Origin of the sequence: Streptomyces sp. SID8352 (assembly GCF_009862265.1) — a bacterium.
GTDB lineage: Bacteria > Actinomycetota > Actinomycetes > Streptomycetales > Streptomycetaceae > Streptomyces.
The window spans coordinates 56,853-147,894 of record NZ_WWGX01000089.1; the positions used below are offsets into that span (position 1 = coordinate 56,853).

Annotated in this window: 73 protein-coding genes and 4 pseudogenes (1 of these 77 running past the window's edge); 46 read left to right on the top strand and 31 right to left on the bottom strand. The window is 73.9% G+C overall.

Going from position 1 to position 91,042, the window contains the following annotated elements:
* A protein-coding gene (egtD, locus tag GTY84_RS26580; protein WP_161228927.1) for an L-histidine N(alpha)-methyltransferase crosses the window boundary here: on the top strand, nt 1-838 show its 3' portion. 125 nt of this gene lie to the left of the window's left edge; the window shows 838 of its 963 coding nt (coding positions 126-963); its start codon lies beyond the left edge, outside the window; the stop codon is at nt 836-838.
* 156 nt (nt 839-994) lie between these two features.
* Here egtD and GTY84_RS26585 read toward each other — a convergent pair whose 3' ends face one another.
* Entirely contained in the window at nt 995-2,230 is a 1,236-nt protein-coding gene (locus GTY84_RS26585; protein WP_345943538.1) for an extracellular solute-binding protein, read from the bottom strand.
* Between the two features lie 286 nt (nt 2,231-2,516).
* Here GTY84_RS26585 and GTY84_RS26590 point away from each other — a divergent pair, with 286 nt between their 5' ends.
* Nucleotides 2,517-2,732, top strand: coding sequence for a dodecin (locus GTY84_RS26590; protein ID WP_161228929.1), 216 nt, complete (start codon nt 2,517-2,519; stop codon nt 2,730-2,732).
* Between the two features lie 40 nt (nt 2,733-2,772).
* Here GTY84_RS26590 and GTY84_RS26595 read toward each other — a convergent pair whose 3' ends face one another.
* Nucleotides 2,773-3,276, bottom strand: a complete 504-nt coding sequence (locus GTY84_RS26595) for a hypothetical protein (RefSeq protein WP_161228930.1) — start codon at nt 3,274-3,276, stop codon at nt 2,773-2,775.
* 234 nt (nt 3,277-3,510) lie between these two features.
* Between GTY84_RS26595 and GTY84_RS26600 the strand changes: the two genes are divergently transcribed.
* The gene (locus tag GTY84_RS26600; RefSeq protein ID WP_161228931.1) at nt 3,511-4,530 is read left to right on the top strand and encodes an LLM class flavin-dependent oxidoreductase; all 1,020 of its coding nucleotides are present in this window, start codon (nt 3,511-3,513) and stop codon (nt 4,528-4,530) included.
* A 160-nt stretch (nt 4,531-4,690) separates the two neighbouring features.
* Entirely contained in the window at nt 4,691-7,072 is a 2,382-nt protein-coding gene (locus GTY84_RS26605; protein WP_161228932.1) for an excinuclease ABC subunit UvrA, read from the top strand.
* Nucleotides 7,073-7,112: 40 nt separating this feature from the next.
* On the opposite strand, the gene GTY84_RS26610 is transcribed toward GTY84_RS26605, so the two are convergent.
* The 6 genes from GTY84_RS26610 to GTY84_RS26635 all read right to left on the bottom strand — a co-directional run bounded on the left by GTY84_RS26610 (nt 7,113) and on the right by GTY84_RS26635 (nt 13,805).
* Nucleotides 7,113-8,066 carry a PRC and DUF2382 domain-containing protein gene (locus GTY84_RS26610; RefSeq protein ID WP_161228933.1) on the bottom strand — a complete coding sequence of 318 codons (954 nt, stop codon included), beginning with the start codon at nt 8,064-8,066 and terminating at the stop codon, nt 7,113-7,115.
* A gap of 112 nt (nt 8,067-8,178) precedes the next feature.
* A complete protein-coding gene (locus GTY84_RS26615; protein ID WP_161228934.1) occupies nt 8,179-9,114 on the bottom strand; it encodes a lysophospholipid acyltransferase family protein in 936 nt (311 codons plus the stop codon).
* Complete coding sequence (locus GTY84_RS26620) at nt 9,111-9,887, bottom strand: GNAT family N-acetyltransferase (RefSeq protein ID WP_161228935.1); 777 nt, start codon at nt 9,885-9,887, stop codon at nt 9,111-9,113. The genes GTY84_RS26615 and GTY84_RS26620 overlap by 4 nt, the downstream gene beginning before the upstream one ends.
* A gap of 512 nt (nt 9,888-10,399) precedes the next feature.
* On the bottom strand, nt 10,400-11,149 hold the full coding sequence (locus tag GTY84_RS26625; protein ID WP_161228936.1) for a succinate dehydrogenase/fumarate reductase iron-sulfur subunit: 750 nt from the start codon (nt 11,147-11,149) through the stop codon (nt 10,400-10,402).
* A complete protein-coding gene (locus GTY84_RS26630) occupies nt 11,146-13,095 on the bottom strand; it encodes a fumarate reductase/succinate dehydrogenase flavoprotein subunit (RefSeq protein ID WP_161228937.1) in 1,950 nt (649 codons plus the stop codon). Before GTY84_RS26630 ends, GTY84_RS26625 begins: the two co-directional genes overlap by 4 nt.
* Nucleotides 13,096-13,097: 2 nt before the next feature.
* Nucleotides 13,098-13,805, bottom strand: a complete 708-nt coding sequence (locus tag GTY84_RS26635; protein WP_161228938.1) for a succinate dehydrogenase — start codon at nt 13,803-13,805, stop codon at nt 13,098-13,100.
* A gap of 95 nt (nt 13,806-13,900) precedes the next feature.
* On the opposite strand from GTY84_RS26635, the gene GTY84_RS26640 reads away from it, so the two are divergent.
* A complete protein-coding gene (locus GTY84_RS26640) occupies nt 13,901-14,785 on the top strand; it encodes a LysR substrate-binding domain-containing protein (protein ID WP_161228939.1) in 885 nt (294 codons plus the stop codon).
* A gap of 119 nt (nt 14,786-14,904) precedes the next feature.
* Here GTY84_RS26640 and GTY84_RS26645 read toward each other — a convergent pair whose 3' ends face one another.
* The 3 genes and pseudogenes from GTY84_RS26645 to GTY84_RS26655 form a co-directional block, all read right to left on the bottom strand.
* Nucleotides 14,905-15,285, bottom strand: a complete 381-nt coding sequence (locus tag GTY84_RS26645; RefSeq protein ID WP_161228940.1) for a nuclear transport factor 2 family protein — start codon at nt 15,283-15,285, stop codon at nt 14,905-14,907.
* A gap of 147 nt (nt 15,286-15,432) precedes the next feature.
* Nucleotides 15,433-17,563, bottom strand: a pseudogene (locus tag GTY84_RS26650) (EAL domain-containing protein).
* On the bottom strand, nt 17,560-18,372 hold the full coding sequence (locus tag GTY84_RS26655; RefSeq protein WP_161228941.1) for an SAM-dependent methyltransferase: 813 nt from the start codon (nt 18,370-18,372) through the stop codon (nt 17,560-17,562). The pseudogene GTY84_RS26650 and the gene GTY84_RS26655 overlap by 4 nt, the downstream one beginning before the upstream one ends.
* 1,283 nt (nt 18,373-19,655) lie before the next feature.
* On the opposite strand from GTY84_RS26655, the gene GTY84_RS34775 reads away from it, so the two are divergent.
* From GTY84_RS34775 to GTY84_RS26670, 3 genes are all read left to right on the top strand, one after another.
* Nucleotides 19,656-19,790: a hypothetical protein gene (locus GTY84_RS34775; protein WP_272919287.1), complete on the top strand. Its 135-nt coding sequence runs from the start codon at nt 19,656-19,658 to the stop codon at nt 19,788-19,790.
* Between the two features lie 16 nt (nt 19,791-19,806).
* The gene (locus GTY84_RS26665; RefSeq protein WP_202551783.1) at nt 19,807-20,571 is read left to right on the top strand and encodes a DUF4239 domain-containing protein; all 765 of its coding nucleotides are present in this window, start codon (nt 19,807-19,809) and stop codon (nt 20,569-20,571) included.
* Between the two features lie 320 nt (nt 20,572-20,891).
* Complete coding sequence (locus tag GTY84_RS26670; RefSeq protein ID WP_161228942.1) at nt 20,892-21,413, top strand: hypothetical protein; 522 nt, start codon at nt 20,892-20,894, stop codon at nt 21,411-21,413.
* Nucleotides 21,414-21,847: 434 nt separating this feature from the next.
* Here GTY84_RS26670 and GTY84_RS26675 read toward each other — a convergent pair whose 3' ends face one another.
* The gene (locus tag GTY84_RS26675) at nt 21,848-22,342 is read right to left on the bottom strand and encodes a hypothetical protein (protein ID WP_161228943.1); all 495 of its coding nucleotides are present in this window, start codon (nt 22,340-22,342) and stop codon (nt 21,848-21,850) included.
* 335 nt (nt 22,343-22,677) lie between these two features.
* On the opposite strand from GTY84_RS26675, the gene GTY84_RS26680 reads away from it, so the two are divergent.
* Nucleotides 22,678-23,343 carry a class F sortase gene (locus tag GTY84_RS26680; protein WP_161228944.1) on the top strand — a complete coding sequence of 222 codons (666 nt, stop codon included), beginning with the start codon at nt 22,678-22,680 and terminating at the stop codon, nt 23,341-23,343.
* Between the two features lie 33 nt (nt 23,344-23,376).
* Here GTY84_RS26680 and GTY84_RS26685 read toward each other — a convergent pair whose 3' ends face one another.
* Nucleotides 23,377-24,213, bottom strand: coding sequence for a polysaccharide deacetylase family protein (locus tag GTY84_RS26685; RefSeq protein WP_202551789.1), 837 nt, complete (start codon nt 24,211-24,213; stop codon nt 23,377-23,379).
* 367 nt (nt 24,214-24,580) lie between these two features.
* Here GTY84_RS26685 and GTY84_RS26690 point away from each other — a divergent pair, with 367 nt between their 5' ends.
* Nucleotides 24,581-25,993 (top strand): amino acid permease, encoded by a 1,413-nt coding sequence (locus GTY84_RS26690; RefSeq protein ID WP_161228945.1) that lies wholly within the window; start codon nt 24,581-24,583, stop codon nt 25,991-25,993.
* An 82-nt stretch (nt 25,994-26,075) separates the two neighbouring features.
* On the opposite strand, the gene GTY84_RS26695 is transcribed toward GTY84_RS26690, so the two are convergent.
* Complete coding sequence (locus GTY84_RS26695; protein ID WP_161228946.1) at nt 26,076-27,224, bottom strand: CapA family protein; 1,149 nt, start codon at nt 27,222-27,224, stop codon at nt 26,076-26,078.
* Nucleotides 27,225-27,818: 594 nt separating this feature from the next.
* Between GTY84_RS26695 and GTY84_RS26700 the strand changes: the two genes are divergently transcribed.
* Both GTY84_RS26700 and GTY84_RS26705 read left to right on the top strand, forming a co-directional pair.
* Nucleotides 27,819-28,367, top strand: coding sequence for a sigma-70 family RNA polymerase sigma factor (locus GTY84_RS26700; protein WP_161228947.1), 549 nt, complete (start codon nt 27,819-27,821; stop codon nt 28,365-28,367).
* Nucleotides 28,368-28,503: 136 nt separating this feature from the next.
* A complete protein-coding gene (locus tag GTY84_RS26705) occupies nt 28,504-29,013 on the top strand; it encodes a hypothetical protein (RefSeq protein WP_161228948.1) in 510 nt (169 codons plus the stop codon).
* A gap of 6 nt (nt 29,014-29,019) precedes the next feature.
* Here GTY84_RS26705 and GTY84_RS26710 read toward each other — a convergent pair whose 3' ends face one another.
* On the bottom strand, nt 29,020-29,883 hold the full coding sequence (locus tag GTY84_RS26710) for an Fpg/Nei family DNA glycosylase (RefSeq protein WP_161228949.1): 864 nt from the start codon (nt 29,881-29,883) through the stop codon (nt 29,020-29,022).
* Between the two features lie 34 nt (nt 29,884-29,917).
* Nucleotides 29,918-32,086: a SpoIIE family protein phosphatase gene (locus GTY84_RS26715; RefSeq protein WP_161228950.1), complete on the bottom strand. Its 2,169-nt coding sequence runs from the start codon at nt 32,084-32,086 to the stop codon at nt 29,918-29,920.
* A 131-nt stretch (nt 32,087-32,217) separates the two neighbouring features.
* On the opposite strand from GTY84_RS26715, the gene GTY84_RS26720 reads away from it, so the two are divergent.
* Both GTY84_RS26720 and GTY84_RS26725 read left to right on the top strand, forming a co-directional pair.
* Nucleotides 32,218-33,636 carry a lipase maturation factor family protein gene (locus tag GTY84_RS26720; RefSeq protein ID WP_161228951.1) on the top strand — a complete coding sequence of 473 codons (1,419 nt, stop codon included), beginning with the start codon at nt 32,218-32,220 and terminating at the stop codon, nt 33,634-33,636.
* Between the two features lie 278 nt (nt 33,637-33,914).
* On the top strand, nt 33,915-35,258 hold the full coding sequence (locus GTY84_RS26725; protein ID WP_161228952.1) for an amidase family protein: 1,344 nt from the start codon (nt 33,915-33,917) through the stop codon (nt 35,256-35,258).
* 25 nt (nt 35,259-35,283) lie between these two features.
* Here the strand turns inward: GTY84_RS26725 and GTY84_RS26730 are convergent, their stop codons facing one another.
* Both GTY84_RS26730 and GTY84_RS33175 read right to left on the bottom strand, forming a co-directional pair.
* The gene (locus GTY84_RS26730; RefSeq protein WP_161228953.1) at nt 35,284-35,766 is read right to left on the bottom strand and encodes a GNAT family N-acetyltransferase; all 483 of its coding nucleotides are present in this window, start codon (nt 35,764-35,766) and stop codon (nt 35,284-35,286) included.
* 59 nt (nt 35,767-35,825) lie between these two features.
* Nucleotides 35,826-36,002, bottom strand: a complete 177-nt coding sequence (locus GTY84_RS33175) for a hypothetical protein (RefSeq protein ID WP_202551848.1) — start codon at nt 36,000-36,002, stop codon at nt 35,826-35,828.
* 476 nt (nt 36,003-36,478) lie between these two features.
* Here GTY84_RS33175 and GTY84_RS26735 point away from each other — a divergent pair, with 476 nt between their 5' ends.
* Nucleotides 36,479-36,922: a hypothetical protein gene (locus GTY84_RS26735; RefSeq protein ID WP_161228954.1), complete on the top strand. Its 444-nt coding sequence runs from the start codon at nt 36,479-36,481 to the stop codon at nt 36,920-36,922.
* Between the two features lie 117 nt (nt 36,923-37,039).
* On the opposite strand, the gene GTY84_RS26740 is transcribed toward GTY84_RS26735, so the two are convergent.
* The 3 genes from GTY84_RS26740 to GTY84_RS26750 all read right to left on the bottom strand — a co-directional run bounded on the left by GTY84_RS26740 (nt 37,040) and on the right by GTY84_RS26750 (nt 41,185).
* The gene (locus GTY84_RS26740) at nt 37,040-38,542 is read right to left on the bottom strand and encodes an SDR family NAD(P)-dependent oxidoreductase (protein ID WP_161228955.1); all 1,503 of its coding nucleotides are present in this window, start codon (nt 38,540-38,542) and stop codon (nt 37,040-37,042) included.
* A 103-nt stretch (nt 38,543-38,645) separates the two neighbouring features.
* Nucleotides 38,646-40,004, bottom strand: a complete 1,359-nt coding sequence (locus GTY84_RS26745) for a wax ester/triacylglycerol synthase family O-acyltransferase (RefSeq protein ID WP_161228956.1) — start codon at nt 40,002-40,004, stop codon at nt 38,646-38,648.
* A gap of 377 nt (nt 40,005-40,381) precedes the next feature.
* Nucleotides 40,382-41,185 carry a (2Fe-2S)-binding protein gene (locus GTY84_RS26750; protein WP_161228957.1) on the bottom strand — a complete coding sequence of 268 codons (804 nt, stop codon included), beginning with the start codon at nt 41,183-41,185 and terminating at the stop codon, nt 40,382-40,384.
* A gap of 241 nt (nt 41,186-41,426) precedes the next feature.
* On the opposite strand from GTY84_RS26750, the gene GTY84_RS26755 reads away from it, so the two are divergent.
* A complete protein-coding gene (locus GTY84_RS26755) occupies nt 41,427-42,734 on the top strand; it encodes a DMT family transporter (protein WP_161228958.1) in 1,308 nt (435 codons plus the stop codon).
* Here the strand turns inward: GTY84_RS26755 and GTY84_RS26760 are convergent.
* Complete coding sequence (locus tag GTY84_RS26760) at nt 42,724-43,932, bottom strand: transglycosylase family protein (RefSeq protein ID WP_161228959.1); 1,209 nt, start codon at nt 43,930-43,932, stop codon at nt 42,724-42,726. The two genes, GTY84_RS26755 and GTY84_RS26760, sit on opposite strands and share 11 nt — an antisense overlap.
* A 295-nt stretch (nt 43,933-44,227) precedes the next feature.
* Here GTY84_RS26760 and gndA point away from each other — a divergent pair, with 295 nt between their 5' ends.
* Nucleotides 44,228-45,667 (top strand): NADP-dependent phosphogluconate dehydrogenase, encoded by a 1,440-nt coding sequence (gene gndA, locus GTY84_RS26765; protein ID WP_161228960.1) that lies wholly within the window; start codon nt 44,228-44,230, stop codon nt 45,665-45,667.
* Between the two features lie 998 nt (nt 45,668-46,665).
* Here gndA and GTY84_RS26770 read toward each other — a convergent pair.
* Together GTY84_RS26770 and panD are read right to left on the bottom strand one after the other, a co-directional pair.
* A complete protein-coding gene (locus tag GTY84_RS26770; protein WP_161228961.1) occupies nt 46,666-47,010 on the bottom strand; it encodes a GNAT family N-acetyltransferase in 345 nt (114 codons plus the stop codon).
* A gap of 32 nt (nt 47,011-47,042) precedes the next feature.
* Nucleotides 47,043-47,462, bottom strand: coding sequence for an aspartate 1-decarboxylase (gene panD / locus GTY84_RS26775; RefSeq protein WP_161228962.1), 420 nt, complete (start codon nt 47,460-47,462; stop codon nt 47,043-47,045).
* A gap of 411 nt (nt 47,463-47,873) precedes the next feature.
* On the opposite strand from panD, the gene GTY84_RS26780 reads away from it, so the two are divergent.
* The 12 genes from GTY84_RS26780 to GTY84_RS26835 all read left to right on the top strand — a co-directional run bounded on the left by GTY84_RS26780 (nt 47,874) and on the right by GTY84_RS26835 (nt 60,036).
* Nucleotides 47,874-48,467, top strand: coding sequence for an RNA polymerase sigma factor (locus GTY84_RS26780; protein ID WP_161228963.1), 594 nt, complete (start codon nt 47,874-47,876; stop codon nt 48,465-48,467).
* Entirely contained in the window at nt 48,464-49,258 is a 795-nt protein-coding gene (locus GTY84_RS26785) for an MGMT family protein (RefSeq protein ID WP_161228964.1), read from the top strand. The genes GTY84_RS26780 and GTY84_RS26785 overlap by 4 nt, the downstream gene beginning before the upstream one ends.
* A 44-nt stretch (nt 49,259-49,302) precedes the next feature.
* Complete coding sequence (locus tag GTY84_RS26790; RefSeq protein ID WP_345943535.1) at nt 49,303-49,860, top strand: methylated-DNA--[protein]-cysteine S-methyltransferase; 558 nt, start codon at nt 49,303-49,305, stop codon at nt 49,858-49,860.
* Between the two features lie 94 nt (nt 49,861-49,954).
* Nucleotides 49,955-50,731 carry a 2OG-Fe(II) oxygenase gene (locus GTY84_RS26795; protein WP_161228965.1) on the top strand — a complete coding sequence of 259 codons (777 nt, stop codon included), beginning with the start codon at nt 49,955-49,957 and terminating at the stop codon, nt 50,729-50,731.
* Between the two features lie 828 nt (nt 50,732-51,559).
* Entirely contained in the window at nt 51,560-52,579 is a 1,020-nt protein-coding gene (locus GTY84_RS26800; protein WP_161228966.1) for a 50S ribosomal protein L11 methyltransferase, read from the top strand.
* Nucleotides 52,580-52,649: 70 nt separating this feature from the next.
* Nucleotides 52,650-54,068 (top strand): iron-containing redox enzyme family protein, encoded by a 1,419-nt coding sequence (locus GTY84_RS26805; RefSeq protein WP_161228967.1) that lies wholly within the window; start codon nt 52,650-52,652, stop codon nt 54,066-54,068.
* Nucleotides 54,065-54,436 (top strand): Rieske 2Fe-2S domain-containing protein, encoded by a 372-nt coding sequence (locus tag GTY84_RS26810; protein ID WP_161228968.1) that lies wholly within the window; start codon nt 54,065-54,067, stop codon nt 54,434-54,436. Before GTY84_RS26805 ends, GTY84_RS26810 begins: the two co-directional genes overlap by 4 nt.
* A gap of 129 nt (nt 54,437-54,565) precedes the next feature.
* The gene (locus tag GTY84_RS26815) at nt 54,566-55,813 is read left to right on the top strand and encodes an ATP-grasp domain-containing protein (RefSeq protein ID WP_161228969.1); all 1,248 of its coding nucleotides are present in this window, start codon (nt 54,566-54,568) and stop codon (nt 55,811-55,813) included.
* Nucleotides 55,813-57,123, top strand: a complete 1,311-nt coding sequence (locus tag GTY84_RS26820) for an MFS transporter (protein WP_161228970.1) — start codon at nt 55,813-55,815, stop codon at nt 57,121-57,123. Before GTY84_RS26815 ends, GTY84_RS26820 begins: the two co-directional genes overlap by 1 nt.
* Nucleotides 57,124-57,189: 66 nt before the next feature.
* A complete protein-coding gene (locus tag GTY84_RS26825; RefSeq protein ID WP_161228971.1) occupies nt 57,190-58,146 on the top strand; it encodes an alpha/beta hydrolase in 957 nt (318 codons plus the stop codon).
* Nucleotides 58,133-59,407 (top strand): ATP-grasp domain-containing protein, encoded by a 1,275-nt coding sequence (locus tag GTY84_RS26830; protein WP_161228972.1) that lies wholly within the window; start codon nt 58,133-58,135, stop codon nt 59,405-59,407. Before GTY84_RS26825 ends, GTY84_RS26830 begins: the two co-directional genes overlap by 14 nt.
* Complete coding sequence (locus GTY84_RS26835) at nt 59,404-60,036, top strand: LysE family translocator (protein ID WP_161228973.1); 633 nt, start codon at nt 59,404-59,406, stop codon at nt 60,034-60,036. The genes GTY84_RS26830 and GTY84_RS26835 overlap by 4 nt, the downstream gene beginning before the upstream one ends.
* A 59-nt stretch (nt 60,037-60,095) precedes the next feature.
* On the opposite strand, the gene GTY84_RS26840 is transcribed toward GTY84_RS26835, so the two are convergent.
* A complete protein-coding gene (locus GTY84_RS26840; RefSeq protein WP_272919280.1) occupies nt 60,096-62,267 on the bottom strand; it encodes a BTAD domain-containing putative transcriptional regulator in 2,172 nt (723 codons plus the stop codon).
* A 1,404-nt stretch (nt 62,268-63,671) separates the two neighbouring features.
* Between GTY84_RS26840 and GTY84_RS26845 the strand changes: the two genes are divergently transcribed.
* The 3 genes from GTY84_RS26845 (at nt 63,672) to GTY84_RS26855 (ending at nt 67,008) form a co-directional block, all read left to right on the top strand.
* The gene (locus GTY84_RS26845; protein WP_161228975.1) at nt 63,672-64,046 is read left to right on the top strand and encodes a PD40 domain-containing protein; all 375 of its coding nucleotides are present in this window, start codon (nt 63,672-63,674) and stop codon (nt 64,044-64,046) included.
* A 134-nt stretch (nt 64,047-64,180) separates the two neighbouring features.
* Entirely contained in the window at nt 64,181-64,819 is a 639-nt protein-coding gene (locus GTY84_RS26850) for a hypothetical protein (RefSeq protein WP_237532674.1), read from the top strand.
* A 608-nt stretch (nt 64,820-65,427) separates the two neighbouring features.
* Complete coding sequence (locus GTY84_RS26855) at nt 65,428-67,008, top strand: multicopper oxidase domain-containing protein (protein WP_161228976.1); 1,581 nt, start codon at nt 65,428-65,430, stop codon at nt 67,006-67,008.
* A gap of 244 nt (nt 67,009-67,252) precedes the next feature.
* Here GTY84_RS26855 and GTY84_RS26860 read toward each other — a convergent pair whose 3' ends face one another.
* A complete protein-coding gene (locus GTY84_RS26860; RefSeq protein WP_345943536.1) occupies nt 67,253-67,741 on the bottom strand; it encodes an IclR family transcriptional regulator C-terminal domain-containing protein in 489 nt (162 codons plus the stop codon).
* 203 nt (nt 67,742-67,944) lie between these two features.
* Nucleotides 67,945-68,610: an AAA family ATPase gene (locus GTY84_RS26870; RefSeq protein ID WP_161228979.1), complete on the bottom strand. Its 666-nt coding sequence runs from the start codon at nt 68,608-68,610 to the stop codon at nt 67,945-67,947.
* 184 nt (nt 68,611-68,794) lie between these two features.
* Here GTY84_RS26870 and GTY84_RS26875 point away from each other — a divergent pair, with 184 nt between their 5' ends.
* From GTY84_RS26875 to GTY84_RS34215, 11 genes are all read left to right on the top strand, one after another.
* The gene (locus GTY84_RS26875; RefSeq protein ID WP_161228980.1) at nt 68,795-70,516 is read left to right on the top strand and encodes a helix-turn-helix domain-containing protein; all 1,722 of its coding nucleotides are present in this window, start codon (nt 68,795-68,797) and stop codon (nt 70,514-70,516) included.
* A gap of 450 nt (nt 70,517-70,966) precedes the next feature.
* A complete protein-coding gene (gene ahcY, locus GTY84_RS26880; RefSeq protein WP_161228981.1) occupies nt 70,967-72,520 on the top strand; it encodes an adenosylhomocysteinase in 1,554 nt (517 codons plus the stop codon).
* 32 nt (nt 72,521-72,552) lie between these two features.
* Nucleotides 72,553-73,599 carry a cupin domain-containing protein gene (locus tag GTY84_RS26885; protein WP_161228982.1) on the top strand — a complete coding sequence of 349 codons (1,047 nt, stop codon included), beginning with the start codon at nt 72,553-72,555 and terminating at the stop codon, nt 73,597-73,599.
* A gap of 33 nt (nt 73,600-73,632) precedes the next feature.
* Entirely contained in the window at nt 73,633-74,886 is a 1,254-nt protein-coding gene (locus tag GTY84_RS26890) for an aminotransferase class III-fold pyridoxal phosphate-dependent enzyme (RefSeq protein WP_161228983.1), read from the top strand.
* Nucleotides 74,883-77,096 carry a hypothetical protein gene (locus GTY84_RS26895; RefSeq protein ID WP_161228984.1) on the top strand — a complete coding sequence of 738 codons (2,214 nt, stop codon included), beginning with the start codon at nt 74,883-74,885 and terminating at the stop codon, nt 77,094-77,096. The genes GTY84_RS26890 and GTY84_RS26895 overlap by 4 nt, the downstream gene beginning before the upstream one ends.
* Nucleotides 77,097-77,123: 27 nt before the next feature.
* Nucleotides 77,124-78,311, top strand: coding sequence for a pitrilysin family protein (locus tag GTY84_RS26900; RefSeq protein ID WP_161228985.1), 1,188 nt, complete (start codon nt 77,124-77,126; stop codon nt 78,309-78,311).
* Complete coding sequence (locus GTY84_RS26905) at nt 78,308-79,183, top strand: hypothetical protein (RefSeq protein ID WP_161228986.1); 876 nt, start codon at nt 78,308-78,310, stop codon at nt 79,181-79,183. Before GTY84_RS26900 ends, GTY84_RS26905 begins: the two co-directional genes overlap by 4 nt.
* A gap of 2 nt (nt 79,184-79,185) precedes the next feature.
* The gene (locus tag GTY84_RS26910; RefSeq protein WP_161228987.1) at nt 79,186-80,247 is read left to right on the top strand and encodes a nucleotidyltransferase family protein; all 1,062 of its coding nucleotides are present in this window, start codon (nt 79,186-79,188) and stop codon (nt 80,245-80,247) included.
* Nucleotides 80,244-81,197, top strand: a complete 954-nt coding sequence (locus GTY84_RS26915) for an ABC transporter ATP-binding protein (RefSeq protein ID WP_161228988.1) — start codon at nt 80,244-80,246, stop codon at nt 81,195-81,197. The genes GTY84_RS26910 and GTY84_RS26915 overlap by 4 nt, the downstream gene beginning before the upstream one ends.
* Entirely contained in the window at nt 81,194-81,961 is a 768-nt protein-coding gene (locus GTY84_RS26920; RefSeq protein WP_161228989.1) for an ABC transporter permease, read from the top strand. Before GTY84_RS26915 ends, GTY84_RS26920 begins: the two co-directional genes overlap by 4 nt.
* Before the next feature lie 6 nt (nt 81,962-81,967).
* Nucleotides 81,968-82,765 carry an ABC transporter permease gene (locus tag GTY84_RS34215; RefSeq protein WP_161228990.1) on the top strand — a complete coding sequence of 266 codons (798 nt, stop codon included), beginning with the start codon at nt 81,968-81,970 and terminating at the stop codon, nt 82,763-82,765.
* A gap of 853 nt (nt 82,766-83,618) precedes the next feature.
* Here the strand turns inward: GTY84_RS34215 and GTY84_RS34220 are convergent.
* On the bottom strand, nt 83,619-84,116 hold the full coding sequence (locus GTY84_RS34220) for a GNAT family N-acetyltransferase (RefSeq protein ID WP_161228991.1): 498 nt from the start codon (nt 84,114-84,116) through the stop codon (nt 83,619-83,621).
* A gap of 1,045 nt (nt 84,117-85,161) precedes the next feature.
* Nucleotides 85,162-88,329, bottom strand: a complete 3,168-nt coding sequence (locus GTY84_RS26940) for a BTAD domain-containing putative transcriptional regulator (protein ID WP_345943537.1) — start codon at nt 88,327-88,329, stop codon at nt 85,162-85,164.
* Between the two features lie 194 nt (nt 88,330-88,523).
* Here GTY84_RS26940 and GTY84_RS26945 point away from each other — a divergent pair, with 194 nt between their 5' ends.
* From GTY84_RS26945 to GTY84_RS26955, 3 genes and pseudogenes are all read left to right on the top strand, one after another.
* Nucleotides 88,524-88,832 carry a transposase gene (locus GTY84_RS26945; protein WP_161228993.1) on the top strand — a complete coding sequence of 103 codons (309 nt, stop codon included), beginning with the start codon at nt 88,524-88,526 and terminating at the stop codon, nt 88,830-88,832.
* A gap of 5 nt (nt 88,833-88,837) precedes the next feature.
* Nucleotides 88,838-89,377, top strand: a pseudogene (locus tag GTY84_RS26950) (IS30 family transposase); the annotation flags it as partial.
* A gap of 4 nt (nt 89,378-89,381) precedes the next feature.
* Nucleotides 89,382-89,684 (top strand): annotated as a pseudogene (locus tag GTY84_RS26955) (integrase core domain-containing protein); the annotation flags it as partial.
* Nucleotides 89,685-89,712: 28 nt separating this feature from the next.
* Here the strand turns inward: GTY84_RS26955 and GTY84_RS26960 are convergent.
* A pseudogene (locus GTY84_RS26960) lies at nt 89,713-90,167 on the bottom strand (transposase); the annotation flags it as partial.
* 53 nt (nt 90,168-90,220) lie between these two features.
* Nucleotides 90,221-90,994 (bottom strand): transposase, encoded by a 774-nt coding sequence (locus tag GTY84_RS26965; protein ID WP_161225643.1) that lies wholly within the window; start codon nt 90,992-90,994, stop codon nt 90,221-90,223.
* Nucleotides 90,995-91,042 lie beyond the last annotated feature (48 nt).

The window sequence follows — 91,042 nt, forward strand, 5'->3', positions numbered from 1 at the left end:
CCGGGGCAGCGAGCTGTTCGAGCGGATCACCACTCTGCCGGAGTACTACCCGACCCGCGCCGAGCGGGAGATCCTCGTCGGCCGGGCCGGGGAGATCGCCGCGGCGACCGGCGCCCGCACTCTGGTCGAACTGGGCTCCGGTTCCTCGGAGAAGACCCGGTTCCTGCTCGACGCCCTCACCTCGCTGCGCGTCTACGTGCCCGTCGACGTCAGCGAGAGCGCGCTCACCGGAGCCGGGCGGGCCCTCGCGGCCGAGCGCCCGGGGCTCTCGGTGCACGCCCTGATCGCGGACTTCACCGCCGCTCTGGAGCTGCCCGACACCCCCGGTCCCCGGCTGCTGGCCTTCCTCGGCGGCACGATCGGCAATCTGCTGCCCGGGGAGCGGGCCGCCTTCCTGGCCTCGGTCCGGGCGCTGCTCGCCCCGGGGGACGCGCTGCTGCTGGGCACGGACCTGGTCAAGGACGAGGAGGTCCTGGTCCGGGCCTACGACGACGCGGCGGGGGTCACGGCCGCCTTCGACAAGAACGTGCTGGCGGTCGTCAACCGCGAACTGGACGCCGACTTCGAGCCCGACGCCTTCGACCACGTGGCCCTCTGGGACGCCGGGCGGGAGTGGATCGAGATGCGGCTGCGCTCCCGCACGGCGCAGACGGTGAAGGTGAAGGCGCTGGACCTGGCCGTGGAGTTCGCGGCCGGGGAGGAGCTGCGCACCGAGGTGTCGGCGAAGTTCCGGAAGGAGGGGGTGCGCGGCGAGCTGGCCGCGGCGGGCCTGGACCTGGCGCACTGGTGGACGGACCGGGAGGGGCGGTTCGCGCTGTCCCTGAGCGTGGTGCGCTGAGCCCGGGGGAGGGCCGGGACCCGGTGCGGCCGACCCGTCCGGCCCGTCGGGCCCGCCCCGGTCCCCCGGGGCGGCGGCCCGTGCGGAGGCCCCCCGCCCCACCCGGCCCCTCGCCCGGCGCTCACGGTCCGGGCGGGGGCGGTGGGTGCCGGGGGGTCAGCGGGTGTTGGGGTCCAGGAGTTCGGTGACCCGCCGGGACGCTTCCTTGGCCGACGTCTGCGCGTCGGCGCCGTTGAGCACCTTGGTCATGTACGCCTTGATGGGGTTGTCGCCCTCGACGGCGCCCCACCGCGGGGTGCTCGGGGTCGCCCGGCCCTGGGCGGCTCCGGCGGCCATGGCCTCCACGCCCTCCTCGCCCGCGACATCGGCGGCCAGGGACTTCTTGTTGGGCACGTAGTTCATGGTGCGGGCCAGCTCGGTGTTCCACTTGGACCCGGCCAGCGCCTCGATGACCGCGATGGCGCCGTCGCGGTTGTCGGTGTTCTGCGGGACGACGAGGTCGGAGCCGCCGGTGAACACGGCCCCGGGCTTGTCGGCGGTCTTGCCCGGCACGGGGAAGAAGCCCAGCTTGTCCTTGAGGTCGGGGTTCTCGCGCAGGATGGTCGTGGCCAGACCCGGCACCGAGATGATCTGCGCGACCCGGCCCTTGGCGAACACGCCGGACTGCGGCGGGTGCTCCTCGTCGGCGTCCACGGGGCCGTTGCCCAGCTTCTGGAGCCGCTGGTAGAACTCCATGCCGCGCAGGGCCTCCTCGCTGTCCAGCGCGCCCGTCCAGGCGCCGCCGGAGCCGGTGGCCAGCTCCCCGCCCTCGTCCCAGATGAACCCGGAGAGCGTGTACCAGTCCTGTCCGGCGAGGTAGATGCCCTGCGCGCCGCCCTGGTTCAGCTTCTCGGTGGCGGTGATCCACTCCTCGCGGGTGCGCGGCGGCGAGGTGATCCCGGCCTCCTTGAACAGGTCCTTGCGGTAGATGATGACCCGGTTGGCCGCGTACCACGGGATGCCGAACTGCTGGGACATGTACTCGCCGGGCTCCGCGAGACCGGGCAGCCAGTCGCGGATGCCCCAGTCGCGCATCGACTCCAGCGTCAGGTCCTCCAGCTTGCCCCCCTCGGCGTACTGGGGCACCTGGGTGTTGCCGACCTCGATGACGTCGGGCTGCTCGGCGCCGCCGTCGGACTTCAGGGCGGTCTGCACCTTCTCGCCGATGCCGGTCCACTCCTGGATGCGTATGTCCAGGTCGAGATCGGAGTGGGTCTTCTCGAAGTCCTCGGTGAAGCGCTTCAGGAAGTCGTCGGAGGCGCTGCTCTTCATCAGCCACACCGTGACGGTGCGCCGTCCGTCTCCGTCGTCCGAGGACAACAGGCTGCAGCCGCTCAGCAGGGTGGCGGACACGCAGGCAAGGGCGAGGAGGCGACGACGTCTCACGAAGGGTCCTTCTGGTCGAGCAGGTGGCGGACAGGGCGTCCGGCGCACGCGTGGGGAGACCCGACGTGGGGGAACGAGCCGGAGACTCGCACGGGTGAATGGGATTTTGGTATGGACGAATGCGGAGGTCAAGGGGTGAACCACTGCACAGCTCCGACGCCTCGCGCTCCACCACGAGTTGGGGCACGGTGGAGTGACACATGACACAAGCCGACATAGACGACATCCCCGTCGGGACGGAAGGAACACCACCATGTCGAACCACACCTACCGGGTCACCGAGATCGTCGGCACCTCACCGGACGGCGTCGATCAGGCCGTGCGTAACGGTATCGCGCGGGCCTCGCACACCGTAAGGAACCTGGACTGGTTCGAGGTGACCCAGGTGCGCGGCCAGATCGAGGAGGGGCGGGTCGCGCACTGGCAGGTCGGCCTCAAGGTGGGCTTCCGCCTGGAGGGCTCGGACTGACCCGCGCGCCCGGACGGGCGGGAGCGGACGGCCGGGGGCGTCATGTGCGGCCCTGCCGTTCCTGGGCGTCCCTCAGTTCGCCCGAGCCGGCCGCCCAGTCGGCGTGGACGACGGTGAAGCCGGCCCCGCGGGCGTCCGCGCACACCAGTTCGTCGTCGTCCACGAGGACCCGGACGTCCCGGGTGCGGGCGAGCCGCCGCAGGATCTCCAGCTTGGTCCGCCGGGCGGGCCGCCGGTCGCCGTCGCGGCGCATGTGCACCGTTCCCTCGGGCAGGCCGTGGGCGGCCAGCCAGTCGAGGGTGTCGCGACGGCAGCGCTCGGGCCGCCCGGTCAGGTAGACGACCTCGCACTCCCCGGCCTCGGCGCGCGCCAGGGCGACGCCCGGGGCCAGCGGTGGATCGTGCGGCGCCGCCGCGAAGAAGGCGTCCCAGTCGCGGGGCCGCCGCTCCAGGAACCGCTGCCGGTGCGCGGTGCCGGCGAGGGTGTTGTCCAGGTCGAAGACGGCCAGGGGGCGCCGGCCGCCGCTCCTGCTGCTCTCGGTCACCCTCCCAGCCTAGGCCCTGATCCTGTGGACCCGGCCGCCGGGCGCGGGGCCCGCGCCCGGCCCCTTCGCCGGGGCCCGGTCCGGCCGGGGGGGGGGACGGGGCAGGGGGCGGGACCGGTCCGGCAGCGCACGGGTGGTGAGCACCCGTCCGGGCCGGGCGGGTACGGCGGGCGGCGCGGACGGGACGGAACCGTTCCCGGGGAATCCTCGCGCCCCCGGGGTGTTGAACGGAGTGTGAGCACCCCGATGGCGACGACCCGTTTCTCCGTACTCGACCGCTCCCGCGTCCGCGAGGGACGCACCGCCGCCGAGGCGCTGCGCGACACGGTGCGCCTGGCCCGGGAGGCGGAACGGCTGGGCTACCACCGGTTCTGGGTGTCCGAGCACCACGGGGTGCCCGGCGTGGCGGGTTCGGCGCCGACGGTGCTGGCCGCCGCGGTGGCCGGGGCGACGCACTCCATCCGGGTCGGCACCGGCGGCGTGATGCTGCCCAACCACCGTCCGCTGGTGGTGGCCGAGCAGTTCGGGGTGCTGGAGGCCCTGTTCCCGGGGCGGATCGACATGGGCCTGGGCCGCTCGGTGGGCTTCACCGACGGGGTGCGCCGGGCGCTGGGCCGGGGCAAGGGCGAGGCCGACGCCTTCGAGGAGCAGGTGGCGGAGCTGCTCGGCTGGTTCCTCGGCACCTCGCCGACCGGTGTGCGCGCCCGCCCCGCCGAGGGCCTGACGGTGCCCCCGTTCGTGCTGGCCATGGGCGAGGGCGCCGCCGTCGCGGCCCGTGCCGGGCTTCCGCTGGTCATCGGGGACCTGCGGGACCGGGACCGGATGCGCCGGGGCATCGACCGCTACCGGGCCGGGTTCCGTCCCTCCCGGTGGAGCGCGGAGCCGTATGTCGTCGTCTCCGGCACCGTCGCCGTGGCCGCCACCGCAAAGGAGGCCCGGCGGCTGCTGCTCCCGGAGGCGTGGTCGATGGCGATGGCCCGCACCCGGGGCACCTTCCCGCCGCTGCCCCCGGCCGGGGAAGTGGAGGCCCGGGTGACGACCGCCCGGGAGCGCGAGCTGTACACCGCCGGGCTGCGCGGCCATGTCGCGGGCACCGAGGAGGAGGTGGCGCGGGAGCTGGAGGCGCTGGTGGCGGAGACGGGCGCGCAGGAGGTGCTGGTCACCACGAGCACCCACGACCGGGCGGCGCTGCTGGACTCCTACCGGCGGCTCGCCCGGGTCACCGGCATCGGAACGGCGGCCCCAGGGGCGTAGAATCGCGGGGTTTGTCCCCGGCCGCGCCGACACCCCGTCCCTCCGGCCCCGCCGTCCGCCGCTTCCACAGCCCGCCGCCCGCCTCCCCCGTTCCTCCTCCCCCGCACCCCGTCCCCCTCCCCCGGCCCGCGCGGCCGACGACCGTACGGAGCCCTCCGCGATGCACAGCACCCACGACCCGTACGTCCGTGTCCGCGGCGCCCGTGAGCACAACCTGAGGGGCGTGGACGTGGACGTCCCCCGGGACGTGGTGGCGGTGTTCACGGGGGTGTCCGGCTCGGGCAAGTCCTCGCTGGCCTTCGGCACCGTCTACGCGGAGGCGCAGCGGCGGTACTTCGAGTCGGTGGCGCCCTACGCCCGCCGTCTGATCCACCAGGTGGGAGCACCGAAGGTGGCGGAGATCACCGGTCTGCCGCCCGCCGTGTCGCTGCAGCAGCGGCGGGCGGCGCCGACCGCCCGTTCCTCGGTGGGCACGGTCACCCATCTGTCCAACTCCCTGCGGATGCTGTTCTCCCGGGCCGGCACCTATCCGCCGGGCGCCGAGCGGCTGGACTCCGACGCCTTCTCTCCCAACACGGCGGCCGGGGCGTGCCCCGAGTGCCACGGGCTGGGCCTGGTGCACCGCACCACCGAGGACCTGCTGGTCCCGGACCCGTCGCTGTCGATCCGCGAGGGTGCCATCGCCGCGTGGCCGGGCGCCTGGCAGGGGAAGAACCTGCGGGACGTCCTCGACGCGCTCGGCCACGACGTGGACCGCCCCTGGCGGGAACTGCCCGCCGAGGAGCGCGCGTGGATCCTGTTCACCGACGAGCAGCCGGTCGTCACGGTGCATCCCGTGCGCGAGGCGGGCCGCATCCAACGGCCCTACCAGGGCACGTACATGAGCGCCCGACGGTATGTGCTCAAGACGTTCGCGGACTCGCGGAGCGCCACCCTGCGGGCCAGGGCTGAGCGCTTCCTGACCAGCGATCCGTGCCCGGTGTGCGGGGGCAGCAGGCTACGCGCCGAGGCCCTGGCCGTGACCGTCGGCGGGCGGACCATCGCGGAGCTGGCGGCGCTGCCGCTGACCGAGCTGGCCGGGGCGCTGCCGGGCGGCGAGGGGGCGGCGGGGGTGCTCACCGAGGACCTGACCGCCCGGATCGCGCCGGTGACGGAGCTGGGCCTCGGCTATCTGAGCCTCGACCGGGCCACGCCGACCCTGTCGGCGGGCGAGCTGCAACGGCTGCGGCTGGCCACCCAGTTGCGGTCGGGGCTGTTCGGGGTGGTGTACGTCCTCGACGAGCCGTCGGCGGGGCTGCACCCGGCGGACACCCGGGCGCTGCTGACGGTGCTGGAGCGGCTGAAGGCGGCGGGCAACTCGGTGTTCGTGGTGGAGCACCAGCTCGCGGTGGTGCGGGAGGCCGACTGGATCGTGGACGTCGGGCCCGGGGCGGGCGAGCACGGCGGGCGGGTGCTGTACAGCGGGCCGGTGGAGGGGCTGGCCGGGGCCGGGGCGTCGGCGACGGCCCGGTACCTCTTCGACCGCTCCCCGGCACCGGAGCGGGCGGCGCGGGTGCCGCGCGGCTCGGTGCGCGTCGGCCCGGTGACCCGGCACAACCTGCGCGGGGTGACCGCCGAGTTCCCGCTGGGGGTGCTCACGGCGGTGACCGGGGTGTCCGGCTCGGGGAAGTCGACGCTGGTCGCGGAGGTCACGGAGGAGCTGCCCGGGGTGGGGCGGCTGGTCCGGGTCGACCAGCGGCCGATCGGCCGCACCCCGCGCTCCAACCTGGCCACGTACACGGGCCTGTTCGACGTGGTGCGAAAGGTGTTCGCGGGGACGGACGAGGCCCGCCGCCGGGGGTACGGCGTGGGCCGGTTCTCCTTCAACGTGGCCGGCGGACGGTGCGGGACGTGCCAGGGCGAGGGGTTCGTCAGCGTCGAGCTGCTCTTCCTGCCGAGCACCTACGCGCCCTGCCCGGACTGCGGCGGGGCGCGCTACGACCCGAAGACGCTGCGGGTCACCCACCGGGGGCGGAACATCGCCCAGGTACTGGACCTGACGGTGGAGGAGGCGGCGGAGTTCTTCGCGGACACCCCGGCCGCCGGGCGCGCCCTGACGGCGCTGCTGGACGTGGGGCTGGGCTATCTGCGGCTCGGCCAGCCGGCCACCGAGCTGTCGGGCGGGGAGGCGCAGCGCATCAAGCTCGCCACCGAGCTGCAACGGGGACGGCGCGGGCACACCCTGTACCTGCTGGACGAGCCGACGACCGGTCTGCACCCCGCCGACACGGCGGTGCTGATGCGGCAGTTGCACGGTCTGGTGGACGCCGGGCACACGGTGGTCGTGGTGGAGCACGACATGGCGGTGGTGGCGGGCGCGGACCGGGTGATCGACCTTGGGCCGGGCGGCGGGGACGCGGGCGGCCGGATCGTGGCCGAGGGCACCCCGGCCGAGGTGGCGCGGGCCGCGGGCAGCGCGACGGCGCCCCATCTGGCGGCGGCCCTGTACGGCGAGGACGCGGGTGCGGCACTGTACGGCGAGGACGCGGGCGGGCGCCGGTGACACCGCACCGGCGCCCGCCCGCGTTGGCACGGCGCCTTGGTCATCCGCGGTCCGGCCGCGTCTCCTCGTCCTCCTCGACGACGCCCTCGACCTCGATCCGCTCCTTGCGGACCTGGCCGTGGACCGTCTCGTTCTCGATGTGCTCCTCGGTGGTCAGCCGGACCCGTTCCATGGGCACGGCCTCGGTCTCCACGAAGGTGTGCTCCTCGTGGAGGGTGATCTCGTGCTCGGCCTCGCCGATCTCCGGTCCGGCCATCGCCGCGTCGCGGTTGGCGTCGGTGATCGGCTCGCGCTCCACATGGACCTCCTCGTGGCGCACGGGGACGGTCTGCTCGACGTCTTCCGTGACGACGTACTTGCGGATCCGGGCCCGGCCGGACTCGCGGCGTTCGACGCCGATGTGCATCCGCTCCTCCGAGCGGGTCATGGCCTCGTCCGCGCGGGTGCCGGCGCGTTCCGCGGTGTCCCGGTCCGTACCGGTCCGGTGGCCGGCGATGCCCGCCGCCCCGGTGGCCCCGGCGGCGCCCGCCGTGCCGGAGGCGGTGGTCATGCCGGTGGTGTCGGCGGGTCCGGTGGCCGCGGCGCCCGCGGTGCCGGTGCCCATGGTCCCGGTGCCGGTCCCGGTGGTGGTGTCGCTGTCGGGGTCGGTGCGTTCGGCCTCGGTGAGGACGCTGCTCCAGTTGATGCCGTAGTAGTCGTAGAGCCGGTGTTCCTCGCCCTCCGACAGATGGCCGCCCGCGTCGACGTCGACATCGGGCGCGCCCTTGACCTGCTCCTTGCCGTACGGGACCTCAAGGTGGTCCCGCACCAGCGCGGCGTCGCGGATGGGGACGAACGACTCGCTGGTGCCGAACATCCCGGTCCTGACGCTCACCCATTCCGGGCGTCCGGTCATGTCGTCGAAGAACACGTGCTTGGCGTCGCCGATCTTGTTCCCGTCCCCGTCGTAGACCGGGTGGTCCAGGACGTTGGCGAGTTGTTCACGGGTGATCATCTGCCATCACCCTCCTTCCGGAGTCCCTCCACTCCGTCTGTCCGCTTCGGAAGGTCGAAAACGGAATAAACGCCACAAAAGGCACGTACTTTTCGGTGGCGCTTTCCCTCGCTCACCGCTCCCCGGGCGATGTGTGGCGCCCCACCGGCACCTCGGGGTCCGGCGGCCGGGCGGCCAGGGCGAGGGAGCGGCGGTCCGGGTGGCGGCCGGGCGGGATCACGGGGCACACCTCCACCTCGGCGATGAGGCGGCGGGCGGTGACCACCCGCCACACGGAGGCGAACAGGGAGTCCTCCCCGATGAAGGCGGCCGCGGTGCCCGGCGCCGCGCCGCCGTCCCGGTAGCGGACGCGGACCGGCTGGACGGCGGCCCCGGCGTCCAGGGCGGCCTGGAAGGCGGCCCGGCGGAAGCGGCCCCGGGCACCGCCGCACCAGGTGCTGCCCTCGGGGAAGACCGCGACGGCGCCGCCCGCGCGCAACTGCCCGGCGATCACGGCGACGGTGGCGGGCAGGGTCCGCAGCCGGTCCCGGTCGATGAAGAGGGCGCCGCCGCGCTCGGCGAGCCACCCGGCCACCGGCCAGCGCCGGATCTCGCTCTTGGCCAGCATCCGGGCCGGGCGCACGGCGGCCAGCAGCGGGATGTCCAGCCAGGACACGTGGTCGGCGACGAGCAGCAGCCCACCGCCGGACGGGGCTGAGCCCGTGATCCGGACCCGGACCCCGGCCGCCCGTACCGTCCACCGGCACCAGCGCCGCACCGGGGCGGCCGGGAGCCACCGGGCGAACGGCGACAGCGCGGACCCGGCGGCCAGCAGCGCGGCGAGCGCCGCGAGCCGCAGCACCCCGCGCGGCACGGCAGCCGGGCCCCGTGGCGGCCCCAGGCAGGCGGCGGGGGTGCAGGGCGCGGTCGGCAGCCAGGCGTTCGCCGGCGGCCGGGTGGTGGGAACGGGCGCGAGGGCGGGAACGGGAGCGAGGGGAGCGGCGGCCGGGCCGGAGAGGGTGAGAGGGCCGGGGACGGCCGGCGTGCCGGGGACGGCCGGGGCGTTCATCGGGCCGGGATCAGCGAGAGGAAGTGGCGCAGATAGCGGGGGTCCACGCGGTCCATCCGCAGCAGCACATAGAGGTCGGCGACGCCGAAGTCGGCGTCGTGGGCGGGCTCCCCGCACACCCAGGCGCCGAGCCGGAGGTAGCCGCGCAGCAGCGCGGGCAGGGGCGGGCGGGCCCCGGCGGGGGCGGCGCCGCGCGGTGCCCAGGGCAGCAGGGGCCGCACCCGGTACTCCTCGGGGGCGAGGTGCCGCTCGCGCACCCGCTCCCAGGTGGCGGCGGCCAGGGCGCCACCGTCGGCGAGCGGGAGGGAGCAGCAGCCCGCCAGCCAGGTGTGGCCGCGCTCGGTCATGTAGCGGGCCAGCCCGGCCCATATGAGGCCGATGACGGCGCCGTCGCGGTGATCGGGGTGGACGCAGGAGCGGCCGACCTCGACCATCGTGGACCGGACCGGGCCGAGCGCGCTCAGGTCGAACTCGTTCTCCGCGTAGAGGCGCCCGGCGACTGCGGCGCGCTCCGGCGGCAGCAGCCGGTAGGTGCCGACCACCTGCCCGGTGGTCTCCTCGCGGACGAGCAGGTGGTCGCAGTGGGCGTCGAACGGGTCGATGTCGAGGCCGGGTTCGGGGCTCGGCAGCAGGGCGCCCATCTCACCGGCGAACACCTCGTGCCGCAGGCGCTGCGCGGCCCGTACGTCCGCCTCGTCGCGGGCGAGGCCGACGGTGTAGTGGAGGGGCGCGGCGGGCCGCGTGGGACGGTCGACGGTCAGGACACCGCTCATGGATGCTCTCCTGGTCGCGGGGGCGGGGGCCGGGGCCCCGGTGGGCGGCCGCAAAGTCCGGCCGCCTCAGTTCTTCCGGTGCGGGCTGTCCTGCGCGTGACCGGCGCCGGGAGAGCGGGTGTGGGGTTGCTGAATGCCAGGAGCCGGGCCGCCGCCCCGGCGTCACACGGAAGTGATCCGGCCCCGCGCGGTGCGCGGGTGCTCGGCGCCGCCGGGTGCGCGGGTGCGCGGGGACTGCGCGCGGGGCTCGGTCCGCGCGGCGGGGCGGGGAACGGCCCGGTCCGCCCAGTCGCCGGGGTGCGGGGAACGGCCCGGTCGCCCAGTGGGCCGGAAAGCGAGACGGGGCCGGGGAGAGCACCTCCCCCGGCCCCGTCCGTCCGCACCTGTCGGCGAACGTCGGTCGGGCGGCCCCGGGCGGGGCCGCCGTACGGTTGGGGCCTCTCGTTCGGATCATGCCGGGCTCGCGGGCCCCGGCACCGCACCCTGATCCGGCCCGATCCAGACGAAAGACCCTAGCGGCCCGCACCCCCGCGGGCCGCGCGCAGCCACTCCCGGTTCATACCGGTGATGGACATGAGCGGGATGCCCTTGGGGCAGGCGGTGGCGCACTCGCCGGTGAGCGTGCAGCCGCCGAAGCCCTCCTCGTCCATCCGGGCCACCATGTCCAGCACCCGCGTCCCGCGCTCGGGCGCGCCCTGGGGCAGGACGTTGAGATGGTTGATCTTCGCCGAGGTGAAGAGCATGGCCGCGCCGTTGGGGCAGGCGGCCACGCAGGCACCGCAGCCGATGCACTCGGCGTGCTCGAAGGCGAGATCGGCGTCCGGCTTGGGCACCGGCGTCGCGTGGGCCTCGGGCGCGGCGCCGGTGGGGACGCTGATGTAGCCGCCGGCCTGGATGATCCGGTCGAGGGCCGAGCGGTCCACGACGAGGTCCTTGACCACCGGGAAGGCCGCCGCCCGCCAGGGTTCGACGTCGATGGTGTCGCCGTCCCGGAAGGAGCGCATGTGGAGCTGGCAGGTGGTGGTTCGCTCGGGTCCGTGCGCGTCGCCGTTGATGACCAGCGAGCAGGCGCCGCAGATGCCCTCGCGGCAGTCGTGGTCGAAGGCGACCGGGTCGTCGCCCTTGACGATCAGCTCCTCGTTGAGGGTGTCGAGCATCTCCAGGAAGGACATGTCCGGCGAGATGCCGTCCACCTCGTACGTGGACATGGTGCCTTCGGCATCGGCGTTCTTCTGCCGCCAGACGCGCAGGGTGAGCCTCATGCGTAGCTCCGCTGGGTGGGGTGGACGTACTCGAAGACCAGGTCTTCCTTGTGCAGGGTGGGGGCCGTGCCGGTGCCGGTGAACTCCCAGGCGGCGGCGTAGCCGAACTCGTCGTCCTTGCGGGCGGCCTCGCCGTCGGGGGTCTGGGACTCCTCGCGGAAGTGACCGCCGCAGGACTCGGAGCGGTGCAGTGCGTCGAGGCACATCAGCTCGGCCAGCTCCAGGTAGTCGACGACGCGGTTGGCCTTCTCCAGCGACTGGTTGAACTCCTGGCCGGTGCCGGGCACCTTGACGCGCCGCCAGAACTCCTCGCGGATACGGGGGATGCGCTCCAGCGCCTCGCGCAGTCCCCGCTCGGTGCGGGCCATGCCGCACAGCTCCCACATGAGTTCGCCCAGTTCCCGGTGGAAGGAGTCGGGGGTGCGGTCGCCGTCGGCGGCCAGCAGCCGCTCCAGCCGCTCCTCGGTCTCGGCCAGGACCTCCCGGACCGCGGGGTGTCCGGCGTCGACCTCGTCCCGGTGCGGGTTGCGGGCGAGGTAGTCGTTGATGGTGGCGGGCAGGACGAAGTAGCCGTCCGCGAGGCCCTGCATCAGCGCGGAGGCGCCGAGCCGGTTGGCCCCGTGGTCGGAGAAGTTGGCCTCCCCGACGGCGAACAGGCCGGGGACCGTGGTCTGGAGGTCGTAGTCGACCCAGAGGCCGCCCATCGTGTAGTGCACCGCGGGATAGATCCGCATGGGCACCCGGTAGGGGTCCTCGTCGGTGATCCGCTGGTACATGTCGAAGAGGTTGCCGTACTTGGCCTCGACGGCGGCGCGGCCCATCCGGCGGATGGCGTCCGCGAAGTCCAGGTAGACGCCCTGGCCGCCGGGGCCCACGCCCCGGCCCTCGTCGCAGACGTTCTTGGCGGCGCGGGAGGCGATGTCGCGGGGGACGAGGTTGCCGAAGGACGGGTAGATCCGCTCCAGGTAGTAGTCGCGCTCGTCCTCGGGGATCTCGTTCGGCGGCCGGTCGTCGCCCTTGGCCCTCGGCACCCAGATCCGGCCGTCGTTGCGCAGCGACTCGCTCATCAGCGTCAGCTTGGACTGGTGGTCGCCGGTGCGCGGGATGCAGGTCGGATGGATCTGGGTGAAGCAGGGGTTGGCGAAGTAGGCGCCGCGCCGGTGCGCCCGCCACACGGCGGTGGCGTTGGAGTTCATGGCGTTGGTCGACAGGTAGAAGACGTTGCCGTAGCCGCCGGTGGCCAGGACCACGGCGTCGGCGAAGTGGGTGTCGATCCGCCCGGTGACCAGATCGCGGGCGACGATGCCGCGGGCCCTGCCGTCCACGACGATCAGGTCGAGCATCTCGGTGCGCGGGTGCATCTCGACGGTCCCCGCGGCGATCTGCCGGCTGAGCGCCTGGTAGGCGCCGAGCAGCAGTTGCTGGCCGGTCTGGCCGCGGGCGTAGAAGGTGCGGGAGACCTGGACGCCGCCGAAGGAGCGGGTGTCGAGCAGGCCGCCGTACTCGCGGGCGAAGGGCACGCCCTGGGCGACGCACTGGTCGATGATCTCGACGGAGACCTGGGCCAGCCGGTGCACGTTGGACTCGCGGGAGCGGAAGTCGCCGCCCTTGACGGTGTCGTAGAACAGCCGCTGGACGGAGTCGCCGTCGTTGCGGTAGTTCTTCGCGGCGTTGATGCCGCCCTGGGCGGCGATGGAGTGGGCGCGGCGCGGGGAGTCCTGGTAGCAGAACTGGACGACGCGGTAGCCCTGTTCGGCGAGGGTGGCCCCGGCGGAGCCGCCCGCGAGACCCGTTCCGACGACGATGACGGTCTGCTTGCGCCGGTTGGCCGGGTTGACCAGCCGGGCCTCGAAGCGGCGGGTGTCCCAGCGCTCGTGGACGGGGCCGGAGGGGGCCTTGGTGTCGGCGACCGGCTCACCGGTCGTGTAGGAGGCGTAGGAGGTCATGGTCAGCTCACCACTCCGGTCATGACGCCCACGGGGACGGCGATGAAGCCGGCCGTGAGCAGCAGTGCGAGGACGTTGGCGGCGGCCTTGAGGGCCCGGTCGCGGGAGCGGCTGCCGACGCCGAGGGTCTGGGCGGCGCTCCAGAAGCCGTGCCGGATGTGCAGGCCGACGGCGAGCATCGCCACGAGGTAGATGACGTTCCCGTACCAGGTGGAGAAGGTGTCCACCACGTTCTGGTAGGGCTTGCCGGACTCGAAGCCGCCGGAGTGCACCGTGCCGGTGGTCAGGTCCAGCAGGTGCCAGACGATGAACAGGCCGAGGATGATCCCGCCCCAGCGCATGGTGCGGGTCGCGTAGCTCGCCCGGCGCCTGCGGTGCGCGTACGGGGTCGGCCGGGCGCGGATGTCGCGGCGGCTGAGCTGGTAGGCCGAGACGGCGTGGGCGACGACGGCGGCCACGAGGACCACCCGGATCAGCCAGAGCGTCCACTCCTCGTGCATGACCGGTCCGCCGATGGTGCGCAGCCAGTGCGCGTAGGCGTTGAACTCGCCGCTGCCGAAGAAGATCTTCAGGTTGCCGATCATGTGGGCGACCAGGTAGAGCAGCATGACGAGCCCGCTGACCGCCATCACCGTCTTCTTGCCGACGGTCGAGTCCCACACCGTGCGCGCCATGGACGGCCGTCGGCCCGTCCGCGTTGCCAGAGCCATGTCACGGGACGCTACGGCCACGGGGCCCGATCGGTCCAAGACATGGTGCGCCTGGTTTCCATAGTGCTTGACTATCGAACGCGTATGCTGGCGGTATGCAGTTCCAGCAGCTCCTGTACTTCGTGGCGGTCGCCGAGACCCGGCACTTCACGCGGGCGGCGGAGTCGGTCCATGTGGCGCAGCCCTCGCTCTCGCAGCAGATCAAGGCGCTGGAGCGGGAGCTGGGGGCGGACCTGTTCCGGCGGGCGCGGGGCAACATCACCCTGACGGACGCCGGTGAGGCGCTGCTGCCGCTGGCCCGGCGCATCCTGGCCGACGCGGACACGGCCCGCCACGAGGTGATGGAGCTGGCGCAGCTCCGGCGCGGCCGGGTCCGCCTCGGCGCGACGCCGAGCCTGTGCACGGGGCTGCTGCCCGACGTGCTGCGGGCCTTCCACGACCGGTATCCGGGCATCCGGCTGCTGATCGAGGAGGGCGGCTCGCTCGACCTGGTGCGGGAGCTGGCGCGCGGGGCGCTCGATCTGGCGCTGGTCGTGCTGCCGCTGCCGACCGCCTCCCCGGCGCTGACCACGGTGGAGCTGCTGCGGGAGGACCTGGTGGTGGTCTCCTCGGCACAGGCACCCCCGCCGGGCGGTGGACGGGAGGCGGTGCGGATCGCCGATCTGGAGGGCGAGCGGCTGGTGATGTTCCGGCACGGGTACGACCTGCGGGAGCTGACCGTGGCCGCGTGCCGCGCCGAGGGCTTCGAACCGGACTTCGCGGTGGAGGGCGGGGAGATGGACGCGGTGCTGAACTTCGTCCGGGCGGGTCTCGGCGTGGCCGTGGTGCCCCGCATGGTCGCCACCCGGCCGGGCCTCGGCCTGCGCGTCACCCCGCTGTCCGGCCCGGACCTGCACCGCACCATCGCCCTGGCCCACCGCAGCGACGTGGACCCGCCCCGGGCCGCGCGGGAGCTCCAGCGGATGCTGCTCCAGCGCTGAGGGGCGCGGACGCCCGGGGCCCCGGGCGGAAGCCGGAGCGCGGAAGGCGCCGGCCCCGCCCGGTGCCCCGCCGCCGGCCGGTGCGGTCCCGGCCCCGGTGGTGACCGGCGGGGCGCGGGTCAGGGAATGCCCGGGGGCACCGGTGTGCCCTGGTGGTAGTACATCCACCAGGAGCCCGTGCCGTCGTCCCAGCGCCACAGGGAGGTGCGGCGGGCCCGCTGCCCGGCGAGAAGGGTCTCGTAGCTGAGCTGCACCAGCCCCGGGGCGAGCAGGACACCGGTGAGGCCGGACGGCTCGTACACCGCGTCGTCCCCCGGGCCGCCCGGGTGGTCGGGCAGCGAGGCGACCGTGTCGGCGTAGGTGTGGCGCCGGCCGGAGGAGCCGACCTCGGTGAACTCCGGGTCCAGCAGCGCGGCGACGAGTGCGCGGGAGCCGCGCACCGCCGGGTCCAGGAGACGCAGTTCGGCGGCGACGGCCGCGGCGACGGATTCCTCGGTCATCCGCACAGGATCACCGACGGCCCGGCGGTTGCGCCACCGGCTTTCCCGGTGCCCCGCCGTCGGGGCACCGGCACCCGCCGTCCGTCCGCCGGACTCCCCCGCCGCGCCACGGCGCCCCGGCCGGCCCCGCCGCGCTCCCCCGGCGCCTCACCTCGCCGCGTCCACCAGCGCCAGCTCGTGCAGGCGGTCCGGCGGGCCCGGACGCGCGTAGTACCAGCCCTGCGCCGTGTCGCAGCCCAGCAGGCGCAGTTGCTCCGCCTGGGCACCGGTCTCCACACCCTCGACGGTGACCGCGAGGTCCAGGCTGTGCGCCAGGGCGACGATCCCCTCCACGATCTTGAGGTCGACGGGGTCGGCGGGGAAGCGCTGCATGCCCTGGGTGAAGGAGCGGTCCAGCTTGAGGACGCTCACCGGCAGCCGGCGCAGATTGGCCAGGTTGGAGTAGCCCGTGCCGAAGTCGTCCAGGGCGATGTCGATGCCCATGTCGGCCAGCCGCCGCAGCGGGTTGAGCAGGTCGTCGTCCGCGCCGATGAGCGCCGACTCGGTCACCTCCAGGCAGAGCGCGTCGGGTGCCACCCCGGCCCGCTCCAGGATCTCCACGGTTTCCTGGACCAGCCGCGGATGCTGCAACTGGCAGGGCGAGAGGTTGACGTTGATGCGCAGCGGGGCCGCCGTACCGCTCGCGCCAGGCCCGGGCCTGGCCGACGGACTGCTCCAGCACCCAGCGGCCGAGCGGGACGATCAGCCCGGTGCGCTCGGCGAGCGGGATGAACCGGTCCGGGCCCAGCACCCCGTGCTGCGGGTGCAGCCACCGCACCAGCGCCTCGGCGCCCCGCACGCTGCCGTCCCCGAGGTGGACCAGCGGCTGGTACTCGATGAAGAACTCGCCCCGCTCCAGGGCCGCCGGGAGAGCGGTGGTCAGACCGTGCCGGGTGATGGCGCGGGCGTCGGCCTCGGGGTCCGCCAGCTCGAAGCGGTTGCCGCCCGCCGACTTGGCCCGGTACATGGTGATGTCCGCGCTGCGCAGCACCTCCGCGGGGCTGCGCTCGCCCGCCGGTCCCTCGACGATGCCGATGCTGCCGCGCACGGTCAGCTCCCGCCCGTCGATGCTGATGGGGGCGAGCAGCGCGTTCATGATGCGTCCGGCCAGCTCGTCGACCTCGCGCCCGGTGTCCGGGCCGGTGGTCAGCGCGACGAACTCGTCACCGCCGAGCCGGGCCACCATCTCGCCGGGCGCGGTGGCACAGGACTGCAGCCGGTCCGCCACCTCGACCAGCAGCCGGTCCCCGGCCGCGTGGCCGAGGCTGTCGTTGACGGTCTTGAAGCCGTCGAGGTCCAGGTAGCACAGGCCGAACCGCTGGCCCGGGCCCGCGTTGACGGCCTTGTCCAGGCGCTCGAAGAAGAAGCTCCTGTTGGGCAGCCCGGTCAGGGCGTCGTGCGTGGCCTCGTAGCGCAGCCGCAGGTTGAGCAGCCGACGCTCGGTGGTGTCCTCCATCAGCGCCAGCTGGTACTGCGGGGCGCCGTCGGCGTCGCGGAGCAGGGAGACCGTCAGATTGGTCCAGAGGACCGTGCCGTCGGGCCGGTAGAACGCCTTCTCGCAGCGGTACGCCTCGCGTTCGCCGCGCACCAGCTCCTCGTAGAGTCGCCAGGTCTGCGGGGCGTCGTCGGGATGCGTCCACTCCATCACGTTCCGGCTGCGCATCGAGGGGTCGGTCAGCCCGAACATGCGCGTCAGGGCACCGTTGACCTGGAGGACCCTGCCGTCCAGATCGGCGATGCCGATGCCTATGGCCGCGCCCTCGAAGACCGCGCGGAAGCGGGCCTCGCTGGCGTGCAGCGCCTGGGCCACCACGCCCTGCGCCGTCAGGGCGGCCCGGGCGATGGACTCCTGCTCGCCCAGGGTGCGGGCGCGCAGCGCCCCGGCGAATCCGGCGGCCATGGCGTGCTGGAGGCGGGCCGAGCGGGCGCGCAGCGCCTCGGCGTCGCCGCCCTCGCCGCAGTACAGCACCAGATAGGCGTCGACGCAGTCCAGGGTGCGGGCGAGCGCGTCGGGATCGGTGCAGTGCGCGTCGACCAGCGCGGCGCCGACCGCCCTCGCCTCCCGCCCGTCGAAGCCGCGCGCCCGCAGCACCTCGCTCAGCCGGCGTGCCAGCGGCAGCAGTTGCTCCTGGAACTCGGGTCGGGTCGATGACGTCGATGTCACCGGATACACGGCCCGGCTCCAGATCGTCGCGAACCGGCGCAGTCTGTCCTCCGCCCCGCCGGGCTCCCCGCTCACGCGGCGCGTCCCACGCCGGCGAAACCGGAGAACGCGTACGGGTCCTCGTCGTCCGGCTCCGTCTCGGGCCGCCAGAGCGGCATCGGAACCAGACCCGGTTCCACCATGTCGTACCCCTCGAAGAACCGCGCGACCTCGGCGCGCGAACGCATGATCAGTGGATTGCGGATGCGCCGGTACACGTCCACCGCGCCTCCGGCCCGCTCGGCGGGCAGCGGAATGCCCTCGTACGAGGCGTGGGTGAGCACCAGCATGCTGCCGGGTGCGAGCGCGTGGCCCAGCCGGGCCACCGCCGCGTACGGGTCGTCCTTGTCCTCCACGAAGTGCAGTATGGCAACGAGCAGCAGGGCGACCGGCCGATTCAGGTCGATCAGCCGCCGCGCTTCGGGGCTGGAGAGGATCTCCCGGGGCCGCAGCAGATCGGCGGCGACCACCTCCGCGTTCCCGTTGTCCGCCAGCACCGCCTGGCTGTGCGCGACCGCCACCGGGTCGTGGTCGACGTACAGCACGCGGGCCCCGGGCCGGATGCCCTGGGCCACCTCGTGGACGTTGCCGAAGGTCGGGATGCCCGACCCGATGTCGATGAACTGGTCGATGCCCTCGTCCATCACGTGGCGCACGGCGCGGCGCATGAACGCGCGGTTCGCCTGCATGATCTTCGGCAGCCCCGGTATGTACTCCATGGCGCTGCGCGCGGCCTCCCTGTCGACCTCGAAGTTGTGCGAACCGCCCAGGTAGAAGTCGTAGATGCGGGACACGCTCGGCACCGAGATGTCGATGTTCCGTGGTGCCCAGGCGGGACGCTCCATCTGTCTCTCCATGGCTGGGGGCGATCCGGTGTTCGAGCGAAGGCTACTGACCGGCCGCCAAAGGAGCGAGCCCAAACGGAAATTGACCATCCGTTCCCGGTCACTGCCCGGGGCACGTGCCAATTCACAGGGCACGCCAAAGCACGAGAAATGGGACCGCTCCCGCTCCGGGAAAACGGGGCACGGAGGGATGATTTCCAGCCATCCGGGTGCGCGGGGGGCGGCGCACGGGGACGGGAGCGCGCGACTCCACCCGGAACGGCGGCCCGCAGGACGACGCCACGCCGCGACAGCGGGGACGGGACCACGGAGCGGGGCGCCGAGGGACGGCGCGGGAGACGCGGGAGACACGCCGCGGGCGGACGGCGTGCGGTTGACGTCCCGGTGGCGCCCGAGAGCGCGGCGCACGGCTCACCGGCGTCCGGAATGCGAACACTGGGGACATGGGGGACGAGACAGGGCACAATGCCCGATTGATGAACAACCCCCCTGGAAATGCCCATTGCTGACGGATCGCCGGTCCACCACGCCCAAGAGCGCGACGGTCCGCGCCCGCGACGGGGCAAGGTGGACCCACGCCCACCGGCCAATTTCAGATCATGACTCGCATGTCAACTCGCCATTCCGTCATGTACCTCGTTCGAGGCAATTCTTTGGCACTGCGTCGTGAACTGTGCTCAGGACGCTTCATGATCTGCGACGTGCATGCACCCGAACCGACCCGATCCGCCTGTGCCGGAAGGGTGTTGGCCTTCCTGACGCTGACGTTCGCCCTCGCGGCGGCGCCCTCGGCCCCCGCGCGGGCACACTCCTGCGCGCACGCGTCGACGGGACCGGGCGGCATCGAAGCGGTGGCGGTCGCGGGCCACCACCCGCCGCCCCACCATCACTGCCCGACCCCGACACCCACGCCGACGCCCACGCCGACTCCGACTCCGACGCCCACGCCCACGCCGACTCCCACACCGACACCGACCCCCACGCCGACACCCACCCCCACGCCGACTCCGACACCCACCCCCACGCCGTCCCCTTCCCCCGCACCACCCTCGCCGACCCCCACGCCCGCGCCCTCCCCAACGCCCGCGCCCACGTCGCCGCCCGCGCCGGAGCCCCCGGCACCACCGCCCGGCACCCCGTCCGCGTCCGCGGTGCCCGCGCTGCCGCCCGCGATCGGCCCGGCCCCGGCACCGCCGCCCGGCATCACCCCGCCGGCCCCGGCGGCACCCCCGCCGCCCGCTCCTCCGGCGGCCACGCCCCTGCCGCAGGTCTCGCCGTCGCCGGTGCGCTACCCGCGACACCGCACCGCGGCCCGGCCCTCCCAGGGGTCCCGCGGCGGGGCCACGTCGCCCATCGTCTTCGTCCTGCTCATCACGGTGCCCGCGGTGGTCGCCGTCGCCGCGCTGCGCGCGCGCTGATCCCTGGAGGCTCCCCTTGCCGGAATGGCTTGTTCTCACCCTCGCGGTGGCGGCCGCCTGCGCCGTCGTGCTCGCGATCACCCTCATCCGGGACCGCACGGCGTCCGCGGACGAGGACATCACCGAGACACCGGACGTCATCGAGTACATGACGATGTGGATCGGTGTGGTGTACGCCATCGTGCTGGGCCTGGCCATCGCGGGCGTCTGGGAGGCCCGCAGCGCCGCCGAGGACCACGTCCAGGCCGAGGCCGTCGCGCTGCACGAGATCTCCGAGCGGGTCCGCGTCTATCCTCCCGAGGTCCGCGACCGCATCCGGAACGATGTCAACGCCTATGTCGGACACGTGGTGACCACCGAGTGGAAGTCCATGGCCGACGAGGAGCAGGTCACCGAGCGCGGCACCGAACTCTTCGCGCGCGTCCGCGCCGACGTCACCGACTACGAGCCGAGGACGGACTTCGAGGCCCAGGCCTACCAGCCGCTCCTGGACCAGGTGGCCGCCGCCGACCAGGCCCGGGCCTCCCGCGCGGACTCGACGGGCCCGACCATGCCGGGGATCGTCTGGGTGGGGCTGATCGCCGGGGCCGTCATCACCATCGGCATGGTCTTCGCCCTCCAGATCCGGCGCACCGCCCGGGAGATGGTCCTCGCCGGGCTCTTCTCGGCGCTGATCGCCTTCCTGCTCTTCCTGATCTGGGACTTCGACGCGCCCTACAGCCGGGGGCTGGCGGCCTCGACCGAGCCGTTCCTCACCTTCTTCCCGGACGCCGGGCGCTGACGGGGCGGAGGACCGGCGGGCGACCGGCGGGCCGCCCACACGGCAGGCCCGCCCGGGACGCGGCCCCGGCGGACGGACCGCACGGACGCGGCCCGCACGGGCGGCCCGTGTGCGAGCGGCACCCGCCGATGGCGGGCGGCGGCCCCCACGGGCGACCGGGCCCCGGCCGCCGTCGCCCGTGCGGCGCACCCGTCTGCCCCGTTCGGGCGACAGCGATCGCGCCGCGCCGCGCGTCTTCCTAGCGTTTCGGTCATCGGGGTGCGTTCCAGGCGCGAGCGGAACAGGTCCGCCGCCGCACCCCGGGTCCCGGAGGATTCACCATGCGCGCGATACCCGTGGCCTCGGCCGCACTGCTGGGTGCCGGCGTCCTCGCCGCCTGCGCCCCCGCCGGGGCCGTCGTCGGCGGCATCACGCCGTTCGGCTTCAGCGTCCAGCCCTCCACCGTCGCCCCGGGCGGCACGGTCACGCTGCGGGTCGACCGCGAGGACGGCCGCTGCGAGAGCCGGGTCACCGTCTCCTCACCGGTCTTCGACACGGTCACCATCCCCCGCCGGCAGTCCACGGCGACGGCGGTGGTGGACCGCGAGGCGGAGCCCGGCGCGGTCTACCAGGTCGCGTTCACCTGCGACGGGCGCACCGGCACCACGCGTCTGACCATCGCGGGCGGCGGTCACCACACCCGTCACCCCGGCCCGGTGCGCGCGGGCGAGGGCGGCAGCGCCGGCGGCTTCGACCTCCAGCGGATCGGGATCGGCGCGGCGCTGATCGCGGGGGCGGTCGGCACGGCCTACCACTTCGCCCGCCGCCGCTCCGCCACCGAGGCGGGCGGACGGCACGGCTGACGCCCTCACGCGCAGCCACCCGGCCGTCCTGGCACGCGTCCCCCGCGCTCCAGCGACGCCTCGCCCAAGCGGCGGACCCCGCCCCGGGACCTTCCCGCCCGGTCCCCTCCTCCCCGCGCGCTCGCGCCCAGCGGCCCCCCGCCCCATCGCCCTCCGCCCCGGAGCCCTCGGCCGGTTCCGGGGCGGAGCCCTGTCCGCGTCCGGACGCCCGCGCGCCGCGGCGGACGGGGAACGGGCGGCGGGGCCCGGGAACGGGGAGGAACGGGACTCCGGCGTGGCGCGCCGCGGCCGGGAGCGGAAGGCGGGCACGACGACGAACCCGCCCCACGGACGATGAACCCGCCCCACGGACGGCGGTCCCGCCTCACCGGGGGCGGGCACGACGACGGGCCCGCCTCACCGGAGGCGGGCCCCGCGCACCGGCGGCGGCCGGGTCAGATCCGCCGCTCGGCCCGGCGCCGCATCCAGAACAGACCGCCCCCGGCCAGGGCCGCGGCCACGAGCCCGCCGCCGATGGCCATGTCGGTCGGCGTCGCCCCGGTGCTGCTGCCGCCGCCGAGGCCGCCGCGCACCCCTCCGATGACGGTGAAGGCGGCCGGCCGGGTCAGGGTGCGGCCCGAGCAGTTGACCGTGATGTCGTACGACCCCGGGCGGGCGTCGTCGTTGATGGTCGCGGTGCCCTTGGACGTCTCGTTGGCGCCCCGGACCGGGGTCAGATGGGTCGTCCGGAAGGCGTCCGAGGTCATCGTGCCGCCCTGGGGGCAGCCGTCGACCGTGACGGTCATCTGGCCGCCGCGGGCGATCACACTGGGCATGGCGACGATGTTGCTCGGTTCGTTGTGGTCGCCGCCGGCGGTGGCCGCCGGGGCCCCCAGTCCGAGTACGGCGACGGCGGCTCCGGCCGCCGCCAGGGCACGAGACTTTCGCATGTCATCCTCCGCGGAAGGCGCCCCGGGGCCCGTTTCCCCGGTCGATCGGCGAGAAAGCGCCTCCCGGAAAGACCCTCAGTTGCCGCGCGCCGGGACGCATTTCGGCGCTGGTCCGTCCTGGTGAGCGGCATTCCGGGGACCGCGCCGCGACGCCGTATATCACCGCAGGTCACGGAGTGTCAGGCATTTCCCGTCCGGGAATTCCGCGGGACGCGCCGCCGGGTGATCGCGCCACCCGTTCGCCGCCGCCCCGTCGCCGGTGGACCGCACCGCCCTTAGCGTTCTCGTATGCGCGGAAACGACCGGGCGGCGGCCGGGTCGAGAGGGGAAGGCGAATGTCTGCGTCCGAATGGGCCGAAGCGGAGGAGCCGCGACGGAGGCGCGCTCCCTGGGGCGTGATAGCGCTGGTCCTGCTGACCGGACTCGCGCTCATCCGCAACGGTTCGGGGGAGTTCGACGTGGGCCCGCCGCAGCCCGCCTCGGCCGCCGCCGCGGACACCCGGGCCACCCCGGGCGACCCCGCGGTCAAGGGGCCCGCTCCGCTGCCCTACGCGGTGCCGAACCAGGTCAGGATCCCCGCCATCCAGGTCGACGCCCCCGTCATGCCGGTGGGTCTGGACGCGGACGGCTGGGTCGGCGCGCCGCCCCCCGAGGACCCCAACCTGGCCGGCTGGTTCACCGGCGCGGTCGCCCCCGGGGAGAAGGGCACGGCGGTCGTCGTGGGCCATGTCGACAACCAGCAGGGGCCCGCCGTCTTCTACGGTCTCGGCGCGCTCAAGAAGGGGAACCGGGTCGAGGTCGGCCGGCAGGACGGGAAGACAGCGGTGTTCGAGATCTACGGCATCGAGGTGTTCGAGAAGGACGACTTCCCCGGCGACCGGGTCTACGCCTCCAAGGGGGCGCCCGAATTGCGGGTGATCACCTGCGGCGGCGGTTTCACCAAGCAGAACGGCTACGAGGGGAACGTCGTCGCCTTCGCCCGCCTGGTCGAGGTCCGCTGAACCGGCCCCGGCCGGGCGGGCGCCCGGTTCCGCTCAGACCCACTGCCGCCGGGGAACGGTGAGCTGGTAGCCGGAGTCCAGCAGCGCGGGCAGATAGGCGCGCAGGGCGTGGACGCTCTGCGAGCGGTCGCCCCCGGCGTCGTGCGAGAGCACCACGACGCCGGGGGCGGCGCCGTCCGCGACCCGGCCGACGATGGTGCCGGTGCCGGGGGCGGTCCAGTCCAGGGTGTCGACGGTCCAGGCGAGCGGTTCCATTCCGAGGTCGGCGCCGATCCGGAAGACGGTGCGGTTCCAGGCCCCGTAGGGGGCGCGGAACCAGCGGGGCGGTTCGCCGTAGGCCTTCTCCACGATCTCGCTGGTGCGCTCCATCTCGCTCTGGACGCGGCGCCGGGTGAGCCCGGTGAGCAGGGGGTGGGACCAGGTGTGGTTGCCCACCACATGGCCCTCGTCGGCCATCCGGGCCAGCAGGTCCCGGTTCCACTCGGCCATCTCCCCGCACACGAAGAAGGTGGCCCGCACCCGGTGCTCGGCCAGGGTGTCGAGGATCTCGGGGGTGTAGCGGGGGTCGGGGCCGTCGTCGAAGGTGAGCATCATGGTGCGGCCCCGGCCCGTGACCCGCAGGATCGGTTCGCTGCGCACGGCGGTCCGCCCGGGCTCCGCGCGGGGGGCGCCGTAGCCGGTGGAGGGCGCCAGGCGGAAGGCGGAGGGGTCGAGCGGGCGGGCGGCCGGGGCCCCCGGCGCGGCGACGGGCGGCGGGGGCGGGGCGTCCCCGAGTCCCGCCGAAAGGGCCGCGACGGTGCCCGCCGCGGTGGCCGACGCGGCACCGGCGAGCAGGACGCGACGCCGGGTGAACAACTGATCCTTCGTCATGACTCATCAGTCGCCCGGCCGTGCGCCGCGGCAGCCCCGCACCACCGGACCGGCCGCGCACAACCACCCGCACGGCCCATCCCGCCCGACGCGCGCCGGTGACCGGCGGGCCCGGAGGAGCCGGAACACCCGGGGCCGGGCACCTGCGGGCGGCAGTGCTCCCGCGGAGGTCCCCTGAGTCGCGGGCGGCCGTGGACGCGGTGGGGATCCAGGGGCGGCCGCGGGGAGTGGCCGGGCCTCCGGCGGCGGGGGGTGAGGCACTGGTGAGCAGCCGGTGAGGAATGTGCGTCGCACCGTCCTTCCGGGGCACGCGTAGGTCATCATGATCCACCGTCAGCCGATCGCCGATCACGAAGAGGTGGGGCGCATGGCCCGATTCCGCATGGGGGAGGGCGTTCTGCGCCGCAAACCCATCGAGCACATCGAGGACACGGAGGCCGGTGCGGGCGCGGGTCTGCAACGGTCCCTCGGGTTGTGGCAGCTCACCGCGATCGGCGTCGGCGGCATCATCGGCGCCGGCATCTTCACCCTGGCCGGGACGGTCGCCAACGGCACCGCGGGGCCGGCGGTACTCGTCTCCTTCCTCATCGCGGGCCTGGCCAGCGCGGCGGCGGCGCTGTCGTACGCCGAGTTCGCGGGGCTGATCCCCAAGGCGGGCTCGGCCTACACCTACGGGTACGCGGTGCTCGGCGAGATCACGGGCTGGTTCATCGGCTGGGACCTGCTGCTGGAGTACACCGCGATCGTGGCGGTGGTCGCCATCGGCATCTCCGGATACTTCAGCTTCCTGGTCGGGGAGATGGGGGCGGACCTGCCCCGCTGGATGCTGGGCGCCCCGGGGACCGGGGACGGGCACCGGGTCGACCTGTTCGCGGCCGTGCTGTGCCTGCTCATCGCGTATCTGCTGACGCTCGGCATCAAGAACGCGGCCCGCTTCGAGATGGTCGTGGTGGTGCTGAAGGTGCTCGTGGTCCTGTTGGTGATCGGGGTCGGCTTCTTCCACATCACCACGTCGAACTACCACCCGTTCTTCCCCTACGGGGTGGGCGGGGCGTTCACCGGCGCGGCGACGGTGTTCTTCGCGGTCTTCGGCTACGACGCGATGTCGACGGCGGCCGAGGAGTCCAAGGACGCGCAGCGGCACATGCCGAAGGCCATCATCTACTCGCTGGTCATCTCGATGGTGCTGTACGTGCTGGCCTGCCTGGTGCTGACGGGCATGCAGGACTACAAGGACATCGACAAGGAGAGCGGCTTCTCGACGGCGTTCAAGTCGGTGGGGCTGAGCGGGCTGGCGGACGTCATCGCGGTGGGCGCCATCATCGGCATCCTCACGGTGATGTTCACCTTCATGCTGGGCGTCACCCGCGTCTGGTTCAGCATGAGCCGGGACGGGCTGCTGCCCAAGTGGTTCGCGAAGACCCATCCGACCCGGCACGTGCCGACGCGGGTCACCTGGATCGTCGGCGCGGCGTCGGCGGCGATCGCCGGGTTCCTGCCGATCGGCGAGGCCGCCGAGCTGACCAACATCGGGATCCTGCTGGCGTTCGTGGTGGTGTGCACGGCGGTGATCGTGCTGCGCTACCGGCAGCCCGACCTGCCGCGCACCTTCCGGACGCCGTTCATGCCGTTCGTCCCGGCGCTGGGCATCGTCTTCTCCCTCTGGCTGATCACCTTCCTGCAGTGGCAGACCTGGGTGCGGTTCGCGGTCTGGTTCGTGGTGGGCCTCGGGGTCTACTTCGGCTACTCCTACCGGCGTTCGGAGCTGGCCCGGCGCTGACCCGGGAACACCCCGGTCAGCCCCGGCGGCGCGTCCGGTGGGCCGGGGCGGACCGGGGCGCCGGGGTGCGGCGCCGGGCGGGTCACTCGCCCATCACCAGGCCGTCGCGCGCCGCGCCGCGGCTGAGCACCACGTCGCGGACGCGGTCCCGCACCGGGCGCAGTTCGGCGCCCCCGTCCAGCGCCCGGTTGAGGTTGACCACCCGTCCCGCGTCCAGGTCGTAGAGCTGCGGGACGAACTCGGCCCGGGTGACCCGCCAGCGCTCACCGGGCCGGGCGGGCGGGGCGAAGGTGAAGCGGCCGAGGGTGGACTCGTTGCCGCGCGGATCGCGCCGCCCCCGGTCGTCGACCGTCTCCCCCGCGATCTGGTCGCCCATCCCGTAGACCACCCAGGTGCCGTTCACCTTCTCGTACGCCTGCGGGACATGGGCGTGGGTGCCGAGGATCAGGTCGATGTCGGGGCGGTCGCCGCTGCGGGAGGCGGTGAGCCGCCGGGCGAGGTCGAGTTGCCGCTCGTCCGGGGCGTCCTGCCATGCGGTGCCCCAGTGCACGGACACCACGACGACGTCCGCGCCCGCCTCCCGCGCGGCCCGCGCGTCGGCCACGATCCGCCCCTCGTCGATCAGGGCGACGGCCCAGGGCCCGTCCGGTGACGGGTGGCCGCCGGTGTCGTGGGCGTAGGAGAGGTGGGCGACCCGGGCGGAGGTGCCGGCGCGCAGGAGGGTGACGGTGCGGGCCTCGTCCTCGGTGCGCGCCGTCCCGGCGTGGCGGACACCGGCGCGGTCCAGGGCGTCCAGGGTGCGGCGGATGCCGTCGGCGCCGCCGTCCGGGCCGTGGCTGGAGGCGATGGAGCAGCCGTCGTAGCCGGTGGCGGCCAGGCCCGCGGCCATCTCGGCCGGGAAGGCTGCGCCGGGACGGCCCGTGCGGGCGCCGGCCTGACCGGAGACGGTCTCCAGGTGGCACAGGGCGAGGTCCGCGCCCGAGACGACGGGGGCGATCCCGGCCAGCACGGGGCGGAAGTCGTAGCCGGTACCGCCGGAGTCGAAGCGGGCCCGCTCGATGACCGGGTCGTGCGGCAGGACGTCGCCGGAGGCGACCAGGGTGAAGGTCCCGGTGTCCGCGGGGGCTGGGGCCGAGCGGCCCGGCGGTTCGTGGCCGCGCGCCTGGCAGGCCGCTCCGGCGGCGAGCAGGGCGGTCAGGCACAACGCCACCTGCCTGCTGCGTGTGATCATCCGGGTCATCCGTTCACCCCGCTGCGGTCCCGCGCGCGGACCCGTCGGGGATTCGGCCACCGGAGTCCGCTCGCATGCATGTCACATTTGCGTACGAACAGGTAAGAAGGTGGGCGGCGGGGCGGGCGGCTCCGACACGCCCATTAGCCCGACCGGCGGTCACGGCCCGCGGGCGACCGGCCACGGCGGGCGGAGTGCCGGCAGCCGCACGGCGGTGCGGGGGCGGGCGGCCGGGGAACGGGGATGCGGGGGCGCGCGGCGGCAGGACGGCCGGTTCGCCCCGCGACGGCGGCGGTCACCGGCGGGCCGGGCGGAACCGGACCGCCCGCCACCACGGCCTCCCCGACCGGCCCGGCCACCGTCCCGGCCGGCCACCGTCGCGGGACGGCCACCGCTCCCGGACGGCGGCCCGCCCGCGCCGCCCCGGAGTCCTCCGCTCCGCACCCGGGCCGGCCCGGCCGTCGACCGTTCACCGACCGCCCGCGGACGCCCACCGACCGTTCGTCGTACCGTTCGTCGACGCGATCGACCGTCCGCCGCAGACCGCCGCGCGCGCCCTGTCCCCCCGGCGGCCCCCTGGGATGCCATACGCGCATGACGGCCGGAATCGCTCTACCCGACACGACCACCACCGCCGAACATGAGCTCGCCGCGCTCCAACGGGACCACGGCGGACCGCTGTTCGCGCTGCTCCTGCGACTCAGCGACGGCGACCGGCAGCGCGCCGAGGACCTTGTGCAGGAGACCCTCGTCCGCGCCTGGCAGCACCCGGAGGCACTGCGCACCGACGCCTTCGAATCGGTGCGGCCCTGGCTGCTCACCGTGGCCCGCAGGCTGGCCATCGACGCGCGCCGGGCGCGGCAGGCACGGCCCGCCGAGGTCGGCGACACCGATCTGGAGAACGCGCCCGCCTGCGCCGACCACGCCGACCGGGCCGCAGCCGCGCTCGACGTCCGCGAGGCCGTGAAGACGCTCTCCCCGGAGCACCGCGAGGTCCTGGTGCTGGTGTACTTCCGGGGGGCGAGCGTCGCGGAGGCCGCGGCGGCACTGGGCATCCCGGCCGGGACGGTGAAGTCCCGCGCGTACTACGCGCTGCGCGCCCTGCGCCGGGTGCTCCCCGGTTACGCCGCCGACCTGCGGTGAAACCCACCGGATGGTCAAGTCTCCGCAAAGTGCCTTGCGTGCGCCCCGGTTGAGTAATCGGCTGTCCTCATCCGTGTTCCGGACGGGGGCGACGCCCCGGGTCGGGCGAGGCGCACGCACCGGAGGGGGCGGAAGGATGCCGCAGACAGGGCACGAGAGCGCGGAGGGCACCGGAGGGGGCGAACTCACCGTCCCCATGGCCTGGTTGTACGCCGAGTACATCGCGGACGAGTTGCTGCGCACCGGCGATCTGATGCCTCCCACGTCCTTCGAGTTCCGCGCCGGGCGGGACGCGCTGGCGCTGACTGTGTTCCTGTCCGACACCGGGGGCGAGCTGTGCGGCATCCGGGTCGTCACCCGGCTGGAGACCTGGCTGTCGCTGACCGCCCACGACCAGCCGTGGCACGAGTGGGTCCGCGAGCGGCTGGCCGGGGCGGCGGCCGACGCCGACGGCGGCACCTCGCCCGACCTGGAGCTGGCCCGGGCGGCCTGGCGCTGGCTGCGCGAGACGGAGCTGCTCGCCCCCGACCTCAACGCGGTGCCCGGCGGCACGGCGGGCGGCGGTGAGGAGGAGGGCCCCAAGGTGTGGACACCGGCCTGGCGCCTGGGCCTGCCCCTGGGCCACCTCGCCATCCACCTCTTCTGAGGCCCGCTACTTCAGCAGCCGGGACATCCGACGGTCCGCCAGGGGCCTGCCGCCGGTCTGGCAGGTCGGGCAGTACTGGAGCGAGGAGTCGCTGAAGGAGACCTCGCGGATGGTGTCGCCGCAGACCGGGCAGGGCTCGCCGGTCCGGCCGTGGACCCGCAGGCCGCTCTTCTTCTCGGCCTTCAGCCGCCCCGCCGCCAGGCCCCGGGACCGCTCCACGGCCCCGGTCAGCGTGGTGCGCAGCGCCTCGTACAGCCGTGCCGTCTCCTCCGGGGTGAGAGAGGCGGCCGGCTTGAAGGGCGACATCCGCGCGGCGTGCAGGATCTCGTCGCTGTAGGCGTTGCCCACGCCCGCGAGGAGGCCCTGGTCCCGCAGCACGCCCTTGAGCCGCCGCCGTTCGCCCGCGAGCAGGGCGGCGAGGCGGGCCTCGTCGAAGTCGTCGGCGAGCGGGTCCGGGCCGAGCCGGGCGACGCCGGGCACCAGCCCGGGGTCGGTGACGACGTAGACCGCGAGCCGCTTCTGCGTACCGGCCTCCGTCAGGTCGAATCCGGCGCCGGTGTCCAGGGCGACGCGCAGGGCGAGCGGCCCCCTGCCCGGGCGCGGCGGACCGGCGGGGAGCGTGTCCTGCCAGCGCAGCCAGCCCGCGCGGGCGAGGTGGGTCACCAGGTACGGGCCGCCGTCGGTCCCGATGGAGAGGAACTTGCCGTAGCGGCGGACGCCGGTCACCCGGCGGCCCTCCAGGGCGGTGAGCGGGGGATCGTACGTCTTGAGGACGCTGATCGCCACGGGCAGGACCCGGACGATCTCGCGGCCGTCGAGGTGTTCGGTCAGGAAGTCCCTGAGCGCCTCGACCTCGGGCAGTTCGGGCATGCGTCCAGGGTGCCACCGCCGCGGCCGGACGGCCTCAGGACTCCCGGCCGGGCGGCTCCGGGGCCGCGGGCCGGACGGCGCGGGCGGGCTCCTCGGCGGGGGCCGCGGCCGGGCCGGGCAGGGCGAACTCGGCCCAGACGCACTTGCCGCCGCCGCGCGCCTCCACCCCCCAGCCGTCGGCCAGGGTCTCGACCAGGAGCAGGCCCCGCCCCGTCATCCCGTTCTCCCCCGCCTCCCGGCGGCGCGGCAGGGCGCTGGAGGAGTCCTCGACCTCGACCCGCAGCCTGCGGCCGGTGTCCGACAGGAGCCGCAGGGTGACGACGGCGAAGCCCTCGGTGTGCAGCAGGACGTTGGTGATCAGTTCGTCCGCGACGAGGGCGATGTCGTCGGCGTGCCGCCCGAGGCCCCACACGCGGGCGGCCGTCCGGATCGTGCGCCGTGCCCCGCCGAGGGCCGCCGGGTCGCCGGGGGCCACGTGCCGCCGCAGCCGGCGGCCGGCCCCCTGGCTCTCCCGCTCCCGGCGGCGCAGCAGGAGCAGGGCCGCGTCGTCGTCACCCCGCCGCCGCCCGGCGAGTTCGATCAGGCGGTCGGCCAGCGCCCGCACCTCCTCGGGGCCGGAGGCGACCAGGGCGGCCAGCGCCCGCACCCCGTCGTCGAGGTCGGCGCCGGGCCGTTCGACGAGACCGTCGGTGCACAGGACCAGGGTGTCGCCGGGGTCCAGCTCGATGGTGCCGACGGGATAGGAGAGCTGCCCGAACTCGGCGGACAGGCCGAGCGGCAGTCCGCCCGGGACGGGGGCCCGGCGGCAGGCGCCCCCGCCGTGCCGCAGCAGGGGGTCGATGTGTCCGGCGCGCACCGCCTGGATCACGCCGGTGGCCAGGTCGGCCTCGGCGTACAGGCAGGTCGCGAAGCGGTCGGTGTCGAGTTCGTGGAGGAAGACGGAGGCCCGCGCCATGACGGTGGCGGGCGGGTGGCCCTCCGCAGCGTAGGCGCGCAGCACGATGCGGAGCTGGCCCATGACGGCGGCGGCGTGGGTGTCGTGGCCCTGGACGTCCCCGATGACGGCGCCGACCCTGCCGCCGGGCAGCGGGATGAGGTCGTACCAGTCGCCGCCGATGTCGCGGCCGAGGGTCCCGGCGGCGCTGGCGGCGCGGTAGCGGACGGCAATGTCGCAGCCGGGCACGCTGGGGATGGTGCGCGGCAGCATGGCCTGCTGGAGCCCCTCGGCGAGGTCCGTCCGCTGCTCGTAGAGCATGGCCCGCTGGAGGCTCTGGGCGATGCTGCTGCCGACCGCGACGAGGACGTCGCGGTCCTCGGGGGTGAAACCGGAGCGGTCGCTGTAGAGGAGGCCGACCGCGCCGATGGGGCGGGCCTGGGCGATGAGGGGGAGGTAGGCGGCGGCGGTGATCCGCAGGCCGGTGAGGTGCGGCCAGAGGGCGGGGTAGCGCTCCGCGAACTCGCGCGGCGACTCGATGAATCGGGGGCTGAGGGTGCGCACCGCCTCGCTCATCGGGTACGCCTCGTCGATCCGGGTGACCCGGGCGCCCTCGTCCGCGTAGCCGTCGTCCGGGCCCTCGGCCACCAGCACGATCCGGTCGCCCTCCACCAGACCCATGACGACGCCGGTGGCGCCCAGGTGGGGAAGTCCGGCGGTGTCCTTGAGGGCGTCGATGACGTCGTCGACGGTACGGGCGTGGGCGAGGGCGGCCGTGGCGGACTGCACGACACCGGTCCGCCGCCGGCGGGCCTCGTCCAGGGCCGCCCGGTCCCGGCGGGCGTCGCTCTCCTCCAGTTCCGGGGTGGCGTCGCGCAGGATGCCGATGACCCGGTGGGGGCGGCCGGTGCCGTCCCGCCGGATGCGGCCCTGTGTGTGGGCCCAGCGCAGGGTGCCGTCGCGCAGCCGGACGCGGAAGTAGGCGCCGTAGTGCTCGCTGCCGTTCCTCATGGCCTGCGCGACCAGGGTGTCCAGCCGCAGGCTCTCGGCCCGGGGGACGCGTCCGGCCAGCGCCCCGGGGCGGCCGTCGAACTCCTCGGGGAGCAGGTCGAGCACCTCGTGCGCCCGCGCGTCCAGGTGGATCAGGCCCGTGTCCAGGTCCCAGTCGAAGCTGCCCATGCGGTTGAGCGCCAGGACGGGCGAGGGGCGGGCGGGCCAGTCGGGCCACTCGTCCGGGCGGGACGACTCGCTCGTTCCCGGATCGGCCATGGGGCCCACATTGCCAGGATTCGCCCGATACTTCGACTCAGGCCCGCCTGCCCGGGGCACGGCTGCGAGGACGCCGTCCCGCCGGGTACCCGGAGCCCCGGCGGACGGCGCGGCACGGGAGGTGCGCGGCGGTGCAGTGGTTCACCACACCCGACCAGTGGCTGGGCCGGCTGGTGTTCCAGCGGGCCCTGGCCGTGGTGTACCTGGTGGCGTTCCTGTCGGCGCTGCGGCAGTTCCGGGCGCTGATCGGGGAGCGCGGGCTGCTGCCGGTGCCGCGCTTCGTGGCCCGGGTGCCGGCGCGGCGGGCGCCGAGCCTGTTCCGGTGGCGGTACTCGGACCGGTTCTTCGCGCGCTGCTGCTGGGCGGGCTGCGCGGTCTCGGCTGCGCTGGCGGCGGGCGCGGACGGGGCGCTGCCGCTGTGGGGGGCGATGGCGCTGTGGCTGGTGCCGTGGCTGCTGTACCTGTCGGTGGTGAACGTGGGGCAGACCTGGTACGCGTTCGGCTGGGAGTCGCTGCTGCTGGAGACCGGGTTCCTCGCGGTGTTCCTGGGCAACGACGAGGTGGCGCCACCAGTGGTGGTGCTGTTCCTGCTGCGGTGGCTGCTGTTCCGGGTGGAGTTCGGGGCGGGACTGATCAAGATGCGCGGCGATCCGTGCTGGCGGAACCTGACCTGTCTGGACCACCATCACGAGACGCAGCCGATGCCGGGCCCGCTGAGCTGGTTCTTCCACCGGCTGCCCCGGCCGCTGCACCGGGTGGAGGTGGCCGCCAACCATGTCACCCAGCTCGTGGTGCCGTTCTTCCTGTTCGCCCCGCAGCCGGTGGCGACGGCCGCCGCGGCCGTCATGATCGCCACCCAGCTCTGGCTGGTGCTGTCGGGGAACTTCGCCTGGCTGAACTGGCTGACCATCGTGCTCGCCCTGTCGGTGGTGCGGTTCCCGGGCACTCCCCCGCCCCTGCCGCAGGCTCCGCCCTGGTACGCGGCGGTGGTCCTGGGGGTGGCTGCGGGGCTGCTGTTCCTGAGCCGGGGGCCGGTGCGGAACATGCTCTCCCGGCGCCAGGTGATGAACCGCTCCTTCGACCCGTTCCACCTGGTCAACACCTACGGCGCCTTCGGCAGCGTCAGCCGTGTCCGGCACGAGGTGGTGATCGAGGGGACGGCCGACGCGGTGCCCCGCCCGGACGGGGACTGGCGGGAGTACGAGTTCCGGGGCAAGCCCGGCGACCCCCGGCGCTGGCCGCGCCAGTACGCGCCGTGGCACCTGCGGCTGGACTGGCTGATGTGGTTCGCCGCGCTGTCCCCCGCGTACGCCGCGCCGTGGTTCTCCACGCTGGTGGAGCGGCTGCTGGAGAACGACCCGGCCACGCTGCGGCTGCTGCGCCGCTCGCCGTTCCCGCCGGACGCGCCGCCCCGCTTCGTGCGCGCCCGGCTGTTCCGGTACCGCTACACGACCTGGCGCGAGCTGCGCGCGACGGGGGCGTGCTGGGAGCGGACGTACGTGCGGGAGTACCTGCCGCCGACCCGGCTGGGGGACGCGGACCGGGGGTGAGACGGCCCGCGGACGTCACCGCGCCCCGAGGGGCATCCCTCGGGACGCAACCGTGGGCCTCCCGGGGGCACCCCGGTGAACCTCCCGGGCTCTCCCGGGACCGCCCTGCCACCTTCCCGCGGCCGGGCGGGCGGTACGGTACGGGGCCGTGGTCCCGGCGGGGAGGTGTCCGGGCGGGCGGGCCCTCCGGGCACGGGTGTCCGGCGGGCGGGCCGTCCGCGCGGCTCCGCCGTCCGGGGCGCGGGCGACCCGCCCCACCGCACCCCGAGGAGCCCTCCGTGACCGACTGGGCCGGCCGGACCGCCGCAGAGATCGCCGCCGCCGTACGCGAGGGGCGGGCCACGCCCCGGGAGGTGGTGGCCGCGCACCTCGCCCGGATCGAGCGGCTGGACGCCCGGGTCGGCGCCTTCCGCGCCGTGCGGTCCCGGGCCGCGCTCGCCGAGGCCGACGAGGTGGCCGCCCGGGGTGATCTGGGCACGCTGCCGCTGGCCGGTGTACCGGTGGCGGTGAAGGACAACCTGGCGGTGCGCGGGGAGGCGCTGCGCAACGGCTCGGCCGCCACCCCGGACACGCCCGCCGGGGCCGACCACGCCACCGTGGCCCGGCTGCGGGCGGCGGGCGCGGTGGTCGTGGGGCTGACCAACGTGCCCGAGCTGTGCGTGTTCGGCACCACCGACGGCGTCCACGGCACCGCCCGCAACCCCTGGGACCGGACGCGGTCGGCGGGCGGTTCCTCGGGCGGGAGCGCGGCGGCCGTCGCCGCCGGGATGGTTCCGCTGGCGCTGGGCAACGACGGAATGGGATCGCTCCGCATTCCCGCGGCCAACTGCGGTCTGGTCACGATCAAACCGGGACACGGCGTGGTGCCGGCCGGCATCGGCCACGGCGACTGGTTCGGGCTGTCGGAGAACGGCCCGCTGGCGACCACCGTCGAGGATCTGCGCCTGGCGCTGGCGGTCCTCGCGGACACGGTGCCGCCGCCCCGCCGGGAACCCGGCGGCCTGCGGGTCGCCGTCTCGACGCGCAGCCCCCTGGCCGGGGTCACCGTCGCGCGCCCGTACGGGGACGCGGTCCGGGCCGTGGCCGCGCTGCTGATGCGTGAGGGGCACGTGGTGCGCCGCGCCGACCCGCCCTATCCGGCGTCGCTGGGGACCACCGCGCTCACCCACTGGTCCGCGGGCACGGCGGTGGACGCGCGGGGCCTGGACCCCCGGCTGCTGGCGCGGCGCACCCGGGTGCACGCGGCCATCGGGCGGCGGTTCGCCCCCTCGGTGGGCACCAGCCGTGCCCGGCAGCGGCTGCGGGCCCGGCTCGCGCCGTTCTTCGCGGAGTACGACGTGCTGCTGACCCCGGCGCTGGCCCGCCGCTCGCCCCTGGCCGGGCCCTGGCACGAGCGGGGCTGGCTGCGCAACGTGGCGGCGAACTCGGGGTACTCCCCGTTCACCCCGCCGTGGAACCTGACCGGATGGCCCGCGATGGCCCTCCCGTCCGGCACCCTGCCGTCGGGTGCCCCCGCCGCCGTGCAACTGGTGGGGCGACCGGGCTCGGAGGGGGTGCTGCTGGAGGTGGCGGAGCGGATCGAGGCGCTGCGCCCCTGGCGGCGGACGGCGCCGCTCGGCTGACGCCCCGCCCGGGTCCCCCGCCCCGCTACAGGGCGCGGTGCATGATGTGCAGCCCGACCCGGCCGTGCCGGGGGTGGTCGAAGGCGTCCGGCACGGTGCCGAGGACCCTGAACCCCAGGGAGGTCCAGAGCCGTACGGCGGGGTTGGTCTCGACGACGGCGTTGAAGACCATGGCCCGGTAGCCCTGTTCGGCGGCCTCGGCCAGGACGTGCTCCGCGAGCGCCCGCCCGGTGCCCCGCCCGGTGCGGCCGGGGTCGACCATGAATCCGGCGTTGGCGATCCCGGCGGCCGGGCCCCCGTAGTTGGGGGCCAGGTACGCGGACGCGACGACGGCACCGTCGTCGTCCTCGGTGACGTAGACGCGCTTGCCGGACCCCGTCCACAGGGACCTGGCCTCCTCCTCGGAGGTGTCCGGGTCCCAGGTGTAGGTGTCCCCCGCGGCGACGACGCGGTGCCAGACGGGCCAGATCCGCGGCCAGTCGCCGGGTGTCGCTTCCCTGATCGGCATGGACGCGAGTCTCGCACGTCCGCAGCCGGGCCCGGGGCGGCCCTCCCGCCCTCGGCGGGTCAGTCCACGCTGGGCAGGATGTGGGGCTCCGCGAGGTCCTCCTCGTACCCGGCGAGCCGGATGGGCGCGGAGCGGGCCCACACGTCGAGGCTGCCGATCTCCCCGGGGCGGCGGCGCCTGCGCCCGCCGTACTCCTCGGGGGTCAGGTCCGGGTCGGTCATCGTCTCCGGTGTCACCGCGCACTCCTTATGTGTGGGGTCACCCGCGGGTCCGGCGGCCGGGCCGCTGTCCGGTCTCCCACGCCCGCGCGGGGTTCTGGTCGCTTGCAGTTCGGACGCGGTGGCGCCGGTACTGGGGCGGGACCGGGCCGCGGTCGGCCGGCCCGTCCCTGACGGACCGTGGGTGCGGAATGGGTGGATTCCCGGAGCGCCGCCCGTCCGGCTCAGATTAACCAAATGAGCGGGGCCGCGCTCTATGGGGCTCGAAATCCGGGCGATTCCTTCACCGGGGCGCCGCGCCCAGTCGGAATGTTGCGCACGATTTCACCACTTTCGCCCGTCCACTCGACTCACCCGATCGGCGTAGGGAAGGGGGACGGGTTCGCCGGAACGGAGGAACGCGGGGCGTCCCGTTCAGCCGCTGTTGGCCGGGGCGCAAACCGGGCATGGTGCGCTGCCGGGACGGACCGGCTGTCCCGTGGGAGGACCGAGGCGTGGAACTGCGCAGCGTCGAGGAGCTGATGGACCTGCTGTACGCCTGCCGGGGCGCGCGTCCCGGCGGGGGCGCCGGGCCCGGCGGCGCGGGCGACGCCCACGGGCACGCTCTGCGGACCGCCGCGCTGCTGCGCCGGCGGCGCCCCGCCGACAAGGAGCTTCAGGTGGCCGGGCTGGTCTGCCCGGTGGGCCGGGTGCTGTGGCCGGGCGATCCGGGCGGCCGCACCGCCGGGGCGGTGGAGCCGCTTCTGGGGCGCCGGGTGGGTCGGCTGCTGCGCCGCCACGCGGGTGCGGACGGGATGCCCGACGACGACGTCGACCGCCTCGGGCAGGCGGACGAGGAGGCCCGGACGGCGGTGTTCGACGCCGGGGTCCTCGAGGACTGGCGGACCGTGCTGGAGCTGGTGGCCGCGCGCAGCGCCCGGCTGGGGGCGGCGGACTGACCGGGCCCCGCCCGCGCCCCGGCCGGCCCGCACGGCGGCATGGCGGGGCGGGGCGGCGGGGCGGGGTCGCAGCCCGCCGGGTGCCGCACCGGGGTGCCGCGGCGGGTCGGGCGGGGCTCACCACTTGCCGGGCGCGTAGTCCTTCATGAAGACGCCGAACAGGTCCTCGCCCGCCTCGCCGCGCACGATCGGGTCGTAGACACGGGCGGCGCCGTCGATCAGGTCGAGCGGGGCGTGGAAGCCCTCCTCGGCCAGCCGCAGCTTGTCGTAGTGCGGGCGCTCGTCGGTGATCCAGCCGGTGTCGACGGAGGTCATCAGGATGCGGTCGGTGTCGAACATCTCCTGGGCGCTGGTCCGCGTCACCATGTTCATGGCGGCCTTGGCCGCGTTGGTGTTGGGGTGGCCCGCGCCCTTGTAGCCGCGGGCGAACACGCCCTCCATGGCGGAGACGTTGACGACGTAGGCGCGTCCGGTGGCCGACCGGCGCGCGGCCTCGGCCATCGCCGGGCGCAGCTTGCTGATCAGGATGAACGGCGACGTGTAGTTGCAGAGCTGGGTCTCCAGCAGCTCCACCGGGGAGATCTGCTCGATGGTCTGCACCCAGGTGTTGGTGTCGACCACGTCCGGTACCAGTCCGCCCGCGTCGATGGCGGTGCCCTCGCGGTGCCGGACCACGCTGGCGTTGCCCGCGACCAGGGCGAGGTCGGCGACCTTCTGCGCGTCGAGTCCGGAGGTGCCGACGGGCAGCGCGGTCAGCCCGTCCACCGCGCCGGAGTTGAAGGCGCCGATGACATGGTGGGCCGGCAGCTCCCCGGCCGGCAGCGGCGCGCCCTCGCCGTCGACGAGGGCGGCGTAGGCGCCGGGCAGTCGGCGTACGGTCTGGGTGGCGTTGTTGATCAGGATGTCGAGCGGGCCCTGCCCGGCGATCCGGTCGGCCAGCGCCACGGTCTGCCCCGGGTCGCGCAGATCGATGCCGACGACCTCCAGGCGGTGCAGCCACTCCCCCGAGTCGTCCATGGCCGTGAAGCGGCGGATGGCGTCCTTGGGGAAGCGGGTGGTGACCGTGGTGTGGGCGCCGTCGCGCAGCAGCCGGAGCGCGATGTACATGCCGATCTTGGCCCTGCCGCCGGTGAGCAGGGCGCGCTTGCCGCCGAGGTCGGCGCGGGCCTCGCGCCGGGTCCGGTTCTCGGCGGCGCACTCCGGGCAGAGCTGGTGGTAGAAGTAGTCGACCTCGACGTAGCGCTGCTTGCAGATGTAGCAGGAGCGCGGGCGCTGGAGTATGCCGGCGACCGTGCCCTCCTCGGTGCGGGAGGAGGGCAGGAGGCCCTCGGTCTCGTCGTCGATGCGCTGGGCGGAGCCGGTGGCGGTGGCCTCGGTGACGGCCTTGTCGTGGGCCGTCTTGGCGGCCCGGCGCTCCTGGCGGCGGCGCTGCTTGACCGTGCGGTAGATGTGCGAGGTGGCCCGGCGGACGCGGACGGCGTCGGGGTGGTCGACCTCCAGCCCGTCGAGTTCCTCCAGCACGCTCAGGCAGACGGCGAGCCGTTCGGGGTCGATGCCGGGGCCGTACTCGGCCGCGGGCACCTCGTCCGTGGTCGCCGCACCGTCCTGTGTCACCGTCATCGCCGCTGCCGTCCCTGGTCACCGTCGCGGCGCTCCGAGACGCGTCCGCTGTCGAACGGGGGATTTTATGCAGCGCCGGGCCGCGGCGCCAAACCCGCGGGGGTCAGGAACCGCAGGCAGTGAGCAAGGTCTCGACCTCCTCGGTCAGGGCGCGGGCGAGCAGGTCGAGGTCCGGGACCGCCCCGGCGTCCGCGACCAGCCCGTAGTGGACCCGGCCCCGGTAGGTGGAGACGGCCACCGCGAGGGCGTGGCCCCGGGCCAGCGGGGCGTACGGGTACACCTCGGTGAGCGGGTGGCCGCCGAGCCGCAGGCCGAGGCTGGGCAGCGGCACGCTGGTGACCAGGATGTCGAACCAGAGCCGGGCCGCCTGGCCGACCAGCGGGCCGCCCAGGCGGTGGCCGAGCGCGGGGACGTGGTCCGCGAGCAGGGCGACGGCCCCGGCGCCCCGGGCGGGTCCGGCGTCCTTGTTCCGGTCCATCGCGGCGCGGACGGTGCCGAGCCGGGAGAGCGGGTCGGGATCGCCGACCGGGAGCCGTATCAGATAGCCGGAGAGCCGGTTGCCCTGCGGGTGGGCGGTGCGCGGGCGGCGCCGGGAGACGGGGATCAGGGCGCGGGGGGCGACGCCCTCGCTGCCGTCGCCGCGCTCGTCCAGCCAGCGGCGCAGGGCCCCGGCGACGACGGCGATCAGGACGTCGTTGACGGTGCCGCCGACGGTCTTGCGGACACGGTGCACGTCGTCGAGGTCGAGGGAGACCCCGGCGGTGCGGCGGGTGCCGGAGGCTCCGGCGGCGAGGGCGGGCGAGGAGCGGACGTCGAGGGTGGACAGGGCCGCGGCGGCGCCGATGTCCAGGGCGCGCCCGGCGTCGGAGAGGGCACCGCGCAGCAGACCGGGCAGGTCCCGCACCGCGGGGAGCGGGGAGCGGCGGGGCGGCTCGGGGCGGGGGCGCGGCTCGGGAAGGTCCATCGGGTCGAGGATCCCCGCGGCCAGGGCCAGCGCCCGCAGCCCGTCGGCCAGGGCATGGTGGAACTTGAACAGCACGGCGAACGACGCGCCGTCCTCGGCCGGCACCACGTGCGCCTCCCAGGGCGGCCGTTCGCGGTCGAGGGGGCGTTCCATCAGCCGCCCGGCGACGGCCTGGAAATCGGCGGCCGGGGGGTGCAGCCGGACGTGGCCGAGGGGGTCGAAGCCGGGGTCGGCCTCGCGGGCCGCGCCGCCCAGGGCAGCGAGGGCGCCGAGGGAGAGGGGGCGGCCGGGGGCGAGCGGGGGGCGCCAGCGGTCGCGGATGCGCATGCGCAGCCCCGGCACGGCGGGCGCGCGGGCCGCGAGGAGGTCGGCGGCGTGGGCAGCGGCGGTGGGCGAGTCGGCGGGGAAGACGCCCAGCGCCCCCAGGTGCATGGGGTGCTCGGCGGACTCGATGCTCCAGAACGCCAGGTCGAGGGGGGCGAGCGGCTGGGACGTCACGGATGCCTCGCGGGGACGTGGGTGGAGCAGCAGTCAATCGCCCCCCGACGATTACGGTCAAGCGCGCTCACGTTACACACAGTTAACGACAAGGAGAAGTCCTGTCTCCGGGAGCGGGGCGGGGCGCCGGGACCTGCGCGGGTACCGCGGTCCCGCGCCCCGCGGGCCCCGGCCGGGGGCGGAGCGTCCACCCGTACGGCCGCGGGCCGACCGTGGCGGGGCCTGGCCGGACCGGCCCCTTCTCCGTCGCCCGCTCAGCGCTCGCGGCCGGCCCCCTGCCAGCGTGCCCCTCTTCCGCGCTGGCGCCCCGTACGCGTCCCTCTGTCTCTGCCTCTGCCTCTGCCTCTGCCCGCACCCGTGCCCACTCGTCCGTCGGGTCACCCGGCGGGGAGGTCACCGGCGGGGCCCGGGGGCCGGGCGCTCCGGGGCGCGCGGGGGAAGCAGCAGTCGCCGCAGACTCCGCCGCCGGGGACCCGGTAGTACAGGCAGCAGCTCAGCCGTCGGAAGGCGGTGTCCGGCGGGATGCCGGGACGGGCCGGGAGCGCGGTGAGGTCGCCGGTGCCCGTCAGCAGGGGGTGCGCGAACAGGGCCGCGGCCAGCGTCCGGGCGCGTTCCGCCGCGTCCGGACGCCCCTGGGCACGGGCCAGCCGGCCGAACTCCCGGGCGGCACCGGCCAGGGCGGAGGCGGCGTTGCCCCGCAGGAGCCCGGTGGCGACCCGGTAGCGGGCGTGCACGACGGCCGTCAGCGGCACGAGCTGGGCGTCCAGCACGGCCTCCGCCAGGGTGGCCGCGTCCCCGGGCAGGGGTTCGATCCCGGTCAGCCACAGGTCGTCGGGGGCGGCGGCGCCGGGGTCCCAGCGCAGCAGCGGGGAGCGCGGATCGGGGAGGGCGCCGTACAGGGCGGCGCAGCCCAGCGCCACCGACCAGAGCCGGGCCGCGAGCCCCTGGTGCGCGACGGAGGCGGCGACCCGGGTCTCGGAGGCCCGCAGCGCGGCGGCGACCCGGCGGACCCGGAAGCCCAGCGGATCCCCCTCCCGGGAGGACCGCTCCGCGGGCTCCCCGGCGGGCGCCGGCGACCAGGCCCGCGCGAGGGCGGCCAGTCGGGACGGGGGCGGCGCGGTCCGCAGGGCGAAGTAGCCGCCGAACGGCCGGAGGGCGTCGAGGCCGGGGTCGAGATCCACCCGCCAGTCCTATCAACACCCCCGGGGGTGTCGGGAGTCGGGGGCGGACGGGACGGGGCTCGGGGGGACGGCGCCCACCCTGGGGAGGACCGGGGGCCCGGTGTACTCCATCGGTAGTAGGACGCAATGAATGCTCAGGGACGACGACGGGAAGCTCCCGGCACGGCATCGTGTTGTGCATGGAAGACGCCCCTTCGCCACGCGGGGCCCTCGGGTCCCGCCTCCAGCAGAGGAACTGCCGATGAGCGCCCTCGCGCTGTCCGTTCTGCTCTCGCTCGTGTCCGCGGTGGCGTACGCGGGCGGGGCGATCGTGCAGGAGCGCGTCGCGGTCTCCTCGCCCTCCGCCCAGTACGCGCCGCTGCGCCGTCCGGGCTGGTGGGCCGCGGTGGGGCTGAACGGTCTCGGCGCCCTGCTGCACGTGGTGGCGCTCGCCTACGGTCCGCTGAGCCTGGTGCAGCCCTCGGGGGCGCTGACCATCGTCTTCGCGCTGCCCATGGCGGCGCTGTTCGTGGGCCGCAGGGCGGGGGCGACCGCTTGGCGGGGCGCGATCATGGCGACGGTGGGCCTCGCGGGCCTGCTGGCGCTGGTCGCCGCGTCGGACACGCGCTCCCTGGACACGGCCCAGCGGCTGGCGGCGGCCGTCGTCACGGCCGGGGCGCTCGTGGCTCTGATGGCGGCGGCCCGCGCCGCGCACCGGCACCCCGCGGTGCGCAGCATCCTCCTCGCGACGGCGGCCGGTATCGCGTTCGGCATGGCGTCGGTGTTCACCAAGACCGTGGCCGTCGACTGGACCGGCGGTGCGCCGGTGGCCGGGCTCGCGAGCCTGGCCATCATCGGGGTGCTGGCCTCGGCCGGGATGCTGCTGTCGCAGGCGTCCTACCGGGGCGCGGGCCTGGCCGCGCCGCTGGCCACGCTGACGGTGGTCAACCCGGTGGTGGCCGCGGCGGTCGGCCTGACGATGTTCGGGGAGACCTTCCGCTACGGCTCGACGGGCACCGCGCTGGCCCTGAGCTGCGGCGTGGTCGCGGCGGGCGGGCTGATCCTGCTCACCACGGAGCGGATCGCGCGGGAGACGACGGGGGGCCCGGAGCGTCGGGACGAGAACGGCGGCCCGGGGCCGGACCCGGCGGTCACGACGGTGTCGTCGGCTGCGCGCGCAGTCCAGGCAGGCCCGGTGGCCCGGACGGCACCGGTCGTCCCGGCGGCCGGAAGGATGCCGGCGGTCCCCGCCGGTCCGCTCTCCCCGACGCGCCCGCCGGCGGGCGCGGGCCTCCCCGCGGGAACTCCCGAGGAGCCGTCGGCGCCGAAGGTCTTCCTTCCCTCCCCGGCGCCGGCCACCGCGCGGGTGGTGCTCTCGCACCCCGCTCAGGCGCGCGCCACCGGGACCGGCCCGGGGCCGGTGCCGGAGGGCGGCTGGGGCGGGGCCGGGGAGACGGACACGGGCGGCTGGGCGGCCGGTCCCGGGGACATCCCCTTCGGCCCGCTCACCGGCGGGCCCCGGGTGCCGCTGCGGGGCCTCGACCGGCACCGGGTGCGGATCAGAGCGTGACCCCGCCCGCCCGGAGATAGGCCACCGGGTCGACGTCGGAACCGAAACCGGGCCCCGTCCGCACCTCGAAGTGCAGATGCGGGCCCGTGCTGTTGCCCGTGGTCCCCGAACGGCCGATCCGCTGGCCGGCGCCGACCGACTGGCCGCCGCGCACGGAGATCGCGGACAGATGGGCGTACTGGGAGTAGCGGCCGTCGGCGTGGCGGACCACCACCTCGTAGCCGAAGGAACCGCCCCAGCCCGCGCTGACCACCTGACCGGCCCCGATGGACTTCACCGAGGTGCCGGTGGGCACGGGGAAGTCGATGCCCGTGTGGTAGCCCTTCGACCAGGAGCCGCCCGTGCGGTGGTACGGCGTGCCGGTCGGGGCGTCGACGGGCCGGACCAGACCGCGGTGCGTCGGCGCCTGCTTCTTGGGCGCGGCCGGTCGGGCCGCCCTGGGCTGGGGCGCGGCGGCCTTCCCGGGCGCCTTGGCGGCGGGCCGGGAGGGGGCGGCGGACGCGCCCTGGCCGCGCAGCGCCAGCCGCTGTCCCGGCACTATCAGGTCGGGGTCCGATCCGATCGTCGCCCGGTTGGCCTGGTAGAGCCGGTGCCAGCCGCCCCGGACCTCAGCGTCGTCCGCGATGCCGGACAGGGTGTCGCCGGTGACGACGGTGTACATCCTGGCGGTGCCGGCCCGGGACTGCGGTGTGGTCTGCGGCTGGACGTCCGGCGCGGAGCGCTTGGCCGCCGGGGCGGCCAGGGGTTTCGCGGAGCGCCCGGCCTCGGCGGGCCGGACCGACTCGGCCGCGCGGGCTTCCGCGGCGGCCGGGGCGGGGCCGCCCCGGGTCAGCCCGGCCCGGGTGGAGCAGGTCGGCCAGGCGCCGGGGCCCTGGCCGTCGAGGACCTTCTCGGCGACCGCGATCTGCTGGTCCCGGGTCGCCAGGTCCGCGCGCGGCGCGTAGGCGCCGCCGCCGTACGCTTCCCAGGTGGACCGGGTGAACTGCAGCCCGCCGAAGTATCCGTTGCCGGTGTTGATGTCCCAGTTGCCGCTGGACTCGCAGGCGGCCACCTTCTCCCAGGTGGCCACGTCGGCCGCCTGGGCGGCCCCGGCACCGATGAACGGCAGCGCGATGCCCGCGCCGCTCGCGGTGACGGTCAGCGAGGCACGGTTGATCCTGTTCGGCTGGTACCGGCGGTGCCGGCCGCGTACGGCCATGACGAACCCCTTCGACAATGCGTCAGGAGTCGCAAAAGTAAGCGCTGCGAACAGGCACGGACAAGACGGCAATCGGCCGGTTGGTCCCGGGAAGTGGCGCGGAATCGCCGCACGTTGGCCGAATGGGGCGGCCCGCCCGCGGGGCACGCGGACCCGGATGCCGTACCGGCACGTGAGACGCGGGGTGCGGGTGCCGCCACAACACGTGAGGATGGCCGGGCAGCCGTTCGGCGGCCGGCCCGTGGCACGGCCGTCGTCGGCGCCACGTACGACAAGGCCATTAGGAGTACATCCCATGAGCACTACAGCGCAGATCGGCGTCACCGGGCTCGCGGTCATGGGCCGCAACCTCGCCCGCAATTTCGCCCGCAACGGCTACACGGTGGCGGTGCACAACCGCACCGTGGCGCGCACGCACGCGCTGGTGGAGGAGTTCGGCGACGAGGGCGAGTTCATCGCCGCGGAGACCGCGAAGGACTTCGTGGCGGCGCTGGAGCGCCCCCGACGCCTGGTGATCATGGTGAAGGCCGGTGGTCCCACGGACGCGGTGATCGAGGAGTTCGCCCCGCTGCTGGAACCGGGCGACATGATCATCGACGGCGGCAACGCGCACTTCGCGGACACCCGGCGCCGTGAGCAGGCGCTGCGCGAGCAGGGCATCCACTTCGTCGGCACCGGCATCTCGGGCGGCGAGGAGGGCGCGCTGAACGGCCCGAGCATCATGCCGGGCGGCTCCACGGAGTCGTACGGCTCGCTGGGCCCGATGCTGGAGCGGATCTCGGCGAAGGCGGAGGACGGGGCGCCCTGTGTGACGCACGTCGGTCCGGACGGCGCCGGCCACTTCGTGAAGATGGTCCACAACGGCATCGAGTACGCCGACATGCAGCTCATCGGCGAGGCGTACCAACTCCTGCGGGACGTGGCCGGGTACTCCCCCGCCCGGATCGCGGAGATCTTCCGCACCTGGAACACCGGCCGGCTGGACTCGTACCTGATCGAGATCACCGCGGAGGTGCTGTCCCACGTCGACGCGGCGACCGGCCGGCCGTTCGTGGACGTGGTGGTGGACCAGGCGGAGCAGAAGGGCACCGGCCGCTGGACGGTGCAGATCGCGCTGGACCTGGGGGTCCCGGTGTCCGGCATCGCCGAGGCGGTGTTCGCGCGGTCCCTGTCCGGGCACGCGGCGCTGCGGGAGGCCTCGCGGGGGCTCGCGGGTCCGTCGGCCTCGCCGCTGGGCGAGGAGGAGGCCGCGGCCTTCGCGGACCGGGTCGAGCAGGCGCTGTACGCGTCGAAGATCGTCTCGTACACCCAGGGCTTCCACGAGATCGCCTCGGGCAGCGAGGAGTACGGCTGGGACATCGACCTGGGCGCGGTCTCGGCGATCTGGCGCGGCGGCTGCATCATCCGGGCGGCGTTCCTGGACCGCATCCGCGCCGCCTACGACGCCCGGCCCGACCTGCCCAGCCTGCTGTCGGACGAGACGTTCGCGCGGGAGATCGCGGACGCCCAGGACGACTGGCGCGAGGTGCTGGTCGCGGCGACCCGGCAGGGCGTGCCGACGCCGGGCTTCGCGGCGGCCCTCGCGTACTACGACGCCCTGCGGGCCGAGCGGCTCCCGGCGGCGCTGACGCAGGGGCAGCGGGACTACTTCGGCGCGCACACCTACCGGCGGACGGACCGGGAGGGCTCGTTCCACACGCTGTGGGGCCAGGACCGGTCGGAAGTCTCCGCGTAGGGGTGGTGCCGACGGGCCCCGCTCCGGTTCCGGGGCGGGGCCCTTTCCACGTTTTGGGGCAGGCGCACTCCGGGGTTCCGGAGCGGGCCTTCCGGCGGGGACCCCTCGGGCCGGTGGGAGCGCCCGCGGTCCGGGGCGTGCCGTGGGGCTGCGGGCCCGTACCCGCCGTTGGGCCGGGCGGGGCCGCCCGTCGGGACGCGGGCCCAGGGCTCCGCGCCGGTGCGCCGGGGTGCCGAGCTTGGTGCCGGAAGCCGGGAGCCCGGGGCGGGTGTGCGGGAGCCCCGGCCGGGGTGCCCGGAGCCCGGGGGCTCCGGGCGAAGTCCCGCGCCCCGGACCCGGCGTCCTGGCGGGGCTCAGGTCATCGCCGCGCGGTCCGGGTGAGCGGCGGGCCGGGCTCGGGGTTCGGCACGGGTTCGGGTCCCGGCGGGATCGGGGACGGCGAGGGCTCCGGAGGCCCCGGGGGCGGAGGCTGCGGGCCCGGCGGCGGTGTGGGCCGCGGGCCCGGCCCGGGTCCCGGGGGCGGCGGGGGCACGGGCCCCGGCGGCTCGGGAGGCGGTCCCGGGGCGGGGCGGGGCTCCGGCTCCGGGCCGGGGGCGGGCCCCGGTGTGGGGCCCGGCGGTACGGGGTCCGGGTGGGGGTCGGTCATGGCGCTGTCCTCCGGCCTGTCGGTCGACTCGGGCTCTGGACCTGTCCCCCGCCTACCCGGCCCCCGGTACCCCAGTCACGCCCCCGGGTGAACGCCCCGGACCCGGGTGGCGCAGGGGGCGCACGCCGTCGCGCGGAGCGGGCGGGGGCGCGGCACGACGGGGCCGGCCCTGTGCCTTCGTCTTCCGCTTCCTTCCGCGCGGGCGCGCGCGGGGCGCGAACGGGCGCGAGCGGCAGCGAGGGCCCGCCCGCGTGCGCCCGCGCGGAATCCGCCGGGGCCGTGGGCTGGGCGGGACGACGCCGATCGCCCGACGTACCGCGGCCGGTCCGCGGAGGGACCGGCCGGTGCCGGGTCAGAAGCGGTCCGGGTGGGCCTTGAGCCAGTCCTTGGCGGCGCGCAGCAGGTCCGGATCGGGCGTGGGCGCCTCGTCCGGGTGGCGTTCGGCCCACTTCACGACGTAGGGGCAGAGCGGGGCGACCACGGTCCCCTCGCGACGGGCCGTGGCATACAGCTCGCGGGCCAGTGAGCCCGCGATGCCCCGGCCCTCGTGGGCGGGCTCGACGACCGTGTGCACGGGGACGAGGGCGCTGCCGGGGGAATCGAGGACGAAGTACTCGACGCGGCCGACCACCTGGCCGTCCTCCAGCGCCTCCAGGCGTCCGGCGGACCGGTCGTCGCGGATCTCGATGTCGCTCATGGTCTCGCTCCTCGTCGCTGCGGGGCCCTGCGTCAGGAGGACACGGCGTGGGGGCTGCGCTCCTGGTCCGATCCGGGCACCGGTGCGGACGGATCGGCCCCGAGGGCGACGATACGGTTGCCTGCGTCGACGTGCACGATCCGGGGCCGCAGCTCCCGCGCCTCGGCGTCGGTGACCTGGGCGTAGCTGATGAGGATCACCAGGTCGCCGGGGTGCACGAGGTGGGCGGCGGCGCCGTTGATCCCGATGACCCCGGACCCGCGCTCGCCCTCGATGACGTACGTCTCCAGACGGGCACCGTTGGTGATGTCCACGATGTGCACCAGCTCGCCGGGGAGCAGATCGGCCGCGTCGAGCAGATCGGCGTCGATGGTGACGGACCCCACGTAGTGCAGGTCGGCCTGGGTGACGGTGGCGCGGTGGATCTTGGACTTGAACATTGTACGAAACACGAAGAAGCTCCCGTTTTGTCTGCTCCCTGCCTGCTTCGCAGGTCAAGGGCGGTGCCCGCAGCGTACAACCATTCGCATGTCCGGTCAGCTGTCGCCAGGTGCCTCAGGACTCGCACTGACCCTTTGCCGGCCCTCCTGATGATCAGTCATGCCGGGATCGAACCGACCCATGCTCTCGGCTCCGACCACAAGAGGGCGTCGCAAGGCAAGCGCCTGCTCAGGGAAGGATCGGAAACGAGGACGGGCCGTCGGTGGACTGGTCCCGGGGAGTCCCCGGGTACTTCGTCGACGACATCGACAGCCGCGCGCTGGACACACCTGCGCACAGTCCCGGACGGTGGCGTCGGGCGGCGCGAGATCGGCGCCGGGTGGGGTGCAACCCCTCGCCCGGCATTGGTGTTTCATTCGGTGATGGACGAGAAGGCCGAGCGGCAGTTGACCGAGCTCCTGGTGGCGAACCTCGAGGGCGGCTTCACCGAGCTGGTCAGGGTTCACGGCAGGGCGGTGTACACCTTCCTGCTCCGGGTCTCCGGTTCGGCCACCGAGGCCGACGACCTGGGGCAGGACACGTTCCTGCGCGCCTACACAGCCTTACAGGACCACGGCCCCGAGCGCCGGCGGGCTCTCAGGCCGCGTGCCTGGCTGCTCGCCATCGCGGCGAACGTGTGGCGCAACCACCTGCGCACCTGTTCCCGGCGGCCCGCCCTGGCCGGGGTGTCCGTGGATGACACCCCCGCCGCCTGGAACGACCACAACCCGGGGCCGGAAGAGCTGGCCGCCCTCGCCGACGATCGGCAGGGGCTGGTCACGGCGCTGCTGGAGCTGCCGGAGCACCACCGCACGCCCGTGGTGCTGCGGCATGTGGTGGGGCTGAGCTACACGGAAGTGGCCGAGGTGCAGCAGTGCGCGGTCGGTACGGCCAAGGCGCAGGTGTCCCAAGGCCTGAGAACTCTGCGCCGGCTGCTGGAGCCGGAGACAGCCGTGCTGGAGGAGGTGACGCCATGAAGAGCGACCACGAGGCACCGGACGCGGCCCAGCCCGAGCTGGCCGGGCTCACCGCAGAACCACCGGCGGACTTCGCCGTGCGCGTGCTGCGGCGCGTCGGCGTTCCGCGCGAGACCTACGACACCTATGTCCGCCTCGACACGGCCGTCGGCGGCCTCTTCGTGGCGGCGAGCCCGGAGGCGGTGACCGGCGCCGCGCTGGACACGGGCGGGCTGACCGCGACGGCCTTCGAAGAGCTGCACCGTGCCCGGACCGGCCGTTCGGCCCTGCGGTCGGCCAGGCCGTTCCCGGGCGTCGCCACCGCAGTGCGGACCGGACGCGCCCGGCGGCTGCACATCGACTTGTCCCCGTACGGCTCGGTGGAACGGGCGGTGCTGGAGGCAGTCCGCGCCGTCCCTGTCGGGCAGCTGCGCCCGGTCGGCTGGATCGCCCAGGAGGCCAGGACGGCGCCGGAGGCCGTGGTCGGGGCCCTGGCCCAGAACCCGGCCGCGGTACTGATCCCCTGCCACCGCGTGACGTACGACAACGGCACACCTTGCGACGCCGCCCACCTCCCCGGCGTGGGGGACGCGCTGCGCGCCACAGAGGGCATCGACCTGCGGCGGATGGCGGAACTGCACCGGCGCGGAGTGGTGTTCCTCGGCAGCGACACGACACGGATCTACTGCCACCCGACCTGCGCCCACGCCCGCCGCATCACCCCGCCCCACCAGGTGCCGTTCCGTACCGCGCGCGAAGCCGGACTGGCCGGGTACCGCGCCTGCAAGAGCTGTCGGCCCGTCACCGTGTGACGGCCACCGGAACCCGACGTCCATGAGAAAGACGGAGTTGCATCGTGCGAACCAGTGACATCCCTGGCGACACCACGGCGGCGTTCGCGGTCTACCCCACGACACTGGGGCGGCTCGTGCTGGCGGCCACGACCGACTCGCTCGTGATGTGCTGCTACGGCACCCTTGAGGATGCTGTGGCCCGCGCCACCCGGTCGGGGCTGCGGACCGTCGAGGAGGAGCACGCGGATCCGGCCCCGCGGAAGGTGCTGCAGGAGGCGCGCACCCATCTTGACGCCTATCTTGTCGGCGCCCGTCGCGACTTCACCGTGCCGGTGGACCTGCGGCTTGCCACCCCGTTCAGCCGCCGGACCGTCATGGCGCTGGACGCGTTCGTGCCGTACGGGCACACCGCAACCTACGCGCAGCTGGCCGAGGCACTGGAGCGGCCGCGGGCCGGCCGCGCGGTCGGGAAGGCGCTCGGCGCCAACCCGCTCTGCGTCGTGCTGCCCTGCCACCGGATCGTCGGTTCCGGAGGCAGCCTGAACGGATACGCGGGCGGCTTGGCCGCCAAGCGTTTCCTGCTCGGTCTGGAGGCTCAGAACAGTCCGACAGGCCCTTGACCGGTGGGCGCCGGTAAAAGCCCCCGTCACCGGCGCCCACCGCCCTTTCCCTGTCGCCTTCGCCTTCGCCCACCCTCTTTGGAGACCCGAGCCCGTGAACGCCTACGACACCCCGCCACTGCCCGGGCTCACCGAGCCGGCACCCGCCGGCCTGCCGACCGCCGACAGCAACGGGCTTCCCGCGCTGCGGCACCTCGACTGGCCCGCTCTCGTGGCAGAGCTGGATGCGGACGGCGTCGCACTCACCCCGCCCCTGCTCACCCCCGGGCAGTGCGCGCAGGTGAGGGCGATGTTCGACGAACCGGGGCTGTTCCGCAGCACGGTGACGATGGCCCGGCACCGGTTCGGCGAGGGGTCATACCGCTACTTCGCCCACCCGCTGCCCGAACTGGTCCTCGCCCTGCGCCAGCAGCTGTACCCACCCCTGGCGCACATCGCCAACACCTGGGCGGCGCGGCTCGGCGAGCCGGAATTCCCCGGCCTTCACGAGGACCTCGTCGCGGCCTGCGCCGCCATGGGCCAGCACCGGCCGACCCCGCTGCTGCTGCGCTACGAGCAGGGAGGTTACAACTGCCTGCATCAGGACGTGTACGGGGACCTCACGTTCCCGCTCCAGGTGGCGGTGCTGCTGGACGAGCCGGACCGGGACTTCACCGGGGGCGAGAGCGTCTTCGTGGAGCAGCGGCCGCGCGCCCAGTCCCGGCCCATCGTCCGGCGGCCGGAACAGGGGCAGGGCCTCGTCTTCGCCGTCCACCACCGACCCGTGCGGTCCGCGCGCGGCTGGAGCCGGGTGATGCTGCGGCACGGGGTGAGCACCGTGCACAGCGGGCGGCGCCATGTCCTCGGCGTGATCTTCCATGACGCCCGGTAGGACCCCCGAAGTGACCGTCCCTCCCGAAAGGGCAGCTGCCGTCGAGCGCGGTGACGTCAGTGGTTACCGACGCTTCCGGGCGGGGCTGTCTCCCCGGCTGCCGGATCGTTCCTTCGCGGTACTCGGCCGCACAGAGCACGACGACGTGCGGCAGGCGCGGTCAGCCAGAACCACGGCCGCGCCGTGGGGACGAGGGCCACCACGGGACGCGGGGGTGAGCCCGGCCGAGGCGGATCTCGGGAGGAACGCCGTCGGCCCGCACATGGACGTGTTTCGTCGCGGACGGATCACGCCGCTGGAACGCGGCGTGGCCGTCCTGCCACTGCCTGGTCAGGCGGGCCACCGTCGCCGCAGGCGGTGGTGACCGCCGCGCCACCGGGGCCCACTCACGCTCGTCTCGCTCGGCGGCCGGTTCGGTTGCGCCCTGGCCGGCTTCCGCCCCCGGCGAGGCGGTGAGCACACGCCTCTCGCCCTCGCGGACGACCCACAGATCCTGAGCACTGCTCGACCACTGCGGCGAACTTGCGTACGACCGCTGCACCGCTCTGTTCTGCCGCCTCGCCCCCGTGAGCCGGAAGTCGCTGCAACAGCGCAGGTCAGCACCGTTCCTCCCGCCCCGGAAACTGCCTCTCCCGCTGAAGAATCACTGAAGAACCACAACAACGCGGTTACGTACGGTCGCTGTGTGACGGCAGGAGGCTTCCCAGACCTGCCTCGCACCACTGTCGAACGGCGAGTCAGCGTAAGGAGCAGTGGCACTACATGCAGCACCTACAAGAGGCACGGCCCACGTCGGCCGAACACGAAGCCCGGACGGACTTAGCGGCCATGCCGACGAACGGCTCGCCGTACCGCCTGGGCGCGGCCCTCCTGGAATCGCTCGCGCAGGAGATGAGCGCACTCGCCGAGCAGGCGTCCGCGCTGCTGAGGACGCCGCCGGAGAGCCTCTCCCTGGACGCGGACATCTCCACGCAGATCGTCCGCAGGAATGTTCCACGCTGGCATTTCGCCATGCTCAACGACACCGAGCGCAACGAGGCCCTCGTCGCCGCCCTGGAGCGGGGCATCCCGGCCGGCGCGACCGTGCTGGACATCGGCTCCGGCAGCGGGCTGCTCGCCATGGCCGCGGCCCGGGCCGGCGCGAGCCGGGTGTTCACGTGCGAGATGAACCCGCTGCTGGCCGAGGTCGCCCGGAACGTCGTGGACGCGCACGGCCTGACCGATGTGATCACTGTCATCAGCAAGCCGTCCACCGCGCTGGACGCGGGACGGGACCTCGGCGGACCGGTGGACGTCCTCGTGTCCGAGATCGTCGACTGCGGTCTGATCGGTGAGGGCCTGCTGCCCTCCGTGCGCCACGCACGCGAGCACCTCCTGGCGCCGGATGGGATCATGCTGCCGTCGGCGGCCCGGCTGTACGGCAAGCTGGTGAACAGCGAGGCGGTACTGAAGCTGAACCAGGTCACCACGGTCAGCGGCTTCGACGTCTCGCTGATGAACACGCTCGCCACCCGCAGCCACTTCCCGGTACGGCTCGACACCTGGCCGCACCGGTTCCTGTCCGAGGCGGCACCAGTGCTGGGGTTCGACCTGGCGCGCGACGCCCTGGAGCCCGGCGAACGCAGCCTCGAGTTCCTCGCCACCGCGGACGGGGAGGCCCAGGCCCTCGTGGTCTGGTTCGAGCTGGACATGGGCAACGGAATCGTCCTGTCCAACCCCCTGGACAACCCCCGCTCGCACTGGATGCCGGGCTGGGTCCCGCTGGAGAAGCCCGTGCTGACCAAGGCGGGCGAGACAGCCTCCCTCCGGCTCCGTTGGAGCGACTTCACCCTCCGCGTGAGCCTCTGACACCGCCTCGCCTGGCGCCGGAGACGTACCGGTGACGGCCCAATTCCGAACCACGATCAGGGAGCCAGCGATGAGTCACGTCCCCACGCATGTCCCGTTCGAGCTGAGCGGCGCGGAACTGCGCGACGCGGTGGTGCAGTACGCCACCGCCCCGGTCTACCACGACAACCTGGACTGGTTGAACCACGACAACCCCTACCGCCGGCAGCTCAGGCCGCAGGTCCTGCCCCACCTCGACTACGACAAGGTCCCGGCCCGCGAGAACATACTCAACTACCCGAGCCTGGCCGTGCAGCGCCTGCTGACCAGCATCTACGAGGCCGACCTCGTGTTCTTCCCCAAGTCCGGCCTGAAAGGGAAGGAGGAGGACTTCCGGGCGTTCTACAGCCCCGGCAACCGGGCGCTCGGCGAGCGCATCCGGCCGGCGCTGGAACGGTACGCCTTCGGTTTCCTCGACGAGGAGGTGGAGACGTCCGGCAAGTGGACGGCCAAGAGCCTCGACGCCTACCTCGACTCCCTCGACACCAGCGGCGACGAGGAGCCGTCGCCGTCGGAGAAGGCCATCCGGAACTCCTCCGACCCTCAGCGCGCGGCCCGGATGTGGCTGGTGCAGTTCGCACCGGACTTCCTCTCCGAGGCATCTCCGATGATGCGCAACGTGCTCGGCTACTACGGCCCCGCCCAGTCCGAGTGGTTCAAGGTCGTCATCGACGAGTACGGCTACGGCGTCCACGACACCAAGCACAGCACCCTGTTCGAACGGACCCTGGAGTCGGTCGGCCTGGAGTCCGACCTGCACCGCTACTGGCAGTACTACCTCAACAGCAGTCTGCTGCTGAACAACTACTTCCACTACCTGGGTAAGAACCACGAGCTGTTCTTCCGCTACGTGGGCGCGCTCTACTACACCGAGAGTTCCCTGGTCGACTTCTGCCGCCGTGCCGACCGGATGCTGCGGGACGTATTCGGCGACGCGGTGGACACCACCTACTTCACCGAGCACGTCCACATCGACCAGCACCACGGCCGGATGGCCCGCGAAAAGATCATCAAGCCGTTGGTCGAGGCCCACGGCGAGGGCATCGTCCCGGAGATCGTGCGCGGCATCGAGGAGTACCGGGTGCTCCTGGACGTCTCCGACTTCGACTTCTCCGAGCAGATCGCCTGGATGGACGCCCAGCCGGAGCTGAAGAAGCTGCACGACCCGGTCTTCGAGGGGCTGAAGCAGGGCAAGGTCGACGCGCCCGTCGCGCATCTTGTCGAACCCCGCGGCGAACTGTCCAACACCCACTGCCACGACGGTGACGAGCTGTGCCACATCGTCTCCGGCACCATGCGCTTCGAGAGCGGGCTCGGCTCGTCGCTCACGCTCCAGGCCGGCGAGGGCGTGGTCATCAAGCGCAACCGGCTGCACGGCGCCAACATCGAGTCGGACGAGTGCGTCTACGAGATCCACTCGGTGGGGGACTACCGCAAGTGCCTGTCGTGACCTTCCCTGCCTCGGGGCGGGACAACTGTGTGGTCGTCGCCGGAACACCGTACGTCTACGCCACGGTCGGCGGCCAGGGCTTCGTGATGCGGGCCCAGTGCCCGCACCGCAGTGGCCCCCTGCACCTGGCCGACACGGCCGAGGACGGCGTCCGGCTCGTGTGCCCGTGGCACGAACGCAAGACCTCCGTGGCCCGGATGCGCGCGGAGATCCCGGCCGTACGGGTGGGTGACCAGGTCACCGCGGTCTTCCCCGACCGGCCGCCGACCCGCGGCTGGCCGGCACCGCCGACGGCCTGCCCGGGCGTGACCCTGGAGCACCGGCCACTGTCGCCCGCGCTGTCACGCCAGCGCGCGGCAGCCACCTGACCCGCCGACGACTGCAACGCCCCGGAGCCGGCCGGTGTTCTACAAACGGGCCGGTGCGTGCGCCGGGGGTCACGTGACCCCCGGCGCACGCACCGGCTCACGAGAGACGACATGCGAGGAGAGCGGAACATGGGCAGGGACGGTGGAAAGCCGCTGCTGCTGCTGATCGGCAGTAGTGCCCGGCGCAGCCGGGAGTTCATCCTTCGGACGGTGAGCCGACGCTATGCGCTCTGGCTGCTGCAGCCGGCCCCGGTGACCTGGGAGGAGCCCTACGTCGTCGGCAGCACCCAGGTCGACAACACCCGTCCCGAACTACTCATGGAGGCTGCCCGGGCCATAGCCGCCGAGCAGGAGGTGGCCGGCGTGTTCTGCTACGACGAAGGACTCGTCACTCCGGCGGCCCACGTGGCGCAGTCGCTCGGCCTGCCGGGGAATTCCCCCGAGACGGTCGTCGCCTGCCGGGACAAGAACGCCACCCGGGTCGCGCTGGAGCGCGCCAGGGTCGCCCAGCCGGCCTCCATCGGCGTGCGCTCCCTGAACGAGGCACGGGACGCGGCGGAGAAGCTGGGCTTCCCGGTCGTCCTCAAGCCACGTGGCCTCGCCGGCGGCATGGGCGTGCGCCGGGCCGACGGGCCCGACGAGGTGGAGAGCGCCTACCGGGCGGCGTCCGGTGCCTCCTACCCGGGCGTTCCCGTTTTCGAAGTGTCCGTGCTCGTCGAGGCGTATGTCGACGGCCCCGAGATCAGCGTCGACGCCGTCTTCTTCGAGGGAGAGTGCACCCCTCTGGCGGTGGCCCGCAAGCAGGTGGGCCTCGCGCCCTTCTTCGAGGAGACCGGCCACGAGGTTGACGCGGCCGACCCGCTGCTGTCCGATCCGCACCTGCTCGAGGCGCTGCGGGCCAGCCACGCCGCGCTGGGCTTCCACACCGGTGTCAGCCACACCGAGTTCCGCCTCACCGCGAACGGCCCGCGCCTGATGGAGGTCAACGCCCGCCTCGGCGGCGACATGATCCCCTACCTCGGCGAGCTCGCCACCGGCGTCGACGTGGCGATGGCGGCGGCCGACGTCGCGGCGGGCCGGCGCCCGGAGACGACGCCGTGCCGGCGCCGTGCCGCGGCGATCACCTTCCTGTACCCCGAGCGGGACGTCGAGATCGACGCGGTGACCGTGCACGAGGACCGGTTCCCGCCCGAGATCCACAGCGCCGACGTGATGGCCGACCCGGGGGCTGTGCTGCGGTTGCCGCCGCGCGGCTACATCTCCCGCTACGCCAGAATCATCTCCCTCGCGGACACGATGGATCAGGCCCGGACGGCACTGCTGAAGGCGCCGGTGCTCGTTGAACTCGCGGGCCGGCCGGTGGAGGAGTCGTCCTGATGGCCGCGACCGGACAGAAGTCCTCCGAACCCGGTGGGGCTGGCCACCCGTCGGTCCTGCAGACCCTGCGCGGGATCCCGGGCCCCATCTGGCTCGTGCTCGTCGGCATGCTGGTCAACCGGCTCGGCAATTTCCTCCAGATCTACCTGGTGCTCTACCTCACCGCGAAGGGGTTCTCCGCGACCGAGGCGGGCCTGGCGCTGGGCGCCTACGGCGTGGGCTCCGTGATCGGCGTGCTGGTGGGCGGTTCGGCGTCCGACCGCATCGGCTACGCGTGGACCATCGTCGGCTCCATGGCGCTCGCCGGACTGGGCACGCTGAGCCTGCCCCACCTGGGCAGCCTGCCCCTGGTGATCGCGGTGGCCGCGTTCATCGGGCTTCTGGCGCAGATGTACCGGCCGGCCTCCTCAGCCCTGCTGGTGGAGCGCACCCCCGAGGACCACCACGTGATGGTGTTCGCCGTCTACCGCATGGCGTTCAACCTCGGCACCACGGTCGGCCCACTGCTCGGCGCGCTGCTGATCAGTTACTCGTACGACTTGATCTTCTATCTGGAGGCGGCGGCGCAGTTGGTGTTCGCCGCCTTCGCCCTGATGCTGGCGCGTTCCGGGAACACCGCGAGGCCGGTCGAGCACGATGCGAAGGGCCCGACCCGGTCGTACGCCGCCGTACTTCGGGACACCCGGTACATGATGTTCCTGCTGGCGTTGTTCCTCAACGCCGTCGTCTACATCCAGCACACCTCCGCCCTGCCGCTCCAGATCAAGGCCGACGGACACGGCGTGGCCCTCTACTCCGGCCTGCTGTCGCTGAACGCCGTCATGGTCATCTCTCTGGAGCTACTGTTCACGAAGTACGTGCAGCGTCTTCCCGGCAGGGTCGCCGTGGCGCTCGGCGTCGGCCTGGTCGGCGTCGGGATGAACCTGTACGTTGCCGGGCCCAGCATGGCCATGTATGTCGTGGCGACGGTGGTGTGGACAGTGGGCGAGATAATCGGCACCCCGACTGCCTCGGCCTGGCCGGGCCGGATCGCCCCCGAGCACCTACGGGGCCGCTATATCGCCGCCGCCGCCTTCCCCATGCAGATCGGCTACGCGATCGGCCCCGTGCTCGGCGTCGCCGCCTGGCAGGCGTCGTCGGCATCGGTGTGGTGGCTGTCCGGACTGCTCACCGTGGGTGCCGTGGCCGCGGCCCTGGTCGGCATGAGCGTGCCCCGCGCGGGCACCGGCGCCGGTGCCGCCCCGGCTGACAAGCAGGCCGACGAGCCCGCCGGGCGGAAAGGCGGCCCGGTCGCCGCCGACACTCCCTGATCCGTCCCAACCCTTGATCCGTGCCGCGCGTTCCGGCACCTGTACTCGGAAGTGAGCGAGCTGCGCATGGCGTACGCAGAAGGCATCGAAAAGTTCGTGGAAACGGTGAACGGCGCGCTGCCGCCCGACTTCTACACCTACCCCGTCGAACGGCAGCGCGTCCTGTACGACTCTCTGACCGAGGTGCTGCCCATCCCCGTCCCCGAGGGTGTCTCGCACTGGGACGCGACCGTGGTCCACGAGGGCCGCACGGCCCGCGTCCGCATCTACGAGCCGGCCGAACGCGGCGACCACGCCGTGCTCTTCTACATCCGCGGCGGCGGCTTCGTCATCGGCTCGCTGCACAGCCACCACAGCCTGGTCGCCGAACTGGCCGCCCGCACGGGGCTGGTGACCATAGCCCTGGACTTCGACATGGCGCCGGAGAACCCGTTCCCCGGTCCGCTGGAGGACTGCTACACGGGTCTGTGCGGCACCCTCGCCAGCCTTCCCGCGCTCGGGCTCGGCGACCTGGACCCGGACGGCGCAGTGGTCTGCGGCGAGAGTTCCGGCGCCAACATGGCGGTGGTGCTATCGATGATGGCGCGCGACCGCGGCGGCCCTCGGCTGCGCGGCCAAGCCGTGATCAGCCCGGTCCTGGACTTCACCCGTTGGCGCCACGGTGGAGAGGACGCGCCCCTGCTCTCCGGCGGCGAGATGGAGTTCTACACGGCCTGCTACTGCCCGCAGCCCGAGCAAGCCGCAGACCTGTACGTCTCGCCGCTGCTGGAAGGAGCGTTCCACGGCCTGCCGCCGGCCTACATCGTCGGCTGCGAGATGGACTCCCTGTGCGTGGACGCGGAGAAGTACGCAGCCCTCCTCGAGGAGAACGGCACGCCGGTGATGTATGTGCGGGAGGACGGGCTGGTGCACGCCCCGGTGCGCGCCCGGCGGGTCAGCGAGCCCGCAGCGGACTTCTTCGCCCGTTACTGCACCGCCGTTTCCGCACTGGCACGGAAGGAGGCCGCCGATGGTGAACGCTGACGTGCGCGGGGACCGAGGGCAGGGCCCCTGCGTCGTCATTGACCCCTACTCCTCGGGGGCCCTGTTCACGGAGGCCCTGCGCAGTCAGGGTGTCCCGGTCGCGGCGGTGGTGAGCAGCCCGCGCCCGCCCGAGGCGTACGTCTCCTCCTACCGGCCGCAGGACTTCCCCGACGTCATCGTGTACGACGGGGACTTGGACGATGTCGTACGACGGGTGCGGGCGCTGGACCCGCGCTGTGTCATCGCCGGCTGCGAGTCCGGCGTGGAACTGGCCGAGCGGATCGCCCCCCGGGTGCTGCCGGAGCTGAGCAACGCGCCGGGACTGGCCGAGGCACGCCGGGACAAGAGCCGTATGGCCGCAGCCGTGCGGGCGGCCGGGCTGCCGGTCATCCCGCAGATCTGCACCGCGAACGTCGAGGAGGCGGCCGCCTGGCTGGAGAGCGAGGGCCTGATCGGGGCTGACCTGGTGATCAAGCCGCCGAAGAGCGCCAGCACCGACGGCGTGATCAAGGTGCGGCGCGGGACGGACTGGCAGGCCGTGTTCGAGCGGCAGATCGGCCGGATCAACCAGTTCGGAGAAGTCGACGACCGGCTCATCGTGCAGAAGCTCGTCACTGGCACCGAGTACGTGGTGGACACTTTCAGCCACGACGGCAAGCACTCCCTCGTGGACGTGTGCTCGTACGACAAGGTCGACAACGGCCCCCACATGGCCGTCTACGACACCATGCGGTGGCTGCCTCCGGACGAGCCCGTCGTCGCGCCCCTCGCCGAATACGCGTTCGACGTACTGGACGCGGTGGGTGTCCGCTTCGGCTCCGCCCACGTGGAGGTGATGGGAACCGCGGACGGGCCGGTGCTCATCGAGCTGGGCGCCCGTCCGCACGGCGGCGGTCAGCCGCGGTTCAACCGCAACGCCACCGGCGACAGCCAGATCGACCGGACGGTGCGCTGGCTGACGGGGGGTGAACTGCCGCAGGGCTACGAGCTTTTGACCCACCAGATGTGCGTGTTTCACATGGTCCGCCACTCCGGGACCGTGCGCGACACCGCGGTCCTGGACGAGATCCGGACGCTGTCGAGTCACCACTTCTCGGTGCAGAACCTGTCCGACGGTGACCACGTTCCCGTCACCAAGGACTTGGTCGACAGTCTCAACTTCGGCTTCGTCATCCTCGCCCACCCGGACGAGGAAAAGATCAAGCGGGACTACCGGATCATCCGTGCCCTGGAACAGAAGCTAGTCATCGAAGAGCCGTGATCAACGCCATCGCGTTCCTGACGAGTTCCCTGGTAGTGATCATGGCGCCGGGTCCCGACCTGGCCCTGATGACCCGCCTGGTGCTGGCTGGTTCGCCGCATACGGCCGCTCCCGCCGCGTTCGGCATGATCGCGGCGGGAGCCCTCCAGGTGGCCCTGGGCGCCCTGGGGCTCGCCGCGCTGCTCGCCGCCCGCCCGGACCTGTTCACCGCCGTCCGGTGGGCGGGCGCCGCCGTCCTGTCGGTCTGGGCGTACCAGGCACTGCGCGCGGCACTGCGCACGGCCGCCACCGCGGCGCCCGGTCCCGAGGACCGGGCGGACAACCCACCGCGCGGCCGGTGGCGCGTTTTCGGTCTGGGACTGCTGTGCACCGGCTCCAATCCCAAGGTCGGCATCTTTCTGATGGCGTTCCTGCCTCAGTTCGTGCCGTCCGGCATGGATCCGACCGTCGGAGTGGTGGTCCTGGCCTGCTGCTACCTCGCCTTGGGGCTGGCCTGGCTCCTCGTGTGGATGAGGCTGGTGCACCGGCTGTCCCGGCACCTGAACTCCCCGTCGGCCCAGCGGCTCACCAGTGGGCTCACCGCCGCCGTCTTCGGCCTGTTCGCGCTGCGCCTGGCCCTCGGCGGATGACGATGCCGACAGCGGACCGCGGCCGGAACACCGGCTCGTACCCGCCGGGGCCGGGCCGCTCACACCGCCTGGAACTGCTCCTCCCGGTCGAGCAGCACCTTCGCGTACCGCAGCAGCGGGCCGGGCATACTGAACCGGCTGTGCGCGTACTCCCGCAGCAGGCTCGCGTCGACCAGCTGGTACAGGGACCACCGGGCCTCCGTCGGCGTCGTGCCCGCCGCGTCCGCCACGGTGTAGGCGGTGATGTGGGTGCCCTCGGTCCGGCCGAGCAGCCGGAACACCCGGCGCGCCGGCTCCGGCAGCGCCGCGTACGACAGCTCGAACGCCACCTGGACCGAGGACAGCAGGTCCCCCGGTAGGGAGGGCTGCCGGAAGAGCCCGGCCTCCTGCAGCTCTACGTAGTACTGGGCGATGCTGAGGCAGGGAGGCTGGGCCAGACGCGTCGCGAGGACCCGGATCACCAGAGGCAGCCCGTCGCAGTACCGGCTCAGGGCCATGGCGGCGAGCGACTCCGCCTCGGTCCGTTCCGGTCCCAGCAGCCGCCCGAGCAGCATCAGCGCCTCCTCGTCGTCGAGCGCGTCGACGGCGATCCGCCGTATGCCGTCCCTGGCGACCAGACAGGGCAGTGTGTTGCGGCTCGTGACAAGCACGGCGCACCCCGCATCGCCGGGAATGAGGGGGCGTATCTGATCTTCGTCGCGCGCGTTGTCCAGGACCACCAGAACCCGCCGCCCGGACAGCCGGGTGCGGTACAGGTTCGCGGCCTCGTCGAGGTGGTCCGGGATGTGCTCCCCGGGCACGCCGAGCGCGCGCAGGAACGAGATCAGGGCCGCCTGAGCGTCCAGGGGGCCTCTGCGCGCGTGACCGTGCAGATCGATGTAGAGCTGCCCGTCCGGGAAATGGTCCAGCACCCGGTGCGCCCACCGCAGTGCCAGCGCGGTCTTGCCCCCGCCGGGCGGTCCGGTGAGCAGCGCAGCCGGGACCTGGCCGTCCCGCTCGCCGGGGGCGAGGAGCATCTGGTTCAGCTCCTGGAGCTGGGCGGCGCGCCCGACGAAGTGCCGGGTCCTGGCCGGCAGCTGCGACGGCTTGACCTCGGGCGGCAGAGGAGAGGCCGACGGCCTGCTCTCCCGCAGGGCGTCCTCCGTCTGCCGGAACAGCAGCACACTCCTGGGCCAGCTCAGCTGCTGGAGCAGGACCCGCTGATGGACCTGGCGTATCTCCGGGCCGGGCTGCAGCCCCAGTTCGGCGTCGAGCCGCTGCGTAACGTCGGCGAACACCCGCAGCGCTTCGTACTGCTCCCCGCAGCTGGCCAGGGCCAGTATGAGCCGTGCCTGCAACCCTTCGTGCAGGGGGTCGTCCCCGGCGGCGGCGCGCAGGGCCGACACCACCTGCTCCGGTTGCTCGAACCGCAGCGCGAGGTCCGCGTACAGAAGCAGATTCTCGATCCGCTGACGGACCGCCGCGGTGGCCTCCGGGTGAAGGGCCAACTGCGGCTCGTCGGCGAGGATGGGGCCGCGCCAGCACTGGTGCGCGAGTGCCGCGAGCTCGTAGGCGACCTTCGCCTCCCCCTGAGCATGACTCTGCCGCGCCTTTTTCGCCAGGTCCCGGAAGCGGGTCAGGTCGACCTGATCGTGTCCGACCGACAGTGCATAGCCGGTCGGAGTGCGGATCAGGTAGGAGGCGGCTTGGCCCGCAGAACCGGAACCGGAGGAGCGCAGAAGTCCACGCGCCTGGCTCACGTACGTGTGGATCAGGTTCTGGTAAGAACGCGGTGGCTCCTTCGGCCAGAGGGTGCTGCCTATTACATCGAAACTGGCCGACTGCGGGTGGCACAGCGCCAGCAGTGACAATAAGCGTCGGAGCTTGAGAGAGCGTACGTCGCTCACGATGCCGCCGCGCTCGATGGTCAGATCGCCGAGAATGCCGATGCGCAGACCGCTTCTGTCTTGAGCGGCGGATTTCCGGCTGTTGGTCATGGATCGCCGTATCTCGTCGGCGTCGAGCCCGAGTACGACCGCCAGGGCGCGCAGGGTTCGGGCCTGCGGCTGTTCCACGCGCCCGCTTTCGATGTCACGCAGGGTCCGCACGCTGATCCCCGACGCCTCGGCGAACTGACGCTGGGTCATGCCTGCACTCTGCCGGAACGCGCGAACTCGGATGTGGAAGGGGAACGGTCCCCTCTGCTGGAGACGGTAACTGGTGGCTGCTCCGGCGCTCTGGAAGTTCGACATGGCCCCCCGCCGTTGAGTGATGACTCGGCACGTGATCAATGGTATTGAACGAGCTTTCGAGCCTCCTCCTCCCAACACAACTCGATCAACGAGTGATCATAGAATGATCAATTTCACACTGTAATTGACGTTCTCGTGAACGGTCGGGCGGATTGCAGAAAGCTCTGGCGTGACGAGGGGATTACGGTCGACGGTCATTGTCCGGAAAAGGAATTGACATACATTCGGAAGGGCGGCCCCCGAGGCGCCCGTCTGTCTGCCGGAACCCGGGACCGGGCTCTTCGGGTTCCCGTCCAGAGGGCGCCTCAAAGGCCTGTCAGCGGGCAAGTCCCTGGTAGCGGGGTGGTAACGCACGTTCGGAGGCTGGGGGTGTGGGCTGTGTACCCGTTACTCGACGGATCCCTCTGATCGGGAGCGGGAGATCATCAGGCTGCTGGTTCCGCAGGTCGAACCTGGTGGGTGCGGGCCCAGAGTGTGGGGATCTTGTTGCCGCGGCAGCGGTACGGGGGGACCGGGAGCGCGCTGATCTTCCGCAATCCTTCCGAGCGGGACCCGGGCATCTCTGCCCAGGTCTTCACCGCGGCAGGTCACCTGCTCAGCAAGCCGGGACACCTCCGCGCCCCGTGCTGACCGTTTGCTGACCCGAATGCCACCATCACGCCCTTGGCCTGCGTAAACACCCAAACGCTAGATCTTGGACTTGAACATGGTACGCAGCATCGGTGCACTCCAACGGGTAGGCTTCCTGCCTGCATTCTTGCAGGTCAAGGGCTCTTTTCACGCTGTGCAACGACTGGCCTGTCCGGGCGGCCGTCCTCCGTTCCTCCAGGACTCGTGCTGACCACTTGGCGCCTTCTCCGACGTCTCGCCGGATCCCGGCGTCCCGGCCCCCTCACGGCCGGGACCGGTCGGCTCCCCCACTCGACCCGACACTTCCCGCCACAGTGATGGAACCGCTCACCCGATGGATCAACCTTTCTGCGAAATAAGGCTATTGACGTCCTTTCTGGCCACTTTCGTCGTCTCCGCTGACCGCTGTCGCCGCCCGCGGCTTGGCTGTCCCCCGTGCCCGCCGCCGGGGAGAGGAAGCGGCGGGACCTTCACGAGGGGGAGGAATGACTGTCTGCAACCGATCACCCGCGCCGGCAGGGGCGGTGGCGGCCGTCGACTGACCACCGCCGGAGTCGGAGCCGTCCTGGCAACCCCCGCCGTGCTCGCCCTGGCCGCCGCTCCGGCCCAGGCCGCCCCGGCGCCACGCGGCACCACCAGCCAGGTCGACGCCGGCCTCGGCGGCGCCAAGCCCAACGGCGGGAGCACGAGTCTCGACGTCAGCGCCGACGGCCACTACGCACTTTCGTCTCGGACGCCGACAATCTGGCCGCACAGCTCTCCACGGGCCAACAGGTGTACGTCCGGGACCTGCGCCACCGCCGTACCGAACGGATCAGCGTGCTCACCGACGGCACCCCGATGCGGGGCCACGACGGAGTGATCAGCGCGAACGGCCGCTACGTCGCCTTCACCAGTACCGACCGCACCCCGGTGGACGGCCACAAGCCCATCGGGGACGCCAACATCTACGTCCGTGACCGCCGGACCGGCCGCACCGAGCTGATCAGCGCCGGCGACGGCACACTCGACCATTCCAAGCACACGGCCGACAGCCCGTCCATCAGCACAAACGGCCGCTACGTGGCCTTCGCCTCCACTCGCGCCGATCTGGTGCTCACCAAGGACACCATTTCGCTGAAACCGCATCCCCAGCCCTACAAGATCTAGGTGACCGCTGGACCCGCACCACCCGGCTGGTCAGCACCGCCGCGGACGGCTCGCCCCGCAGGTCCACCAACCCGACCATCAGCGCCGACGGCCGCACGATCGGCTTCAGCTCCACCGCCACCGACCTGCTCCCGGTGCCCGAGGGCCCGACCGAACCGGAGGACCCCGGCGACCCCGAGGACGGGCAGGACCTCACGGTGGCGCGTCTCGCCGGGTACTACGTCCGCGACCTGGCGACCGGCACCACCCGCGTCGCCGCCACCAACCCGGCCGGCGTACCCGCCCGGGCCGCCCTCGACGCCGTCATCAGCCCGGACGGGCGGACCGCCCCCTACTCGCTGTCCACGCCCAGCGCGCCACCCCGCAAGACCAACCATCTGGAGCTCTACGCCCGCAATCTGCGCACAGGCACCGTGAAGCTGGTCAGCACACCCCTCCCCGGCACCGGCACGACCAGCAGCTCCCACGACGGCGCCATCACAGCGGACAACCGCTGGGTCTACTTCACCTCCGACGCCGACAACCTGGTGCCCGGCCCGCACTATCCGTGGCGGAGCCCGGAAATCTTCCGCCACGACCTGCGCACCGGGCGCACCGAACGGGTGGCCACCACCCCGCGCGGCTCGGCAGGCAACGGCTACGCGCTCAACCCGTCCGTCGACGCCCGCGGCACCACGGTGGTTTTCCATTCCTCCAGCGGCAACCTGCTGCCCGGCGGCGACGGACCGGAGAGCAACCGCTACCACGTCTTCGCCCGCAGCATCCGGCACTGAGAGCCGTCCCGCGGTCCCCGGCCGGACGCGCGACACCGGCCACACCTCGCCCCGCTGTCGGGCGTCCGCACACACGGTGTGCGGACGCCCTCCGCCTCGCGGTGCTCCCCAGGCCCGAAGGGCGTGCCGGCACTCTCAGCAAGACCGGGCGGGGACGACTCCCGCTCGATCTGCCCGGACTCACGTCGTACCGTGCCGCGTTCGACCGGCGCCCGTGCCGTGGCGAGGCCCGGTTGGCGGTGCGCCGAGTGAGGGCGGGTTCACCGTCCGGCGGGCGTTCGAGTCCGATGGTGGCCCGGGGCCGACACCTTGCGGGGCGCGCTCGGTGAGGTCGGGGACATTCTGACGCCCACAGACCCGGACGGCGCGGTGGGGACAGGCTCGCACCCAGGTCGTGGATGCGGCCCGGCAGCCCGGGCGAGCCCTGTCCGCCGGGGACCCCCCGTCGGCCGCCTCAAGGGTGGGCGTTCACGCCCCTGAGCAGTCCGCCGGCGCCGCCCGGACCGGCTTCCCGACGGGCTGCCCGCTCCCCGGCGGCACTGGCGTGCCGTCCGGGATCCCCGATACGACGTGAAGTAAATTGTCCGGTTATGGGAGATATTCATGGAGTGGGGCGTCGATCCGTCCTCAAGGCCCTCCCCCTCGCGGGCCTCGCGGCGGCGGGCTGGGCTCCGCGGTCCGAGCGGCGTACACGGGCCACGGCGTCGTTCCCGCAGCCGGCCGTCTCGCTCCCGCGGCCGGTGGACGGCGCGGCGGTGACCGAGCAGGTCCTCGACGTCCGGTTCTCCGAGGTGACGGTACCGGGCCACGGCCGCATCACGACCCGCGCCTACAACGGCGCCGTCCCGGGGCCGACCCTGCGCACGCAGCGCGGAGGCGTCCTGCGGCTGACGCAGGTGAACGGGCTGCCGCCCAATCCGCCCCACACGGGGGAGCACAACATCCCGCACCACCCCAACAGCTTCAACCTGCACACGCACGGCCTGCACGTCTCCCCGTCCGGCCAGGCCGACAACGTGCTGCGCGAGTTCGCCCCCCGCACCGCCCAGGAGGCCGCCGCCGGCGGACCGGAGCCCCGTTACACGACCACCATCGACATCCCGGCCGACCACCCCGCCGGCACCTTCTGGTACCACCCGCACCTGCACGGATCGACCGCCGAACAGATCGTCGGCGGCATGGCCGGGGTGATCGTCGTCGAGGGCGACGTGGACGAGGTCCCCGAGATCAGGACCGCCGCCGACATCGTCGTCTGCATCGGCGAACTCAAGGTCAAGGACGGCGCGGTCCCCGCCTTCACCTCCGGCGACTGGGTGAACGGCGTCCCGTCCGTCTTCACCGTCAACGGCGCCGTCAACCCCACCCTCCAACTGCGCCCGGGCGAGGTCCAGCGGTGGCGGCTGGTCGCCGCGACCGCTTTCACCGCCCTGCGCCTCGACCTCACCGGGGACCAGGGGCGCCTCACGCTGCATCAGATCGCGCAGGACGGCATCACCTTCCCGCGCACCGTCGCCCTCGACGGCCTGGAGCTGGCCATGGGCAACCGCGCCGACGTCCTGGTCCGCGGCGAAACGCCCGGACGGTACGAGCTGCGCGCCGAGGGGCTGCCCGCACCGCTCATGACGGTCGAGGTCGCGGGGGATCCCGTCGAGCCGCCGATGCCGCTGCCGACCGCGCTGCCGCAGGGCAGGCCCTTCCTCGACGAGGCGGACCTCACCGATCCGGGCGCGAGCCGCGACGTGGTCTTCCACACCGACGCGCGCGTCTTCCCCGGAGCCTTCCCCAACGCCTTCCGCATCCTGGGATCGGGCGCGACCCCCGCGGCCCACCCGGGCACCGACCTCACCCGCGATCCCGCCCACGGCCTCTTCGACCCCGGGTACGTCAACCACACCCTGCGCCTGGGCACCGTCGAGCGGTGGACGGTCCGCACAGACGAGAGCCTGCACGGCCGCAACCACCCCTTCCACCTGCACACCAACCCGGTCCTGCTCACCCACCGCAACGGCCGCCGACTCGACCCGCCCGTCTGGCACGACACCATCGGCCTGACCGGCGGCACCCCCGGGGACTCCGTCACCTTCCTCGTCCGGTACGAGGACTTCACCGGCCACGCCATCGCCCACTGCCACCAGCTCCAGCACGAGGACCTCGGCATGATGCAGACCGTCGAGTACGTCGGCCCGTAGGCCCGTACCCGTACGGCCGTACACCCGTACGTCCGGGCGGGGTCCGGGCCGCCGTGCGGCCCGCTTCCGCCGGGGCGGCGCGCGCCAGTCCACCCGTCGGGGCGTTCGGCGAAAGGAACCCGAGGGAGGGTCACCCCTTCGGTCACCGCGTTCCGCATACGTCCACCGCCCCGGTCGACCTCGCCGACGAGCGCGCCCCCGCCGTGCGGCGGCGCACTGCGGGGGCGGGAGCGGCGAGGCGGTGTCAGGGGCCGGAGACCAGCCGGAGGTCCGTCTCGATGCCGGTGGCGCACTGCCGGAGGTGGGGCACCATGGCGCGCAGCTCGTCGAGGGTCCGGGTGCCCGTGCCGGCGGCGATGTCGGCGGCGGCGATGGGGACACCGGAGCGGTCGTGCACCGGGACGGCGACCGCGCGCAGGCTCTGGTTCAGCTCCCGGTCGGCGACGCAGTGACGCTCCTCCCGGGCCGCGGTGATGATCGCCCGGAGCTGCTCGATGTCGCGGACGGTGTGGCCGGTCAGGGGCTGGAGGTCGACGCGCTCCAGATAGGCGCGGAAGGCGTCCTCGTCCAGGCCCGAGAGCAGGACCCGGCCCATGGCCGTGGCGTAGGCGGGGAAGCGGGAGCCGACGGGGATGGACACGGTGATCACCCCCCGCACCGGTACGCGGGCGACGTGCACCACGTCGTCGCCGTCGAGCACGGAGAGCGCGGTCGTCAGCCCGGCCGAGCTCACCGGCCTGGCGCTCCTCCTCGCCTCGGACGCGTCGGGCTGGATGACCGAGGGCACCTACGTCGCCGACGGCGGCGCCGGCGCGCTGACCCAGGTCGTCAGCGACACCCTGCCGGGGCCGGAGGAGGAGTGATCCCGTCCGGCGGCGGTCGGCGGCGGACGGGACGCCCGGCCCCGCGCCGCCGTGCGGTGGGGACGAGGCCCTCTCAGTAGTAGCGCAGCAGGGCCGGCTCGGCGTACCGGGCGTAGACGTCCAGCACCGGGCGCTGGCGGGACAGCCGGGCCTTCTCGGCGCGGCGGATCGCCTGGAGCGTCACCAGAGCGTGGTCGAAGTCGTCGTTGACGACGTGGTAGTCGTGCTGGTCCACGAAGTTGAAGTCGCGCAGCGCCATGGCGTGCCGCAGCTCGCGCTCCTCGCCGTCCTCACTGCCGCGCCCGGCCAGGCGCTGGTCCATGAGGTCCACGCTGGGCGCCATCACGAAGACGCCGACGGTCCGTTCGGGGAAGAAGCGCCGCAGATTGAGGTAGCCCTCGGGGCAGTAGTCGAAGACCAGGTCCTGTCCCTCGGCGAGGGCCTTCTCCAACGGGGTGCGCAGGGTGCCGTAGTACTCGTCGTAGGACGGATGGATCCACTGGGCGAACTCCCCGGCGTCGGCCATCGCGAGGAACTCCTCCCGGTCCACGTGGTCGTAGTGCTCCTCACCGGCCCCGGAGCGGGGCTCGCGGGTGGTGACCGAGCGGGCGTGGCCCAGCGCGGGGTCGGCGCGGACCAGGGCCCGGGCAAGCGAGGTCTTTCCGGTGCCCGAGGGGCCGGAGAGGACGAGGAGCAGGCCGGTGGGCGCGATGCGGAACGGGGCGGCGTCGGGGGACATGGGCGTGGATCACCTCTGGATCGGGGGCGGTGTCGGTCACTGGGGGTCCGGTCCCGCGCCGGGGACGGCTCGGAGAGGGGCGGCGGGGATCCGTGGACCGCGTCCAACCAAGCCTGGTCACCCAGCGAACCTGAGGCAATGAGTTTCCGTCTCCTTCGGCAGGTGGATGACGGGAGGCAACGAGTTGCAGGAACAGTTACCCATCGACGACAGGCCGTCCTTCGGCCGCACGCTCCACGCCTACCGGACCGGCGGGGGGATGTCCTTGCAGGCGCTGGCGGATCTGGTGCACTACAGCAAGGGCCATCTGAGCAAGATCGAGAACGGTGACAAGCTCGCCTCCGCGCAACTGGCCCACAGCTGCGACGACGTCCTCGGCGCCGGTGGCGAGCTGGTGCTCGCGCACCGCAGGGCCGGTCAGGGGAGACCGCGGACGCGCCGTCGGCGACCGGCCCAACTGCCGATGGCTCCTGCCCCGTTCATCGGACGCACGACGCAACTGGCGGCGCTGGACGCCGTCCTGGACCGGTCGCACCAGCGCGGCGGTGAGGCGACGGGCGTCGTGGTGGTGGACGGCATGCCGGGGGTGGGGAAGACCGCGCTGATGCTCCAGTGGGCGCATCGGGTGGCCGACCGGTTCCCCGACGGCATCTTCTTCTACGACCTGCTGCCGCGCGGTGAGCCCGCGGACCCCGCGCAGGTGCTGGCGGCCTTCCTGCAGGCGCTGGGGGTCAGGGCCGACGACCTCCCGGGGGGCACGGCGGATCGGGCGGCGCTCTACCGCACGCTGCTGGCGGGGCGCCGGGTGCTCGTGGTGCTCGACAACGCGGTCGGCGCCGAACAGGTCCGGCCGCAACTGCCGGGAACGCCGGGCAGTCTGGTGCTGGTCGGCAGCCGGGACCGGCTGTCGGGCCTGGTCGCACGGGACGGGGCCACCCGGGTGTCGCTCAGGCCGTTGTCCACCTACGAGTCCTGCGAGTTGCTGCGCCAGGTGACGGGTCACCGGCAGCCGGCCGTGGACCCGGCGACGATGGCCAAGGTCGTGGGGCGCTGCGGGCACCTGCCGCTGGCCCTGCGGATCGCCGCGGAGAGCATGGCGGCGGGCGAGGACGGCCGCGCCCACTGGTCGGCGGACTCCGGGGGGTGGCTCGATCTGCTGTCCGCGGGCGGTGACGAGGTGGCTTCGGTCCGGGCGGCGTTCGAGCGCTCGTACCGGGCCCTGGAGGACGAGGCCGCCCGGGCCTTCCGGCTGCTCGGCACGCATGCCGAGGCCGGGATCTCGCTGGCCGCGGCCACGGTGCTGCTGGACACGGACGAGGCGAGCGCCTGGCGTCGGCTCGACGCCCTCTACCAAGTGCATCTGGTGGAGCAGCCCACTCAGGGGCGCTACCGCGTCCACCGACTGCTGCGGGCTTACGCGGCGGAGCTGGCCGCCGGGGACCGGCAGGCGTGCGACGAGGGTTCGCGCCGGCTGCTGGAGTGGTACCGGCGCACCGCGCAGGAGGCGCTGCGGACGCTCCTGAGCGTGGAACACGGGGAGGCGTCCGGCGCCGCGGCGAAGGCCGGCGCCGGTCCGGGCGGCGCGCCGCCGCCGGAGCACGCCTGGCAGTGGTGCGAGGCGGAGGAGTGGAACCTGCGCCTGGCCGTCGAGCACGCCGACCGCCTCGACATGGGCACCCAGTCGGTCGGTCTCGCGGACGTCACCACGCTCCTGGACCTTCTGCGGCACGGCGAGGGCCGGGCGCCCGGCCGGTTCGACGAGCCGCGCGACGCGGTCCGGGCGAGGCTCCGGCCGGTCCCCGCCGACCGCGACCACCGCAATCACGGCGGCCACGGCGGCCACGGCGGCCACGGCGGCCACGGCGGCCACGGCGGCCACGACAGTCTGGCGTCCGCCGCGGAATGACGTGCGGGAGGCGCGTGCCGCGAACGCGCGGACGTCCGTGACACACGCCCGGCCGGCTCAAGGGCCGGCCCCGAATCCGTCCGGCCGTGGGCTCGGCCCCGTCCCGTGCCCACGCGTGCCGCACCCGCCTCCTCCTGGGCCGGGAGGACCGCCGCGTTTCCCGGGCCTTTCGGATTGACGTCTCCCGTGGCCCCGAGCCTGTCGACCGGCGTCCGGGCGGGCACGGCGTTTCCCGAAGGAGGAAACGGGACAACGGCCCGTCGGACCGGGCGACTTCGGAAACCGCAGCTCTGCCGCCCGCTCCGTTTCCCGGGCGGCGCCGTGACGGCTCCGGGGACCGCCCGTACCGGGGAGATCTCCCTCCCGAGCAGGAAACGGGAAACCCCTTGAGCGGTCCGCTCCGGCCGGACGATGCTCCCACCACGACCACAGACGAAGGGACGGCTCGGCATGACCTCTGTCGCCACCCCGGGCGCGGGGCCGATTCCCGCCCGCGGCCCGCACCCCACCAACGGTGCCCCCGGCCCGCACCCCACCAACGGTGCTCCCGACCCGCACACCACGCACCACGGCCCCGGTACCGAGGGGGACCACCGGGTGCGGAACCTCTCGCTCGCCTCTCAGGGCCGTACCGGCATCCGCCTGGCGGAGCACGAGATGCCGGCCCTGATGGCGCTGCGCGAGCGGTACGCGGGCAGCGCTCCGCTCGCCGGTGCCCGGATCAGCGGCACGCTCCACATGACCGTGCAGACGGCGGTGCTGATCGAGACGCTGGTCGAGCTCGGCGCGCGGGTCCGCTGGGCGGGTTCCGACGTGCTGTCGACCCAGGACGCCGCGGCCGCCGCGGTGGCGGCGGGTCCGGGCGGCGGCCGGCCCGGGGTGCCGGTGTTCGCCTGGAAGGGCCAGAGCGCGGACGAGTTCTGGTGGTGCGTCGACCGCGCGCTGAGCTGGCCGGACGGGGCGGGACCCAACATGCTGCTGGACGACGCGGCGTGCGCCACCCTGCTGCTGCACCGCGGCGTCGAGGCCGAACGGACCGGCACCGTGCCGGTGGCCGCCCCGGACGACGACGAGTCGGAGGCCGGGCTGCTGCGGCTGCTGGCGGCCAGGGGCGTGACCGCGGGCCGCTGGGGCGCCCTGGCGGCGGGCGTGCACGGCGCCACCGAGGAGACCACCACCGGCGCCCATCATGTGCGCAGGCTGGCGGACTCCGGCGCGCTGCTCTTCCCCGTGATCAGTGTCAACGACTCGGTGACGAAGTCCAAGTTCGACAACATCTACGGCTGCCGGCATTCCCTCGTGGACGGGATCAACCGGGCCACCGACGTCCTGATCGGCGGGAAGACCGCGGTGGTCTGCGGATACGGGGACGTCGGAAAGGGCTGCGCCACCGCACTGCGCGGGCAGGGTGCCCGGGTGATCGTCACGGAGATCGATCCGATCTGCGCGTTGCAGGCCGCGATGGACGGCTACCAGGTCGCCGCGCTGGACTCCGTGGTCGGGACGGCCGACATCGTCATCACGACGACGGGCTGCCCCCAGGTGATCACCGCCGAGCACCTGATGCGGATGAAGCACCAGGTCGTGGTCGGCAACATGGGGCACGCGGAGGGCGAGATCGACCTCGTCGGCCTCGCCGGGGTGCCGGGCGTGCGGCGGCACACGGTCAAGCCCCAGGTGGACGAGTGGACCCGGCCGGACGGCCGCTCCCTCATCGTGCTGTCGGAGGGGCGGCTGCTCAACCTGGGCAACGCCACCGGGCATCCCAGTTTCGTCATGTCCAGCTCGTTCGCCAACCAGGTACTGGCCCAACTGGAGCTGTACGGCGGGGAGCGCGGCTACCCGACGGGCCTGCACGCGCTGCCCAAGCGGCTCGACGAGACGGTCGCCCGGCTCCACCTGGACGCGCTGGGCGTCGAGCTGACCACGCTCAGCCCGCCGCAGGCCGCCTATCTCCGGGTGCCGGTGGAGGGTCCCTACAAGCCCGCGACGTACCGCTACTGATGACACGTCACATAGCTTTGTGCGGCTCGCACTTGGAGCACCCCCCTCCGACCCCGCTCCTCCCGGGGCCCACGGCCGGGCGGCGCACCGGTGATCCGGCCGCCCTCCTCTCGCTCGTTCCCGTCCCGGGCGGGGGCTGGACCGGGCCGGTCGGCGGCCACGACCACTACGACGGACGGTCGCTGACCGAGCGTGCCATGGCCTTCCGCACCAGGATGCTGGACGCGGCCCGTCCACACACCGGCTGGCACCGCACCGTGTCCGACACCGTCCTGTTCCGGCATCCGCCGCACGGCGCTGCCGCGTCGCTGCGACTGTGGCTCAGGGACGCGGCGGGCACGGTGTCGGCACGCCCCCTGGGCCTGTTCGCCGGTTCGGACGTGCCGTTCCAGCACACCGTGCCCGGCGGCCACGGGTTCGCCGTCGAACTCACCGCGGGCGAACTCGCCCTCTGGAGCGAGGCGGTGGTGCCGGGGGACGGATTCGCCCGGGCGACGGGGCGGGAGTGGCCCGAGCCGCCCCGGCCCGGGGCGGCGCCGGCCGCCGAGGCCACCGGGGCGCCCTCGGTCCGCGACGCCCCGGGACTGACCGAACACGGGGCGCCCTCGGTCCGCGACGCCCTGGGACTGACCGAACACGTCGAGGGCGGCTACTACCGTCAGTACTACGAGTCCGCGACGCAGGTGCGGACCCCGCGTGGGGCGCGCCCGATGGCCAACACCATCCACTACCTGCTCGACCGGGACTCACCGGTCGGCCGTCTGCACCGCAACACCGCCCACATCACTCACTTCCTGAACTCCGGCGGGCCCCTCCACTACCTGCTGCTCTCCCCCGACGGCGAGCTGCACGAGGTGGTGATGGGCGAGGACCTGGCCGCAGGACAGGTGCCCGTCTTCACCTGCCCGGGCGGCTGGTGGAAGACCAGCCGGCTCGGCGAGGCCGCCGACCACGGCCTGATCAGCGAGATCGTCGCGCCCGGCTTCGACTTCCGGGACCAGGCCATCGCCCGCGCCGAGCGGATCGCCGCGCGGTTCCCCGAGGCGTTCGAGGTGCTGCGCCCCTTCATCAGCGGCTGACCGCCCCGCCCCACCGTCCCCCGAGGAGTCATCGTGAGTACGCCCGAACGGTTCGCCGCCTCCCGTCAGTTGCTGGACCGCGCCCAGCGGGTGATCCCGGGCGGCGTCTGGGGTCACAACAAGTTCCCCGCGGTCATCGACCCGCAGCGGTACCCCTGGTTCGCCGAGCGCGGCGAGGGCGCCCGGCTGCGGGACGTCGACGGCACCTGGTACCTGGACTTCATGTGCGGCTACGGCACCATGGTCAACGGCTACGCCCGGCCGGAGGTCGACGAGGCGGTCGTCGAGCAGGTCCGGCTCGGCGAGTGCCTGAGCCAGGCCACCGCCCGCTCGGTCGAGCTGGCCGAGCTCCTGGTCGACACCGTGGCCGGCGCGGCCTGGGCCGCCTGGGGCAAGAGCGGCTCGGACGCGACCTGGATCGCCCTGCTCACCGCGCGGGCCCACACCGGACGCACCCTGGTGGCCTGCGTGGACGGCGCCTACCACGGCTCGCACGGCTGGTGCGCGTGGTGCAACCCGGGCCCCGGGCGGCAGCCGTCCGACTCCCACGACGTCGTCACCCTGCGGTGGAACGACCTCGACGACCTGGACCGGGTCTTCGCCGAACAGGGCGACCGGCTGGCCGCCGTGGTCATCACCCCGTTCCACCACCCGATCCCCGGCGCGGCCGTGCTGCCCGACCCGGCCTGGCTGCGCGCGCTGCGGACGCACTGCGACCGGGCCGGCACCCTGCTGGTCTCCGACGACGTCCGGGCCGGCTTCCACCTCGACCTGCGGGGCTCGCACACGCACTTCGGCTACCGGCCCGATCTGGTCTGCTTCTCCAAGGCGCTCGCCAACGGCTGGCCGATCGCCGCAGTCACCGGCTCGGAGGCACTGCGTGAGGCGGCCGGCACCGTCTTCGCGGCCGGCACCTTCTGGAACTCGGGCTCGGCGATGGCCGGGGCGATCGCCAACCTGCGGTTGATGCGGCAGGAGGACTCCGTCGGCCGGATGCGGTCCGGCGGCGAGAAGCTGCGCGCCGGACTCCACGCACTCGGCGAACTGCACGGCGTGCCGCTGCGGGTGACCGGGCCGGCGGCCATGCCGCACCTCACGGTGGACGGCGACGAGGAGCACCGGTGGATGCGCGCCTTCGCCGTCCAGCTCGTGGCGGAGGGCTGCTTCGTGCACCCCACGCACAACTGGTTCGTCTCGGCCGCCCACGACGACGGGATCATCGAGGACTTCCTGGACCGCGCGGGGCGCGCCATGGTGCGCGCGCAGGAGGAGCTGGTCGGGCGGTGACCTCGATCACGATCTCGGGCGCACTGGATCACGGGCTGCTGCGGGAGTGGCTGCGCGACCCGGCCGGCGGCCCCGGTGCGGGCGGCACCGTCGCGGTGACCGGCGTGCGCGGGAGGGGCCCGGCCGGGACCGCGGTCCTGTTCGAGGGCACCGGCCCCGACCTGGCGCTGACCGTCCCCGACCCCCCTCCCTGCGACCCGACCTGGTGGACGGCCGCCACCGTGCGCCGACGGCTGCGCCGGGTCCCGGACACGGCGGCCTGCGCCTCCCCCGGACTGGAGTCGGTCCTGCGCACCGGCGGCTGGCGGCACCCCGATGCCAGCGGTGAGCGGCCGGGGGCGGACGGCGTCCTGTTGTTCAAACCGGGCATGGAGGTCACTGCGGCGGCCCTGCGCGAGCTGGGCGACCGGCTCGCCGAGTGCGGCTACCGCGCCGAGCGGGCGCGGATGCTGCCGGGCCGGGAGATCACCGATCTCGGCGCCGCGGCGGCGCACTACCGTCCGCACACCGAGCTGGCGCGGCGCGGAGTGCTCACCGCGGAGGAGCGGATCGCCCTGCTGCGGGTCTACGACCGGCCCGGGTTCCGCGCCCGGTTCGGCGCGCGCCCGCAGGACCTCGACGTGGTGCCCGCCTACCGGCTGCTGGCCGAGGAGCGTGTCACCGCCGGGGAGCTGGAGAAGTGGAGCACCGCCTCGGCGGAACTGCGCGGGCTGGACAGCGGCGCGGTGGACGGCCCCAACGAGATAGGCGACTGCCTGTTCGTCAACGTCTTCCAGGACGCGGCGTCGTCCGGGGGCGAGGCGGTCATCGTGGTGAATCCGCACATGCCCGGTGTGCTGGCCCAGTTGGAGCGGCCCGGGAACAGCGCGGTGGCGGTCCTGGTGTCCGCGGCGGGCGGGCGGCCACTGCCGTGGAAGCGCATGCGGCGGGAGTTCTGCGGCGCCACCGATCCGGCCCGGGCGCTGCCGGGCAGCCTGCGCGGCGACGCCCTGGCCGGACTCTTCCCGCTGCGCGGCACGACGGGGGAACCGGTGCGCCGCACCAACAACGGGGTTCATCTGAGCAACGGCGTCGTCGAGGCGATGCACGACACCCTGACCTGGTTCGGCATCGCCCCGGAACGCACCGCCCCGGGGCGCCGACTGGCGCGGGCGGGCACCGATCCGGCGGCTGTGCTGACCCGTCCGTTCCTGGAGGTGTCCGGCCGACGGCGCGCGGTGGCCACGCTCACCGACGGTCTCGACGCGGAGGACGCGGCGCGGGCGCTGGCGACCGGGCGGCGGTGCGAGGCCGACGACTTCCCCGGCGCCGCCGAGAGCGCCCGGCGCGTCGACCTGGCCTGGGACCTGGCCCAGCCGCTCGGACACGCGCCGGGAGCCCTCGCGGTGCTGGTCACCGGGTCGGTGGGACGGGGCCGTGCCTGTCCCGACTCCGACCTCAACCTGCTGGTGGTGCACGACGCCGGGCCGCAGGCCGGCACCCCGGGCCGACCGCTCTCGGAATGCCGGGTGGTGGACGGTGTGCGGGTGCTCGTCGAGTACGTACCGCTCGACGAGGCCATGTCACTGACCTCCGGCCCGCACCCGTCACCGACCGGGGCGCCGCCCTTCCCCGCGGTGCTGCGGAGGCTCGGCCTGGCCGCGCGGTTCACCGGCCTGCCGCTGCTGGACGACCGGGGCCACGCGCGCCGGCTGGCCGAGCGCGCCGGGCGGCAGTCGGTCCCGTCCGCGCTGCTGGCCGAAAGGCTGGACGAGGTGCTGCGCCTGGTGAGCGGGCCGCACGGAGGCCGGCCGGACCGGGCCGCGGTCCGCTCGGCCGCCTACGAACTGGCCGTGACGGCGCTGGCCGCCCGGCCGCCGCGGTTCCACAAGCCCAAATGGGTCCCCTCGGACCTGCGCACGATCGGCCGCCCGGACCTGTGGGCGGTGCTGTGCGAGGCGTGGCAGGTGGGGCGGCCGAGCCGGGCCGAGGTGACGGCGGCGCTGCGGGTGTCCGCCGCGTCCTCCGCGACCGACCTGGGCGCCCTGGCCGACGCCCGCGCGCTGCTCGCCGCCGGACTGCCCTCGGACGCCCTGTTCTGCGCCCGCTTCGCCGCCCGCGCCGGGCTCCCCCACGGCGATCCGTCCGGTTCGGCGGACGCCTCCCTCCCGGCCCTCGCCGAGCGCCTCGCGCACCTCGCCGAGCAGGAACGCCGCCGCTCGGCGGCCTGACTCCCGTCCCACATCCAAGGAGCCCCGATGACCCCTGCCGACCGGATCCATCTGGTCCACGCGCTCGACGAACGGCTGCGCACCACCAGCATCTGCCTGGCCGTCACCTACGGCGCGCGCCACGACTCCGCAGGCCGCGGCGGGCTGGCCCACATGCTCGAACACCTGCTCCTGTCGGCCCCCGTCGCCGGTGTCGGGCCGCTGGTCCAGCACATCGAGGGTCTGGGCGGCACCGCCAACGCCGAGACCGGTCTGGAGCGCATGCTCTTCCACGCCCAGGTCGCCGCCGAGGACGCGGACCGGGTCGCAGAGCTGCTGCTGCGCGCCGTGCTCGAACCGGCCCTCGACACGGACACGCTGGAGGCGGAGCGCGCGGCGGTGCTCCAGGAACTCGCCGCCGCCGAGGCCGACCCCGCGGACGTCGTCCAGGACGCGTTCCTCGGCGCGGTCTTCGCCGGCCATCCGCTGGGCCGGCCGGTCGGCGGCACCGTGCCGGAGATCGCCGCGCTCGATCTGGACGCGGTGGCCGAGGGCCATCGCGAACGCTTCCTGGCCGTCCCGATGGCGCTGGCCGTGGTCGGCCCGCGGCTGCCACGGGCCCTGGCGGGCCTCTCGGACCGCCCCCGCGTCGTGCCCGCGCCGCCCGCCCCGGTGCCGCTGGGTCCGGTCCGCGCCGAGGAGCCCGCCTGGCCCGACACGTTCGGCTGGGTGGCCGTCGGCGGCCGCTCGCAGGGCCTGGCCGACCCCGAACGCCACCGGTACACCGTGCTGGCCGGTCTGCTCGGCGGCAGCGCCTCCTCGGTGCTGTACCAGGAGCTGCGGGTCGCGGCGGGGCTGGCCTACTCGTTCCAGGCCTGGGACCGCGGCTACACCGAGTCCGGAGCCTGGCGGGTGCTGATGGGGGTGGAGAGCGGTAACGGCCCGAAGGCGGTGGAGATCGTCACCCGGGAGCTGGCCCGGCTGGCAGAGGAGGGCCCGACCGATCGTCATCTGGGGGCGGCACTGCGGAACGCCCGGATGAGCCTGATCCTGGACACCGAGACCCCGCTGGAGCACGCCCGGCTGCTCGCCTCCCGGGCCCTGCTGACGCCCACGCCCTGGACCGTCTCCCGGGAACTGGCCGAGATCGCCGCCGTCTCGGGCGACGACGTGCGCAGGGCCGCCGCCGAGCTGCTGGCCGATCCGGTCACCGTGGTCCGCCCGGAGGCCCGGTGAGCACCGCCGTTCGCGCCGTCGAGCGCTACCTCGCCGAGGCCGCCGACGCCGGACTGGTCGAGCACGCCGACGGCCGTCGCTACGTCGCCGGGGCCTATGTGGACCCGCTGTCGAACGAGCGCCAGCTCCTGGTCGAGTACTGCGACGAGGAACTCCTGGCCGGTCCGGAGTGGCCGGCGCGGCTCGTCGAGCGGGCGAGCGCCCTGGACCCGGCGGTGGCCTCGGTGGTGCTGCGGGTCCCCGGGACCGTCAGGCTGCCCGAGCCCTGGGAGCGCACCCTCAGCTACGTGCTCCACCCGGCCGACCGTACCGGCCCCGGCGACCTCACCGCCCCGGGCCCCGGCCCGGCGGACGTCGGCCCGGAGGTCCCCGGCCTGGCGATCGGGCCCCTCGCCCCCGGCCCCGAGGAGAACCTGGTCACCCGGTGGCTGACCCGGGCCATGGTCGACGGCGGCGCGGACCGCGGTGACGCCGTCGACGCGGACGCCGCCGCCCGGATCGCCCGGGAGTTCCTCGACGCCCCCGACCGCCGCACCTGCGTCGCCCGCCTGGACGGCGCCGCGGTCGGCCACGCCACCCTGCTCTGCGACGTCCGCGACGAGGTGACCCGGCGCCGGGCCGTGGAGCTGGTCGACATCCTGGTCGACCTCCCCGACCCGGTGCGCCGCGGCGCCGTGATCGCCGCGCTCACCCGGGCCGCCCTCGCCCACGCGCACCGGCTGGGACTGCCGCTGCTCGGCCATGTCGTCCATCCCGCGACGCACGTCGCCGCGGGCCGCGGCGAGCGGATCGTGGCCTCGCTGCTGACCCGCGGCTGGAACCTCGACCACGTCTTCTGGCGCCGGTCGCTCACCCACGACGAAGGTGCCTGACCATGGACCTCGCCCTGCTGTACGACGTACTGGACGTGCCCGAGGAGAACGGGCCGGGCCATCTGCTCTTCGCGGCCCGCAAGCAGCACTACACACTCCCGTACCTGGTGCTCTCCGTCCTCGCCCGCGAGGGTTCCCCGATGAGCGAGGCCGCGCGGGGAGAGCTGGCCCGCGCGCAGCGGCGCGCCGACCACTACCGGGCGGTGCTCGCGCGGGTGGCCGCCGAGGTGCCCGTACGGGTCCTGAAGGGACCGCTGCTGGCCGCCTGCTATCCCGAGGGCGTGCTGCGGCCGCAGGGTGACCTGGACCTGGTCACCGCGGACGAACCGGAGCTGTGGCAGGTGGTGCGGCTCCTGCTGGCCGAGCGTCCCGAGCACGTGGGCGTCTCGGTGCTGGGCGCGCCGGAGCGCCATGTGGTGGTGACGCTGAGCCGCCCGGCCGAGGACCCGCTGCTCGATCCCGAGCTGCGCTACGAAGTCGCCACCGCCGCACTGGTCGGCGACCACGGGACCGTGCCCATCCGGGCCGCCATGCCGACCAACGCGCCGACGGCCAATCTGCTGGCCCTGGCCGAGGAGCGCTTCCAGCGCCCCTTCCATCCGCGCGACGCCCTCGACATCCACCGGCTCGGCAGCGGCTCCGTGCCGAGCCTGCCCGGACTGGTGGCCGCCGCGACCGAGTACCACCTGGCTCCCGAGCTGCGCGAGTTGCTGGAGTACGCCGACGGGCTGGTGCCGCTCGGCGTGCTCGCCCCGCTGGCGGAGGCACTCGTGGCGGCGGAGGCGGCGGAACGGGGGCGCCGGGCCGCCGTCCCGGCCGCCGGTCCGCTCCCCCGGGACACCGCCGCCGCCCTGGCGGACGGACGCCCCCTCTACGGACTGCCGCTGCGCCGCGTCGAGGGGCGCGGCGACTGGACGCGCGCCCGCATCCACCGGTTCGGCGGCGAGGCACTGCTGCTCACCCCGGTGGGCGACTACCTGATGGTCACCGGCGAGACGGTGAGCCGGGAGCGGCACGCGGCCGCCCTCGACGAGCTCGGCCGGATCGCGGAGGTCCCGGCGTGAGCGCGGTCCGCACCCGCGCGCTGACCCGGCAGTACGGCGGCGGCCGCAAGGGGACGCCGGTCCACGGGCTGCGCGGGGTGGAGCTGGGCGTCGAGGAGGGCGAGGTCCACGGTCTGCTGGGCCCCAACGGCGCCGGGAAGACGACGCTGTGCCGGATCCTGTCCACCGTCCTGCTGCCCACCTCGGGCAGCGCCGAGGTGATGGGACTGGACGTGGCGCGCGACGCCGACCGGGTCAAGCGGTCCATCGGCATCGTCTTCGGTGGCGAGCGCGGCCTGTACGGCCGGTTGACGGTACGGGAGAACATCCGGTTCTGGGCGGCGCTGTACGGCCTGCACGGTGCCGTACTGCGCCGTCGCTCGGAAGCGCTGCTGGAGCGGATGGGGCTGGCCGAGCGGGCCGGCGACCGGGTCGACGCGCTGTCCCGGGGCATGAAGCAGCGTCTCCACCTGGCCCGCGGGCTGGTCTCCGATCCCCCCGTGCTGATCCTCGACGAACCCACGGTCGGGATGGACCCGGTCGCCGCGCACGACTTCCGCGCCCTGATCGGCGAGCTGCGCCAGGACCGGCGCACCGTGCTGCTCACCACGCACGACATGGCCGAGGCGGCGGCCGTGTGCGACCGGGTCTCGCTCGTCGACCGCGGCCGGGTCATCGCGACCAAGGCACCCGCGGAGGTCGGCGAACTCGTCTCGCGCCACGAGCGGGTGGAGGCGCGCGGGGTGGCGGGCGAGGTCGCGGCCGCCGTCGGCCGGCTGCCCGGGGTCGTCGCCATCCGGCCGCTGGACGGGGAGCGGGTGCGGATCGAGACCGAGGACGCCGCCGCCACCCGCGCGGTGCTGCGGCTGCTGGTCGACGCCGGGATCACCGAACTCGCCACCAGCAGGCCCACCCTGGAGGAGGTCTATCTGCACCTGATGGGCGACCGCGGCATGGCGGTGCGCCCATGAGGCTCTTCCTCACCGCCGTGCGCTGGCAGCTGCTGCTGGCCCGGACCTCACCCGACACGCTCCAGGTCTGCCTGACGGCGCCGCTGCTGACGGTCGTCTTCCTGGCGGTCAGCGAGAGTTCGGGGCGCCCGGACCTGTCGGCCTACGCGGTCGTCGCCCCCACCCTGATGTCACTGTGGCTGCTGTCGCTCTACACCGCCGGTGAGCTGATCGCCGAGGAGCGGGCGCAGGGCACGCTGGAGGGCATGGTGGCCGCTCCGGCCTCTTTCGGGGTGGTGGTGCTCGGGCGGCTGTGCGCGGTCACCGCGGTCGGGCTGGTCGCCTTCGCCGAGTCGTGGCTCACCGCCGGGGTGGTCTTCGGCCGCTGGCTGGCCCTGCCCCATCCGGTGGCCACCCTGGCCTGCCTGCTGGCCACCGGCGCGGCCACGGCCGCCACCGCCTCGATCCTGTCGCCGCTGTTCGTCCTGATGCCCTCGGCACGGATCGTGCAGAACACCCTCAGCTACCCGTTCTACCTGCTGAGCGGTGTGCTGGTGCCGGTCTCCGAGTTCCCCGGCTGGCTGCGGCCGGTGGCGCGGACCGTCTTCCTGTCCTGGTCCTCGGACCTGCTGCGGGACAGTCTGGCCCCGGCGCCGCTGCCGTCCGTCCTGCCGCGGCTCGCCGCGGTCCTGCTCCTCGGCGCGGCCGGCGGGCTCCTCGGCCTGGTGCTGCTGCGCCGGGTCCTCACCACGGTGCGCCGGCTCGGCACCCTCTCCCAGGTCTGAGGTCATATGTTCGTGCGGAATCTGCGGATCGTCGGCCACAGCGCGGCCAACGCCTACGCCGATCTGCGGGCCGTCTACACCTGGAGGACGTGGACGGTCGGCTGGCTGGGCCGGATGCTCGCCCAGGTGACGTTCTTCACCCTGCTGGGCCGTCTGGTCGGCGGCGCGGAAGGCACCACCTATCTGGTGGTCGGCAACGCGCTGATGACATGCGTGATCGAATCCCTGTCCGTGGTGGCCTCCACGAGCTGGGAGCGGGCCGCGGGCACGCTGGGGCTGCTCGCGGCCTCGCGCGCGCCGCTCACCTGGGTCTTCGTCGGCCGCAGCCTGCAGTGGCCGGTCAGCGGCAGCGGAACCTCGCTGGTGGCGCTCTTCGTACTGGGTCCGGCCTTCGGCCTGCGGTGGCAGCCGGGGCAGATCCTGCCCGCCGTGCTCCTGGTCCTGCTGACCGCGCTCAGCGCCTACTTCTTCGGCCTGTTCCTGGCCGCCCTGGTCCTCGGCGCCAGCCGGGTGCGCAACGTCGTGTCCAACGTCGCGTACCTGGTCATGATGGCCGTCTGCGGGGTCCAGGTGCCGGTCGGCTACTGGCCGGGCTGGGTGCGGTGGTTCGCCGACGCCCTGCCGCTCACCCACCTGCTGGCCGCGCTGCGCGCGCTGCTCGACGGGCAGGGCCCGGCCACCGTGGCCGCCCACGCCGGCGTCGGCCTGGCCGTCGGCCTGCTCTGGCTGGCCGCGGCGCACTGCGCCTTCACCGCCCTGACGGCCCGGGGACGGCGGGCGGGGACGATCGAGTTCACGGCCTGATCCCGCCCGCCGACGCGGAGGAGGCCCGGGCGGGGCCGGGGGTCACGGCCGGGGCTGGGAACGCGTCCGAGTGCGGCGTCGATCGCCTCGAACGCCGGCCCGCCCTGCACGACAAGCCCCCGTCCGCCCGGGGCGAGCGTCCTCCTCACGGCCATGACGGGTGACCGCGACCGGCCGGTCGGGGTGCGCCGGTTCCTCCAGCGCCCGTCCCCCCCGGCGCCCCCGTTCCCCCACCGGCGTTCGTTCCCACCGGCGCCCGTCCCGCCCGCTCCCGGCCGCTTCCGCGCAGATCCGGCGGCGGCCCCGGCCAGGGCAGGGCCCTCCGCTCGGCCTTCCTCACCCGTCTCATGACGGTCCGCATCGTGACGACCGGCATCGTGACGGCCCGCCAACCGCGCTGCCGAGTCGTACATCGGCCGGGCCGTGCCCTGCCCGTCCTCCCGGACGGGGGTCCCGGAGGGCGGAACGATGCCCGCGGTACGCCGATCGGTCATCAGCGGGGTGCCCACCGTCGGGTTCCCGAACAGGACCAGGACCGTCGGCGGCAGTCGCCGGCCCACGCGGACCGCGGTCTCCGTGCGGTCGGCGCAGGCGGACACGTGGCACCCGGCCGACGCGACGACGGCACGCACCCGCTCCACCACCGACTCGACCGACCCCGCGGGCACCGTCGTGACCAGGCCGGATTCCTTGTTCACGCGGAGACCCCGGGCACGCGAGGCGGGTCAACCGGCACCTGACCCGCAGGGCGCGTCGACGTCACCGACCGGGTCGCCTGTCCGTCCCGGCGAGCCCGTCCGCCGGGTGGTCCCGCGCGGTTCGCGGGAGGCGCGCAGCCGGGCACGTCGGCCCGTCAGCACTGCCGCTCGTACTCGACCTGGTCCAGCGGGTTCCCGTCGCCGAAGTCATGGGTGCGCGCGGTGCCGCACTCGGTGAATCCGCACTCGGCGTAGAAGCGCCGGGACCGCGGGGTGTCGCGCAGCGTCCACAGGTGCGCCCGGGTGAAGCCGTCGTCGCGCGGATGGCGCAGGGTCCCGGTCATCAGCGCGGCCGAGATGCCGCCGCCCCAGCCGTCGGGGTGAGCGTGGAAGGTGAGGATCTCGGCGAGACCCGGCCGGGTCGAGGACGGCCCGGAGACGGACATCGCCGGCGGACGGCCGTCGTGCTCGGCGAGCAGGATCGTCCCCGCTCCCGGTGCGAGTCCCCCGTGCCACCGTGTGCGTCTGCCGCGCACCGCACGGGCGGCGAACTCGGGAGTGAAGAAGGGGGCGTAGGCCGCTTCCCAGGCCGCGGCGTGGATCTCGCCGAGGATGTCGCCGTCGTCCTGGCCGGCGCGACGCGTAAGGAACACCCCGTCAACGTACTGGACCCACGCGGGACGGGCCCGCGATGGAACCTCCGCCCCGGGCCCGTCCCGCGTGGGTGCGAAGCCGGGCCGTTCGACGTGCCCGCCGAGGGGGCGTCACCGTCCATGGGTGCGGCCGTCACGTGGTGTTGGAGCGGGAGGCCGCGCCATCGTGGGCGGCCGGGGCGCCGGGCCGGCCCGGGGCTGGGGGACGGAGGCGACCGGGCGAAGGATGCCGGGCTGAGGCGGCGGCCAGGGCGAAGGCGGCCGGACTGAGGCCGGCGTGGGGAGGGGCCGGCGTGCGGATGCCGGCGTGCGGAGCCACTCGTCGATCAGGGGGATCAGGGGGCTTCGGCGCCGGGAGGCATGGTCCGGCTCCCCAAAAAGGGCGGGGCGGCCCCCGCAGCCGACTGGCTGAGGTGGCCGCCCTGGTCAGTCGGGGCGTCAGCCCTTCTTGACGACCTTGTCGAGGCGCGGACGCATACCGACGGCGTGGTTGCGGTTCATGTGAATTCCCCTTTCCGGGAAGGTACTTCGTCTCGTCCGGGGCGATCTCCCCGAACACCGAGAACGCTAGACCGCCGCCGATGGACGGGCGTTCTACGCGAGCGGTCCGCGGCCGTGGAGCGATCGTCGAGCGCTTGCAGATCGGGGGCGGGCGGATTGACTGGCAGAGTCACCCGCGCATCCCCGTATCCGGGACGGACGGCCCGACGGAAGGCCCCTCAATGACGCACCGGTCCACGTCCGCCCGCCGCTCGAAGAGCGTGTCGGCGACGCTCTCCCCCCTCGACGCGGCGGCCTCCCGCGACGCGGCGGCCCCCGGAGCGGGGCCCCGGGGCGGCGCCGTCGCCGGGGCGCTCCCCGGCGCGGCGCGGCACGCCCTCGCCGCGGATGCCAGGAGCACCGTCCGGACGGTGGAGAGCACCGGGAACCGGCGCACCCGCCGAAGGCGTCGTGCTGACGGGGCACACGCGCGAGGGGCCCGGACGGCCGCGCGCGCGTGCCGTCCCCGGGACACGTGCCGGCGCCCCCGGGAAGCGGGGCCGTGCTAACGGGGACGGCCGCCGATCCGTTCGAGCAGGTCGGTGACGTCCCGTCGCTCCGGCAGTCCCATGCCGTCGAAGATGTTCAGTGCCTGTTCCAGGTAGACCTGCGCGCCCTCCCCGTCGGACCGGTCGGCCAGGACACGGCCGCAGACCAGCAGGGCCTGGCCCTCGGCCCGTTCGTCGGCCCGCCGACGGGCCAGGGCCACCGCCTCGCGGCCCATCGACTCGGCCGCGGGGAACCGCCCCAGCAGGCGCAGGGCGTCGGCCAGCCGGTAGCGGACGTGCACCTCGCGGCCGTCGTCCCCCGCCCGGTGGCAGACCTCCAGGGCCTCGGTCAGCTGCTCCCCGGCCTCCTCGTGGCGGCCCGCCGCGGCGAGGGCGACCCCGCGCACGTACAGCGCGTACGCGAAGGCGTCGTCGTCCAGCCCGCCCGCGGCCTCCAGGACCTCCTCGGCGGCGGCGAGCGCCCGGGCCGTGTCGCCCAGCCGGACGTGCGCCAGCGCGCGGTTGAGGCTGGTGGCGATCTCTCCCGGGCGGTGGCCCAACCGCCTGGCGAGGCGCAGCGCCTCCTCGTAGTGGGCGACGGCCCCGTCGAAGTCGCCGAGGGTCACCGCGATCAGCCCGAGGTCGTCGAGGGCCTGCCTCAGGACCGGCACGTCGTCCTCCTCTCGGCAGGCCCGCACCGCCAGCCGGGCGTGGTCCCGGGCGGCCGGCAGCCGACCGGCCCGCAGCGCGAAGGAGCAGCTCAGCCATTGGGCCCGGCCGAACGACCGCCGGTCGCCATGGCGCCCGGCGGCCTCGGCGACCCTGAGCGCGGCGGGAGCGAGCTGCTCGTGGCGCAGGTCCCCCACGCACGGTCCGAGCGCCACCAGCAGATCGGTCGCGGCGGGCAGCAGCCGGCGGTACGGTTCCTCGTCGGCGTGATCGGCGCACGTCTGGACCGCCAGTACGGCCGCCTCGAAGTGCTCGGCGGCCCAGGCGCGGGCCGCCTGCGGATCCGTGAACTCCGGGCCGGCCGTGCCGGGCGACGTCAGCGACGCGGCCACGGCGTCGCCCGGTGCCAGCAGGGCGAAGGCGTTGCGGGCGGTGGCGAGCAGATGGTCCAGCAGGCTCTCCCAGGCCCGGTCCGCCTCCTCCGGGTCGTGAGCGCGGGCCCGCGCCCGTCCGAACACGCGCAACAGGTCGTGGATGCGGTACCGGCCGGGCGCCGGGGACTCCATCATGGACACGCTGACCAGGGCCTCCAGCAGGTCCTCGGCGTCGTGGGCATCCGTCCGCAGCACGGCGGCCGCGGCCTGCGGGCCCAGGTCGGCGGCCGTGGCCACCGCGATCAGCCGGAAGGCCCGGGCCTGGACGGGGGGCAGATGCCGGTAGCTGAGGTCGAAGGCCGCCTCGACGGCCAGGTCTCCCGCCTTCAGCTCGCTCACCCGCCGGGCTTCGTCGTGCAGCCGGGCCGTCAGCGCCGCGATGGGCCAGCCCGGCCGGGCCGCCAGGCGGGCGGACACGATCCGGGTGGCCAGGGGAAGCTGTCCGCAGGCGTCGACGAGCGCCTCGACCTCGGAGCGTTCGGCGTCGAGCCGGCCGGGGCCGATGATGCTGCCGACCAGGGTGGCCGCGTCCTCGGGCAGCAGTCGGCCCAGGCCGAGCTGCACCGCGCCCTCCAGGCTGGGCAGTTGGGCGCGGCTGGTGACGAGGACGGCGCACCCGGGCGCGCCGGGCACGAGGGGGCGCACCTGTGCGGCGTCGGCCGCGTTGTCGAGCACGATCAGCACCCGGCGGCCGTCGAGGACGGTGCGCAGCAGCCGGGCACGCGCGTCGACGGTGTCGGGGAGCGGGTGCGGGGGATGGCCGAGCCCGTCGAGGAAGGCGCCCAGCACGATGGCGGGGTCCTCCGGGTCCGGGTCCATGCCGCGCAGGTCGGCGTAGAGCTGGCCGTCGGGGTAGTGTCCGCGCACCAGGTGTGCCACGTGCAGCGCGAGCGAGGTCTTGCCGATGCCGCCCATGCCGGAGACGGCGGCGAGCGGCAGGCTTCGCCGTTCACTGGCCGTCAGTAACGCGCATAATCTGTCCACTTCACCGCTGCGGCCGACGAAGTCCGGTACGGACCGGTGGAGTTGGGCGGGTACGGTGCGGCGCATCGGCCCGGCGGCCGGCGCGGCCGGTCCCCGCTCGGGGACGGGCAGCGGCCCGTCCGACCGTGTGCCGGGCGTGGACGCGGCCGGTACGGAACCGGTGCCGGGGCCGACGCCGATGTCCGCGGGCGTCGCCGGAGAAGTGCCGGCACCGGTGGCGGGGCCCGTGGCGGGCCCGGCGCCGGGAGCGGAGACCGGGACCGGCGCCGGGCCGGCACCGGGCGCGGGGGCGTACGCCCCGGACCCGCCGTCCGCCTCCTCCAGGATCCGGTGGTGCACGGCGGTCAGCTCCCGGCCCGGCTCCATCCCCTGCTCCTCGATCAGGGTGCGGCGGACCCGCCGGAACAGCGCGAGCGCCTCGCTGCGGCGCCCGGTGGCGTGCAGGGCCCGCATCAGCAGCCCGTGCAGCCGCTCGCGCCCCGGGTGCTCTCCCGTGAGCGCGATCAGCTCGGGGACCACCCCGTGGTGGCGGCCCTGCGCCAGCTCCAGGTCGTACTTCTCCTCCAGCAGGACCGTGCGCAGTTCGCCCCAGCGCTCGCGCTGCAGGTCGGCGAACGGCCCCGGCACCCGGGCCAGCGGCTCGCCGCGCCACAGGCCGAGGGCGGTCGCCACGAGGTCGGCGGCCTCGCGGTGCCGGCCGGCCGCGCGCGCGGCAGTGGCCCGATCGGCCAACTCCGCGGCCCGGAGGGCGTCGACGGAGCAGCCGGGGAGGTCGAGCTGGTAGCCGTCGCCCGCCGAAACCAGGATCCGCGGCGCGGCCGGGTCCGGCTCCAGCAGCCTGCGCAGCCGCCAGGCGTAGGTCCGCAGGTTGGCGATGGCCCCGTCCGGCGGGTCGTCACCCCAGACCCCGGTGACGAGATCCCACATGGGCACGCCCAGCCCCGGTCTGAGCACCAACTGCGCGAGCACCGCCTGCTGTTGGGGCGAGCCGGGTTTGATCTCGGCGGCCCCGTCCGCACCGCCGCCCCGGATCCGCAGCGGCCCGAGCACGGCGAACGCCAGTGTCCCCGATTCCCCGCGGTGTGCGATGTGCCGCACGGACATTCCCCCTCATGGCCTCGGTCGTCGGGAGGGAAGATGAAGGCGGGCGGAACCGGGTTCCAGGGGGAGGTGTCACTCCGCGGCCGGGCGTCGAATCCCCGTCGGAGGTCGCGTCGCGCCTGGGCCTTGCCCCTTGATCGTGGACACCTCGTAGACCTGGATCATGGGTGATCCAGGGAGAGGAGTCCCGGGTGGGGACCTACAAATACCCGGCGGAGTTCCGGGCTGACGCGGTGGCGCTGGTGCGCTCGTTGGACCACCCGGTGTCGCAGAGCGCGAAGGAGTTGGGCGTCAACCACGAGACGCTGCGGCAGTGGGTCAAGGCCGCGGATGCCGCGGACGCGGCCGGAGGGCGCGGAGCATCGAGTCCCGCTGCGGCTGCCGATCCGGCGAAGGATGCGGAGATTGCGCGGCTGCGCCGCCAGGTCCGCGAGCTGGAGATGGAGCGCGACATCATGCGCAAGGCCGCGAAGTATTTCGCGACGGAGACGAACTGGTGAGTCGCGACCGCGCGGTTCCCGGACACTGGGAAGGCGATCTGATCATCGGGACCGGCCGCTCCGCGATCGGCACGCTCGTCGAGCGCAGCAGCCGCTCCACACTCCTGGTGCACCTGCCCCGACTCGAAGGCTGGGGCGAGAATCCGCCGGTGAAGAACGGCACCTCGCTCGGGGGCTACGGCGCGACCGCGATGAACGCGGCGCTCATCACGTCGATGGCACAGCTGCGCAAGACCCTGACCTGGGACCGCGGGAAGGAACTCTCCGGCCATGCCCAGTTCGCCCTCGATACCGGGACGAAGGTGTTCTTCGCCGATCCGCACTCGCCCTGGCAACGACCGACGAACGAGAACACCAACGGGCTGCTGCGTCAGTACTTCCCGAAGGGCACCGACCTCTCCCGGTGGTCGTCCGCGGACCTCGAAGCCGTCGCGCTGGCGATCAACAACCGGCCCCGCAAAGTCCTCGGCTGGAAGACCCCGGCGGAGGTGTTCGAGGAACAGCTACGCTCGCTACAACAGCCCGCTGTTGCAACGACCAGTTGAACTCGCCCAGTACACGAGCAGGATCTTCGCCGAAGCCTGCAGGTCAGCAGGGGTTCGGCGAAGCATGAGCGCGGTCGGGTCCAGCGCGGACAACGCACTCGCCGAGTCCTTCAACGCGACCTTCAAACGCGAGACCCGGCAAGGACGAAGGAGCTGGCCGACCGAGCGCGAGGCCCGACTCGACGCCTTCCGATGGCTCCACCACTACAACACCCGACGCCGGCACTCCCGCCTCGGACAACGACCACCGATCGTCTTCGAGAACGCCCTCCACCGCACACCGACTACGCCGGCACAAGCCGCATAGCCGTGTTCAGGATTCGGGGTCAGGGCCCGTCCTTCGGTCGGCTCACCGTTTTGATCGTGAGGTTCAGATGCCTCTTTGCCCAGGTCACGAGCTTGTCGGCGTAGGCCTGGTCGGCCCAGACGATGGTGATCTCGGGGTGCATCAGCCTCAGCCTGTAGAGGACTTCCTTGGCGGCGGCGGAGTTGTGCAGGTCGGCCGGGGTGACCATCACGAACAGCGGCAGGCCGCGGGTGTCGACCACGAGGTGCCGCTTGCGGCCATTGATCCTTTTACCCGCGTCGTAACCTCGACTGTCCTTGCCGACGGTCGAGGCCGCCTTCACCGACTGGGAGTCGGTGATCGTGGCCACGGCCCTCGGTCCTTGCCCATCTCCCGGCGGATCCGCCCGGCGAGGACGTCGCGGATCTGGCCGACGATCCCGGCCGCCGCCCAGCGGGCCGGGAAACCCCAAACTGTCCGCCATGGAGGAAAATCCGCAGGTAGACGGTGTCCCGTAAATGCTCTGGGACATGCTGGCTGACCTGCTTGTTTGCCTGTCATCCGGTGAGGGTGAGGTTGTGTAGGCGGGCGATGCCGAGCATGGCGTGGTGGACGCCGTCGCCCTTGAGGCGGCAGTCGCGGAGGATCTTCCAGCTCTTCATGCGGGCGAAGGTGTGCTCGACGCGGGCGCGGACCTTGCGGTGGGAGGCGTTGTGCTCCTCCTTCCAGGCCGGCAGTTCCTCCTCCTTGTGCCGGCGGTAGTGCGGGATGGTCAGGCCGGTGCCCCGGTAGCCGCCGTCGGCGATCACCGTGGGGGTGGTGCCGACGGCGGCCTTCGCGCCGGAGTCCTGCCAGGCCCGGCAGTCGTTGCGGTTGCCGGGCAGCGGCTTGCCGACGGCGACCACGAGGCGGGTGTCAGCGTCGATGACGACCTGGTGGTTGGTGGAGTAGCGGTAGTTCTTGCTGGAGGCGGCCACGGTCCGATCGCGGGTGGGGACCAGCGTGCCGTCCACGATGAGCACGGTCTCCCTACGGAACCGCCGCCGGGGCTGGAGGGCGAGAGCCGGCCCGAGGTGGGCGACGATCCGGTCGGCCGCCGACTTCGAGACGCCGAACAGCGGGCCAAGTTGACGCAGGGTGAGGTTGGTGCGCCAGTACGCGGCCACCAGCAGCACCCGGTCCTCCAACGGCAGCGACCACGGCCGGCCCTTGCGGACCGGATCGGCCCCCTCACGCCGCAGCGCGGTGATCAGCTTGTTGAACTGCCGCGGGCTCAGCCCGGTGAACGGACCTATCCACGAGGGCTCCGACGCCGTGATCACACCAGCCACGGCGAGATCATCTCACCTCTGACCAGCAGTTACGGGACAACCTCTAGG

What these genes read in the sequence shown, in the direction of transcription:
- GTY84_RS26645 (WP_161228940.1), bottom strand. Translation starts at nt 15,285, where the DNA reads ATGACCGAGGAATCCGTCGCCGCGGCCGTCGCCGCCGAACTGCGTCTC.
- GTY84_RS26670 (WP_161228942.1), top strand. Translation starts at nt 20,892, where the DNA reads ATGCGCGCGATACCCGTGGCCTCGGCCGCACTGCTGGGTGCCGGCGTC.
- GTY84_RS26840 (WP_272919280.1), bottom strand. Translation starts at nt 62,267, where the DNA reads ATGTCGAACTTCCAGAGCGCCGGAGCAGCCACCAGTTACCGTCTCCAG.
- GTY84_RS26730 (WP_161228953.1), bottom strand. Translation starts at nt 35,766, where the DNA reads ATGCCGATCAGGGAAGCGACACCCGGCGACTGGCCGCGGATCTGGCCC.
- GTY84_RS26770 (WP_161228961.1), bottom strand. Translation starts at nt 47,010, where the DNA reads ATGAGCGACATCGAGATCCGCGACGACCGGTCCGCCGGACGCCTGGAG.
- GTY84_RS26685 (WP_202551789.1), bottom strand. Translation starts at nt 24,213, where the DNA reads ATGACGAAGGATCAGTTGTTCACCCGGCGTCGCGTCCTGCTCGCCGGT.
- GTY84_RS26625 (WP_161228936.1), bottom strand. Translation starts at nt 11,149, where the DNA reads ATGAGGCTCACCCTGCGCGTCTGGCGGCAGAAGAACGCCGATGCCGAA.
- GTY84_RS26635 (WP_161228938.1), bottom strand. Translation starts at nt 13,805, where the DNA reads ATGGCTCTGGCAACGCGGACGGGCCGACGGCCGTCCATGGCGCGCACG.
- GTY84_RS26760 (WP_161228959.1), bottom strand. Translation starts at nt 43,932, where the DNA reads ATGGCCGTACGCGGCCGGCACCGCCGGTACCAGCCGAACAGGATCAAC.
- GTY84_RS26705 (WP_161228948.1), top strand. Translation starts at nt 28,504, where the DNA reads ATGCCGCAGACAGGGCACGAGAGCGCGGAGGGCACCGGAGGGGGCGAA.
- GTY84_RS26710 (WP_161228949.1), bottom strand. Translation starts at nt 29,883, where the DNA reads ATGCCCGAACTGCCCGAGGTCGAGGCGCTCAGGGACTTCCTGACCGAA.
- GTY84_RS26805 (WP_161228967.1), top strand. Translation starts at nt 52,650, where the DNA reads ATGAGTCACGTCCCCACGCATGTCCCGTTCGAGCTGAGCGGCGCGGAA.
- GTY84_RS26830 (WP_161228972.1), top strand. Translation starts at nt 58,133, where the DNA reads ATGGTGAACGCTGACGTGCGCGGGGACCGAGGGCAGGGCCCCTGCGTC.
- GTY84_RS34215 (WP_161228990.1), top strand. Translation starts at nt 81,968, where the DNA reads ATGTTCGTGCGGAATCTGCGGATCGTCGGCCACAGCGCGGCCAACGCC.
- GTY84_RS26910 (WP_161228987.1), top strand. Translation starts at nt 79,186, where the DNA reads ATGGACCTCGCCCTGCTGTACGACGTACTGGACGTGCCCGAGGAGAAC.
- GTY84_RS26920 (WP_161228989.1), top strand. Translation starts at nt 81,194, where the DNA reads ATGAGGCTCTTCCTCACCGCCGTGCGCTGGCAGCTGCTGCTGGCCCGG.
- GTY84_RS26620 (WP_161228935.1), bottom strand. Translation starts at nt 9,887, where the DNA reads ATGAGCGGTGTCCTGACCGTCGACCGTCCCACGCGGCCCGCCGCGCCC.
- GTY84_RS26655 (WP_161228941.1), bottom strand. Translation starts at nt 18,372, where the DNA reads ATGGAGCGTCCCGCCTGGGCACCACGGAACATCGACATCTCGGTGCCG.
- GTY84_RS26780 (WP_161228963.1), top strand. Translation starts at nt 47,874, where the DNA reads ATGGACGAGAAGGCCGAGCGGCAGTTGACCGAGCTCCTGGTGGCGAAC.
- GTY84_RS26800 (WP_161228966.1), top strand. Translation starts at nt 51,560, where the DNA reads ATGCCGACGAACGGCTCGCCGTACCGCCTGGGCGCGGCCCTCCTGGAA.
- GTY84_RS26740 (WP_161228955.1), bottom strand. Translation starts at nt 38,542, where the DNA reads ATGACGGTGACACAGGACGGTGCGGCGACCACGGACGAGGTGCCCGCG.
- ahcY (WP_161228981.1), top strand. Translation starts at nt 70,967, where the DNA reads ATGACCTCTGTCGCCACCCCGGGCGCGGGGCCGATTCCCGCCCGCGGC.
- GTY84_RS26640 (WP_161228939.1), top strand. Translation starts at nt 13,901, where the DNA reads ATGCAGTTCCAGCAGCTCCTGTACTTCGTGGCGGTCGCCGAGACCCGG.
- GTY84_RS26630 (WP_161228937.1), bottom strand. Translation starts at nt 13,095, where the DNA reads ATGACCTCCTACGCCTCCTACACGACCGGTGAGCCGGTCGCCGACACC.
- GTY84_RS26605 (WP_161228932.1), top strand. Translation starts at nt 4,691, where the DNA reads ATGCACAGCACCCACGACCCGTACGTCCGTGTCCGCGGCGCCCGTGAG.
- GTY84_RS26690 (WP_161228945.1), top strand. Translation starts at nt 24,581, where the DNA reads ATGGCCCGATTCCGCATGGGGGAGGGCGTTCTGCGCCGCAAACCCATC.
- GTY84_RS26825 (WP_161228971.1), top strand. Translation starts at nt 57,190, where the DNA reads ATGGCGTACGCAGAAGGCATCGAAAAGTTCGTGGAAACGGTGAACGGC.
- GTY84_RS26715 (WP_161228950.1), bottom strand. Translation starts at nt 32,086, where the DNA reads ATGGCCGATCCGGGAACGAGCGAGTCGTCCCGCCCGGACGAGTGGCCC.
- gndA (WP_161228960.1), top strand. Translation starts at nt 44,228, where the DNA reads ATGAGCACTACAGCGCAGATCGGCGTCACCGGGCTCGCGGTCATGGGC.
- GTY84_RS26755 (WP_161228958.1), top strand. Translation starts at nt 41,427, where the DNA reads ATGAGCGCCCTCGCGCTGTCCGTTCTGCTCTCGCTCGTGTCCGCGGTG.
- GTY84_RS26820 (WP_161228970.1), top strand. Translation starts at nt 55,813, where the DNA reads ATGGCCGCGACCGGACAGAAGTCCTCCGAACCCGGTGGGGCTGGCCAC.
- GTY84_RS26815 (WP_161228969.1), top strand. Translation starts at nt 54,566, where the DNA reads ATGGGCAGGGACGGTGGAAAGCCGCTGCTGCTGCTGATCGGCAGTAGT.
- GTY84_RS26680 (WP_161228944.1), top strand. Translation starts at nt 22,678, where the DNA reads ATGTCTGCGTCCGAATGGGCCGAAGCGGAGGAGCCGCGACGGAGGCGC.
- GTY84_RS26590 (WP_161228929.1), top strand. Translation starts at nt 2,517, where the DNA reads ATGTCGAACCACACCTACCGGGTCACCGAGATCGTCGGCACCTCACCG.
- GTY84_RS26610 (WP_161228933.1), bottom strand. Translation starts at nt 8,066, where the DNA reads ATGATCACCCGTGAACAACTCGCCAACGTCCTGGACCACCCGGTCTAC.
- GTY84_RS26700 (WP_161228947.1), top strand. Translation starts at nt 27,819, where the DNA reads ATGACGGCCGGAATCGCTCTACCCGACACGACCACCACCGCCGAACAT.
- GTY84_RS26870 (WP_161228979.1), bottom strand. Translation starts at nt 68,610, where the DNA reads ATGTCCCCCGACGCCGCCCCGTTCCGCATCGCGCCCACCGGCCTGCTC.
- GTY84_RS26695 (WP_161228946.1), bottom strand. Translation starts at nt 27,224, where the DNA reads ATGATCACACGCAGCAGGCAGGTGGCGTTGTGCCTGACCGCCCTGCTC.
- GTY84_RS26675 (WP_161228943.1), bottom strand. Translation starts at nt 22,342, where the DNA reads ATGCGAAAGTCTCGTGCCCTGGCGGCGGCCGGAGCCGCCGTCGCCGTA.
- GTY84_RS26900 (WP_161228985.1), top strand. Translation starts at nt 77,124, where the DNA reads ATGACCCCTGCCGACCGGATCCATCTGGTCCACGCGCTCGACGAACGG.
- GTY84_RS26615 (WP_161228934.1), bottom strand. Translation starts at nt 9,114, where the DNA reads ATGAACGCCCCGGCCGTCCCCGGCACGCCGGCCGTCCCCGGCCCTCTC.
- GTY84_RS26785 (WP_161228964.1), top strand. Translation starts at nt 48,464, where the DNA reads ATGAAGAGCGACCACGAGGCACCGGACGCGGCCCAGCCCGAGCTGGCC.